This window comes from Clostridium sp., assembly GCF_026168755.1.
In the GTDB taxonomy this organism is placed as follows: Bacteria; Bacillota; Clostridia; order Clostridiales; family Clostridiaceae; genus Clostridium.
Genome location: NZ_JAPFDR010000012.1, coordinates 1 through 83,118 on the forward strand (window position 1 = coordinate 1; position 83,118 = coordinate 83,118).

73 protein-coding genes, 2 tRNA genes, 1 pseudogene and 2 riboswitches are annotated in these 83,118 nt (G+C 27.6%); of the genes and pseudogenes, 62 read left to right on the plus strand and 14 right to left on the minus strand.

Translation table 11 applies throughout. The annotated features are described in order from the left end of the window. Positions 1-205 precede the first annotated feature (205 nt). From Q0Y03_RS06520 to Q0Y03_RS06550, 7 genes are all read left to right on the plus strand, one after another. Complete coding sequence (locus Q0Y03_RS06520) at positions 206-352, plus strand: hypothetical protein (RefSeq protein WP_297713043.1); 147 nt, start codon at positions 206-208, stop codon at positions 350-352. Positions 353-488: 136 nt separating this feature from the next. Continuing rightward, positions 489-887 carry a GntR family transcriptional regulator gene (locus tag Q0Y03_RS06525; protein ID WP_297713044.1) on the plus strand — a complete coding sequence of 133 codons (399 nt, stop codon included), beginning with the start codon at positions 489-491 and terminating at the stop codon, positions 885-887. A 2-nt stretch (positions 888-889) separates the two neighbouring features. Further along, complete coding sequence (locus Q0Y03_RS06530) at positions 890-2,281, plus strand: PH domain-containing protein (RefSeq protein WP_297713045.1); 1,392 nt, start codon at positions 890-892, stop codon at positions 2,279-2,281. A gap of 128 nt (positions 2,282-2,409) precedes the next feature. Further along, positions 2,410-3,540, plus strand: coding sequence for a hypothetical protein (locus Q0Y03_RS06535; protein ID WP_297713046.1), 1,131 nt, complete (start codon positions 2,410-2,412; stop codon positions 3,538-3,540). A gap of 84 nt (positions 3,541-3,624) precedes the next feature. Continuing rightward, the gene (locus tag Q0Y03_RS06540; protein ID WP_297713047.1) at positions 3,625-4,845 is read left to right on the plus strand and encodes a hypothetical protein; all 1,221 of its coding nucleotides are present in this window, start codon (positions 3,625-3,627) and stop codon (positions 4,843-4,845) included. Between the two features lie 17 nt (positions 4,846-4,862). Then, entirely contained in the window at positions 4,863-5,543 is a 681-nt protein-coding gene (locus tag Q0Y03_RS06545) for a response regulator transcription factor (RefSeq protein WP_297713048.1), read from the plus strand. A gap of 4 nt (positions 5,544-5,547) precedes the next feature. Further along, a complete protein-coding gene (locus Q0Y03_RS06550; RefSeq protein WP_297713049.1) occupies positions 5,548-6,975 on the plus strand; it encodes a HAMP domain-containing sensor histidine kinase in 1,428 nt (475 codons plus the stop codon). 79 nt (positions 6,976-7,054) lie between these two features. On the opposite strand, the gene Q0Y03_RS06555 is transcribed toward Q0Y03_RS06550, so the two are convergent. Together Q0Y03_RS06555 and uvsE are read right to left on the minus strand one after the other, a co-directional pair. Then, the gene (locus tag Q0Y03_RS06555) at positions 7,055-7,945 is read right to left on the minus strand and encodes an SDR family oxidoreductase (protein ID WP_297713050.1); all 891 of its coding nucleotides are present in this window, start codon (positions 7,943-7,945) and stop codon (positions 7,055-7,057) included. 284 nt (positions 7,946-8,229) lie between these two features. Next, a complete protein-coding gene (gene uvsE / locus Q0Y03_RS06560) occupies positions 8,230-9,192 on the minus strand; it encodes a UV DNA damage repair endonuclease UvsE (protein ID WP_297713051.1) in 963 nt (320 codons plus the stop codon). Between the two features lie 260 nt (positions 9,193-9,452). On the opposite strand from uvsE, the gene Q0Y03_RS06565 reads away from it, so the two are divergent. The 18 genes from Q0Y03_RS06565 to Q0Y03_RS06650 all read left to right on the plus strand — a co-directional run bounded on the left by Q0Y03_RS06565 (position 9,453) and on the right by Q0Y03_RS06650 (position 26,075). Then, positions 9,453-10,019, plus strand: a complete 567-nt coding sequence (locus Q0Y03_RS06565; protein ID WP_297713052.1) for a zinc dependent phospholipase C family protein — start codon at positions 9,453-9,455, stop codon at positions 10,017-10,019. Between the two features lie 146 nt (positions 10,020-10,165). Beyond that, a complete protein-coding gene (locus tag Q0Y03_RS06570) occupies positions 10,166-12,109 on the plus strand; it encodes a TetM/TetW/TetO/TetS family tetracycline resistance ribosomal protection protein (protein ID WP_297713053.1) in 1,944 nt (647 codons plus the stop codon). Between the two features lie 14 nt (positions 12,110-12,123). Beyond that, on the plus strand, positions 12,124-12,951 hold the full coding sequence (gene nudC, locus Q0Y03_RS06575) for an NAD(+) diphosphatase (RefSeq protein WP_297713054.1): 828 nt from the start codon (positions 12,124-12,126) through the stop codon (positions 12,949-12,951). A gap of 112 nt (positions 12,952-13,063) precedes the next feature. Further along, the gene (locus Q0Y03_RS06580) at positions 13,064-13,246 is read left to right on the plus strand and encodes a (2Fe-2S)-binding protein (RefSeq protein ID WP_297713055.1); all 183 of its coding nucleotides are present in this window, start codon (positions 13,064-13,066) and stop codon (positions 13,244-13,246) included. A 135-nt stretch (positions 13,247-13,381) separates the two neighbouring features. Then, a complete protein-coding gene (locus tag Q0Y03_RS06585; protein ID WP_297713056.1) occupies positions 13,382-14,248 on the plus strand; it encodes an SDR family oxidoreductase in 867 nt (288 codons plus the stop codon). Between the two features lie 216 nt (positions 14,249-14,464). After that, entirely contained in the window at positions 14,465-16,552 is a 2,088-nt protein-coding gene (locus tag Q0Y03_RS06590; protein ID WP_297713057.1) for a nitrate reductase, read from the plus strand. A 13-nt stretch (positions 16,553-16,565) separates the two neighbouring features. After that, positions 16,566-16,973, plus strand: coding sequence for a 4Fe-4S dicluster domain-containing protein (locus tag Q0Y03_RS06595; RefSeq protein WP_297713058.1), 408 nt, complete (start codon positions 16,566-16,568; stop codon positions 16,971-16,973). Then, on the plus strand, positions 16,973-17,923 hold the full coding sequence (locus Q0Y03_RS06600) for an FAD-dependent oxidoreductase (RefSeq protein ID WP_297713059.1): 951 nt from the start codon (positions 16,973-16,975) through the stop codon (positions 17,921-17,923). Before Q0Y03_RS06595 ends, Q0Y03_RS06600 begins: the two co-directional genes overlap by 1 nt. Before the next feature lie 217 nt (positions 17,924-18,140). Beyond that, positions 18,141-18,650, plus strand: a complete 510-nt coding sequence (gene mobB / locus Q0Y03_RS06605) for a molybdopterin-guanine dinucleotide biosynthesis protein B (protein WP_297713060.1) — start codon at positions 18,141-18,143, stop codon at positions 18,648-18,650. Next, a riboswitch (molybdenum cofactor riboswitch) is annotated at positions 18,645-18,779 on the plus strand. It overlaps the preceding gene by 6 nt. 124 nt (positions 18,780-18,903) lie before the next feature. Beyond that, positions 18,904-20,109 carry a gephyrin-like molybdotransferase Glp gene (glp, locus tag Q0Y03_RS06610; RefSeq protein ID WP_297713061.1) on the plus strand — a complete coding sequence of 402 codons (1,206 nt, stop codon included), beginning with the start codon at positions 18,904-18,906 and terminating at the stop codon, positions 20,107-20,109. 13 nt (positions 20,110-20,122) lie between these two features. Beyond that, positions 20,123-20,698, plus strand: coding sequence for a molybdenum cofactor guanylyltransferase (locus Q0Y03_RS06615; protein ID WP_297713062.1), 576 nt, complete (start codon positions 20,123-20,125; stop codon positions 20,696-20,698). Beyond that, positions 20,698-21,189 (plus strand): MogA/MoaB family molybdenum cofactor biosynthesis protein, encoded by a 492-nt coding sequence (locus Q0Y03_RS06620; protein ID WP_297713063.1) that lies wholly within the window; start codon positions 20,698-20,700, stop codon positions 21,187-21,189. The genes Q0Y03_RS06615 and Q0Y03_RS06620 overlap by 1 nt, the downstream gene beginning before the upstream one ends. A 16-nt stretch (positions 21,190-21,205) precedes the next feature. Further along, complete coding sequence (locus Q0Y03_RS06625) at positions 21,206-22,222, plus strand: molybdopterin-binding protein (RefSeq protein WP_297713064.1); 1,017 nt, start codon at positions 21,206-21,208, stop codon at positions 22,220-22,222. 23 nt (positions 22,223-22,245) lie between these two features. Then, on the plus strand, positions 22,246-22,722 hold the full coding sequence (moaC, locus tag Q0Y03_RS06630) for a cyclic pyranopterin monophosphate synthase MoaC (protein ID WP_297713065.1): 477 nt from the start codon (positions 22,246-22,248) through the stop codon (positions 22,720-22,722). A gap of 17 nt (positions 22,723-22,739) precedes the next feature. Beyond that, complete coding sequence (gene moaA, locus Q0Y03_RS06635; protein ID WP_297713066.1) at positions 22,740-23,711, plus strand: GTP 3',8-cyclase MoaA; 972 nt, start codon at positions 22,740-22,742, stop codon at positions 23,709-23,711. Between the two features lie 4 nt (positions 23,712-23,715). Further along, a complete protein-coding gene (locus Q0Y03_RS06640; protein ID WP_297713067.1) occupies positions 23,716-24,174 on the plus strand; it encodes an MOSC domain-containing protein in 459 nt (152 codons plus the stop codon). A 294-nt stretch (positions 24,175-24,468) separates the two neighbouring features. Then, positions 24,469-25,419 (plus strand): TDT family transporter, encoded by a 951-nt coding sequence (locus Q0Y03_RS06645; RefSeq protein WP_297713068.1) that lies wholly within the window; start codon positions 24,469-24,471, stop codon positions 25,417-25,419. A gap of 392 nt (positions 25,420-25,811) precedes the next feature. After that, positions 25,812-26,075 (plus strand): metal-sensing transcriptional repressor, encoded by a 264-nt coding sequence (locus Q0Y03_RS06650; RefSeq protein ID WP_297713113.1) that lies wholly within the window; start codon positions 25,812-25,814, stop codon positions 26,073-26,075. A 140-nt stretch (positions 26,076-26,215) separates the two neighbouring features. Here Q0Y03_RS06650 and Q0Y03_RS06655 read toward each other — a convergent pair whose 3' ends face one another. Then, positions 26,216-26,782 (minus strand): serine/threonine protein kinase, encoded by a 567-nt coding sequence (locus Q0Y03_RS06655; protein ID WP_297713114.1) that lies wholly within the window; start codon positions 26,780-26,782, stop codon positions 26,216-26,218. A gap of 346 nt (positions 26,783-27,128) precedes the next feature. Beyond that, positions 27,129-27,968 carry an undecaprenyl-diphosphate phosphatase gene (locus Q0Y03_RS06660; RefSeq protein ID WP_297713069.1) on the minus strand — a complete coding sequence of 280 codons (840 nt, stop codon included), beginning with the start codon at positions 27,966-27,968 and terminating at the stop codon, positions 27,129-27,131. Between the two features lie 223 nt (positions 27,969-28,191). On the opposite strand from Q0Y03_RS06660, the gene Q0Y03_RS06665 reads away from it, so the two are divergent. Further along, positions 28,192-28,740 carry an isochorismatase family cysteine hydrolase gene (locus Q0Y03_RS06665; RefSeq protein ID WP_297713070.1) on the plus strand — a complete coding sequence of 183 codons (549 nt, stop codon included), beginning with the start codon at positions 28,192-28,194 and terminating at the stop codon, positions 28,738-28,740. Positions 28,741-28,806: 66 nt separating this feature from the next. Here the strand turns inward: Q0Y03_RS06665 and Q0Y03_RS06670 are convergent. Continuing rightward, positions 28,807-28,882, minus strand: a tRNA-Met gene (locus Q0Y03_RS06670). A 206-nt stretch (positions 28,883-29,088) separates the two neighbouring features. On the opposite strand from Q0Y03_RS06670, the gene nifJ (Q0Y03_RS06675) reads away from it, so the two are divergent. Next, on the plus strand, positions 29,089-32,604 hold the full coding sequence (nifJ, locus tag Q0Y03_RS06675; protein ID WP_297713071.1) for a pyruvate:ferredoxin (flavodoxin) oxidoreductase: 3,516 nt from the start codon (positions 29,089-29,091) through the stop codon (positions 32,602-32,604). A gap of 33 nt (positions 32,605-32,637) precedes the next feature. Here the strand turns inward: nifJ (Q0Y03_RS06675) and Q0Y03_RS06680 are convergent, their stop codons facing one another. Further along, positions 32,638-33,204: an NUDIX hydrolase gene (locus Q0Y03_RS06680; RefSeq protein ID WP_297713072.1), complete on the minus strand. Its 567-nt coding sequence runs from the start codon at positions 33,202-33,204 to the stop codon at positions 32,638-32,640. 137 nt (positions 33,205-33,341) lie between these two features. Here Q0Y03_RS06680 and Q0Y03_RS06685 point away from each other — a divergent pair. Next, a pseudogene (locus Q0Y03_RS06685) lies at positions 33,342-33,841 on the plus strand (lactate utilization protein). A 79-nt stretch (positions 33,842-33,920) separates the two neighbouring features. On the opposite strand, the gene Q0Y03_RS06690 reads toward Q0Y03_RS06685, so the two are convergent. Further along, positions 33,921-35,081, minus strand: coding sequence for a 3D domain-containing protein (locus Q0Y03_RS06690; RefSeq protein ID WP_297713073.1), 1,161 nt, complete (start codon positions 35,079-35,081; stop codon positions 33,921-33,923). 245 nt (positions 35,082-35,326) lie between these two features. Between Q0Y03_RS06690 and Q0Y03_RS06695 the strand changes: the two genes are divergently transcribed. From Q0Y03_RS06695 to Q0Y03_RS06720, 6 genes are all read left to right on the plus strand, one after another. Next, positions 35,327-36,523 carry a DHHA1 domain-containing protein gene (locus tag Q0Y03_RS06695; protein WP_297713074.1) on the plus strand — a complete coding sequence of 399 codons (1,197 nt, stop codon included), beginning with the start codon at positions 35,327-35,329 and terminating at the stop codon, positions 36,521-36,523. 160 nt (positions 36,524-36,683) lie between these two features. After that, positions 36,684-37,418: a hypothetical protein gene (locus Q0Y03_RS06700; protein WP_297713075.1), complete on the plus strand. Its 735-nt coding sequence runs from the start codon at positions 36,684-36,686 to the stop codon at positions 37,416-37,418. Positions 37,419-37,580: 162 nt separating this feature from the next. Next, positions 37,581-38,138 (plus strand): hypothetical protein, encoded by a 558-nt coding sequence (locus Q0Y03_RS06705; protein ID WP_297713076.1) that lies wholly within the window; start codon positions 37,581-37,583, stop codon positions 38,136-38,138. 146 nt (positions 38,139-38,284) lie between these two features. Then, positions 38,285-38,599, plus strand: a complete 315-nt coding sequence (locus tag Q0Y03_RS06710; protein ID WP_297713077.1) for a hypothetical protein — start codon at positions 38,285-38,287, stop codon at positions 38,597-38,599. 22 nt (positions 38,600-38,621) lie between these two features. Next, positions 38,622-40,226: an AarF/ABC1/UbiB kinase family protein gene (locus Q0Y03_RS06715; protein WP_297713078.1), complete on the plus strand. Its 1,605-nt coding sequence runs from the start codon at positions 38,622-38,624 to the stop codon at positions 40,224-40,226. A 94-nt stretch (positions 40,227-40,320) separates the two neighbouring features. Beyond that, a complete protein-coding gene (locus Q0Y03_RS06720) occupies positions 40,321-42,945 on the plus strand; it encodes a calcium-translocating P-type ATPase, PMCA-type (RefSeq protein WP_297713079.1) in 2,625 nt (874 codons plus the stop codon). Between the two features lie 61 nt (positions 42,946-43,006). Here Q0Y03_RS06720 and Q0Y03_RS06725 read toward each other — a convergent pair whose 3' ends face one another. Further along, positions 43,007-44,218 carry an FprA family A-type flavoprotein gene (locus tag Q0Y03_RS06725; protein ID WP_297713080.1) on the minus strand — a complete coding sequence of 404 codons (1,212 nt, stop codon included), beginning with the start codon at positions 44,216-44,218 and terminating at the stop codon, positions 43,007-43,009. 256 nt (positions 44,219-44,474) lie between these two features. Next, positions 44,475-44,846, minus strand: a complete 372-nt coding sequence (locus tag Q0Y03_RS06730; RefSeq protein ID WP_297713081.1) for a helix-turn-helix domain-containing protein — start codon at positions 44,844-44,846, stop codon at positions 44,475-44,477. 373 nt (positions 44,847-45,219) lie between these two features. On the opposite strand from Q0Y03_RS06730, the gene nifJ (Q0Y03_RS06735) reads away from it, so the two are divergent. Together nifJ (Q0Y03_RS06735) and Q0Y03_RS06740 are read left to right on the plus strand one after the other, a co-directional pair. Then, positions 45,220-48,759, plus strand: coding sequence for a pyruvate:ferredoxin (flavodoxin) oxidoreductase (gene nifJ, locus Q0Y03_RS06735; protein WP_297713082.1), 3,540 nt, complete (start codon positions 45,220-45,222; stop codon positions 48,757-48,759). Positions 48,760-48,910: 151 nt separating this feature from the next. Further along, positions 48,911-49,759 (plus strand): metallophosphoesterase, encoded by an 849-nt coding sequence (locus tag Q0Y03_RS06740; protein WP_297713083.1) that lies wholly within the window; start codon positions 48,911-48,913, stop codon positions 49,757-49,759. 69 nt (positions 49,760-49,828) lie between these two features. Here the strand turns inward: Q0Y03_RS06740 and pflB are convergent, their stop codons facing one another. Continuing rightward, on the minus strand, positions 49,829-52,060 hold the full coding sequence (pflB, locus tag Q0Y03_RS06745) for a formate C-acetyltransferase (protein WP_297713084.1): 2,232 nt from the start codon (positions 52,058-52,060) through the stop codon (positions 49,829-49,831). A 488-nt stretch (positions 52,061-52,548) separates the two neighbouring features. Further along, positions 52,549-52,731, minus strand: a complete 183-nt coding sequence (locus tag Q0Y03_RS06750) for an alpha/beta-type small acid-soluble spore protein (RefSeq protein WP_297713085.1) — start codon at positions 52,729-52,731, stop codon at positions 52,549-52,551. A gap of 441 nt (positions 52,732-53,172) precedes the next feature. On the opposite strand from Q0Y03_RS06750, the gene Q0Y03_RS06755 reads away from it, so the two are divergent. From Q0Y03_RS06755 to Q0Y03_RS06870, 24 genes are all read left to right on the plus strand, one after another. Continuing rightward, a complete protein-coding gene (locus tag Q0Y03_RS06755; RefSeq protein WP_297713086.1) occupies positions 53,173-54,126 on the plus strand; it encodes an iron chelate uptake ABC transporter family permease subunit in 954 nt (317 codons plus the stop codon). Next, complete coding sequence (locus tag Q0Y03_RS06760; protein WP_297713087.1) at positions 54,116-55,072, plus strand: iron chelate uptake ABC transporter family permease subunit; 957 nt, start codon at positions 54,116-54,118, stop codon at positions 55,070-55,072. The genes Q0Y03_RS06755 and Q0Y03_RS06760 overlap by 11 nt, the downstream gene beginning before the upstream one ends. Then, entirely contained in the window at positions 55,069-55,824 is a 756-nt protein-coding gene (locus tag Q0Y03_RS06765; protein WP_297713088.1) for an ABC transporter ATP-binding protein, read from the plus strand. The genes Q0Y03_RS06760 and Q0Y03_RS06765 overlap by 4 nt, the downstream gene beginning before the upstream one ends. A gap of 101 nt (positions 55,825-55,925) precedes the next feature. Beyond that, complete coding sequence (locus Q0Y03_RS06770; protein WP_297713089.1) at positions 55,926-56,867, plus strand: siderophore ABC transporter substrate-binding protein; 942 nt, start codon at positions 55,926-55,928, stop codon at positions 56,865-56,867. A 211-nt stretch (positions 56,868-57,078) separates the two neighbouring features. Further along, positions 57,079-57,732 carry an HAD family hydrolase gene (locus Q0Y03_RS06775; protein WP_297713090.1) on the plus strand — a complete coding sequence of 218 codons (654 nt, stop codon included), beginning with the start codon at positions 57,079-57,081 and terminating at the stop codon, positions 57,730-57,732. A 167-nt stretch (positions 57,733-57,899) separates the two neighbouring features. Beyond that, entirely contained in the window at positions 57,900-58,331 is a 432-nt protein-coding gene (locus Q0Y03_RS06780; protein ID WP_297713091.1) for an Rrf2 family transcriptional regulator, read from the plus strand. A gap of 71 nt (positions 58,332-58,402) precedes the next feature. Further along, positions 58,403-59,779, plus strand: coding sequence for a cation:dicarboxylase symporter family transporter (locus Q0Y03_RS06785; RefSeq protein WP_297713092.1), 1,377 nt, complete (start codon positions 58,403-58,405; stop codon positions 59,777-59,779). 387 nt (positions 59,780-60,166) lie between these two features. Next, the gene (locus Q0Y03_RS06790; protein ID WP_297713093.1) at positions 60,167-62,377 is read left to right on the plus strand and encodes a stage V sporulation protein D; all 2,211 of its coding nucleotides are present in this window, start codon (positions 60,167-60,169) and stop codon (positions 62,375-62,377) included. A gap of 24 nt (positions 62,378-62,401) precedes the next feature. Beyond that, the gene (ftsW, locus tag Q0Y03_RS06795) at positions 62,402-63,595 is read left to right on the plus strand and encodes a putative lipid II flippase FtsW (protein WP_297713094.1); all 1,194 of its coding nucleotides are present in this window, start codon (positions 62,402-62,404) and stop codon (positions 63,593-63,595) included. 120 nt (positions 63,596-63,715) lie between these two features. After that, complete coding sequence (locus Q0Y03_RS06800) at positions 63,716-64,165, plus strand: DUF2975 domain-containing protein (RefSeq protein ID WP_297713095.1); 450 nt, start codon at positions 63,716-63,718, stop codon at positions 64,163-64,165. A gap of 14 nt (positions 64,166-64,179) precedes the next feature. Then, positions 64,180-64,389: a helix-turn-helix transcriptional regulator gene (locus tag Q0Y03_RS06805; RefSeq protein WP_133015887.1), complete on the plus strand. Its 210-nt coding sequence runs from the start codon at positions 64,180-64,182 to the stop codon at positions 64,387-64,389. Positions 64,390-64,395: 6 nt separating this feature from the next. After that, entirely contained in the window at positions 64,396-64,947 is a 552-nt protein-coding gene (locus Q0Y03_RS06810) for a hypothetical protein (protein WP_297713096.1), read from the plus strand. A 221-nt stretch (positions 64,948-65,168) separates the two neighbouring features. Further along, complete coding sequence (locus Q0Y03_RS06815; protein ID WP_297713097.1) at positions 65,169-65,840, plus strand: hypothetical protein; 672 nt, start codon at positions 65,169-65,171, stop codon at positions 65,838-65,840. A 283-nt stretch (positions 65,841-66,123) separates the two neighbouring features. After that, complete coding sequence (locus Q0Y03_RS06820) at positions 66,124-66,432, plus strand: hypothetical protein (protein ID WP_297713098.1); 309 nt, start codon at positions 66,124-66,126, stop codon at positions 66,430-66,432. A 17-nt stretch (positions 66,433-66,449) separates the two neighbouring features. Continuing rightward, positions 66,450-66,872 carry an N-acetyltransferase gene (locus tag Q0Y03_RS06825; RefSeq protein ID WP_297713099.1) on the plus strand — a complete coding sequence of 141 codons (423 nt, stop codon included), beginning with the start codon at positions 66,450-66,452 and terminating at the stop codon, positions 66,870-66,872. Between the two features lie 190 nt (positions 66,873-67,062). Next, on the plus strand, positions 67,063-67,350 hold the full coding sequence (locus tag Q0Y03_RS06830) for a DUF503 domain-containing protein (RefSeq protein ID WP_297713100.1): 288 nt from the start codon (positions 67,063-67,065) through the stop codon (positions 67,348-67,350). Positions 67,351-67,495: 145 nt separating this feature from the next. Next, positions 67,496-67,716: riboswitch (SAM riboswitch) on the plus strand. 83 nt (positions 67,717-67,799) lie between these two features. Beyond that, positions 67,800-68,759 carry a methionine ABC transporter ATP-binding protein gene (locus Q0Y03_RS06835; protein WP_297713101.1) on the plus strand — a complete coding sequence of 320 codons (960 nt, stop codon included), beginning with the start codon at positions 67,800-67,802 and terminating at the stop codon, positions 68,757-68,759. A gap of 1 nt (position 68,760) precedes the next feature. Continuing rightward, positions 68,761-69,417 (plus strand): methionine ABC transporter permease, encoded by a 657-nt coding sequence (locus Q0Y03_RS06840; protein ID WP_297713102.1) that lies wholly within the window; start codon positions 68,761-68,763, stop codon positions 69,415-69,417. Between the two features lie 134 nt (positions 69,418-69,551). Further along, entirely contained in the window at positions 69,552-70,361 is an 810-nt protein-coding gene (locus Q0Y03_RS06845; protein WP_297713103.1) for a MetQ/NlpA family ABC transporter substrate-binding protein, read from the plus strand. Between the two features lie 198 nt (positions 70,362-70,559). After that, positions 70,560-71,519: a YkvA family protein gene (locus tag Q0Y03_RS06850; RefSeq protein WP_297713104.1), complete on the plus strand. Its 960-nt coding sequence runs from the start codon at positions 70,560-70,562 to the stop codon at positions 71,517-71,519. A 56-nt stretch (positions 71,520-71,575) separates the two neighbouring features. Continuing rightward, entirely contained in the window at positions 71,576-72,202 is a 627-nt protein-coding gene (locus Q0Y03_RS06855) for a ribonuclease H family protein (protein ID WP_297713105.1), read from the plus strand. Positions 72,203-72,294: 92 nt separating this feature from the next. Continuing rightward, positions 72,295-72,477 (plus strand): YtxH domain-containing protein, encoded by a 183-nt coding sequence (locus Q0Y03_RS06860; RefSeq protein WP_297713106.1) that lies wholly within the window; start codon positions 72,295-72,297, stop codon positions 72,475-72,477. 166 nt (positions 72,478-72,643) lie between these two features. Next, positions 72,644-73,945 (plus strand): helix-turn-helix transcriptional regulator, encoded by a 1,302-nt coding sequence (locus Q0Y03_RS06865; RefSeq protein WP_297713107.1) that lies wholly within the window; start codon positions 72,644-72,646, stop codon positions 73,943-73,945. Between the two features lie 16 nt (positions 73,946-73,961). Beyond that, positions 73,962-75,221: a transcriptional regulator gene (locus tag Q0Y03_RS06870; RefSeq protein ID WP_297713108.1), complete on the plus strand. Its 1,260-nt coding sequence runs from the start codon at positions 73,962-73,964 to the stop codon at positions 75,219-75,221. A 343-nt stretch (positions 75,222-75,564) separates the two neighbouring features. Here the strand turns inward: Q0Y03_RS06870 and Q0Y03_RS06875 are convergent, their stop codons facing one another. Beyond that, positions 75,565-77,631: a helix-turn-helix domain-containing protein gene (locus Q0Y03_RS06875; protein WP_297713109.1), complete on the minus strand. Its 2,067-nt coding sequence runs from the start codon at positions 77,629-77,631 to the stop codon at positions 75,565-75,567. A gap of 200 nt (positions 77,632-77,831) precedes the next feature. Here Q0Y03_RS06875 and clpB point away from each other — a divergent pair, with 200 nt between their 5' ends. Further along, entirely contained in the window at positions 77,832-80,432 is a 2,601-nt protein-coding gene (gene clpB / locus Q0Y03_RS06880; protein WP_297713110.1) for an ATP-dependent chaperone ClpB, read from the plus strand. 70 nt (positions 80,433-80,502) lie between these two features. On the opposite strand, the gene Q0Y03_RS06885 is transcribed toward clpB, so the two are convergent. Then, positions 80,503-81,684, minus strand: coding sequence for an MFS transporter (locus tag Q0Y03_RS06885; RefSeq protein WP_297713111.1), 1,182 nt, complete (start codon positions 81,682-81,684; stop codon positions 80,503-80,505). 226 nt (positions 81,685-81,910) lie between these two features. Then, positions 81,911-82,828, minus strand: coding sequence for an aldo/keto reductase (locus Q0Y03_RS06890; protein WP_297713112.1), 918 nt, complete (start codon positions 82,826-82,828; stop codon positions 81,911-81,913). Between the two features lie 149 nt (positions 82,829-82,977). Between Q0Y03_RS06890 and Q0Y03_RS06895 the strand changes: the two genes are divergently transcribed. Continuing rightward, a tRNA-Gly gene (locus Q0Y03_RS06895) sits at positions 82,978-83,051 on the plus strand. Positions 83,052-83,118 lie beyond the last annotated feature (67 nt).

Below are 83,118 nucleotides of genomic sequence, written 5' to 3' on the forward strand. Positions count from 1 at the left end.
CATTTGGGGTAAACTTTCAGCTTTTATGTTAGTATTTAGTAATACTTTTTGTTTATAATTTTAAATTATATATTTAGTTATAAATAATAAATAATATCTATTTTCAGAATTTTAAAATTATTTAAATCTTGATTCACATAATTATTATATAATATAAAATATATAAGTAAAAGGTAAAATTATAATATATTTAAGGAGTATATAAATGGATAAAAAAAATTTACAAGATTTAAAAGATAAACAACAAGTAGAAATAGAGGCACCAAAAAAGATAAAATATCAATGTTTACATACTGAAGAAGCAAGAGAATGTACTTGTATAAGAAGCAAGGGACTAGTTTTAAAGAAATAATATTAAGCAATATCAATTGGTTTATAAAATTAATTGATATTGCTTTTTCATTTATAAATTTTAAATAGCAATATTGTTTGTTTGTATACTTTGTATTATAATATATAATACAAAGTATGCAAAGGGGGAGAAACAAATGATTATTAATTTAGATATGACTAGTAATATTGCTATTTATGTACAACTTAGAAATGAAATTGTAATGGGAATTGGGAGAGGAGAATTGAAAAAAGGAGAAGGGCTTCCAACAGTTAGACAAATGGCAGAGGATATAGGCGTTAATAATATGACTGTTAATAAGGCTTATACAATACTAAAAAATGAAGGGTATATTGAAATAGATAGAAGACATGGAGCTAAAATTAACCCAGCATTAGATACTAGTAAGGAATTTAAAGAAAAACTAGAAAGTGAACTAGAACTTATAATTGCTGAATCTGGGATAAAAGGAATTGAATATAAAGAATTTATAAAAATGTGTGAAGATATTTATAAAAATATGAATGGCTTGAAAGTAGCATGGAATGAGGGATAAAAATGGGGGTTTTTAATATTATTTGGGGAAGTGCAGCATTAGTTGTTATACTATCAATGTATTTTAATTGTAGATATATTGTTAAAGGTAATAAGAATATTATTATTGGAGTAACAATTCCTTTCCTAGAGCTAAAAAATAAAAGAGTATTAGATATAGTAAAAAGTTTTAAGAGGGATAATATAATTGCTTTTATTATTTCAGCTATTTTATTTATTCCATCTTTCTTCTTTAAATTCAATTCAAATCAAATAATATATTTATTTTTATGGTTATTTGGATTATATTTTTATACTAGGAAATTATTTATTAAATATAATAAAAAGTTAATGGATATTAAAAGAGAAAATGATTGGTTATTACCAAGTAAAAGATTAGTCACAATAGATACAGAAGTTACAAGATTAAAAGATAAAATGCCTGTATCGAATTTATGGTTTATTCCAAGTTTTATAATTTCATTTATTCCAATTATCTTAGTTTTTAACAATATAAAAGAATATGAAATAAGTTTTGGAGTTATATCAGTTAATGCATTAATAGGAAATATAATTTTCTTTATTATGCACAAAATATATTCTAAAGGAAAAACAGAGGTAATAAGTGAAGACTCAAAAGCTAATATAGCCTATAATACTATATTTAAAAGAACATGGACATTAGGAACTGTAATTGCAGCTACAATTCAAAGTATTGGTATGTTATTTATGTTTTTACTTATTTTAAATAACAATAATAATATAGTTTTATTTGTTTTATCAATAGTAATACCTGCAACAATTATTTTTATAGGTGTATTTTATATAAACAATAAAATAAAAGAAGAACAAGCTAGAATATTAAATACATGTAAGAATCCTATTTATACTGATAATGATGAGTTTTGGAGTAAAGGAGTATATAATAATCCTAATGATAGAGCTGTAACAGTTGAAGATAGGACAGGTTATGGAATTACTTATAATTTAGGAAGTAAAAAGGGGCGAAGAATTTATTATGGTACTTTAATATTCGCTGGAATAATTATTGTAGGAGTTACAGCGATGATGATAAGATTTGATCATACTAAATTTACTTTAAATATAGATAATAATATTTTGAAGATAAATGCACCAATGTATGGAATAGAACTTAAAATTGATGATATTGAAGAAATAAGAATGTTAGATAAACTGCCTTCTGGATTTAGAACAAATGGAGTAGGTGCATCAACATATAATTTAGGGAACTTTAGTATTGATGATTATGGAAAGTGTAAATTATATGTTTATTTTGAAAATAAAAATTGCATTAGTATTAAGTTGAAGGATAATAGTTATATTTTTTTCAATGATAAAAGTAATAATGAAACATTAAGGTATTATGAGGAATTAGAAAAAGCGTTAATAAAATAATTTTATGTAAGGCAATGATATTAAAAGTATCATTGCCTTATGGTATAATTAAGGATAATGAGATTTAAAATAGAATATTAAGATAGATATATTTATAGTTTTAGAGAAATTATAGAGGAGGATATGAAGTGAGAGGCTCTGATTTAATTAATATAGTTAATAAATATTCAAGAGAAGATGAATATGATTTTAATGGTTTTTTAATGTATAAGGATGAAGTTGTTGCAGAGATTAGAAAAACAGAGTTAGTAAAAGTTTTTAAAAAAGATTTATTACCTATAATTATGCTAAATGAATCACCAGGTTCTTTTGAAGTATGGTTACGAACAAGAGTTATAGATACACGTAGAACAAATTCAAGGCAAGTTAGAAGACGATTAAGTGTTAAAACAGAAGTTCCAAAAGAGATTGTTATTAAGGCAAGAGCTGTAAGCATTACTGATTCATATTGGCTAAAGTGGGAAAATGAAAATATATCTTATGGAGAAGTAAGAAAAAGCTTATCAGATGGATTAAATTCAATTGCACTTTATGGTAATGATAATGATGTAAACTTTAAAGCAACAGATATAACGCCAGAGTTAACTAACATAGGGAGTTTCGAAAAATGCTGGAAGGTTTTTAATGATGAATGGTATATGATAAAAAAAGGATCATATAAAGAAAATTTTGCAGAAGTATTAATTTCTAATATAGCAATAGAATTAGGGTTTAATGCTGTAAAATATGAAGCTATAGATGAAGGACGTTTAGTTAAATGTAGAGATTTCACCGATAATGCGGAGGTTGACTTTGAACCTATGTATAGTTTTGTTAGGGATTATTGGGAAATTGATGATTGTGTTAATATAATAAATGAATTAGGATTTATAAATGATTTTTTAGATATTACTTTTGTTGATGCATTATGTTATAACATAGATAGGCATACATTTAACTTTGGACTTTTAAGAAGAGATGGAGAGATATTAGGATTAGCACCTAATTTTGACAATAATTTAGGGCTATCAGGAGTATTAAATGACAGAGCTTTAGAAAAAACATGGTACTCAACAGCATTTATAAGAAATACATATATTCCTATATTACAAGAGTATAATTATAAAATGCCACAGATTAATTTAGAAAAGATAAAGAATATTATAAATACAACAATAAGTGATTTTCCTACATTAGTAAATGAAGAAGGATTTACGGAGGTTGTATTTAACATAATTAAGAGTAATTATTATGAATTAGAAAAGGCGCTAGAAAAATAGTTAAGAAGTTTGTAACAATTAAACAATACTATGTAAAAACTTCCATGTATTATATAATTAAATAATATGTGGAGGTTTTATTTTATGAAAAAAACAATAAATATGATATTAGTAACAGCTTTATCTTTAAGTCTTATAGGTTGTAAAGAAAGTGTTGTATTAGAAGAAAATATAAAAGATATTGAGGAGTTAAAGAATTTTGAAGTGGTAGAAACTCCAGTTGAAATTACAAAGGAATGGGTTTATCCATCTTTTTTTGAGGGTGATAATATTTATGGTGCTGATTTAGAAGATACTATTGAAAATGGTGAACAGACTGTAACGGAATATTATATAGATAAATATGGAAAATATAATGTTAGCAATAATGATAAATTTTTTACAACAGAAATAAAAGATAATAATAAGTTATCTTATATTGGAATTACTAAGAAGTATGATGAGACAGATACAAGTGAAAGAGAGAAAGAGTATTACTATAGAGATAATTTAAATGATATAACTGTAAAAGTTGAAGGGTTAAATGATTTAATTAATGATATAAGAATAGATTCTGATGAATATGTGATTTTGAATACAAGTGGAATAGAAGACAATAAATATATCTATATAGATGTTGAAGTATTAAAAAACAGAGGTGGGTATGTAAAGAGAAATGTATCAGAGCAAATTATATATATAATTGATAGGGAAACAGGAGAAGTTAGCATTACTCATAATAAAAGTGAAGATGAAGAAGGATTAAAAAGTGCAGTTTTTAATATATATTATGATAAAAATTTAGAATCACTTATGGCTATAACTATTGATCATAAAGTTAAAAAGATTAATATAAAAAATAATAAAATTTTATTTGAAGAATATCGTGAATTGAATCTCCAAGGATATGAATTATATTTTATTTTTAATATGAATGAAGTTTCAAAAGATAAAATTATATTTCAGTTGATAGATGAAAGTGTAGATATGAATACAATAAATAGTTACAAAGAGGTTTTAAGGTGTGCTGTTTATAATACCTTAACTGGAGAAGTTGAGTTATTAGATGATGATATGTGGGTTACAAATGTTTTTGGAAAAAATAATTTATTAACTTTATCATATAATAATGATGCTTATTTAGCTCAGATACAGGATAATAATGAAATTGAATTTAAACATAAGTTTGATAAGGGTGATGGAGTATATATAGATGCGATGGGAGTAATTAATGAAGAAGGAAATAGGATATTTATTACTAAAAGAATAGCTGATACAAGATATGCTCAGGCTAGATTTGAGTATTCATTTATAGATTTAAAATAATATATGGAGAGAAACCTATGGATAAAAAGAAGATATTAGTAGTGGAAGATGAGTATTCCATTAATGATGGATTAACCTTTGCTTTAAGAAAAGAGGGGTATGAGCTTAGGAGTGCATTTAATGGAAAAGAAGCATTAGAATTAGTAGAAACTTTTAAACCAGATTTAGTATTGTTAGATTTAATGTTACCTGATATAGATGGATTTGATATATGTAAAGAAATATCTAAAAATACTTATGTAATAATGTTAACAGCTAGGGGAGAAATATTTGATAAAATAGTAGGATTAGAATTAGGAGCTGATGATTATATTGTTAAACCTTTTGAAATGAAGGAAGTATTAGTGAGAATTAAGGTTATATTTAGGAGAAATAACAAGAGTTTAAATGAAACTATACAACAAGATAAAAAAGAAATTAGTGGTATAAAAATTTCTTCTAAAGATAGGTGTGTATTTAAGGATGGAAATCTTGTTCCTATGAGAAAATTGGAATTTGATTTGTTAAACTTTTTATATGAAAATAGAGGTATTATTTATTCAAGGGAAGATTTATTACAAAAGGTTTGGGGATATGACTATGAAGGTGATACTAGAACTGTTGATGTTCATATAAAAAGATTAAGAGATAGATTAAAGGAAGATAAAGATAATTCTATAATTGAAACAGTTTATGGTATAGGATATGTTATGAGGTGATTTATTGTTTAAAACACTAAGGAGTAAATTATTATTTGGAACAATAATTTCAGTATTAATAATAAATATAATATTTACTATATTTATTGCATTATTTTTAGAAAATACATTAAGAGCTGATATTATAAATGAAATAATAAATATAAAGAAATTTTCTATAAAGACTATTAATCAAAATGAACTTATTGGAGAAAGTAAGTGGAAAAGTTTAAATAGTATTAAGGGATTAACTAATTCATATGTTTCTATGATAAATGATAAAGGCGAAACAAATGAATATATTAGTGTAGCAATAAGTGAAGAGGAAATAAATAATATAGTAAATGAAAGCAAAAACCTTAAATCTATTATAAGGTTTAAAAAATTAAATAATATTTACTGTGTAACATATAATTATCCTATTTATTTAGATAATGATTTTTATTGTAATTTAATTATACAAAAAGATTATATTGAAAAATATAATAAAAATCTAAATGTTATAACAATAGTAGTTGTGGGACAAGTTATTGTGGTTTTATCAATAATTACTGTTATATCAATTATAATAAGGAAAGTTACTAAACCAATAAATGAATTAAATCAATCAATGAAGGGTTTATCAAAAAGTATAAATTCAAAGGATATTGTTATTAATAGCAATGATGAAATTGGTGAGCTTTCAAAAAGCTATAATTTAATGAAAAATAAAATAAGAGATCAGGTGGAAGTAATAATTGAGGAAAAAGAAAAGGTTGAAGAACTACAAAAAGTTTCAAGGGAGTTTTTTAATAATGCAACACATGAGTTAAAAACCCCAGTTACAGCAATATCACTTTATGCACAAATATTCAAAGAAAATAAACTAAAAGAATTAGATGAAGAATTTATAAATAGAGCTAGTGAGAGAATAATAATGGAAAGTGAGAAGATGAAAACTTTAGTAGAAAAGATACTTGATATATCAAGAGGAAAGATTAATTCACCTAAAAATAGATGTGAATTTTCACTTACAGAATTAATCGAAGAAATAATAGAAGATTTTCAAGTAAGAATAGAAAGTAATGGCTATATAATAAATAAAAGACTACAAGATGTAACTATATATTCAGTTTTAGAAGATATAGAGTTAATAATAATTAATTTAATTGATAATGCAGTAAAATATAATGCTGGGAAAATGATAGATATTAATTTATATAAGGAAGAGGGAAATATAGTTTTTTCAACAATAAATAAATGTAGTGATTTTCCAAATGATATAAAGGATAAGCTATTGGAACCATTTATAAAATATAATAGCTATAAAGACATTTCTAAGGAAGTAAGCAGTTCAGGATTAGGATTGTATTTATGTAAGGAACTTGCGTATGAGAATTATGGAAAGTTATCTTATGAAATAAACAAAGGGAAAATAACTTTTATTTTAAAATTTGACTTAAATAAAGGTTAATTATTAGAAATATTAAGGTTTTTATATAAGAATGTTAAAGTAAAAACGTATTGTAAATATTATACAATACGTTTTTGATTTAACTATCTACTATTGTTCCACCATTTACATGAATTACTTGACCAGTAACATAGCTAGAATCCTCTGATGCTAAGTATACATAAGAAGGTGCTAATTCAAAGGGGTGTCCAGCTCGCTTCATAGGAACATCAGAGCCAAATTTTTTAATATCTTCATCTGAAAAGCTTGAAACTATAAGAGGAGTCCAAATTGGACCAGGCGCTACAGCATTAACTCTTATTCCTTTTGTGACTAGGGATTGTGAAAGTGATCTTGTAAAAGTAACCACTGCTCCCTTAGTAGATGAATAATCAATAAGCTTTACATGTCCTTGATAGGCTGTAACAGAAGCTGTATTAACTATTGTACTACCTTGTTTCATATAGCATAAGGCAGCTTGAGTTAAATAGAACATTGGAAATATATTTACCTTATAGGTTAATTCAAGTTGATCTTGAGAAATATCTTCTATACTTTCTTGAGGAAATTGAACGCCAGCATTATTTATTAATATATCTATCTTTCCAAAGTCTTTAACAACACAATCAACTAAGCTTTTACAAAAAGATTTAGAGGAAATATCACCCATGTATAATATACATTTGCTCCCATAGTCTTCTACACAACTTTTAGTAGCTTTAGCATCTATTTCTTCATATAAGTAAGAAATAGCAACGTTAGCTCCTTCTTTGGCAAAGGCTATTGCAATAGCTCTACCAATTCCACTATCGCCGCCTGTTATTAGAGCAACTTTACCTTTTAGTTTTTCACTACCTTTATAGCAAGGGTTATCAAATATTGGTTTGGGATTCATTTTAGCTTCAATTCCAGGTTGAATATCTTGATGTTGGGGTGGAAATTTCTTGGGAAGTTTATCATAGTCTATACAATCATAATTTATATTATTCATAAAATCTCCTATGAAATTTATACAATTATAAAATATGAATTTAGTATTTTATATGTGAAAGATGTAGAAGGTAGAGATCAGATATTATTACTATATAGTAAAATCTTATTATTTATAGAAATAATTAAATAGATTTTTTATTAATAAAAAACAGTAACAACTAATGATAGTATGCTACTGTTCTTTTAATGCTATTTGTCGAAATAACTAAAGTTGTAATATGGTGTAAAATATATTACATTATGTTTTACACTATATTGTATTATGTACATTTTTTTTAACTTTTATACAATAAAAGTACTTTTATCGACCCATTTATATTCAGGTTTTAATTCTTTTATATCGGTTGTAAGTTTAAATAATGCTAAATCCTTTTCTTTACATTCAAGCATTATATCTATATCAGTATTAAAAGGTTTAATGTTTTCTAAGAAATATACAAAATCTTTTGGATTAATAAAATCAGAATGTTTTCTATCTTTTTCACCATTTCTAGGAGAGGAAAAATGGAGTTTAGGAGGAAGTTTTTCATTTTTCCATGTTAAAAATATTTTAGGAATTAATTCATAAATGTTTTCACCATTATTGTTACAATTATGATGATGGACATCTAAAACCATAGGTAGATTTAATTCATTACATAAATTTAGAGTCTCTTGTGCTGTATATGTTTTATCATCATTTTCAATAATAATTTTTGATTTTACCTCAATTGGAAAAGTATTGAAGTTAGTAATGAATCTTTCTAAACCAGCTTTTTTACCATTGGTAGCACCACCAACATGTATTACCATTTTTCCTAAATCATATTTAAAATCTTCAAACCATTCAGCCTGCCTTAATAGATTTATTTTAGTATTTTCAACAACTTTAGGATTAATACTGTTAATTACATTAAACTCATCAGGGTGAGTATCCACTCTCATTTTAGAATTGTTTATTAATTTACCAACATATTCAAAATCCTTTCTTAAAAACTCTCTATGGCCCCAATACCCAACTTCAGGATGAGTAACTAGTGGAATTAAAGCAGAAGTGATTCTATAAAAATGGATGTCATTTTCTATATTATATCTAATTATAGTTTCTAAATCCCTTAAGTTAGAAGCCGCTACAAATTTTAGTTTTTCTAATTTTTTATCAGGAAGAGCAATTTTATTATAATTTGAAAAAGTTACAGTACTAGAAGAAGTAACTTTTTTACCTAGTTTTTTAGAAATAGCTACATAGCCAAGTCTTACTCTCATAATTTTCCTCCAATCATACTGATAATTAATAGTACTAATTTATTATGTGCATAATAAATTAGTCATATGTTTTAATTTAAATCATAAATATTTAAATGTAATATTTGCTGTAGCAGATAATAGTAGTTAAAATAAGTAGAATATTACAGAGGATCCAAAAGAAATTTAAGAAAAAAACAATCAAAATTCACAATATTATTGTATAATAATATTGTCGGGATTATAGATTATTTTAAAATTCTGACGAGGGGAGAAATCTTATGCTAGTAAACACTCATTTAGCAATAGGCTTATATTGTTATAAGTTGTGCAATGAAAAATATAATTTAAGTTTAAATAAAAAAAGATTTTTAGCTGGGTGTGTAGAGCCAGATTTACACAAGAGAAGAAATAAGATAAAACACACATATAGTGTTTCTAAAGATAAAATGCTAGAATATAAAGATTACATTGAAAGTAATGATTTAGATATTAATGAAGTATCATTTATTATAGGAAAAATAGCACATTATATTGCAGATTGTTTTTGTAAGTATCATTTAGACGAATATTATGGTAAGGATATGAAAAATCATTTTGCATATGAAGTTACTTTGCATTTAATGTTAAGAAAGACTTTAAGAAATAATAATGATATTTTTGAAAATATTCTAGATAATATAGATGACTCTGTAGATTATCTAGAAGAATTAAAGAGAAATAGGCAAGAATATTTAAGTTTAGAGGAAGATTGTATAAATGATATATTTTATACAATAAAGACAACTTGTCAACTTTTATATTTAACAAAAAAATATTTTGTTAAAGCATTTGAGTCGTATATTTAATTAAGAAAGAGTTACACAGTAATAGTAATATATAAATTACTATTGCTGTGTTTTTTATTGTAATGAAAACTTAAATGGTAATTACGGATAGTCATGATATAATTTAAATATAAATTTATTTATTGTTTATAGAAAAAGGTGATTATATGAAAAAAACAATAGGGGTATTAGCTCATGTAGATGCAGGAAAAACAACTTTTTCTGAACAAATTCTTTATCATACTAATGCTATTAGAAGCAGAGGAAGAGTAGATCATAAAAATTCATTTTTAGATAGTCATGATATAGAAAGGGAAAGAGGCATTACAGTATTCTCAGATCAAGGGGTATTTGAAATAGGAAAATCAAAATATTATTTAATAGATACACCAGGACATATAGATTTTTCTTGTGAAATGGAAAGAGCTATAGGGATTATGGATTATGCAATTATAGTGATAAGTGCAGTAGAGGGTGTACAATCTCATACAGAAACAGTATGGAGATTACTTAGAAAATATAATGTTCCTACATTTTTCTTTATTAATAAAATAGATAGAACAGGAGCAGATTTAGGGAATGTAATTAATGAAATAAAAGTAAATTTAACTAAAAATATTTGTTATATAGATAGTATTACAGAGATTAAAGAAGACTTAATAGAATTTATAGCTGAGAGAGATGAAGATTTATTAGAAAAGTATTTTAATGGAGAATATAATAATGAATTATGGATTAATAAATTAGGAAGTTTAATTAAAGAAGAAAGTATATTTCCATGTTTTGCAGAATCTGCTCTTCAAGATGAGGGAATTTCAGAGTTTTTAAGTTCTTTAGAAGAGTTGACATTTACTAATTATAATGAAGATGAGGAATTTTCAGGAATTGTATATAAAATACGACATGAGGATAATGGAACAAGAATTACATTTATTAAAGCTTTAAGTGGGATACTAAAGGTTAGAGATGAAATAAATAATGGAACTTTAAGGGAAAAAATAAGCAGTATAAGAATTTATAATGGAAATAAATTTTCTACAGTAGATAAAGTTGTGGCTGGTGATGTTTTTGCAGTAACAGGTCTTACAAGTTTAAGTGTAGGAGATGGAGTTGGATTATTAAAGGAAAAATTAAAATTTAATATGATTCCAACCTTAATGTCTAGCGTAATTTTTGATAAATTATGTAATGTAAAAGAAATATTAAGGTATTTTAAAATATTAGAGGCTGAAGATCCTGCCTTAAATGTTATTTGGAATGAAATTCTTCAGGAAATACATGTTCATATTATGGGAAAGATACAATTAGAAGTATTAAAAGAAGTTATATTAGAAAGATTTAATCTTAATGTAGACTTTGGACCATGTGAAATAATATATAAAGAAACTATAAATAATACAGTTAATGGATATGGACATTTTGAACCATTAAAACATTATGCTGAAGTACATTTGAAGTTAGAAAGTCTTCCTAGAGGTTCTGGAATTGTTTTCGAAAACAAATGTCATGCTGATAATTTAACTACAGGAAATCAAAATCTGATAAGAACTCATTTATTTGAAAAAAAACATAATGGAATATTAACAGGTTCAGAAGTTACTGATATTAAAGTTACTCTTTTAACTGGGAGAGCACATAATAAGCATACTGAAGGTGGCGATTTTAGAGAAGCAACTTTTAGAGCATTAAGACAAGGTTTAGAAAAGGCAGATAATATATTGTTAGAGCCATTTTATAAATTTTCAATAGATGTAGAGTTAGACTATATGGGAAGAGTTTTATCAGATATTCAAAGGCTTTATGGTACTTTTAATCCACCAGAAATAAGGTTAAATAAAGTTAAAATAACAGGAGGAGGACCAGTAGCAACTTTGATGAATTACAGTATGGAACTTATTGCATTTACTAAGGGGAGGGGAAATATAAATTTGATATTTGATGGATATGATATATGTCATAATACAGAAGAAGTTCTTGAAAAAATAGCTTATAATAAGAATGCAGATATAGAATATTCTTCAAATTCAGTATTTTGTTCTAAAGGGCAAGGTTTTATTGTTCCTTGGGATGAAGTAGAGAAGTATATGCATTGTGAAATTATAGAAGAGTAGAGGAGTATAAGTATATGATTAATAACGAGAATTATATGAATTTTATAGCAGATCCTAAATTTCCAGAGGGAAATAGAGATGAGGATTTATATTTTTTATTTAAAGATAAAATGATTTTAATTAAAGAAGATATGGGAAAAGTATTTATTCCAACCTTTAAGGATATTAAAAATTTAATTGATGGTCTTGAGATAATGTATCATTTAGGTAAACTTAGTGAAATACATTGTTTTTGTGGGGAAATAAATTCATGTGTCAAGGTATCAGGAGAATTAAAATTTATTGCATTAAGGCAAGGAATGTCTATTATCGATAAGGATGTTGCACCAGTTTGTGGAAGAGCAGCTCAAATTATTCATTTCCACAAAACTAATAAGTTCTGTGGAGTATGTGGTGGAGAAAATGAATTTGTTGGATATGAATTTGCAATGAAGTGTAGTAAATGTGGATATATGAGTTATCCACAAGTTTGTCCAGCAATTATAGTAGGAATAACTAAAGGTGATAAGATTTTACTAGCAAATAATAAAAACTTTCCAGAAGGGCTACATAGTAATGTAGCTGGGTTTGTAGATGTAAATGAGACTTTAGAAGAATGCGTAAAACGTGAAGTATTAGAAGAGGTAAACATAAAGGTAAAAAATATTAAATATTTTTCAAGTCAACCATGGCCATATCCTAATTCTATTATGATTGGATTTACAGCTGAATACGAAAGTGGAGATATAAAGGTTGATGGTGAAGAAATTATTCATGCAGATTGGTACAGCAAAGATAATTTACCAATATTACCGGACGAAAATACTATTGCAAGAAAGATTATAGATTTAATTTTAAAATAAAGATAACTAGTAGAGATTCTGTCAATATGTTTTAGTATAATGACTCAATAAATTGTAAAATATATAAATAAGCTAATGTTTTTAGCTTTTTAAAGATATGGAGGTAAAGCATATGGATAAGAATAAAAAGATATGTTATTGTTTCAATGTATCAGTAGATGATATAGAAAGAGCAATAGAAAATGGAGCAGACACTTTTCAAGAGGTTCAAGATGTAACTAATTGTGGAAAGGGTTGCGGAACATGTTTATCAAAAGCTAAAGCTGTTGTTGATGAATTATTAAAGAAGAGATAGTTTAAATATTTAATAGTCAAAACTCACTATGGTAAATTTATATATTGCTATGGGGAGTTTTTTAATTAATAAGTATTATAAAATGAAAAATTACTAATAATAATTTATATTAAATAAATTGTTAGGAGTGATAATATGAATTTTCCAACTAGTTTTCCAGCACAACATCAAGATAAACATCCAGGATTTGAGAATGTAATGAATCCAACACCTATTTATTATGATGAAAAGTATATTAAAAAAGGTGATTTGTTAAAAGATAAGGTTGCAATAATAACAGGCGGAGATAGTGGTATCGGAAGAGCTGTATCTGTGGCCTATGCTTACCAAGGAGCAGATATTGTTATTATATATTATGATGAGTTAAAAGATGCAGAAGATACTCAAAAGCTTATTGAATCAGTAGGAAGAAAGTGTAGACTTATTCAAGGGGATATAGCAGATGGTAAGTTTTGTACTGAGGCTATAGAATCAGTAATTAAGGAATATGGGAAAATAGATATTTTAGTAAATAATGCTGCAGTTCAGTATGAGTGTAAAGATTTTAAGGAAATCACAGATATGCAGTTTGATAAAACAATGAAAACTAATATTTATGGAACTTTCTATATGACTAGAGCTGCATTAAAATATATGAAATCAGGAGGTTGTATAATAAATACTGCATCAGTTACTGCATATGCAGGTAATGAAAAATTAATAGATTATTCTATGACTAAAGGTGCAATAGTATCATTAACAAGATCATTATCAACATCCTTAGCTAAAAAGAAAAGTGGAATAAGAGTTAATGCAGTTGCACCTGGACCAATATGGACACCTTTAATTCCATCAAGTTTTCAAGCTACAGAAATTCCACAGTTTGGGGCAAATACACCTATGGCAAGAGCAGGACAGCCAGTTGAATGTGCAGGAGCATATGTATTTTTAGCTTCAGAAGCAGCATCATATATTACTGGTCAAACTATTCATATAAATGGAGGAGAAATAGTAAATAGTTAAATTTTTATAAGCTATTAAGTTATTGACTAAATAACTTAATAGCTTAATTTTTGTTAAATAAAAAAGTCTAATTAAAAAATATTGTTAAAATAATGACAATAAACTCTTAAATTGTGATTATAATCACAGTTAGCTAAAACTTTTAGTGATACAATTAATCTGAAATAATACTGAATATAGAGTTTATTAAAATTTTGAATTGGAGATGAAAGTAGTATGAAGAAGATTCAATCAACTTGTAACTTATGTGCTTTAGCATGTAATATAGATTTTTACGTAGAAAATGGTAAAATAGCTAAAGTTTCGCCAACTGTTGACTATCCTGTAAACAAAGGATTTTGTTGTATAAAAGGATTAAGTTTAGATAAGCAACAAACTAAAATTGAAGCAAGAAAAAGACCTCTTTTAAGAGATGAAAATGGAGAAATGAAAGAGGTTGCATGGGATGAGGCTTTTAAAACATTTGCTAAAAAAATGACAAGCATTCAAGAAAAGTACGGTAAAGAAAGTGTTGCTTTCATTAGTACAGGGCAAATGCCAACAGAAGATATGGCTTTACTTGGACATGTAGGTAGAAACTATATGGGGATTAATGGTGATGGTAACACAAGATTATGTATGGCTACATCAGTAGTTGCACATAAACAAAGTTTTGGATTTGATGCACCACCATATACATTAAATGATGCAGAACTTTCAGATACAATAATTTTAATTGGAGCAAATCCGGTTATAGCTCATCCAGTATTTTGGGGACGTATTAGAGAAAATAAAGAAGCAAAAATAATAACAATAGATCCAAGAAAATCAGAAACAGCTATGAATTCAGATATTTGGATAGATATTAAACCAAAGGCTGACTTAATATTAATGTATACTTTAGCTAATGTATTAATAGAAAAGGGATATATTGATGTTAATTACATAGAAAATCATACAGAAGGATATGAAGACTTTAAGAATCATGTTGCTAAATTTACTTTAGATAAAGTTGAAGATGAAACTGGAATAAGTGCAGAAAGAGTGGTAGAACTTGCAGAAATAATTCATGCAGGAGAAAGAGTTTCATTCTGGTGGACAATGGGAGTTAACCAAGGTTACCAAGCTGTTAGAACTGCTCAATCTATAATTAACTTAGCATTAATAACAGGAAATATTGGAAGACCAGGTACAGGAGCAAACTCATTAACAGGACAATGTAATGCTATGGGATCAAGAGCGTTTAGTAATACAGCAGGATTATTTGGTGGTGGAGATTTTGATAATCCAGTACGTAGAAAAGCTGTAGCGGAAGCTCTAGGTGTAGATGAAAGTGCACTTGCTACAAAGCCAACAATTCCTTACAATGCTATAATTGAAAAAGCTATTGCAGGTGAAATTAAAGGATTATGGGTAATTTGTACAAACCCTAGACATTCATGGGCAAATAATGAAGAATTCGAAAAATGCGTTAAGAACTTAGATTTCTTTGTTGTTCAAGATATATATGAAGATACTGATAGTGCTAAACTTTGTGATTTATACTTACCTTCAGTACCAGCACTTAAAAAAGAAGGGGTATTAATTAATACTGAAAGAAGATTATCAAAGGTTAATCCTGTAATTGCTAAAGAAGAAGGGGAATTATCAGATTTCGAAATATTCTATAACATAGGTAAAGAGCTTGGAATGGGAGAGTTATTAAATGGATGGGAAACTCCAAGATCTACATTTGAATTATTAAAGAAATGTTCTAAAGGAATGCCTTGTGACATTACAGGTGTAACTTATGAAATGTTAGAAGGACCAAACATGGAAGGTTCAAGGGGAGTTCAATGGCCATTTAGAGCTGGAGAAACTTTAGTTGAAGATGAAAGAAGATTATATGAAGATGGAAACTATTATACTCCATCAAAGAAGGCTAAATTCCATTTTGAAGATATAGCTGAAAATCCAACACAAACAAGTGAAGAATTCCCTTACATATTTAATTCTGGAAGAGGAACAGTTGGTCAATGGCATACAGGAGTTAGATCAAGAGAAATTCCTGAATCAGAAAAAATTTATTCAAAGGAATCTTATGCATTTATGAATCCAGAATTAGCAGCAGAATTAAATATAGTTCATAATGAAAGAGTTAGTATAGCATCTCAAAATGGAGTAACTAAGGATTTCACTATAAAAATATCTAATCAGGTTAAGAAAAATCATTTATATGCGCCAATTCATTATATTGAAACAAATGCACTTACTCCTTCAGTTTATGATCCATACTCAAAGGAGCCATCATTTAAAACAGTTGCAGTAAATATCATTAAAAAGTAAAGGGTGACTAAAGATGAAAAGAATTAAAATAGATAGAGATAAATGTGTAGGCTGTTTAACTTGTACAACAGCATGTATTGTAGCTCATAACTCCGAAGATACAAGAAGTAGAATAACAATAGATAGTTCTGGAAAGTATGCACCTATTTTCTGTAGACACTGTGATAGACCAGAATGTGTTTATACTTGTATGACAGGTGCAATGAGCAAAGATAAAGAAACAGGATTAGTTACATATAACAAAGAGCATTGCGCTAGCTGTTATATGTGTATAATGGCATGTCCTTATGGTGTTTTAAAAGCTGATAGCAGAATGCATAAGGAAATAATGAAATGTGATGCTTGTAAAGAGCATGGAACTGCACAATGTGTAGCTAAATGTCCAATGGGAGCAATTACTTTAGAGGAGGTAACAGAATAATGAGATATGTAGTTATAGGAGCCTCTGCAGCAGGTATTAGTGGAGCTAAAACTTTAAGAGAATTAGATAAAGATGCTGAAATAGTATTAGTATCAAAGGATGAAAATGTATATTCAAGATGTATACTTCATCATTATATTTCAAATCATAGAGATGTTGATGCATTAAACTTTACAAGCAAGAATTTTTTTGAAGAGAATAAGATAACTTGGATGAAAGGTTTAGAAGTTAAAGGCGTTAATGATAAAGAACAAACTTTAGAATTATCAAATGGTGAAACTTTAAGTTACGATAAATTATTAGTCTGTAGCGGTGCATCTGCATTTATACCACCAGTTCCAGGTCTTAGGGAAGGTAATAATGTAGTTGGATTAAGAAATTTATATGATGCTGTATTAATAAAAGAGCAAGCTAAGAAAGTTAAAAATGTAGTAGTTTTAGGAGCTGGGCTTGTTGGAATAGATGCAGTTAGTGGACTACTTGGACAAGGATTAAATATATCTTTAGTTGAAATGAGTAATAAAATACTTCCATTACAATTAGATAAACATGCATCAGATGTTTATGAAAATAAATTTACTGAAGAAGGTGTTTCTTTAAAACTTGATGTTAAGGCTGAAAAATTACTTTTAGATGAAAATAATAATCTTGGAAGCAAAAATACAATGAACTTTGTAGGAGTAGCTACAATGTCTCTTGGTATGGTAGAACCAGCTGATGAAACTTATATAGTTGAAACTCAAGTTGAAGGAGATAACTATAAGAAGATAATTCATAAAGATGGAAAAATTTATGGAGCTATAATTCAAGGTGACTTATCTTATGCTGGAGTTTTAACTCAACTTATAAAGGAAAATATTGATGTTTCTAAAGTAACAAAGAGTTTATTTGATATAGATTATGCAGATTTCTTTAATATAAAAAAGAATTTTGAGTTTAGCTATAAGTAAGATTCTAAATCTTCGATTTAGAATCTTACTCAGCGACTGAAAGGAGTCGAGTTTCCTTTAAAATAAACTAAAAAAAGTTAGAGGAAGAAGGGTAATTTAAAGAGTTATTTTAAATAATCTCTTCTTCGCTAACTAGTTATGTTAAAAGAAACTATTTACAAAACTAATAAAAGTATATATAATGCAAACTAAAAATATAATATAAGGGATGAAATTAATGTCCAAAGTAGTTAATATAGTTGGATCAAGTTCTAATGTTGGAAAAACTTATTTACTTGAAGGATTAATAAAAGAACTAAAACTTAGAGGTTATAGTATAGCAACTATAAAGCATGATGTTCATGGATTTGATATAGATAAAAAGGGAAAAGATACATATAAACATAGAGAAGCAGGTTCAGAAACAGTAATAATTTCTTCTAAAAATAGGTTTGCAATGATAAAAGAATTAGAGGAAGAAACTGAACTTAATGATATTATTAAAATGGTGCAAGATAAAGATATTATTTTAATAGAGGGATATAAAAAAAGTAATTTAAGAAAAATAGAAGTATTTAGAGAAGGAGTAAGTGAAAAAATAATAACTCCTAAGAATAAGTTAATTGCAATTGCAAGTGATACTAATTTAGATATTAATGATATAATTATAGTAGATAAAGAAAATTATAAAAAACTTGCAGATTTAATTGAAAAAGAAAGAGAGTTTGATTTTGAAAATTATCAATAAAATATTTTCTAGAGCTAAGTATCCTAAGGAGTATTCTATGGAGCTTAAGCCGGAATTTATATAATTCAAGGGTGATATTTGAAAAGATATTATCTCCACGTTTTGGGAAGGAAAATAAGTTGATTTAAATATATTTAATTATTTACTAGTTAATTTAAGACCTAATTTTTAGGTTTTTATATTTAAAATAGGCTTATTACTCATACCTAAAATATGAAGTAATAAGTCTATTTTTTAGTTAAGGGGTGAATAAATGAAGTCATTTATATCGTTAGAAGAAGCAATAAATATATTAAATGATAATGTAGAACATTTAGATGTTGAAGAAGTTAATTTAATTGATGGAATAAAAAGAGTTTTAGCAACAGATATTTATTCTACAATTGATAATCCGCCTTTTGATAAATCAGCTATGGATGGATATGCGGTAATAGCTGATGATAGTAAATTAAAAGATAAGGTTAAAGTAATAGATAAAGTTTTTGCAGGTAGTTTATGTGAGAGTATAGTTACTTCAAAAACATCAGTAAGAATAATGACAGGAGCACCAATACCAAGTGGAGCCAATGCTGTAATAAAACAAGAAGATGTTACTTTAAGTGATGATAATTACATTATTTTAAACAAGAGTGTTAAAGAAAATGAAAATATTTGTTTTACAGGAGAAGATATAAAAAAAGGCTCGTTATTAGTTAAAAAAGGAAAAAAATTAGATTATGCTGATATAGGAATTATTGCTAGTGCAGGTATAGAAAAAATTAAAGTTTATAAGTTACCTAAAATTGCTTTAATAAGTACTGGAGATGAGGTAATAGATATAAATGATACTCTTACGTCAGGAAAAATATTTAATAGTAATAAATATAGTATAATTTCTAGAATTAAGGAGCTAGGATACGACATTAAATATACAACTCATGTAAAAGATAGTGAGAGTAATATAGAAGAGTATATAAAGAAGTTTTCCAATGATATGGATTTAATAATAACAACAGGAGGAGTTTCTGTTGGAGAAAAGGATTTATTAAATAAATCAATTGATAATATTAATGGTGAAAAACTGTTTTGGAAGGTTAAAATTAAACCTGGATCAGCTGTACTTTGTAGTAAAATAAATAATGCATTAGTTGTTAGCTTATCAGGAAATCCAACAGCTGCATTAACTGCATTTGAGCTTTTTGTAAAAACATCATTAGAAAAAATGTGTGGATATTATAAATTGGAAGTGAAAAGAGAAAAGGCAATATTATGCGATAATTTTAGTAAAAAAAGTCCACAAAGAAGATTTATTAGAGCAAGAGCTATTATTGAAGAAGGAAAACAAATGGTATATATAACACAGATTAAGAGTGGAAATGGAATACTAAGCTCTAATTTAAATTCAAATTGTATGATAGAAGTTCAAGGTGAAAATGATGGGCTTAAGGCAGGAGAAATAGTAGATATCATAAAGTTTTAAGGAGAAGGCAATTATGATAAATAAAACTTTAGCTATTTTAGCTGGTGGAAAAAGTAGTAGAATGAATTATAATAATAAAGCATTATTGAATTATAAAGAGAAGAAATTTATAGAGCATATAATTGAAGCTGGTAAAGACTATAAAGAAATAATAATAATTTCAAATAATTTGGAAGAATATAAAGGGTTTAATTTGAGAATAGTTGAAGATATATATAAGGGTAATGGTCCATTGAGTGGAATACATTCAGCCCTTATTAATTCAACTACAGATAAAGTTTTATGTATTGCTTGTGACATGCCGTTAATTACTAAAGATACATTAAATATTATAGGAAATTATGATAGAGAATATGATGTATTAGTACCGAGAGTTAATGAAAGGTTGCAGCCATTATGCGGTATATATTCTAAAAATATAATTCCTAAACTTGAGGAAGCAATAAAAGAAAATAATAATAAGCTTCAATTATTAATAAAATCATTTGATTTAAAAGTAATTGAAGGTGATGATAGAAGTAAATTTATAGAGAAGGATTTTTCTAATATAAATACTGAAAAGGAATATAGAGAATTGGAGGAATTGTAATGTATACAGTTGGAATAATTACAAGTAGTGATAAAGGATATGCTGGTGAAAGAGAAGATAAAAGTGGGGAATTAGTAAAAAAATTAGTTGAAGATGCAGGATTTACTGTAGTAAAACAAATTATATTACCTGATGACAGAGAGATGCTTGCTAATGAGTTTAAAGTAATGTGTGATGAAGTTAAAGTTAATTTAGTATTAAGTACTGGGGGAACAGGGTTTTCTAAAAGAGATATTACTCCAGAAGCTACAAAAGATGTAATTGAGAGAGAAGCACCAGGAATATGTGAAGCAATAAGAATGTATAGTATGCAAATTACTAAAAGAGCTATGCTTTCAAGAGCTGTATCAGGCATAAGAAAGGATACTTTAATAGTTAATTTACCAGGAAGTCCTAAAGCTTGTAAAGAGGCTTTAGATTATGTATTAGATGATATTAAGCATGGAATTGATATATTATTAGGAACTTCAAAGGAATGTGCTAGAAAGTAAAAAGGAGGTATGAGCAATGAAAATGATAAAGGTTGAAGATGCTGTAGGAAGTATACTGTCTCATGATGTAACTCAAATAATTCCAGGAGAGTTTAAGGGGAGATTGTTTAAAAAAGGTCATATAATTAAAGCGGAAGATATTGAAAAGCTATTATCAATAGGAAAAGAACATGTATATGTTTGGGAACCTGTTGAGGGGCAACTTCATGAAAATGATGCGGCAACAAGAATTTCAAATTTAGTTGTTGGAGATGGAATCAAACTTTCAGATGAAATTAAAGAGGGAAAGGTTGATTTTTTCGCTGATATAGATGGAGTTTTAAAAATAGATAAGGCTAATTTATTTAAACTAAATTCACTTGGAGAAATTATAGTATCTACATTACATAATAATACTCCTATAAAAAAAGGTGAAAAAATTGGAGCTACAAGAGTTATTCCATTAATTATAGATGAAGAAAAAATTATAACTGCTGAGAATTTAATTCAAGAAAAAATAATAAGTGTAGCGGAAATAAAGCCTAAGAAATGTCTTTTAATAACTACAGGGAATGAAGTTTATAAGGGTAGAATTAAAGATGCATTTTTACCAGTTATAAAGCAAAAGTTAGGGTATTATGGTAGTGAAGTTGTAAGACAAGTGATATTACCAGATGAAAAAGAAAGAATAATTGAGGAAATTCAAAAAGGGCTATCAGAAGGTGTAGATATGGTTATATGTACAGGGGGAATGTCAGTAGACCCAGATGATGTAACTCCAACAGCCATAAAAGAATGTGGTGGAGAACTTGTAACTTATGGATCACCAGTGCTTCCAGGTGCTATGTTCTTACTAGCTTATCATGGAAATACTCCAATATTAGGGGTTCCAAGTTGTGCAATGTATTCAAAGAGAACAGTTTTGGATTTAGTATTGCCAAGAGTATTAAGTGATGAAAGATTATCAGCAGATGATATAGCTGAATATGGACATGGTGGATTATGTTTAGATTGCAATGTATGTACTTTTCCACATTGTTCATTTGGTAAATAATTTTAGAAAGCAGGATGAATTTTATGGATAATAAATTAACTCATTTTGATAATAGTGGAAATGCAAGAATGGTTGATGTTTCAGAGAAAAAAGAAACTGCCAGGGTTGCAATTGCAGTTTCAAAAATTAGAGTAAGTAAAGAAACCTTAGAACTTATTGAAGCTGGTAAAATTGGAAAAGGAGATGTATTAGGAGTTGCTAGAGTTGCTGGAATAATGGCTAGTAAACAAACATCAAATTTAATTCCAATGTGCCATCCTTTAATGATAACAAGCTGTAATGTAGATTTTGATATAAATAAGGAGGAAAATTATATAGAAATAACTGCTACAGTTAAAATAGTTGATAAAACAGGAGTTGAAATGGAAGCTTTAACAGCTGCTATGGTTGCTGCATTAACTATTTATGATATGTGTAAAGCTGTAGATAAAAGAATGGTTATAGAAGGAACTCATTTGCTTAAAAAAACAGGAGGAAAAAGTGGGGAGTTTAACTTTTAAATTACTCATAAAATAATATGAAGGATAAATTTGGAAGAGAAATAGATTATTTGAGGGTATCAGTAACTGATAAGTGCAATTTAAGATGTATTTATTGTATGGATGAAAAAGATAATACTTTCTTAAAAAATGATGAGAAGTTAACTGATGATGAAATATATAGAGTAGTAAAAGAAAGTTCTGAATTGGGTATAAAAAAAGTTAGAATAACAGGAGGAGAACCTCTGGTAAGACCTGATTTAGTTAAGCTTGTAAGTAAAATAAATAATATTCCAGGTATTGAAGAAATTTATTTAACTACTAATGGGATTTTACTTGCTGATATGATAGATGAATTAGTTTTGAATGGCCTTAAAGGAGTTAATATTAGTTTAGACTCATTAAAAGAAGAAAGATTTAATAAATTAACTAGGTTAGGAAAATTAAATAAAGTTTTAGAAGCAATAGATAAGTCAATAGCTTTAGGAGTAAAAGTTAAGTTAAATACTGTTATTGTAAATGATATAAATAAAGATGAAATAATAGATTTTGTTAATTTAACAAAAGAAAAAAATATAGATGTCAGATTTATAGAGCTTATGCCTATAGGAATTGCTATAAATTATAAAGGCGCAACTAATGAAGAGGTATTACAAGTTATATCTGAAAATTATTCTGACTACGAAGAGGTAGTAAGAAGTAAAAGTGGTGGACCTGCATCATATATTAAATTAAAAGATGCTAAAGGAAAGATTGGATTTATAAGTGCTATAAGTAATTGTTTTTGTGAAGAGTGTAATAGAATTAGATTAACTCCTGAAGGTTTTTTAAAGCAATGTTTGCATTTTGATTATGGAGTAGATTTAAAGGGTAAACTTAGAACAGGAATAAGTGATGAAGAGTTAAGAAAATTAATTTATGAGAATATTTATCATAAGCCAGAAAAACATTTATTTTTAGAGAAAAGTGATCATAAAGAGATAAAATTTATGAATCAAATTGGAGGATAGTAAAGTGGGAAAAGTTATAGCTATATGTATAAGTAAACATAAAGGAACATTAAAAAATGAAGTTTCAGAAGCAAATTTTATAGAAGAGTTTGGAATAGAAGGAGATGCACATGCTGGAAAGTGGCATAGACAAGTTAGTCTTTTAGCTCTAGAAAAAATTGAAGATTTTAGAAATAAAGGTGGTAATGTTGATTTTGGAGCTTTTGGAGAAAATTTAGTTATTGAAGGATTTGAATTAAATAAGTTACCAGTAGGTCAAAGATTAACTATTGGAGAAGATATTTTATTAGAAGTTACTCAAATTGGTAAGGAGTGTCATGATAAATGTGCAATTTATTATCAAGTTGGTGAATGTATAATGCCAAAGAATGGTATATTTACAAGAGTATTAAAAGGTGGAAAAGTAAAAGTTGGAGATGAAGTTATTTTAGTTAAGAATAATAAAAGAATATTAAGTTTATAATATTAAGAGATGTAAAAATACATCTCCTTTTTTCTTTCAACAAAATAACACATATGTCTTAAAAATAAATGTTAAGGAAAAGAGAAAAAGATTTAGAAAAAATAATTTAAAAATTAACAATATTGTGATATAAATCACATACTAAATTAAAAAAAATATATATAATCTAATTTGTTCAAAAGAGTTTAAGTAAATTAGTCAATTTTCAAGTGAAAAAATTAACAAATAATTAAGCTCAATGAAAATTTATAAAGTATATATTGAACTTATTTTATTATTATTTTAGGAGGAAATATGAATAATAAAACGTTTTTACAAAAGATTGAAAATCTACCTGTTCCAATTTTACCAACAATGGTAGGTGCCTTAACTTTATCAACTATTTACTCTAATATGGGATATACTTGGGTAAGACATATTACTTCATGGATAGCGGTTATAGTATTACTATCATATATAATTAAAATGATGGTATATCCTAAGACTTGTCTAAAGGAATATTCTAATACAGTACCAGCATCTCTTTATGCAGGATTTACAATGATAACTATGATTTTAGGTAGTTATTTTTATAATGCAAGTCCTGTATTTGGTAAAACACTATGGTTTACAGGATTAATTTTACATGCAATTCATATTTTAATATTTACATATAGAAATGTTGTAAAAGGTGTTAATATGCAAACTTTTGTTCCAAGTTGGTTTGTTACTTATAATGGAATTATGGTTTCAACCGTTGTTGGAGGAGTAATGAACGAGCCTGCAATATGCAAGATAGTTGTGTACTATGGTATTGCTGTATTTACAATTATAATACCATTTATGCTTTATAGATTATTAAAACACGAATTAAAAGAGCCTATGTATCATACTCAAGCAATTTTACTTGCGCCATCAAGTCTTTGCTTGGTAAGTTATTTAAATTTTATTCAAGCACCAAATAAACTTATAGTATATTATTTATATTTTGCAGTAATTTGTGCATTAATATTTATAATAATTAAATTACCAACATTCTTCTCATTTATATTCCATCCTGGATTTGCAGGATTAACATTCCCTATGGCTATAGGAACAGTTGCATCAAGTAAAATGTCTGCATATTTAATAGGTCAAGGTTATGAAACCTTTGGTAATGTTATTAATCAAATATCAGGAATACAAATATATCTTACAACAGGTATAATATCAGTAGTGTTATTTAAATTCTTTATGATGTTATTAGATAGTTATAAAAATAACTAATAAAAAACTTCTAGGAAAATTATCCTAGAAGTTTTTTATTACTCTTTAAAATCATTGTGAAAATAAATTAATTTTAATTAATAATGTTTTGTAGGTTTATCAATTTCAAAAGGAGTATTTTCATTAGCTTTATTTTTAACTTTTTCTGCATAGTCTTTGCAACTAGGATCAGATTCTGTATGATTCTTATTCATAAATATCACCTCTTTAAATATTATGTTTATATTTTTTACTATAAGAAGATAAAGTATGTTTGAAAAATAAAGGTATAAGTAGAAATAAAAAGTTTAATAAAAAAATTATAGTAATACATACTAATAATATATTGACTTATAAAGAAATTTTTTTATAATATAAGCATACTCCCCTATGGGGTGGTAATTATGGAGGCAATTATGGAAGAAAGAAAAAAAGCAATTCAAAATCTTAAAATAGCAAAAGGGCAAATTGAGGGAATAATAAAAATGATTGAAGATGAAAGATATTGTATAGATATATCTAATCAAATAATAGCTGTTCAATCATTATTAAAAAAATCTAATATACAAATTTTAAGAAGACATTTAGATCATTGTGTAAAGGATGCAATTTTAAATAGTAATGGAGATGAGAAAATAGATGAAATTATAAATCTATTTGAAAAAATTTCAAAATAACTAAATTGTTCGTTACGTGTAAGTGAAAAAATGAAATATTTATTTTCCAGGAAACGTGAAATTTTCACCTAGAATTTATATAACTCCTGGAGGTTATATCATTAATATTTCGCCTCCACGTGACGAACAATATTATTAGTTTAGGCGTATCTTAAGAGGTGTCTGTATTTGTTGATTACGAAATTATGAGCGTCAATCCAATAATCTAGCAAATCAGGTCTGTATAATAGTACATTTTTTAAAAAAGTATCAAATAAATTTTGCTTTAAAAGTATTTTAACTATATTCTTTGGATAAGGAGTAACTTTTGTATAGGGTTTTCTAGGATCAATGACCATTACTTTTTGATTTTTATCTATAAATATATGAGCATTTCTAATATTAATTCGTTTAAATTTTAATCTTTTTAAATCCTCTATTAATTCAATTAATTCTATAGAAAGTGAGTATGATAATCCATTAGCTTTAAGATATTCAGATAAATTATCCCCTTGTACATATTCTCTAACTACTATATTACTAATTCTAATAATTACATTAGGAAAAAAACGACTATCTTTAACATTGTCAAGAATAGCTACTTCCTTTTTCGCAGCTTTTATTGTATTAAAGCGTTTTAAAGCGAATCCTTCTGGTGTTAAATAGACACTACCTTCAGCTCCATATCCAAGAAGAACACAATCATTCAATTCTATAAGGTTATTCATAAAATCACTTAAGTTATTGCTTATAATATTATAGTATATGCAGCACAAGTAAAATTTCTCATATAATAAAAATCTAATTAGAATATTAGAAAAAATTTAATTTTTTTAGATTATAGATAAAATATGGACAGGTATACTTAGAAAAGTGAACTGAAAAAGGTAGTGAATTTCTTGTTAAGATATCTAATGTTAGGAGTGGAAATGAAAAGGAAAAGGATAATAAAGTAATTGATGTTGAGAATAAACCATTGCTACAAAAAATTCATATAGAGTTTTTAGATATATGAATTATATTAAAAGAGTAAATATAAAAAGGACTGCGAAGAGCAGTCCTTTTTATGTATAATTATCTAATAACATAGAAATATAAAAGAACAATTATACCTAATATAATTCTATACCAACCAAAAACTTTAAAATCATTATTTTTGATATAAGACATTAAGAATTTAATAGCAAGTATTGATACGATAAATGCTACAATCATACCTACTAATAGTATTGTTAATTCGCTTCCTGTCATTACAAATCCAGTTTGTAGTCCAAATTTAACAAGTTTTAAAGCACTAGCTCCAAACATAACAGGAATTGCAAGGAAGAAAGTGAATTCAGCTGCTACAGTTCTAGATACACCAATTAATAGTGCTCCAACTATAGTTGCACCTGAACGAGATGTTCCAGGGAAAACGGCAGCGATAAGTTGGAAAAGGCCTATCATAATTGCAACTGTATAAGTTATTTCAGCTAAACTATTAATCTTAGGTTTTTTACCTTTATTATAGTTTTCTATAACTATAAATAAAATACCAAATAAGATTAGCATTACAGCAACTGTTGTAGGATTGTAGAATAATGCATTAAGTTGATCATCAAATAAAAGTCCAATAACAGCAGCAGGAACACATGCAATTACTATTTTAACCCACATTATTAATGTATCTTTTTCTATTTTAATTCCGTTATCATATTTAAAAGGAAATATTTTATTCCAATATAATAAAATAACTGCAAAAATTGCACCAAGTTGTATAACAACTAAGAACATATCCATAAATTCTTTAGAAACATTTAGTTTTAAGAATTCATCAACTAAAATCATATGACCAGTACTACTGATAGGAAGCCATTCTGTAATACCTTCGACAATACCAAGAATTATGGCTTTAATAATTTCTAAAAATTCCATCAAATTACCTCCATTATAAATATATTTAATTTAATCACTTTTCCATTATATAAAATATCAACAATTTATTAAAGGAAAAATAGTAAAATACCATAAATTTTAATAAAAATAAACAGTAAATTATTAGTAATGTGTATATAAAATTCAATCAGTGTATATACATTAGTAACGTTATAGGGTAAAATTATTAATATATGAAGAAGTGAAAAATGGAGGAATGTTTATGAAGAAATTATTAGTAGTAATTGATTATCAAAATGATTTTGTTAGTGGTTCTTTAGGATTTAAAAAAGCTGAAGAATTAGAAGATTGTATATATAATAAAGTTAAAAAGTACTTAAATGAAGGATATAATGTAGTTTTTACATATGATACTCATACAGAAGAATATTTAAATACAAGAGAGGGAAAAAATTTACCGGTATCTCATTGTGTAATAAATACTGAAGGTCATGAATTATATGGAAAGTTAAAAGAGTTTAAAGAAGATTCAAATACTATTCATATAAATAAATATTCTTTTGGAATTTCTCCCCAAGATATGATTAAATTAGTTGAGAGAATAGGAGAAGACATAGGGTATATTGAAATAGTTGGTGTTGTAACTAACATATGTGTAATAAGTAATGTAGTAACATTCCAATCACAATATATAAATGCAGATATTTCAGTAGATGCATCTCTATGTGCTAGCTTTGATGAAGATTTACATAAAAAAGCTTTAGATGTAATTGAATCATTACAAGTTAAGGTAATAAATAGAGATATTTAAAATAGTAGTAGCTTATAATTAATTAAAAAGTAATATAAAAAAGAATGTCTGATCGACATTCTTTTTTGGTTGCGGGGATAGGACTTGAACCTATGACCTTTGGGTTATGAGCCCAACGAGCTACCAGCTGCTCCACCCCGCGATATTAAATATTTTATAATTATATTATTAGTATAAACCTTAAATTTTATACAGTCAATATTAAAATACAAAAAAAGGAAAAAACTCTTTTGTTAAATATACATAATATTTTTTATTTTTTAAATACTATTAAAGAGTGAAAAATTTATTTGGTAAAAACTTAAAACATAATATAATTTAAGCAATTAATGAAAGAGAGGGAAAACTATGAGAAAAATGAAGACCATGGATGGAAATACTGCTGCTGCTTATGTTTCATATGCATTTACAGAAGTAAGCTCAATCTATCCAATAACACCTTCATCTCCTATGGCAGAGCATGTAGATGAATGGATTGCGCAAGGAAAGAAAAATATTTTTGACCAAACAGTAAAAGTCGTAGAAATGCAATCGGAGGCTGGTGCAGCAGGAGCTCTTCATGGAATATTACAAAGTGGTGCATTGGGAACAACATATACAGCCTCACAAGGGTTATTATTGATGATACCTAACATGTATAAAATGGTTGGAGAAAGATTACCAGCAGTTATTCATGTTGCAGCAAGAGCGTTGGCAACATCTTCATTAAGTATTTTTGGTGATCATCAAGATGTTATGGCAGCAAGAGCAACAGGGTGTGCAATGCTATCAGAGGGGTCAGTGCAAGAGGTAATGGATTTGTCACCAGTAGCACATTTAACAGCTATTAAAGCAAGAATGCCTTTTGTTAATTTCTTTGATGGATTTAGAGTATCTCATGAAATTCAAAAGATAGAATTATTAGAATATGATGAATTAGGAAAGCTTATAGATTATGATGAACTTGATAATTTTAGAAAAAATGCATTAAATCCAAATCATCCAGTTACAAGAGGAACAGCTCAAAATCCAGATGTTTATTTTCAATTATGTGAATCTTTAAATAAATATTATGATGATATTCCTGCAATAGTTGAAGAATATATGAGTAAGATCACAGAATTAACAGGAAGAGAATATCATTGTTTTGATTATTATGGTGATCCTGATGCCGATAGAGTTATTGTATCTATGGGAGCTGTAAGTGAAGTCATAGAAGAAACTATAGATTACTTAAGAAATAAAGGAGAAAAGGTTGGACTAATTAAAGTTAGATTATATAGACCTTTTAGTATAGAAAGATTATTAAATACTATACCAAAGTCTGTTAAGAAAATAGCAGTTTTAGATAGAACTAAAGAGCCAGGATCAATTGGAGAACCTTTATATTTAGATGTACTAAGAGCTGTTAGTGAAATGGATAATGCACCTAAGGTAATTGGTGGTAGATATGGTCTAGGCTCTAAAGATCCATATCCTTCTGATATAATAGCAATATATGAAAATTTAAATAGTGAACATCCTAAGAATAGATTTACAATTGGAATAGAAGATGATGTAACTAATCTATCATTACAACCAAATAAAGAAATAGATGTAGCTATAGAAGGAATAACATCATGTAAATTTTGGGGACTTGGTTCTGATGGTACAGTAGGTGCAAATAAAAATGCTATAAAAATAATAGGTGATCATACTAATATGTATGCCCAAGGATATTTTGCATATGATTCTAAAAAGTCAGGTGGAATTACTATTTCACATTTAAGATTTGGAAATAACCCTATAAAATCCCATTATGAAATAGATAAAGCTGATTTTGTAGCATGCCATAATCAATCTTATGTATATTCTTATAATGTACTTGAAGGATTAAGAAAAAATGGGGTATTTGTATTAAATACTATTTGGAATGAACAGGAATTAAATGATAGATTACCTGCTGAAATGAAGAGATATATAGCTGAAAATAATATTAATTTTTATACAATTAATGCAGTTAAGATAGCACAAGAAATAGGGCTTGGTGGAAGAATTAATATGATAATGCAAGCAGCTTTCTTTAAACTTGCTAATATAATACCTGTGGATGAAGCTATTAAGTATTTAAAAGATGCTGTAGTAACATCTTATGGCAAAAAAGGTGAAAAAGTTGTAAATATGAACTATGCTGCAATTGATAAGGGACTTGAATCTGTTGTAAAAATAAATGTTCCTGATAATTGGAAAGATGCTAAAGATGATAAAGTGGAGGAAAATATATCTGTTCCAGACTTTGTTAGAGATATATGTATGCCTATAAATAAGCAACAAGGTAATAAGTTACCAGTTTCAGCCTTTGTAAACAATAATATTGAAGATGGAACATTCATGCATGGAACTACAGCATATGAAAAGAGGGGAATTGCAGTTAATGTACCAGAGTGGGTACCAGAAAATTGTATTCAATGTAATCAATGTTCATATGTATGTCCACATGCATGTATAAGACCTTTCTTATCAACTGAAGAAGAAGTGAATAATGCTCCAGAAGGTTTTAAGAAGTTGAAGGCAAATGGAGTTAAAAGTGAAAAACCATATTTCTATACAATAGGAGTAACTCCATTAGATTGTACAGGATGTTCAAATTGTGCAGAAGTTTGTCCAGCACCGGGAAAAGCATTGATAATGAAGCCATTTGATTCTCAACATGACCAAATAGAAGCCTGGAACTTTGCTGTAGAAGAAATTAAAAATAAAAAGAATCCTATGAATAAAAATACTGTTAAAGGTAGTCAATTTGAGCAACCACTTTTAGAATTCTCAGGAGCATGTGCAGGTTGTGGGGAAACTCCATATGCTAAATTAGTTACTCAATTATTTGGAGATAGAATGGTAATTGCTAATGCAACAGGATGTTCTTCTATTTGGGCATCTTCAGGTGCTTCAACTGCATATACAAAGAATCAAAATGGCCATGGACCAGCATGGGCTAACTCATTATTTGAAGATAATGCAGAGTATGGATTTGGAATGTTTATGGGGGTTAAAACAATAAGAGAAAGAATAGCTTCAAATATTAAGAAAGCATTAGATGAAAATTTATGTACTAGTGCAAAAGAAGCGATGGAAGAGTGGTTAAATAATAAGGATATAGGGAATGGTTCAAGAGAAAGAGCAGAAAAACTTGAAGATGCGTTACAAGGTTGTAGCGATGAAATTGCAAAGGAAATACTAAAAGACAAAGAGTTCTTTATTAAGAGATCACAATGGATATTTGGTGGAGATGGTTGGGCATATGATATTGGATATGGTGGATTAGATCATGTTCTTGCTAGTAATGAAGATGTCAATGTCCTTGTATTTGATACAGAAATTTATTCTAATACTGGAGGTCAATCATCTAAATCAACTCCAACTGCAGCAATTGCAAAATTTGCAGCATCAGGTAAGAGAACTAAGAAAAAAGATTTGGGAATGATGGCAATGAGCTATGGATATGTATATGTAGCTCAAGTATCTTTAGGAGCAGATAAGAATCAAACTATAAAAGCTATTGCAGAGGCAGAGGCATATAACGGACCATCATTAATAATTGCTTATGCACCATGTATTAGCCATGGAATTAAGAATGGTATGGCTAATACTCCTGATGAACAAAAGAAAGCAGTAGCTTGTGGATATTGGCATCTTTATAGATATAATCCAGATCTTAAAGGAGAAAAGAATCCATTTATTTTAGACTCTAAAGAGCCAAAAGCAGACTTTAAAGATTTCTTAATGGGAGAAGTTAGATATGCATCTTTAGCTAAAGTATTCCCAGAATTAGCAGAAGAGTTATTTGCTAAGACAGAGAAGGATGCTAAGGAAAGGTTAGAAAATTATAAGAAATTAGCACAAGATTAATAAAAGTATTTATTTAGTATTAAAGAGCTAGTTTTATAAACTAAGCTCTTTAATTTTTTTATTAAATTTATCATAAACAGTTTTTACTATGTAAGGTTCATTACAGTGGATATTAAGTTCATCAATTGGTATCCACTTAACTCCACTAGTTTCTTCTTCATTGATAATTAGTTCATCATATTCGTTTGCCTCTAAAAGATAAGCAATGGATAAGTGTAAATGAGAAGAGACATATTTATTATTTTTTATATGACCATTAACATTTAAAACATCTAATCCTAAAATTTCATTCATAACTGGGTTAACTTTTTTTAAACCAGTTTCTTCTTTAGCTTCTTTAATAGCTACATGAAGTAAGTTAGCATCACCATCAGCATGTCCACCAGTCCATGCCCAACTTTGATATATATTATGATAAATCATTAATACTTTACTTCGATCTTTATTAACAATATATCCCGAACTAGTTATATGAGCTATTGTATTTTCTCTAGTTAATATATTATCAAATTTGTTTATACATTCCATAATTAAAGCTTTATCTTTAATTTCTTGTTCATTATATGGAATATAATTTTTAATAGATTCAATCCAATTCATAATTCCAAACCTTTCTAAAACTTAAATATAATAAATATAATAACATAGATAGCGAAAAAATGAAGCACATTATTGGATTATAATAAATGTTGGTTTAGAATTAATATATAATATAATAATGGAGGGAAGTAGTTAAAATGGATAATAATACGAAATGGGTAAATGAGGTTAAAATAAATAGAACTTTGGAAGCTTTAAGAAAAAACAATATGGAAAGTTTTTTAATTAATACACATGAGGAATTGATTAATAAGATAGAAGAGTTAGTCGATGCAAATAGTAAGGTTAGCTTTGGTGGGTCAATGACACTATTGCAATAACTGAAGAAGGTGAATTGTATAATGTAGATGGCAATGGAAATAGAGTAGCTGCAATGCTTTATGGACCTGATAAGGTAATAGTTGTTGCAGGAGTAAATAAAATAGTAAAGGATATTAATGAAGCGATTTCTAGAATAGAGAATTTTGTAGCTCCAGCAAATGCAAAAAGATTAGATAAGAAAACGCCATGTACAGTTATAGGAAAGTGTATGAACTGTAGTAGTCCTGAACGAATTTGTCGTGAATATACAGTAATAAGAAAGCCTGTACCAAATAGAATCTTTGTATTATTACTTAATGATGACTATGGATATTAATTAAGTAGAAGGAAGAGAGTAACAAGAATAGTATCTTTTCTTCCTTCATTTTCAAAGCTTGTCTATAAGTTAATAATTATCATGGATACTCTAATATTTGTACAGTAACTTGTTTTCTTCCCCATGATATACACTCTTCGTGAGTATTAAGGTATACATCAATAATATTTCCCTTAATAGCACCACCAGTATCAGCAGCGATTGCAAGGCCATATCCTGATACATAAACTTTTGTACCAAGTGGAATTACATCAGAATCAACTGCAATGGTACTTATACCATCAGGATTTCTAACTGGTTTTAATCCAGAAGCTGTAATTCCATGACCGTAATAGGCAGTAGATTCCATAGTTAATGTTTTAATTACATTACCAATTTCAGTGCTAGTTGTTGGAACTGTAGGTGTATTAAGTTCTGATATTCTTGCCTCAGCGTTACTAATACCTTCTTTAGCCATGTTAATAGTTGTTGAACTATTTAACAATGGAATATAAGAATTTAAGGTATCAATAGCACTTTGCAATTCAGATACAGAATTAGTTGATGAGTTGGCAATAGATAAAGGTTTTGAAATTAAAGTTTTTTCATTTTCTTCTATAACTGCAAAAACTGCTTCTTTTTCTGCATTTAGTTTATCAGAATATTTTTCTTGTTCTTGTTTCTTTTCTTCAACTACTTTTAAGTCATTTTCTATAGTTGTTTGCAAAGTTTTTAATTCGTTATTTTTATTATTTAAAGTCTCTATATCTTCATTTAATGAATCTTTTTTTTCATTTATATTACTAAGAATTTCTTTATCAGTAGAAATTATTTTAGATATAGATTGAATTCTAGAAAATAACTCTGAAATACTAGTTGATGTTATAATACTAACTATCATATTTGAAGATATATTAGTCTTGTACATATTTCTTACTCTGTTATCTAGAATTATTTGAGCTTCTTCAATTTCCTCTTTTGTTTGTTCTAATTTAGCCTCTGTAGATTGAATTTGAGTTTCAATAGAATTAATAGCTTCTTTGTTTTCAGTAAGTTGAGAATTAATAGTAGCTATTTCAGTGTTTAATTCTTCTATCTTAGAGTCTAAATCTAAAATTTCACTATCAAGTTCTTTATATTTTGATAAATTTTCATTGATTGTATCTTGTGGTGTAGTAGCATATGTTGGAATAGTACCTAGAGAAGACAATAGTATTGACATTGCTAAAACACAAGATATATATTTTTTAAACAGAAACATTCACCTCCATGATAAAATTTAAAAGTATAATGTTTAATTATATATACTATAGATACTTTTGTATGTCAAATTTCTTGCATATTAATGTAATTTATGAGATATTATAATAATTTACATGTATATATAGTAAGTATAAATATATTATAACACAAACATTTGGGAAAAAATAGAAAGTGGCTTGAAACATAAAAAAAACTAATATAAAATTAAAAAAATGGTAATGATTTTTATTTTGGAGGTAAATGATGCAAAAAATATATTATGAAGATCAATATGTAAAAGAGTTTGTTGCTGAAATAACAGAGATAGCAAATAAAGAAAATTTATATTACGTAAAATTGGATAAAACAGCCTTTTTCCCAGGTGGGGGAGGTCAACATTGTGACTTAGGATATATAGATAATCATAAAGTTATTAATGTCATTGAAGAAAATGGAGAAATATATCATATAACAGAAACAAAGCCAATAAAAATACATAGAGTAAATTGTAAAGTTGATTGGAATAGAAGATTAGATGGTATGCAACAACATTTAGGGCAACACATTTTGTCAGGATGTTTTTTTTATTTATTTAATGCTAATACAGTAAGTGTTCATGTAGGTAAGGAAATTAGTACTGTAGACATTCAAGGTTATTTAGATGAGGAAACTATAAGAAAAGCAGAAAAGATGGCAAATGAAATAATACAAGAAAATATACAGGTTGAATTTTTAACACCATCTAAAAAGGAATTAAAAAAATTAAATTTAAGAAGAGATTTACCTAATACAGATGAACAAATAAGAATAGTTAAAATAGGAAATTTAGATATTAATGCATGTTGTGGAGTGCATCCTAGTAGAACATTAGATGTTCAAGCAATAAAAATTAAAAGATGGGAAAAACATAAGGGTGCTACAAGAATTGAATATCTAGCGGGAAAAAGAGCAATAGATGATTATTTTGAGAAAGATGAATTTAGAAACAGGATTTGTAGATTTTTAAATTGTGGTGAAGATGATGCAATAAATTCAATAAATAAGCTTTCAGATGATTTAAAAAAATTATTAGGTGAGAATAGACAAATTAAAACAGAAATTTCTGAATATCAAATTAAGGATATGATAAAAGAAGCAAAAGCAATGGGAAATATATATGTAGTAACCAAAATATATGATGGTGGAGATATAAAGTATATATCTAAAGTTGCAGAGAAAATTACATTAAATGATAATATGATTGTATTATTTGCAATAAAATCTGAAGATAAAGCAAACTTAATATTTGCAGCTTCTAAAAATATCAACAATATATCAATGAGTGATTTATTAAAAGATGCAATAAGCCTAATTGATGGTAGAGGTGGAGGAAGTAAGTTTATGGCACAAGGTGGCGGTAAAAACTCTAGCAATCTTCAAGGGGCAATGGATTATGCTTTACGTAAAGTAAGCATTATATAAAGGGTACTACTAAATATAAGAGTTTGTGATTATTAAGATAATGCATTAAATTTTTTACTGGTGAGAAGTAAATCAAGAAGTTAAAGATGTAATTAGATAATAGCAATTATTTTTATAATTCATATAATAAATTATAAAAATATTCAAAGGAGATATAATTATGGACAGAAGATTTTTTGAAAATGACAATATAGAAGACTTATCTCAAAATAAAAGTGCAAAGAGTTTTCAAAAAATAGACGAAGAAGATGAGGTTCTAAAGGAAAATTATATGTGGAGTGATGAAGATTATGATTTTTCATCAGAAATAGATTTCAATGCAAAGGATGAGTATCTAGAGTCAAATGAAGAGGATAATTTAGATTATGATACTCAAGTAAATGAAAATTATAATGAATTAGAAGAAAGTGAAAGAGAAGAGAATGATAGTAGCTTAGATGAAAATATAATAATGAAAGTTAATTGTCAATGTGAGGATGAATACTCAAATTCAGAGTGCGATGAATCTTCAGAAGATAAATTTAATTGTAATTATCAATATTGTGATTCAGAGGATAATACAAGTTCCAGCAATGAAACAAGTTCAAGTGATGAAACAAGTTCAGATTATAGGTGTGATTGTGATTATCAATACTGTGATTCAGAAGAAGATTATAAATGTAATTGCTATGAATCAGTCCCATGTTCTAGCTCAGATAAACATTCTAGTTGTAATGATAATTATAGTAATACATTTAATGAAGATAAAAGATATAGAGAAAACAAAGAATCTTATTTAAAAGGAAAAAAAGAAGGGTATAACGCAGGATATGAAGCTGGAGCAAGGGATGCGATAAGAGCTGCATATAGGGCTGGTTATAAACGTGGATTAAGAGCTGCAGGTTATAGAATTTAATATAATAATTATAGAAAACGGTAATTACTTTGTAATTGCTGTTTTTTTATGAAATAAAATATCAACTATATAATTAGAATAAATGATGATTATATAGGGAAAATAAAGATAATAGTAAAAAGTACAATTTTATTTCAAGGATAATTTAGGAGGATAAATTTGATGAAAGTTAAATTTAGAGCGGTACTATATTTATTGTTGATAAGTCTTTTTATAGGATGTAATGAAGTTAACAATAAAATAAATGAAGGAGCTAGTGAAATTGAAAGAAATGAAGGAAAGGATGACCTCCAGGAAACATTAACGGTTGCAAATGAAGAAGAATTAGCAATAGCACTAAAAGATGATTATAGAATAACTATAAAAAATAATATTGAGACTAATAATGAATTAATAATGGAAGGGGATTTTTCAAAAACAGACACTACAGAAGGGAATAAAGTTAGTCATATAGGTAGAGAATTAAATTTATTTTATATAGATAAAAGTAATAATGTTATTAATAGTTATACTTTAAGTGTTCCTAGGTTGGTTATAAAAAGTAATGACACAACCATAAAGGGCGGTAAGATTAAGGGCGATATATATGTTGAAAGTGATGGATTAATATTAGATGATACGAAAGTTGAAGGAAATCTTTATTTTAAGGATAAAAAGAATAAAGACTCATTTAAATTAGAAAATACAGCTAGTGTATCAGGGGATATAGAAACTGAATAAATTATTATTAGATATAGTAATAGTTAAATTTTATCACATATAGAATATATTTTAAGTTTAATTACATAAGTATATATTAGATATAAAAAATATATTATTGTAAATAATTTAAATTAGCAAAATTATTTTTAATATGGAGGCTAAAAATGATGGATGAAATAAAAAAAGTGTTACTATTTGGTGTGGGAGCTGTAGCAAGCACATATGAAAGGGCAACAGAAGTAGTAGATGATCTTGTAAAAAAGGGGAAAATAACAATAGATGAAGGAAAGGAATTAGGAGAGGAATTAAAAAGAACATTTAAAGAAAAGGCAAAGGAAAAGGAAGAATTGTCTAATACAAATGGGAATAATATAAGGAATATAGAAGCTAGTAATTATGTTTTAAGAGATGAGTATGAAATGTTAAAAGCTAGAGTATATAAGCTTGAAAAGTTAGTTAATAAAGAAGATGAAAAATAGAAGCTTATATTGGAGGTAAGTAATGGAGGGGAATTCTGTTAATCGGTTTAAAGAAATATTAAAGGTATTTACTAATTATGGATTGGAATATCTTTTAGGTAAAAAAGAAGATAAAATAAAAAATTCCCCTTCAAATCTTAGAAAAGCATTTGAAGAACTGGGGCCAACATTTATTAAAATTGGTCAAATATTAAGTACAAGGCCAGAATTAGTTAATGAAGAGTATATAGTAGAACTATCAAAGTTACAAGATAATGTCCCAGCAGAAGATTTTGAAGAAATGGCTAAAGTATTTTATAATGAATTTTCTAAAAAAATAGAAGATGAATTTTTATTTATAAATAAAAATCCAATAGCCTCAGCTTCTGTAGCACAAGTATATAAAGGTATATTAAAGAATGGAAATGAGATAGTAATAAAAATTCAAAGGCCTAATATTAAAGAAAAAATGGATATGGATTTTGAGATTTTATTAGGTTTAAGCGGAAAAGTAAGCAAAATATTTAAAGATTCTATAGTCAATCCTAAAGAAATTTTATTAGAGATTAAAGCGGCTACCGAGAAAGAGTTAAATTTTAGTTTTGAAGCTGAAAATATAGAGAAATTTAAAGATTTAAATAAAGATATACCATGTATATATGCACCTTATGTAATAAATGAGTATACAGGAAGTAAAGTTTTAACATTAGAGAGCATACAAGGATTTAAAATTAATGATAGGGAATCTATTGAAATACTAGGTTATGATAAAGAAGATATATCAAGAAAGTTAGTACTTTCATATTTTAAACAAGTATTAAGAGATGGATTTTTTCATGGAGATCCTCATCCAGGAAATATATTAATAAGAGATGGACAAATATGTTTTATTGATTTTGGTATTGTTGGAGAGTTATCCAGTGAAAAGCAACGTGAATTAAATAGTGCCATTGAAGCTATTGCAAATGAGGATATAGATAAATTAACTGACTTTGTTATGAGTATAGGAATAAAAAGTGGAAAAGTTGATAGAGAAATATTATATAAAGATATAGATTATATTTTTAGAAATTATTATACTACATCTTTAAAGAATATAAAAATCTCAGTTTTATTTCAAGAAATATCATCTATTGCAAAGAGAAATAACTTAAGGTTAGCAAGTGACTTTACTATGCTCATAAGGACAATGGTAATCGTTGAAGGATTAGTAGCTGAACTTTCCCCAGAGCTTAATATTATAAGTTTAGTTATTCCATATGTTAAAGATTATTATAAAGAATATTTCTTATCACAATTTGATGCTAATGATTATTTATTAAAAGGCTATAAACTAACAAGAGATACTTTAAATATACCATCAAAGATTATAACTTTATCAGATACATTGATTAAAGGAAGGGGGAAAGTAAATATTGTAATAGAGGATAAGGAGAAATATATAAATGTATTAAACAAAATGGTTAATAGATTAGCCTTTGCTTTAGTTATAGCAGGAATGGTTGTTGCTTCATCTTTAATAATTAATAAAAATCCTGAGCCTAAAGTATATGGAATATCAATTATTGGAATGGGGGGATATTTTGTTTCTGCAATTTTAGGATTATGGTTGTTAATATCAATAATTAGATCTGGAAGTTTAAAATAAATATTAAGTTTATATAGTGATTGTAATATTACTAATATAATTTTTAATTAGAGTAAATACTATATTAGAAATAATATAAGAAAGGGGAGTTAAAATGCATTATAAAAAGGAGTACTCAGATGTATTAAAAGAAGTAGAAAGTACAATAAATGGTATATCAGAAGAGGAAGCTAAAAATAGATTAGCCCAAAATGGTGCTAATGAATTAAAAGAGTCCGACAAAGTTCCTATATGGAAAATGTTCTTAGAAAGCTTTAAAGATCCTTTAGTAATAATACTACTTATTGCAGCAATTGTACAAATATTTTTAGGGGAATTTGTTGAATCTATTATTATATTTGTTGTAGTAATTTTAAATTCTGTACTAGGTGTAACACAAACAAGAAAGGCAGAGAGCTCCTTAGATAGTTTGAAAAAGTTATCATCACCTAATGCCAAAGTACTTAGAGATGGAAAGAAAAAAACTATTCCAGTTAGAGATATAGTAGTAGGAGACATAGTGTTTTTAGAGGCTGGAGATTATATACCAGCAGATGGAAGAATAATAGAAGCACAAACTCTTAAGGTAGTTGAAGGAATGCTTACAGGTGAAGCCGAAGCTGTTCTAAAGCATAGTGAAAAAATAGGAGAAGAAGTTGGAATTGGAGACCAAAGAAATATGGTTTTCAGTGGTGCTACGGTTGTTTATGGAAGGGGAACTTTAGTTGTTACAGCAACTGGTATGAATACAGAAGTAGGAAAAGTGGCTACATTATTAGAAACTGCAGGAAATAAGCAAACACCTTTACAAGCTAAGCTTGATGAATTTGGTAAGAAGCTAGGAATAATAATAATGATTTTAGCAGCTCTAATTTTTATAGTTCAAGTAATTAGAGGATATATTTCAGGTCAAAATATGAGTACTTTAATATTTGATTCATTTATGTTTGCTATAGCAGTTGCTGTTGCAGCTATACCAGAAGCTTTATCCTCAATAGTAACTATTGTACTTGCAGTAGGAACAAAGGATATGGCAAAGAAACAGGCTATAATAAGAAAATTACCTGCAGTAGAAACTTTAGGTTCAACTAGCGTTATTTGTACAGATAAGACAGGTACACTAACTCAGAATAAAATGACAGTTGTTGATTTCTTTATGTATGGCGTTAGTAAATATTCAGTTGATGAAAAAGGAAATGATTCGGAGCAAGTTGAAGCAATAAATTTATCATCTACATTGTGTAATGATTCGGAAATAACAGAAGCAGGAAAGGAAATTGGGGATCCAACAGAAATTGCACTTCTCCACTTTGCAGATAAAAGAGGGATAGACTATAAGGAGCTAAGAGAAAAATATGATAGATTAAGCGAAATACCTTTTGATTCAGATAGAAAGTTAATGTCTACGGTGAATTCTATCAATGGAGATGCAATTATGTTTACTAAGGGAGCACCAGATGTTGTTTTTTCAAGATCAAAATATGCATTAAATGATGGTGAAATAGTAGAAATAGATGATAAGATTATAGAGCAGTATAGAAAAGTTAATGAGGAATTTTCAAATAGGGCATTAAGAGTATTAGCTTTTGCTATAAAAGATGTTCCAGATGATAATTTTGTTCCTTGTTTAGAGGATGAAGTAGAAATGACTTTAGTTGGATTAATGGCGATGATAGACCCACCAAGAGAACAAGTTTATGATGCGGTAAAAGAAGCAATTGGTGCAGGTATAAAGACAGTAATGATAACAGGAGATCATAAAACAACAGCTTCAGCCATTGCAAGAGAAATTGGAATAATGGCAGAAGATGATATATCTTTAACAGGTCAAGAGCTAGATTCATTATCAGAAACAGAACTTAAAAATAAACTAGAGCATATTACTGTATATGCAAGAGTTTCACCAGAAAATAAAATACGTATAGTTAAGGCTTGGCAGGAAAAAGGTTATATTACAGCAATGACAGGAGATGGTGTTAATGATGCACCTGCATTAAAGCAAGCTGATATAGGGATTGGTATGGGAAGTGGTACTGATGTTGCAAAGGATGCATCAGCAATGATTTTAACAGATGATAATTTTTCAACAATAGTATCTGCTATAGAGGTAGGAAGAACAGTTTATAGTAATATTAAAAAGGCAATCACATATCTGTTTGCAGGAAATTTAGGAGCTATAATTGCAATATTATTTGCTGTATTTGTAAATTGGCCAAATCCATTTACTGCATTGCAATTATTATTTATAAATTTAATAAATGATTCATTACCAGCAATAGCCTTAGGATTAGAGGCATCAGAGCCAAATATAATGAAAGAAAAGCCAAGAGATATAAACGAAGGGATACTTGCAGGAGGAACATTAAAGGATGTCGTTTTTAGGGGATGTATTATTGGAGTTATAGTAATATTAGCTCAATATATAGGAAACTCACATTCACCAGAACTTGGCGCTGCAATGGCTTTCTCTACAGTAACTTTAGCAAGAATATTTCAAACATTACCAGCTAGATCAAATTATATGCCAGTATTAAAATTAGGGTTATTTAAAAATAAATATGCAATTGGAGCAATATTAGTATGTTTATGTTTATATTCTATTGTATTGATACCAGGAGTAAGAGGAATATTTAATATTCCAGAAACTTTTGGATGGGTACAGTTTGGAATATGCTTAGGTTTTTCTATACTGGCAGCATTAATAATGGATTTAACTAAATTTTTTAATAAAATAAAATAATAATTTTAAATTTAAATAAAAACAAGGAAGATGTTTAATAATTCATCTTCCTTAGCTTTATTTATTTTAAAACTTTTTTTGCAAAATCTAAACCGAAATTATAAGCAGCATTTAGGTTTTCTTCACTAGGCTTAAATAATATTCCAAGTGGTTCAGAAACAATATTTAATTTTAATTGTTTATATCTTTCATTTATATTTTTAAGAGCTTCTCCACTCCAACCATAAGAACCGAAACAACTTACAGGTAATCCTCTATGAATTACAGGATTTAATGAAGATAAAATAGTCCATATTTGTGGTAAAGTATCAGCTAGTAAAGTGGAAGAACCAAGTAATAATCCACTACACTCATTAATTTCTTTTAGTACTTCATTCATATCAGCAGTTACTAAATTATACATTAATATATCTGCATCAAAGTTAGCTGCTTCAATTCCTTTTTTTATTGCTTCAGCAATAGTTTCAGTATATCCATAAGCAGTTACGTAAGGGATAACTATGCTTTGTTTTTCTCTTTTTACAGGTTGACACCATTCTCTATATAAGTTAGTAAATTTTTCAATATTTGAGCTATCTAGAACTAAACCATGCCCAGGACAAATATAACTTAATTTTAAATCTTTAATCTTATCCAGTGCTTTTAGCATAAATGGCTTGAATGGACCCATAATCATTCTAAAGTAATAATTATAAGCTTCAACATAATCATCTTCTTTATTATCTTCTATAGAGCTTTTTAATATACGTTCATCGCAGTAGTGAGCTCCGAAAGAGTCACAAGTGATTAATGTTTCATTTTCAATAACGTAAGTATACATTGTATCAGGCCAATGTAATTGAGGAACACTATAGAATTTAAGAGTTTTATTTCCTAATGATAAAGTTTCACCATCTTTTACAATTTTGCTTTTGAATGGTTTATTGATAATTTCACTTAAATATTTAATAGCAAGTGCAGATCCAACAACAGTTGCATTTGGGGCATATTCTAATATTTTTTCTACTGAACCAGCATGGTCTGGTTCTGTATGATTTACAACAACATAATTTATATCTTCTAAATTTACTATTGAACGAACTTTTTCTAAATGTTCATCGAAGAATTTTTCTTTTACAGTTTCAAATAAAGCAATACCTTCAGAACCTTTTAAAATATAAGAATTGTATGATGTACCGAATTTAGTTTCCATTATTATGTCAAAAATTCTTAAGTTTGGGTCAAGAGCTCCTACCCAAAATAAGTCTTCAGTTATTTTGAATGTTTTAGCCATGTGAATAATCTCCTTTTACAATTTAATATCAAATCTATAAGTTCTAATTCTAACTTCTATAATAATTATAGTCCAACAATAATTATTGTCAATAAACAAACAAAGAGATAATTATAAATTAATAAACTTAAATTTAATATTTTTAAAATAGTAAATAAATATTCTAGGTTATATATTTAATATAGTAATTTATTTCTATAGATAAATTAAGTATCAGAGATAAATAGAAAATAGCTAAGGGAAATAACTTAGCTATTTAAACAGGGTGTTTAGTTCTTGAGTACTCAATTCCATATGTATACATAGATTCTAGAATAGGAATTATTTTTTCTCCTATGTCAGTAAGCCCGTATTCTACTTTGGGAGGAATTACGGGATATACCTTTCTAAAAATAAGGTTATCTTCTTCAAGACTTCTCAATTGATTAGTTAGCATTTTTTGAGTAGTATTAGGTAATTTTCTTTTAAGTTCACTAAATCTTAGTGTTCCATTACTTAAATACCATAATATTAGAATTTTCCATTTTCCTGATAGTATTCTATGTACAAGAATCATAGGACATGTATCATATTTTGCACAACGATTTTTAAGGTGACAATCATTATGAAAAGAAAGGGTTTTACTCATTATGAAACCTCCTTATTTAAAGTACACTTATAATAATAACATATTTAATTATTTAAAACTATATACTTAGTATCTTTTTTGATACTATATATAAAAAAAGTGCCTTATTGTACAAGAAGTATATAAATAGTATTATTAGGAATATCGAGTATGATTAAAAATTTATTTAAAAAATATAGTTAAATAATAAAAATAAATGTATAATTATAGTGTTTTTCTATTGAAGAAATTGAAGTATATGATTATACTAAGAATAGTGACAAAAGGTTACAAATTATAATAAAAAGTTTTCTAAAGAAAAGAACTAGAAAAAAATAAAAATAATTATAATTATTATTAAAACACTTAGGATGATGAAAGAAGGTATATTATCATGGCAAAGAAAATGATGACTATTGATGGTAATACGGCTGCTGCTCACGTAGCATATGCGTTTACAGATGTAGCTGCAATATTCCCTATAACTCCATCTACTACAATGGCAGAAGTTGTTGATGAATGGGCTGCACAAGGTAAGAAAAATATTTTTGGACAAACAGTTAATGTTGTAGAGATGCAATCAGAGGCTGGAGCTGCTGGTACATTCCACGGTTCACTTCAAGCAGGAGCATTAACAACAACTTTTACTGCATCACAAGGTTTATTACTTATGTTACCAAATATGTATAAGGTAGCAGGAGAATTATTACCAGGTGTATTCCATGTAAGTGCTAGAGCGATAGCTTCACAAGCATTATCAATATTTGGAGATCATCAAGACGTTATGTCTGCAAGAATGACAGGTTGTGTAATGCTTGCTGCAGGTTCAGTACAAGAAGTAGCTGACTTAGCACCAGTATCTCACCTTGCAGCTATAAAGGGAAGATTACCTTTTGTAAACTTCTTTGATGGATTTAGAACATCACATGAAATACAAAAAGTTGAAGTTTTAGATTATGCAGATTATGCAGAAATGCTTGATAAAGAAGCTTTAAAAGAATTTAGAAGTAGAGCATTAACTCCAAACAATCCAGTTACAAGAGGAACAGCTCAAAACTCAGATATTTACTTCCAAACTAGAGAAGCTTCAAATAAATTCTATAATAATATAATTCCAATAGTTGAAGAATACATGGCTAAAATGGAAGAAAAAACAGGAAGAAGTTATGGATTATTTAACTACTATGGAGCAGAAGATGCTAAAGAAATAATTGTTGCTATGGGTTCAGTTACTGAAGCTATAGAAGAAACTATAGATGAATTAAATGCTAGAGGAGAAAAATATGGATTAGTTAAAGTTCACTTATTCAGACCATTCTCAGTTGAGCATTTATTAAAAGTTATACCACAATCAGTAGAAAAGATTTGTGTAATTGATAGAACTAAGGAGCCAGGGTCTAATGGTGAACCATTATACTTAGATGTATGTTCTGCATTCTATGGAAAAGAAAATGCACCTAAGATAGTTGGTGGACGTTATGGATTAGCTTCTAAAGATGTTACTCCTTCAGATATTAAAGCTGTATTTGATAACTTAAAGAAAGAAGATTCTAAAAACTTCTTTACAGTTGGTATAGAAGATGATGTTACTTTCACTTCAATTCCAGTAGAAGAAGAATTAAGAATAGCTACACCAGGAACAGTTAGATGCAAGTTCTGGGGATTAGGATCAGATGGTACAGTTGGAGCTAATAAGCAAGCTATTAAGATTATCGGTGAAAATACAGATAAGTATGTACAAGCTTATTTTGCATATGACTCAAAGAAATCTGGTGGAGTTACTATGTCTCACTTAAGGTTTGGAGATACACCAATAAGATCAACTTACCTTATTGATGAAGCTGACTACATAGCATGTCATGTACAAGCTTACGTAAATCAATATGATTTATTAAAAGGACTTAAAAAAGGCGGAAACTTCGTATTAAATACAATTTGGAACGAAGAAGAAATAGAAAGAAAATTACCAGCTAAGATGAAGAGATATATAGCTGAAAATGAAATAAACTTCTACACAGTTAATGCAACTAAGATAGCATCTGAAATAGGATTAGGTAGAAGAATTAACATGATAATGCAATCTGCATTCTTTAAATTAGCCGAAATAATACCACAAGAAGAAGCTACTGAATATTTAAAAGCTTCAATTAAGAAGGCTTATGGTAAGAAAGGTGACAAAGTTGTTAACATGAACTACGAAGCTGTTGAAGCTGGTATGAACTCATTAGTTAAAATAAATGTTCCTGAAAGCTGGAAAACTGCTACTGAAGAAGTTAAAGTAGAAACTAAAGAAGTAACAGATTTCGTTAAGAATATAATGAACCCTATGAATGCTTTAGAAGGAGATAAATTACCTGTAAGTGCATTCAACGGATTAGAAGATGGTACATTCCCAGCAGGAACTGCAGCATATGAAAAAAGAGGTGTTGCAACAGATGTTCCAGAATGGAATATGGCAAAATGTATTCAATGTAACCAATGTGCTTTCGTTTGTCCACATGCATGTATTAGACCAGTTCTAGTAACTGATGAAGAATTAGCAAAAGCACCAGCTGGATTTGAAACTAAGAAAGCTACTGGTAAAACATTAGCAGGATTAAACTATAGAATTCAAGTAAGTACATTAGACTGTACTGGATGTAACAACTGTGTTGATATTTGTCCAGCTCCAGGTAAAGCGTTAGAAATGAAGCCACTTGGAACTCAAGTAGAAACAGAAGTAGCAAACTGGGATTTCTCAGTATCAAAAGAAGTATCAAATAAAGAACACTTAACACCAGGTAAAACAGTTAAGGATAGCCAATTTAAACAACCACTTATCGAGTTCTCAGGAGCATGTGCTGGTTGTGGAGAAACTCCATATATTAAATTAGTAACTCAATTATTCGGTGATAGAATGATGATTGCTAATGCAACTGGATGTTCATCAATATGGGGAGGTTCAGCACCTTCAACACCATATACTAAGAACCATGAAGGTAAAGGACCAGCTTGGGCTAACTCATTATTCGAAGATAATGCTGAATTCGGATTTGGTATGTTCCTAGGAGTTAATCAAATGAGAGATAACATAGCTATGAATATGGCTAAGTTATTAGAAATGCCAATAGCTGAAGAATATAAAGAAACATTTAAAAACTGGTTAGAAAATAAAGAAAATGGGGAACTTTCTAAAGTTTACTCAAGAGAAGTTGAAGCAATACTTGCTGATAACAACATAGAAGATACAGAAGCAAAAGCTGCTCTTGAAGAAATCAGAAACAGAGCTGATTACTTAGTTAAGAGATCTCAATGGATCCTTGGAGGAGACGGTTGGGCTTACGATATCGGATACGGTGGATTAGATCATGTACTTGCTTCAGGACAAAACGTAAATGTATTAGTATTTGATACTGAAATCTATTCTAATACTGGAGGTCAATCTTCAAAATCTACACCAGCAGCTGCTATGGCTAAATTTGCAGCATCAGGTAAGAAGTCTAAGAAGAAAGACTTAGGAAGAATGATGATGGCTTACGGAAATGTTTATGTAGCACAAGTTGCTATGGGAGCAGATAAGAACCAAGTTGTTAAAGCTATGCTTGAAGCAGAAGCTCACAACGGTCCATCAATAATCATTGCATACTCAACTTGTATCAGCCATGGATTAAAGAAGGGAATGGGATTCTCTATAAGAAACATGGAAGAAGCAGTTAAGGCAGGATACTGGCATCTATATAGATTCAATCCAGAATTAAAAGAACAAGGAAAGAATCCATTTAGCTTAGATTCAAAAGAACCACAAGGAAGCTTCAGAGACTTTATAATGGATCAAGTAAGATATTCAGCAATTGCTAAGCAATATCCAGAGCAAGCGGAAGATTTATTCCAAATGGCTGAAGAACATGCTAGACAAAAATATGCTGAATTAAAGAAATTAGCAGAACAAGAATAATATAATTTAAAACACCTTAGAATTTCTTCTAAGGTGTTTTTTTATATAAAATATAAAACTTTAAATTTATTTAGAAAGTGATATAATAGTATAAATAAAAATTAAAATTAATATATAGATAAGTATATTAGAATATTTAGGAGATATAATAATGGAAAGAATATTTGCTATAGCTATGATTACTGGAGCCTTTTGTTATTATCAAAATAATAAAATTAGTATAACTAATCTAAAAATAAATCTTAAAGTTAATAATAAAATACGAATAGTACAAATATCAGATTTACATAGTAAAGAATTTGGAAAAAATAATAGTATTTTATATAAAATTATTATGGAGCAGAAACCAGATATTATTGTAGCAACAGGAGATTTAATAGATTCAAATATGAAAAGAATTAATAAAATAATAGAATTTTGTAGTAGATTAAATAAGAAAGTTCCTGTGTATTATATATTAGGAAATAATGAAATACGATGTTCTAGATTAAATGAAATAATAGAAAAGTTAAAAGAAAAAAATATTAATGTTTTAGAAAATGAAATAGCAACAATAAAAATTAAAGATAATACAATTAATATTTTAGGATTAGCAGAAAAGAGAGTAGATAAAGGTAAAATGTTTTATAGTAAGATAAATAGTAGATATGAGGTTGATAATGCTGATAGTTTATTTAGAAAGTTAGAAAAATTAATAGGAGTTAAAATTATTTTATCTCATTATCCTGAAAATTATGAATATGTAGGAAAGTATTCTTATAGTAAATATAACTTTGATATAATGTTTTCAGGGCATGCCCATGGAGGGCAATTTATATTGCCAGGTATAGGGGGAATATTTGCACCAGGACAAGGATTATTTCCAAAGTATTATAAGGGTATATATGGGGAAAAAAGCAAATTAGTTGTAAGTAGAGGATTGGGGAATAGTGGTTTTCCTTTAAGATTATTTAATAGACCAGATTTAGTTGTTGTAGATCTTATAAGTAATAGAAAATAAAGTAAAGTATTTTTAATAAATAAGAGCTTATTGCAGTTGCAATAAGCTCTATTTATTATTATAAACTAATTACATTGATTTGTGGAATGTTCTGTTTATAACGTCTAATTGTTGTTCTCTTGTTAATTTAATGAAGTTAACAGCGTATCCAGAAACTCTGATAGTTAATTGTGGGTATTCTTCTGGGTGTTCCATAGCATCTAATAAAGTTTCTCTATTAAATACATTTACGTTTAAGTGTTGAGCGCCTTGAGAGAAGTATCCATCCATCATAGTACCTAAGTTGTGGATTCTATTTTCAGGAGTTTTTCCTAATGCATCTGGAACAATTGAGAATGTATTAGAAACACCATCTTGTGAATGTTCGTAAGGAATCTTAGCAACTGAGTTTAATGATGCTAATGATCCGCTACAATCTCTTCCGTGCATTGGGTTAGCTCCTGGTGCAAATGGTTCTCCAGCTTTTCTTCCGCATGGAGTTGTACCAGTTTTCTTACCATAAACAACGTTTGAAGTAATTGTTAATACTGATTGAGTGTGGTAAGCATTTCTGTAAGTCTTGTTTTGTCTGATCTTATTCATCATGTTTTCAACTAACCATACAGCAATTTCGTCAACTCTGTCATCGTCATTTCCGTATTTAGGGAAGTCACCTTCAACTTCGAAATCGATAGCAACACCATCTTCATTTCTTATTGGCTTAACTTTAGCATATTTGATTGCAGAAATAGAGTCAGCACAAACTGATAAACCAGCTATACCACAAGCCATAGTTCTGAATACATCTCTATCATGTAAAGCCATTTGTAATTTTTCATAAGAATATTTGTCATGCATGTAGTGGATAACATTTAATGTATTAACATAAAGGTTAGCTAACCAGTCTGTCATAATATCAAATCTTTCCATAACTTCGTTGTAATCTAAGTATTCACCAGTTAATGGAGCAGTCTTAGGTCCAACTTGCATTCCGTACTTTTCATCTTTACCACCGTTTATAGCGTAAAGTAAAGTTTTAGCTAAGTTAACTCTAGCACCGAAGAATTGCATTTGCTTACCAACTCTCATTGCAGATACACAACAAGCGATAGCATAGTCATCTCCCCAGTATGGAGCCATTAAATCATCATTTTCATATTGAACTGATGATGTATCAATAGAAACCTTAGAACAGAAATCTTTAAATCCTTGAGGTAATCTAGTTGACCATAAAACAGTTAGGTTTGGTTCTGGTGATGGTCCTAAAGTATATAATGTGTTAAGTACTCTGAAAGAGTTCTTAGTAACTAAAGTTCTACCATCTAATCCCATACCAGCGATTGATTCAGTAACCCAAGTTGGATCTCCTGAGAATAAATCATTGTATTCTGGAGTTCTTAAGAATTTAACTAATCTTAACTTCATTACGAAGTGATCCATTAATTCTTGAGCTTCAGCTTCTGTAATAACACCGTTTCTTAAATCTCTTTCAATATATATATCTAAGAAAGTAGAAGTTCTTCCTAGAGACATCGCAGCACCATTTTGGTCTTTGATAGCTCCTAAGAATCCAAAGTATAACCATTGGATAGCTTCTCTAGCATTAGTAGCTGGCCCTGATATATCAAATCCATAACTAGCAGCTAATCCTTTTAATTCTTTTAATGCAAGGATTTGATCAGAGATTTCTTCTCTTAATCTGATTACATCTTCATCTATAGTTTTAACTTCTAAGCTTAATTTTTGTTGTTCTTTATCTTGGATTAATCTATCAACTCCGTATAGAGCAACTCTTCTGTAGTCACCTATGATTCTTCCTCTACCATAAGCATCTGGAAGACCAGTAATAACACCAGATTTTCTAGCTAATCTCATTTCAGTAGTATAAGCATCGAATACACCTTGGTTATGAGTTTTTCTATATTTGCTGAATATTTCTGAAATTTTTGGGCTTACTTCATATCCATAAGCTTTAGCAGCATTTTCAGCCATTCTGATACCACCATATGGCATTACAGCTCTTTTTAATGGAGCATCAGTTTGTACACCAACGATTTTTTCGAAAGCTTGATCAATATAACCAGGGTTATATTCATTAATTCCAGATATAGTTTCTGTATCTACATCTAGAACTCCACCATTTTCTCTTTCTTTTTTGAATAATTCACTAACTTCAGCCCAAAGCTTAGTTGTAGCTTCAGTAGCTCCAGCTAAGAAGCTGTCATCTCCTTCATATGGAGTGTAGTTAGTTTGGATAAAGTTTCTTACGTCAACATTTTTTGTCCATGAACCTGTTTTGAAATCGTTCCATTCTTCTCTCATTTATAGCGCCTCTTTTCTTAAAATTATTACATAAGTAATGTCATTTAATGTTAAGCAATAACTATATCTAAATAATAATGATTATTGTTTAACAATGGCATATTTAAACTATATCACTAAATTTTAAGTTTTTCAAGATTTAAGTTTAAAAAATAAATCTTGAAATTTTAAAAATTATAGTAATTTAATTCCTTAAATATAATAACATAGTATTACTTTATAATCAAAGGGGTTGAATAGAAAATAAGGTATGATATTGTAGAAAAAAGGGTAATTTATTAATAAAATGCAAAAAAATAATAAAAATGAACCCTAATGGTTAAAAAATTAACAAATATATAAAATATATAAAATGAATTTGTAAATCTTATATGAAATAACAAATAAAAAGAAACTTTACAAAAAAGTTTCTTTTTATTTGTTATTGATTGAAAAACTTAACTATTGAAAAACAGAAAGTTTTTCTATTGTTGGTATTAAATAAAAATTTATTTAATACTTTGTTCGTATTGCTCAACCATTCTCTTAACCATTTCGCCACCAACACTACCGCATTGTTTAGAAGTAAGATTACCATTGTAATCTGTAAAAGGAACTCCCATTTCATTTGCTACTTCAGTTTTAAATTTTGATAAACCACTTTTTGCCTCAGGTACTAATTTTTGTGCCATTTTAAAGTCCCTCCTAAATTTTAAAAGTTATTTTGTAAAGTAGTTATTTACTTTACACTATTATATTGTGCAAAAAAGTTTTTAATAATCTATAAAAAAGTAGGGAAACAAGGCAAAAAAGATATTTGAATAAAAGAAATGACTTTATTATTAGATGATAACAAATTAGATATAAATTGGAAACAATAAAATGATTATTAATAATCTATTAAAAAAATCTTAAATGATTATCAAAATACTAGTAGAAAATGTTTTTATTGATAAATATAACATAAATTTTTTATAAAAATATTAAATTGGTAAAAAACACAAAGAGTATAGACAAAGGAATATATTAGTGATATGATAGGCAAAGGATTGATAATTAATATCAATTACAAAGTATTTTCAAATGAATCCAATTTTCTTTTACATATAATAATAAGTCATGGAGGATAACGAATGAAAAAGAGGTATTTATTTATTGTATTAATACTATTATCAATTACATCAATATTTATTGGTGTATCAAGTATTACTATAAATGATATATTAACTTTTAATATAGATAAGATACATGTATTACTTATAAGTAGAATTCCAAGATTAATAGCAATATTAGTTGCAGGAATTGGGTTAAGTATAAGTGGTCTTATAATGCAACAAATTAGTAAAAATAAATTTGTTTCGCCAACTACAGCAGCAACAGCAGATTTCGCAAAGCTAGGAATATTATTTTGTATAATGATAATTCCTAATGCAACAACTATGGAAAAGATGATTATATCATTTGTCTTTGCTGGATTAGGAACAGTTTTATTTATGAAAATGATAAAAGCTATAAAAATAAAAAACATAGTTTTTGTACCTTTAATGGGTATGATGTTAGGTAAGATAGTTGGATCAATTACTACTTTCTTTGCTTATAAATATGATTTAGTCCAAAATATTTCATCTTGGATGGAAGGGGATATGTCATTAATAATGAAAGGGAGTTATGAGTTACTTTATTTAAGTATTCCAATGGTAGTAATAGCGTTTCTATATGCTAATAAATTTACTATAGTGGGAATGGGAGAAGACTTTGCAGTTAATTTAGGACTTAACTATAATTTTGTAGTAAATGTGGGACTAGCTATTGTTTCATTAATATGTGCAGTAACAATTATAACTGTAGGTAATATACCTTTCTTAGGACTTATTATTCCTAATATAGTTAGCTTGTATAGTGGCGATAATTTAAAGAAAACATTATATCATACAGCATTATTAGGACCTATATTTTTGCTTGTTTGTGATATTTTAGGAAGAATAATAATATTCCCATTTGAGATGTCAATAAGCTTAACAGTAGGGGGAATTGGAAGTATAATATTCCTTTATATGATAATAAGGGGGACAAAAAATGAAAACTAAAGATAAAAGAAGCATAATTATTTTATCAGTATTGGTTTTAGTATTAGTAAGTTCATTTTTATTTATTGGAGTAAATAGCATTAACTTTAAATATGCTTTATATAGAAGAATTCCTAAAATATATGCCATGATATTAACTGGTGGAGCAATAGGATTCTCATCATTAATATTTCAAACGGTAACAAATAATAGAATATTAACACCAAGTATCTTAGGAATAGATTCATTATATGTATTGCTACAAACAACTGTAGTATTTTTATTAGGATCATCTTCAGCAATAATGAGTAATGGTAATATAAATTTTATAATTTCAATAATATCAATGCTTTTATTTTCAAGTTTAATGTATAAATTTATATTTAAAAAAGGGAGTAAAAACATATTTACATTATTATTAGTTGGGGTAGTATGTGGAACTTTATTTGAAAGTCTAACTACATTTATGCAAGTTTTAATTGATCCACTAGAATTCCAAATGGTACAAGATAAAATGCAAGCTAGCTTTAATAATATAAATACAGATTTATTATTTATATCTACCATAGTAATAATTGTTTGTATAGGATATGTTTATGATTATTTAAAAATATTAGATGTTATGGCATTAGGAAGAGATGAAGCTATAAACTTAGGTGTAGATTATGACAAAATGGTAAAGAAGATATTAGTAGTTGTAGTTTTATTAACATCAGTAGCTACAGCATTAGTTGGACCAATAACATTTCTAGGTTTACTTGTAGTAAATATTGCACGACAGCTTATAATAACTTATAAACATAGTATTTTAGGTATTGCAACTATATTAATTAGTACAATAGCATTAATAGGTGGACAATTATTAGTTGAACAATTAATGGATTTTGGTGTTTCGGTAAGTGTAATAATTAATTTTGTTGGAGGAATTTATTTCATTTATTTAGTAATGAAGGAGAGAAATAGATGATAGAAGTAAAGAATATAACTAAAACTTATGGAAATAAAAAAGTAGTAGATAATGTATCTTTAAATATACAAGAAGGAAAAATAACTTCTTTCATAGGACCAAATGGAGCTGGTAAAAGTACTCTTCTTTCAATAATGAGTAGACTTTTAAAAAGAGATTCTGGAGAAGTTTTAGTTGATGGTAAAGATGTATTAAAATGGGATAATAAAGAGTTAGCTAAAAAAATAGCGATTCTAAGACAATCAAATAATATTAATATTAGGTTAACTATTAGAGAGTTGGTTAGTTTTGGTAGATTTCCTCATTCTCAAGGAAATTTAAAAGAAGAAGATTATAAATATATAGATGAAGCAATTAACTATATGCAACTTAAGGAGTTTGAGAATAGATACTTGGATGAGCTAAGTGGAGGACAAAGACAAAGAGCATATATTGCCATGGTAATAGCTCAAAATAGTGATTATATATTCTTAGATGAGCCTTTAAATAATTTAGATATGAAACATTCAGTTGAAATTATGAAAATTTTAAGAAAGCTTTGTGATGAATTGAAGAAAACAGTTGTAATAGTAATACATGATATTAACTTTGCATCTTGTTATTCAGATTATATAGTGGCTTTAAAGGATGGAAAACTTATAAAGAATGGACTTGCTGAAGAAACTATACAGAAGGAAGAACTAGAGAATATTTATGAAATAGATTTCCATATTGAAAATATTAATAACAGGAATATATGTGTATATTTCTAATAATAAAATGATTATAAAGGCAAATTTAAATTTGCCTATTATATAAAATATATAATGATAATGAATATCAATATTAAAGATGTATAAAGAGGTGGATAATAATGAAGAAAAAAACAATAATATCAATAGCAGTGTTATTAGTAGTAGTGTTAGGTATATTTGGTATTACTAAATTTGTAGGAGAAGAAGGGAATAGTGAAGGAGAAACTGTAGTAGTTACTCATGAGCTTGGAGAAACAACAGTTAATAAAAATCCTAAAAGAATAGTAGTATTTGATTATGGGATTTTAGACTCATTAGATAAATTAGGAGTTGAAGGAATAGTAGGTGTAGTTCAAAGTGGACTTCCAGATCATTTAAGTAAGTTTGCAAGCGAAGAATATTCAAGTATTGGATCTTTAAAAGAACCAGACATGGAAAAGATATTTGAATTAACTCCAGATTTAATAATAATTTCAGGAAGACAAGCTGATTACTATGAAGAATTAATAAAAATTGCACCAACAATACATTTAGGTGTAAAAAATGAAAATTATTTAGAATCATTTACAGAAAATATGAATACATTAGGTAAAATATTTGGAGAAGAAAAAGCTGTTGAGAAAGAGCTTGCAACTATAACTGAAGCAATTGAAAAATTAAATACAAAAGTTACAGAAAAAGGTGTTAATGGACTTATAGCCTTAGCTAACGATGGAGCATTTAGTGTTTATGGAGCAGAGTCAAGATTTGGAATAATACACAATAGTTTTGGAGTTACTCCAATTGATGATACTATTGAAGCTTCTACTCACGGTCAAAAGGCTTCATTTGAATATATTGTAGAAAAGAACCCTAAATATCTATTTGTTGTTGATAGAGCTGCAGTTACAGGGGGAACAACTTCAGCTAAAGAGTTATTTGAAAATGAATTAATGGCAAAAACAGATGCATATCAAAATGATAATATAGTTTACTTAGATCCAAGTATTTGGTATACTGCAACAGGTGGATTCACATCAACAATGATGATGGTAGAAGAAATAGACAATGCAATAAAATAGATTTAATAAATAAAAATAAGCTAGTTACAAATTAGTATCTAGCTTATTTTTATATGAAAAGTTATAGTGAAATATCAATTAATATAAAAATAAAATAGGTAATAAAATTAAATTTTACTAAAAACAAAGTAAAGTATGATAAAATAATAATTGATGTAGCTTTGGTTTATAATAGGTTACTTTACAAGAAAATAGTATAGGAGAATGCAGAATGGTTAAAGCGGTAGTTTTTGATTTAGATGGTACATTATTAGATACATTAGAGGATTTGGCAAATGCATGTAATTATGCATTAAAAAGTTGTGGGTTTAAAGAACATGATGTAAAAGATTATACTAGATTCGTAGGAAATGGAAGATATAAATTAATTCAACGTATAGTACCAAATAAGTATAAAAAAGATAAAAAATTAATAGATAAAGTTTTGAGATTATTTGATGAGTATTATGAAGAGCATATGGTTGATATGACAAAACCTTATGATGGTATTATAAGAATGATAGAAGAGTTAAAAAATAAAAATATAAAAATTGCAATAGTTTCAAATAAACCACATGAATTTGTAGGAGGGGTTGTTAGAAGATATTTTGGAGATGCTTTTGAAATAACATATGGGCAAAGACCAAATCATCCAACTAAGCCAGATCCTAAAACTATTTATGAAGTAATGGAATTATTAAATGTTGAAAAAAGTGAATGTATATATGTTGGTGACTCTGATGTAGATGTAAATACTGCAAAAAATGCAGGAGTTAAATCAGTTGGAGTTTCATGGGGCTTTAGAGGTGAAGGAGAGTTAAGAGAAGCTGGTGCAGATTATATAATCAAAAATCCAATTGAATTAATGGAGTTATTAATAGTATAAAAGCAAATAAATTTTTGACAAGATAGATATATGAGATTAGCTTATATATCTATTTTGCTTTTAATGTAAATGATAAAAAATATTGACAAAGTATAAAAAAAGATATATTATAAACATAATACCGATAGGAAAAGTAGGAAATTGAAGTGTTGAAAGTAGGTGAATTTATGAAAATTTCTACTAAAGGAAGATATGGAATTAGAGCTTTAATTGATTTAGTAATTAATTCTGAATGTGGAAGTGTAACTTTAAAAGCTATATCAGAACGTCAAGAAATATCTGAAAGATATCTGGAACAAATATTTTCATTACTTAGAAAATCAGGCTTAATAATAGGAAGGAAGGGAGCACAAGGGGGATACAATTTATCAAAAAGTCCCAACGAAATTACAATAGGTGAGGTTTTAAGAGCTTTAGAAGGTGAGTCCCTTCTTGTAGATATAAGTGATGATAATTCAAATGATATGGAAAGGTTTGTAAATAAAGTTATTTGGATTGAAATCAATAAAAAAATAAATGATTACTTTGATTCAATAACATTAGAATATATTGTTGAACAATATAGAAAAGAAAAAGAAGAAATTATATATTATATATAATTTAAGCTAGTATAAGTTATAAATTTGATGTAATATATATGTTGATTTTTATAAATATATAGGAGGAAAAAATGAATAATACTTTTTTATCAGATTTTATAATGATAACAAATTTTAAGACAATAGCCTTTATTATTCTTCTTGTAGTCGTGTTATTTGGAGTAAATGTTATGGCTAAAAAGAAAGTAAAGTTTTCTACAAGAATGATAGTTTCAACTATTGTAGGTTTGATATTAGGAATAATAATTCAATTAGTAGCAGGATTCCCAAATAACCCAGAGGATGTTCAGTGGATTAATGAAGTGAATAAGTGGTATGGACTTATTGGATATGGGTTTATGGACTTATTAAAAATGCTTGTAGTACCTTTAATATTTGTATCTATAATTAGAGTTATTATTAATATGAAGGCAGGAGAAAATCTTGGGAAATTAACAACTCGATCACTACTTATATTACTAGGAACAACGACTATTGCTACTATTGTTGCTATTATAGTAGGTAATTTATTTAAACTAGGAGTTTCAGCAAATGTAGTTGAGAGTACAAGTGAAATAAGAGAAATAACACCAGTAGTTGATACTTTAAGAGGATTACTTCCATCAAACCCAGTATCTGCAATGGCAGAAGGTAATGTAGTTGCAGTAGTAATTTTTGCAGCATTTATTGGTAACTCTATGAAAATATTAAATAAAAAATATAGTGATGTTATTAAGCCTGTAACTGATTTAGTTAATGGTTCTTATAAAATAATTACTAGTATTGCAATGACTGTTATAAAGTTTATGCCTTATGCAGTAGTAGCATTACTTGCTAATACAATAGCTGGAAGAGGTTTATCAGCTATAAAAGAAGTTGTTGGATTTATAGTAGCTCTATATGTAAGTATAGGTATTGTATTTATTATACATTTAATAATTATTGCAGTTTTAGGTATTAGTCCATTTAAATACTTGAAAAAAGTTATGGAACCATTGATTTTAGCTTTTACATCTCGTTCAAGTTTAGGAACATTACCAGTTACAATAGAAACATTAACTGATGGGGTTGGTGTAGATAATGGAATAGCTTCATTTGTAGGAAGTTTGGGCTCAAATATGGGGATGAATGGATGTGCAGCTATTTATCCAGCATTAATGGCTGTAACATTAGCAAACATGTCAGGAACAACAATGGATATAAGCTTCTATGGAATGCTTATAGTAATAATAGTTATTGGTTCACTAGGAATTGCAGGTTTACCAGGTAGTGCAACTATGGCAGTTTCAGTAGTTATATCAGGAATGGGCATGGGAGCATACTTCCCATTAGCAGGAGGAATAATAGCAATTGATCCTATACTAGATATGGGACGTACAATGTTAAACGTAAATGGGACAATGGTTACAGCAGTAGCTGTAGGAAAAAGTTTTAATAAAATAGATAAAGAAAAGCTAAATAAAAAGTAATGCATGAAACAAAAGTAGTTAATTTAATACTAGATAAATTAATTTAGTATAATTGGCTACTTTTTATTTAGCTAAGAAAAGGAAATAATAAGGGTATTTATATAAAATATAATAAAAATATATTCATCTATGTGAAATTTATATAAAATTTTATCACAAATTAGATAATATTTAGACTTAGTATCTTTTGATATAAACAAAAATATAGTAAAATATAATTTATTAATAATTAATAGATTTTATGAAAAAAATTTTTATTTAAAAGCAAGATATAAGTTCATCTATTCAATTAGAATCTACTCTTTTAAAGCTAAACTACTTTATTAAATTTATAACTCTGTTTTTAAAGAGATATTAAAATTAAGCATTATGATAGGAGACAAAAATATGGAATATAAAAATAAAAAATATAAAAAAAAGAAAAAAACAATTGGCTATAAAAGTAGATTATATATTGTTTCAATTATTGTATTCTGTCTATTAGCATTTCTTGTATTAAGATTAGTATGGTTAACATTAGTAAGTGGACGAGCATTAGAGGCAAAGGCAAATTCGGAATGGCAAAAGGAAATTAGTGTAACAGCTAAAAGAGGGGACATTTTAGACAGAAATGAATCAGTACTAGTATCTTCTGCTAATGTATATAGAATAGACTTTGACTTAGATTCAGTTAGGAATCATATAGAAGACAAGGATTTAACTATGGATGATATTGCAGTTGAAATTTCAGAGGTGACAGGTGTAGGGGTTGATAAAGTTCTTGAAGCGTTAAACAGAAAAAATTCAGATGGAAGTGACGCTAGTTATGCACCATTGGTTAGAGGAGTTACTAAAGCTGTTGCTGATAGTGCTGATGAATTGGGGATATATGGACTTATAGTTTCTAGAGATGTAAAAAGATATTATCCTAATGGAAACTTTTTAGCAAGTGCATTAGGTGGAATTAACTCAGAAGGAACAGGCTTAACAGGTATAGAATTACAATATGATGATTATTTAGCTGGAATTGCAGGTATGAAAATAGGATCTTATGATAGTTGGGGAAATAGGTTACCGTTTGATACATATAAGTTTACTCCAGCTATAGACGGTAGTGATGTTATAACAACAGTAGATGAAAATTTACAGTATATAGCTGAAAAAATTGCACAAAAAGGGTTAGAGGAACATAATGCTAAAGGTGTCCATGTACTTATTATGGATCCTAATAATGGAGAAGTATTAGCAATGGTAAATAAGCCAGATTATGATCCCAATAATCCATTTTCAGGATATGAAAGCTTTGAAGGTGAAACTGATAATGATAAAATACAAAATATGTGGAGGAATTGGTTAGTAAGTGATACTTTTGAGCCAGGTTCAACATTTAAAACTGTAACAATGATTGCAGCATTAGAAAAAGGTGTAGTTAGTGATTCTGATACATTTGTTTGTAATGGATCAGTTAAATTTGGAAACACTACTGTTCATTGTTGGAAGCATGAAGGACATGGTACACAAACTTTAGCAGAAGTTTTAAAGAATTCTTGTAATGTTGGAATGATGGAAATTGGTGAAAGACTTGGAATTGAAAATTTAAATGAATATATATATAAATTAGGATTTGGAAAGACAACAGGTATTGATTTACCAGGAGAAGCATCAGGAATAGTTAAATCAAGTGATACAGTATCTGCAATTGATTTAGCTACTATATCGTTTGGACAGACTAATACAGTTACAACAATGCAACTTATGACAGCATTTAATGCAATTGCAAATGGGGGAGATCTTATTCAGCCACATATAGTAAAAGAAATTTCTCGTGAAGATGAAAGTGGCAATAGAGTTATTGATGAAACTATAAAACCAACAATAAAGAAAGATGTATTATCTGATGAGAGTACAGCTTTACTTAGAAGTTATTTAGAGAGAACAGTTACTAAAGATGGACCTGATGGAGCCTTTGTACAAGGTTATAATATAGGAGGAAAGACAGGAACGGCTCAAAAGGTTGATCCTACAACTGGAACATATTCAACAGATAAATATATATCATCGATGATTGCTTTAGCGCCAGTAGAAAATCCACAAATAACAGTATTTATAGCAGTAGATGAACCAAGTAATGGAGCTTATTATGGTGGGGAAGTTGCTGCTCCATTAATGAAGGAATTATTCGAAGAAGTATTTAAATATATGGATTCACCACTTGCTAAGAAAAGATTTTCTATTTATAAAAATGTAATAATTCCAGATGTAAGAGGAAAATCTATTGAAGAAGCAAAAGAAATATTAAAGGAAAATGGTTTGGAAGCTGAAGTTAAGGGAAATGGAAAAACTATTATTTCAATGGATTCTTATCCAGGTTCAACAGTAAAAGAAGGAACTACTATTTCCATTACAGCTAAAGACAGTGGACAAGTGGAAAAAGAAATTATAATGCCAGATTTGAAAGGGACTACTGAGGAGTTTGCAACTTCTGTTTTAGATAATCTTGGATTGGTATATGAATTTAAAGGAGAGGGAATTGTTGATTCTCAAGGTATAGCTAATGGAAATAAAGTTGTAAAAGGAACAAAAGTTACAATAACATTAAAAAAAGAATATGAATATTAAATATTGTATACTGGAGAAAAGAATATGAATAGTAATGCTAAAAGGTTAAAAAAAGGAAAGAGTGGGAAAAAATTAAAAAGAAAGTCTAAGATAAACTCTGTAAATCCATATATACTATATTCTGTATTAGCACTTGTTGCAATAGGAATAATTATGGTATTTTCAGCAAGTTATTATGATGCACTTTATAAACATAAAGATGTATTCTATTTTTTGAAAAAAGAACTTACATGGGCTCCTATAGGCTTAGTAGCATTAGTAGTTATGATGTTAATAGATTATCATACATGGAAGAGATTTACGGTAGGTGCATACTTAGTTACAGTAGTAGCTTTAGTAGCAGTTTTGCTTGTGGGAAGTAATATCAATGGTGCTACACGTTGGTTAAGGATTGCTGGGGTTTCCTTTCAACCATCAGAGCTTGCCAAATATGTTATAGTTTTTTTCTTGGCAATGATGATAGATAAGTATGGGGGAGTAAGTAAAACTTGGAAGGTTCCATTAGTATATTTAGGTTCAGCAGCTTTATTTGCTGGCTTAGTATATAAAGAAAATAATTTAAGTATTGCATCTATTATAATGTTTGTTGCATTTATAATGATTTTTGTATCAGGGATGAGTTTTAAGCAAACAGTTGCTTTAATAGGTATTGGTGGAGTTGCAGGAACTATAGGTATTTTTAGTTCGGATTACAGAACGGAGAGATTTGTAAGTTTTTTAAATCCTTGGAAATATGCTAACGATGAAGGGTACCAATTAATACATTCTCTTTATGCTATAGGTTCAGGAGGATTATTTGGTGTAGGCTTAGGAAATTCAAAGCAAAAAGCTTTATATATGCCTGAGCCACATAATGATTTTATATTTGCTATAATAGGTGAAGAGTTAGGACTTATTGGATGTATTGTAGTTATTTCAATATTTGTAATATTAATAGTAGCAGGAATAAAAGTAGCATCCAGGGCAAAGGATAGATATGGTAAGCTTTTAGCAACAGGAATTATTTCGGTTATTGCAGTACAAGCTATAATTAATATTGCTGTTGTTACAGGAAGTATGCCTGTTACAGGTGTTCCGTTACCTTTTATAAGTTATGGAGGAACTTCATTAGTATTTAATTTGGCTGCCATGGGAGTATTGTTAAATATATCAAGACAGTGCAAAAGTCCTAAGGATGAAATTGAAGAAAGAATAATAAAAAGTAAAATGAATATTTAATAAAGAGGTTGTGAAAGCAGCCTCTTTATTTTGTATAACAAGAAATATTTATCGTATAACAATAAATATTTCTTGATTTAATATAAAGTGTAATATAAAATATTTATGAGGTGATTAAGATTGAAGAATAATATATTCAGAAAAATATTATATATACTGTCAGTTTTAGCAGTTTGTATTACAGGAATTGGAGGAGTATGTATACCTTGGATTACTAGGTGGTACTATTTAAACTTTGCTACTACAGAAGTGCCAAGATTTATAAGTACATTTTTGTTTATAACAGTAATTCCTTTTTTACTTTTATTAATTGAGGTTATGAAGTTATCTAAAAGTTTACTTAATGATACATATTTAAATATAAATACATTAAAAAGATTAAAGAGAATAAGTATTTATTCTTTAATTGAGTTTGTTATTTATTTAATAGGAATTATATTTATTTATCGCAATTTGGTATTTATTGTAGTTACTATTGCAACTTTAATGGTTTTTATTATTACATCAGTAGTTAGAGAGCTTATAGTAAAAGGAATAGAGTTAAAAGAAGAGATTGACTTAACAATTTAAGGAGAGCAAACTAAATGATTATTGTAAATTTAGATGTTATGATGGCAAAGAGAAAGATGAGTGCAACAGAACTTTCAGAGAAAGTTGGAATAACTATGGCAAATCTATCAATACTCAAGAATAACAAAGCAAAGGCAATTAGATTTTCAACTTTAGATGCTATTTGTAAGGCTTTAGATTGTCAGCCAGGAGATATTTTAGAGTATAGAAGTGATGAGGAGTAATTGAAAATGAGAAATGGGAGAAAAAAGTATTTAAAGTATATATGGACAATAGCTTTAAGTTTAGAAGTAATTCTATACTTGATATTTTATTTGTTTAGATTAAAGATATGTTTATTTAATATTGGTCCTAATATTATTGTTTTAGGATTATTAATGCTTATTTTAATATTACCTATGATGTTTTTTGATTATAACAATAAAACATTGGTAAAAGTTATATATAATTTAGCTATTGTTATATTAACTCCTATGATTATTTTTGGCTATATAATGCTTTACAGTGAATATAGGTATTTTACTTTTAAATCTCCTAATAAAGTAAATACTTTAGTTGTTGAAGAAAAGACATTTCTTTTATCAGGATGGAGTGATGTTTATGAGAAAAAGTATGGAATATTTATTAAGCAGATAGAGGGTGAAATTTCAAATGATGATGGATTTAGACCTTTTTCAAATGAAGCATATAAACTTCAGTGGATTAATGAGAATACAGTAATTATTAATTATAGCTTTGGATTAGGAGGAGGTTGGGAAAGTGAAGTAATAAACTTTAAATAATATAAAGGTTGAATTTATATATTCGATTTTCGATGATAGTTTATTTTATATAGTACTATCTAAAATAAATGAAGAGTAATGTTATTGAAATTGATTTATATTGGAAAAAAACAAAAAAGAGAAAAGTTATAGAGGAAATAGATATTAAGAAGTATTTAGCAAGCGTAATTTCTGTTTTTGTTAAGAGTAAAATCAATATTAGGAAATAAGGAGAGTATTAATTGGGGATTGAGAATAAAAGGAAAAACAATAAGAAGTTTATTTTAAGTATTTTTATGACATTATTTTTAAGTGTATTTGCAGTTCATTTATTTGTAGAATCTAAGTTGTCAAAAAATGATTTTCGGTTATTATCAATATGGATTAATACTATATTATTTACAGCTTTAATTACATTTATTTTTATAGTACTTATCATTATATCCTTTATAAGAGTGTTATTAAAAAAGAAAAAATATTATTGGAGATTAGTAAGTATAATAGGAACAATTACAGTTATTATGTTAATATCATCTGTAATAATAACAAAAGAACAAAAGCGTTATTTTCATGCAATTAATATGAATTGGAATCTGGATTTGCCGAGAAATTACGAAGAAATTTATTATAAAGATAGTGGTCCAAGTTTTAATGGTGATGGTGAAAGATACTCTATATTTAAGTATGAAAATTTAGAAGAAATTAATGATGTAATAGATTGGCAAGATAAAAATAATAGTATAGAAATTAATATGGTAAGGATATTAAAAAAATTAAAGGTGCCTGAAGAGAATTATCCTAATTATAATAGTAATTTTAAATACTACTATTGTATGAAAGAAGATAACTCTAAAATATATATGATTTTAGATATTAATTTAAATAAAATTTATATTGTAGAAGATATATTTTAAGAAAAAGTATGAGGGGTAAGTATATGAATGAGGATAATAAAATAATAAAAAAATTAAAATTCAATCAACTATAGCATTTATATTAGGGTTACTTATATTAGGTCTTCTTATAGGAGGAATTATATTTCTAAAGGAGTTTTTTAGTCCAAGTAAAGAGCTAATATCAACATGGAAAGTACGATTTTAGAAATGAGTAAATTAGTATCGTAACTTTTAAAAATAAAGAAGTATAAAATTTAGTAAAGAAAACATTAGAAGAGATAAAAAGTGGAGTGGAAGCACTATGAACATTTTTAAATTATTAAATAATGATATTCAAGACTTAAGTGAAGAAGAAAGAATATTTGCAGAAAGTTTTAATGAAGCATTAAGAAATAATATAATAGATGCTTTAGTCGAGTATGAAATAGAAGAGCTTATTAAACAATTAAAAGATGATGAAGAGAGTTTTAGAGATAAGTTATCAGATATTTTTATAAATGGTAAAAAGGGATATAATAAAATGCCCACTAAAACCCTAATTGATATATTCCTTGATAAAAAGGATGAAGGTGAATTTATAAATTTAATTGAAAGTATAAGTAGTTTTTAAAAAATGGAGGAAAGAATATGATAAAGGAGTTTAAAATAGATTACTTAGATGAGATAATGAAAATTTGGCTTGAAACTAATATAAATGCTCATGATTTTATAAAAAAAGAGTATTGGATTAATAATTTTGATTTAGTTAAAAATTTATTACCTGATGCTAAGGTTTATATATTTCAGGAAAATAATATTATAAAAGGATTTATAGGGATTATTGAAGATGGATACATTGCAGGTCTTTTTGTAAAAGAGGAATATCAAAGAGAAGGAATTGGTAAAAAATTAATAGAGTATATTAAGCTTAAATATAAACAACTTAAATTAGATGTTTATGCTAAGAATGAAAACGCAATAAATTTTTATCTTAAAAATAATTTTAAAATAGTAAATGAAAAAAATAATGAAGATACAAACGAACTAGAATATGAGATGGTTTTTAGTTAAAAGCTAAATTAACAAAGGGCGGTTTTACCGTCCTTTATAGTTTTGTATAAAGAAATTATAAAAAGAGATAAAATTAAAGTAAAAATATATATAATTAAAGTTACTATAGTAGAAATATTTGAAAATAAGATGGATAGAATATTAGTATAGTATTAAATTAGCATGGAAAACTAAAGTTGAGGTGTGTAATATGAAAATATTAGTAATGACATTAGAATTTAGAGCAGGGTGGGTAAAGTCATTAAAGGAAAAAAGAATGATAGTATTAAGCTTAACTAAACGTCTTTCAAATAAATTTAATGTATCAGTTTCAGAAGTTGATCATCAAGATATTCATGAGGAAATTGTTATAGGAATTACATCAGTAGCTACTACAAAAGAAGTATTATATTCTTTAAAGGAAAAAATACTAGATTTTGTGGAAGATAATACTGATGCAGAATTAGTAAAAATAGATGAAGAGGTTATTGATTATTAAAAATAAGTTTTTTTCATAATTTAGAAAAATAATTTATAAAAGAAAAAATAATAACTTTACAATAAAAAACTTTAAAAGGAATTATTGACAAAGTAGTTAAATTGATATATATTTATATCAATGACACAGAACAAGTAAATATTATATCTTATCAAGAGTGGTGGAGGGACTGGCCCTATGAAACCCGGCAACCTATAAGTAATTAAGAAAGTAAGATTTCACTTAGTGAAAATTTAAATTAACTATTTAAATTTTAAAGCTTAATAGCCGTAGGCTACTTAAATAGTGAAAAATCTTAACGAGCGTAAGCGTCTTAATTATTTTATGTGGTGCTAATTCCTGCAGTTTTTAACTGAGTGATGAGAGAGTAAATTAATATGTGATTTTTATACGCACTTGAGTTTATTCTCTAGTGCGTTTTTTTATTACTAAAATAAGGAGGAGATACCATGATTAAAATAAATAATGTGTATAAGAGTTTTAATGATGTAGAAGTTTTAAAAGATATAACCTTAGAAATAAAAAAAGGAGAAGTCTTTGGATTAGTTGGACATAGTGGTGCTGGAAAATCTACATTATTAAGATGTATAAATGGTTTAGAAACATATGATGAAGGAAGCATATTAGTAAATGAAGATCAAGAAGTGAAGGCAGTGGGAAATAAATCCATAAGAAGTTTTAGGAAAAGCTTGGGGATGATATTTCAACATTTTTCGTTGCTTGAAAGAAGAAATGTATATGATAATGTAGCTTTACCATTAGAATGTTGGGGATATTCTAAAGCTGATATAGATAAAAGAGTTTCAGAACTTTTAGAATTAGTTGGTTTATCTGATAAGAAAAAGAGTAAACCAAGAGAATTAAGTGGTGGGCAAAAGCAAAGAGTTGCAATAGCAAGAGCACTAGCTTTAAATCCTAATATTCTTTTATGTGATGAAGCTACATCAGCATTAGATCCAAATACAACAAAATCTATTTTAGCTTTATTAAGAGATATTAATGAAAAGTTAGGTATTACAATAATTATTGTTACACATCAAATGGAAGTTGTAAAAGAGATTTGTCAACGAGTAGCTATTATGGAAGGGGGAGAAGTAATAGCAGTTGGGAAAACAGAAGAGTTGTTCCTAAAAAATTCTAAGGCATTAAAAGATTTAATTGGTGAAGAAGAGATATTACCAAATGAAGGAATTAATATTAGATTATTCTTTCCAAAGGATAATTCAAATGATAGCATAATTACGGCAATGGCAAGAGAACTAAATATAGATTTTTCTATAGTATGGGGTAAATTAGAGAGATTTAGAGATGATGTTTTAGGTTCATTAGTTATTAATATAAAAGAAAATCAAAAAGATAAAGTTATAAAATACTTAACATCTAAAAATATGCCATGGGAGGTGATATAAAATGGAGAAGTTTTTAAGTTTTTTTACTGATATATTAATAGAAGCGTTAGGACAAACTATATATATGGTTGGTATATCAACTATATTAGCTACATTAATTGGTTTTATATTAGCAATTATATTAGTTGTAACTGATGAAGGAGGATTGCAACCTAATAAAATCATTAATTCAATTTTGGGATTTATAGTTAATACTTTAAGAAGTTTTCCGTTTATAATTTTAGTTGTAGCTATTATTCCATTAACTAGAGCTATAGTTGGAAAAAGTATAGGAGAAACGGCAGCACTAGTTCCTTTAACCATAGGGGCAGCTCCATTTATTGCAAGAGTAATAGAAGGAGCTTTAAAGGAAGTTGATAAGGGGCTAATTGAGGCTGCAAAATCTTTTGGGGCTTCAGATTTTCAAATAATTTTTAAAGTTATGGTCAAAGAAGCAATGCCTTCGATTATATCAGGTATAACATTATCTATAATATCAATAATTGGATATTCTGCAATGGCAGGGGCAGTCGGAGCAGGTGGAGTTGGAGCGGTAGCTTTAACTTATGGATATCAAAGATTTGATAATGCAGTAATGACATATACAGTAATAACACTTATAATAATTGTTCAATTACTACAAGGGGCAGGTAATTTAGCGTATAGGAAACTAAAATAATAAAAGCAATAAGTAATAACTAAGGGGATTAATATACAGAGAGTTATAAAAAGTTTAGAAGTTTAAATTAAAGTAATTTAAAAGTTAAATAAAGTAAAAGTTTTATGTATTAAAGTAATTAGGGGGAAACAAAAATGAAATTAAAAAAAATATTAGCAATAGCATTAAGCGGAGTTTTAGCATTATCAATAGTTGGTTGTGGAAGTAAAGGGGATACTTCTTCAAAAGATGATAAGAAAATTGTAGTTGGAGCCACAGCAGTACCACATGCAGAGATTTTAGAATATATAAAACCATTATTAGAAGAGAAAGGGTATGAACTTGAAGTTAAAACATTTGATGACTATTCTTTATTAAATCCTGCAGTTGATGAAGGATCTTTAGATGCAAACTTTTTTCAACATATACCTTATTTACAAGAATCAGTTGATGCAAAAGGATATGATTTAGATTATACAGTTAAAGTTCATATAGAACCAATGGCATTATATTCAAAAAAGGTTTCAGATATTTCAGATATAGCTGATAGGGCTGAAATTGCGGTGCCCAATGATCCATCTAATGAAGCAAGAGCATTACAATTATTAGCTGATAATGGCTTAATAAAATTAAATGATACTGAATTACCTACAGTTAAAGATATAACTGAAAATCCTAAGAATTTAAAAATTACAGAATTACAAGCAGAACAATTACCAAGAGTTTTAGAAGATGTTGAAGCAGCTGTAATTAATACAAATTGGGCATTACAAGCAGAGTTAAATCCAGTAAAAGATTCTTTAGCTATTGAATCTGGTGATTCACCATATGCTAATATTTTAGTTGTTAAGAAAGAAAATAAAGATAGTGATAAAATTAAAGTATTATCTGAAACATTAACTTCAGAGGATGTTAGAAAGGTTATTGAAGAAAAATATGATGGAAGTGTAATTCCAGCTTTTTAGTATAAACAATTTTTAAAAAGTGAAGATAGTATATTAGGGTCATTGCATGTATAAGGCAATGACCTTAATCTTTATATTTTATTGATGGGAAATACTACCTTTAAAAATTTTAGTATATGAAGTATACTGTATATTATGTATAAATGATATAGAAAAATATTACATATATAAATATTAAAGAGGAGAAAGGGACAAGCTATGAATATTTCGAATATTAATGTTGGGTTAACTGGAGAAGATTTATTAAGTATATATAATGATTTTGTATCAATAAAAGAACTTAATATAGAGAATATAGAAATAAAAGAAGATATAAGGATAATAGGTTCATTTACTAAAGGTATTGTTATAAAGTTTGAGTGTAGGTTTAAACTAATTTCTATGGAAGATGGATTAATAAAAGGAGAAGTTACAGGATTTAAGATTCTTAATATAGGAATAGCATCATTTTTAAGAAAAATTGCATTGAAATTTGCATTAAAATCTTTAGGTGATATGGGAATAAGCTATAAGGATGGTAAAGTTATAATACAGTATAAATATTTATTAAAGGATATTCCATATGTAGATTTTGATATTCATAGTATATATTGTACATATGGAGCTCTAAATGTAGAATTAAGAAATATACAGTTATCTTTAGCTGGAGAATTAAAGAAGGAAATAGAGCTTATAAACTTTGAAAAAGAAAATAAGGTTGAGTTTGACAAAGAGGAAATAAATAAGACTGAAGATTGTTATACTAAAGGAAGAGAAAAAGTCGGTGGCAAGTTACCAGAAAAAGCTAAAAAGTATAAGGATTATATATTCCTGTTGCCGGATATAGCTGCCTTAATATATAGATTACTTAAAGATAAGAGAGTAAGTATGAAAACTAAGCTTGTTATATCAGCAGCAGTTGCATATATTACAGTTCCAAGTGATTTAATACCAGATAAAGTGCCATTTGTAGGTAAAATTGATGATATAGCAATTGGAATATTTGCATTAAATGTTATAATGACAGATGTTCCATTAAATATAATAATGGAAAATTGGCAAGGAAATAATGATATATTAATAGTTGTTAAGAGTGCAATAGAATATGCAACTAACTTTACTGGTGCTAAAAATATAGATAGTATTTATAGAGTGATGGAAGAGGTTTTATCAGTTTAAAAATAAAAGGATTAACAAATGAGACAGGTTGATTAGTATTAAGCATATGGGAAGGAATGATTAGTTTGAAGTACTATGCTGTTTATAAGGGAAAATCAGGAGCGCCTAAAATATTTACATCTTGGGAAGAATGTAAAAAAGAAGTTATAGGGTTCAAAGGAGCTATATACAAAAGTTTTACTACAGAAAAGGATGCTATTAATTTTATTGCATTAAATTCAGAAGGTAAGACAGCGGAAATGTCTGAGGAATTAATAGAAGATGAGGAAGGACTATTTATATATGTAGATGGAAGTTTTTCAGTTGATAAAGGAAATTATTCTTATGGATTAGTAGCTGTTAAAGATGGTGAGATAATATATAAAGATAAAGGTAAGGGGTTTGACAAAGAAGCTGTTTCATTAAGAAATGTTTCAGGAGAAGTTTTAGGAGCAAAGATGGCAGTAGAATATGCTATTGAGAATGGTTTTAAAGAAATTACTATAGCATATGATTATCAAGGTGTTGAATCATGGGCACTTGGAACATGGAAGAGAAATAACAGAATTACTGTTGAATATAATGAATTTATGCAAAGTAAAATGAATGAAGTAAAGATAAGGTTTAAGAAAATAAAAGGACATAGTGGGCATAAGTATAATGATTTAGCTGATAAGCTAGCAAAAGAAGCTCTTGGTATATGAAATTAATTGAAAAGATTAAGTTATAGTTAAAATAATATACGAGTATTTTCTTTTAAAATACACATACTATTTTTATAAATTAATATAAAGAGGTGTTATTTTTGGGAAAAGTAATTAAGAGTTTAGCAATAGGTACTGTTTTGGGAATGGCAATTGGAATGATGGTTTTGCCGGAGTTAGATAGAAAAACTCAAAGAAATATTAGGAGAACGAGTAAAAAGCTTAGATGTGCCGCTGGAGATGCCTATGATAATTTATTAGATTATATGAATTAGTATTAAAAACTGCTATAGAATTCTATAGCAGTTTTTATATTATTTTAAGTACAATTGAAGTTAATACTCAAAAAATATACTTTTTTGGTACTTTATATGATATAATGGAAAGTATATAAGAAAGTTTTGGAATTTATACAAATGTGGGTAAAGGAAAGATTATGTGATGGAGATACTTACTTTAGGTGAAAAAATTAAAAGATGTAGAAAAGAATTAGAAATGACACTGAAGGACTTAGCAGGAGATAGAATTACCCCAGGGCAAATAAGTTTAGTTGAGTCTGGGAGATCAAATCCATCTATGGATTTATTGGAGTATTTAGCAAATTCACTTCAGACTTCTGTGGAATATTTAATGGAGTCAGAAGAAACACAAGCAGAAAAGATATGTATGTATTATGAGCAAATGGCAGAAACATATATATTAAATAGTGATTATATAAGTGCAGAAAAGTATATAGAAAATGCTTTATATTATGCAGAAAAATATAACTTAGAATATAGAAAAGCTAGAAATTTGTTTTTGAGAGCTAATATTTATAAAGAAAAGAACGAATTAGTTTTAGCACAACAATTGTATTTATCAGCAAATATAATTTTTATAAAAAGAAATAATTATGAGCAAATTATTAACACATTTTTAAATTTAGGGAAAATAACATTAAGCCTAAAGGCATATCATTCTGCCACAAGTTATTTGAAACAAGCTGAGAAAGTATATTTAGATAATAATGTTGGAAATGATTTTATTTTAGGAGAAATATATTATCAAATGGCTGAAAGCTATTTAAAAATTGATAATATAAATAAATCTATAGATTATACTTTTTTAGCTAAACAAAAATTTGAACAAGTTCAAAATAGAGAAGAATACGGTAAAGCATTGATGTTATTATCAAAAGAGTATAATAAAAAAGGTGATATAGCAAATGCTATAAAGTACTCAAAGAAAACCTTAGAGGTATACAAAGAATTAGAAAAAGAAAAAAATATATCTAGTGTTGAAAATAATCTAGGAAAGCTATTCTTTGAATTTGATAATCTTGAAGAGGCTTTTAAACACTATCAAATAGCTAAAGAAATTAGAATGAAAAATAAAGATAGTGAAGTAATAGAAACATTAATTAATATATGTGAAGGTTATATAAAAATAAAGGAAATAAGAAAGTGTGAAAAAGTTATTTCTGAAATTGAAAATCTTATAGATGAAAGCAATATAAAACAAATAATAGAAAAAAATATTTTATGCTATAGGTTATATATAATAAAAGAAAGGTTTGATGAAGCAGAATGTATATTATTAGAAACTTTTAATATAGCAAAAATAAATGGATTAAATAAAAAAGCAGCAGAGATAGCAATATTTATTGGAAAATATTACATTGGATTTAAGCGAGAAGCAGAGGCAGCTAGATACTTAGATGAAGGTGTAAGTATTTTTAGAAGTTTAGGTATATTGAATAATTAATTATCTGGGGGTAGCCATGGAGATATTATCAACAGGAGAAAAAATTAAAAGGTCTAGAATTTATAAAGGAATAACATTAAAAGAATTATGTGGAGATAAAATATCTATTTCAAAAATGAGTTGCATAGAGAATAGTAAAATTAAAGCAGATGAAGAAGCGCTTAGGTATATCTCAAATAAATTAGAAGTAGATTACAATTATTTAGTAAGAGATGTTTATGATCAAATAAAATATAATGTTGAAGATATAAAAAAGAGTACTTATTCATTTGAAAAACTAGAAGATATAATAAATTATAATTTAGAGTATGCATGCAAACATGGATTTAATGATTTGGCATTAAAGCTAACTCATATATTGTTTGAGTTATATATGGATAATGATAAAGTGGAGAATATTCAACTTTTGATTTCAAAATATTATGATTTATATCAATCAACTCAATGTAATGAAGAAATTATTGTTTATTATAATGATATGGCTACATTCTTTATGAAAACAGCAGAATACCATGAAGCAATAAGTTATTTTGCAAGAATAAGAGAAATCTATGAAAATAACTATATGGAAGATAGGTTAAGTTATGTTTATGCATGTTTTTATGAGGGAATTTGTTATAAGAATATTAATATAACTGAAAAGGCATACGAATGTTTAAAAAAGGTATTAGAGTTTGTAAATGTATTAAGTGATAAGGCTAAAGGAGATTTTTATCATGAATTCGGAATTTTAAATATTTTATTATATAAGATAGAGGCAGAAAAATATTTAAAAAAGGCTTTTGAATATAAAAAAAATGATTTAAAGGAATTAGCTAAATTTAAAGGAAAGAATGGAGAATTGTATTTTAAAGTTCAAGAAGTTAATAAGGCTATGAAAGAAATAAAAGATGCAATTAAAATTTATCCAAGAGAGGATAAAAAAGGTTGTGGGGAATTCCTAATAGAATGCATTAATACATTATATAATAATAGACAATATGAAGAAGCTTTTAAATATACAGAAGAAGCTTTAGATTTAGCTATTGACATTGAGGAAATAAAGCTAATAGAAAAAGGTTATTATTTCAAAGGTATGCTACATCAGAAAAAAGGTGAGTTTATACAAGCAGAAATGTATATGAACTTATCTACAGACTTTTTATTTAGATTTGCTAATAGTGAAGAGAGATATAAGAGATATAATGAAATGGCTGAATTATATTATAATTTAGGAGAATTAAAGGAATCTGTTAAATATTTTACATTAGCTATAAATATTGAGAAAAAGTTATAATATAAAAATAGAGAAGTGATAATTATCACTTCTCTATTTTTATATTATAATTAATTAATGTAATATCATAATAAAAATTTAGTTATCAAAATGTAAAAGGTTAGACATCCAAATCCAAAATGACCACTTTGATTTAGTATAATTTAATAGTGATGGATTAAAAAATAGTCCTCTCATAAAAAACATCCTTTCATAAAAAACAATTTATATTATTAGTATAGCCTAAAAATAAAAATAATGTATTCATGTAGATGCTTTAGTTTTAGTACAATAAGTGTTAAATATATAAAAAGCAATATTTATAAAAAGCATAAAAACACCTAAAAAAGGTGTTTTCAGTACATTATTTTATGTTTTTAAGTACTATTAGCTTAGCACCATACCCTTTAAGCTCAGTAATTATATTTAAAACTGAACTTTTTTTGGAATATTTAAATTCTATTTTAGGATAAGATGCCTTGTGAAGAATTTCTTTTTCTTCTTTGCTAAGTCTATCAGGAGAACCCATGGCTAGCCAATAATTATAAGAGGAACCTATAGATTCATTAAGCTCATAGGTGATAATTCTAGTTGAATTTTTAATATTTACTATATTAAGTGAATATTTTCTTTCAAAAGATTTTTTTATACCACCTTTTTGATAGATATCTTCATAACTAGCTAAAGTATTAACATCATCATTATGAGAGTATAAAAGAATAGCATAATAGTTATCTGATTTTGTAACAATGTATCCATCATCAAGGGCAATTATATCATTGCCTAATTTACTTAATAGGTAATAGGCATAATATGATGGCTTTCTAATTCCCATATCATTAACTATACCTGGAGCTCCTATAAATATCTCATTTGTAATATTTATTTCTTTTTCAAGAACATCAAAAGCCTTAAGAAAGCTTAGAGAGTTACCTTTAGAAATAGTATTATGAATTATATATGGAAGCATGTAGGCTGTATCATAAATTGAATTTAAATCAGATTTAGATGTAAAATCAATTTCACAAACTTCTAATTCATAAAAGTTTTTTATATACTGTCGTAGATTAGACTTTATATTTTGAGATAATCTAGAATCAAATTGAAACTTAAAGTCGGAAACTTCAACAATATCTAGTTCTGTAAAATAATCTAAAAAGCTACTTAAAATATTAATATACTTGTCTAAAGAATAATCTAAGTTATCAAGCAAAATAAGAGGCTTCAGATAAATATTAGATAAAAATTCTAATACACCTTTTGCTTTATTCCAATTATAAAAATCAGAATCTAGAAATACTCCCATATCACTATGAAACATTTTTTCGAGACGCCCATATTCAAAATGTATTTCTTCTTGAACCTCTTCTAAGATATCTTTGTTGTCTTCAATTAAAAGGTCAAAAGATTCGCCTAAGTTAACATATTCTTTAAAATCTTTCTCTAATGGATTTAAGACTTTATCCACATCAACATGAATATTCCAAAGCTTATTTTCAAAGTTAAATCTATTATAGTTTTCTAAATTATAAGAAAGCGTTTCAAGAGCATCATTAAGAGAAAGCTCAACAAATTGTTTAGATATATCATATTCTTTCTCAGTGGTAGCATATTTTTTTCTATATTGAAGAGGAGTGCATCCAAAGTAGTATTTAAAATTTTTATTAAAATAGCGAACATGAGAAAAACCTATTTCATCAGAAATTTCAGAAATACTCATATCGCTATCAAGTAATAATTTTATAGATTCCTCAATTCTAGTTAAGTTAATTAAATCTGTAAAGCTATATCCAGTAGCATATTTTATCTCATGAGATAAATAGTGAGTACTTAAAAACTCTTTTTTAGCAATTTCTTGTAAAGTGATATTATTATTATAATTATTGTAAATATACTTTGAAATTCTGTGATACCTAGCTAATTGATCGGTTTTTTCCTTTAATTCTTCCTTTTCATATGTTAAATAGTGGAAGTTGTTTACTAGGTGATAAAGTAATGTTATAAGAAGGTCTTCTATTTCTTCATCATAGTCTTCAAGCTTTTGAACATACTCGCAAAGCATTTGAGATAAAAGAGTTTTTAATTCTTCATATTCAGATCCATTTTGATCTTCATCATCATTAGAATTAGTATAGAAAAATATATTATTTATATCTTTATAATATTTTTCAAAGAAAAATGGGTCTATATTGAAAATTAACACTTTATTATCTTCTAAACTTTGAATTTCATGAGACTCATCGGAATTTATTATCTCAACCTCACGTTCGTTTAAAGTAAATGAATCAGTATCTATTTTTATTTGTAAAGAACCTTTTAAGACATATATTATTTCAATTGAATTATGCCAGTGGGTTGGATAATTTTTAATATTTAAATATGATATTTTTATGGGTAATTCAAAGGGATAATTTATATATTCTCTTCTCAAAATTTCACCTCTAATTTCTATATAGATTTATCTTGTAAATATTATAACAATAACTACCATTAAAAACAAAAAAATAAATAAAAAATAGTATACTATATATGTAAAAAACTAAAAATAAAATCAAAATTTACTTTGACTTTCTTTGACTTTTGTATTAAAATAAAATTAAAGTTAAGAATACTAATAAGAGGTGAATGTGAATGAACGTTGAGAGAATGACATTAAGAGTACAACAAGCATTAAATGACGCAAATTTAACAGCGGTAAAATATAATCATCAACAAATTGAAGTTATTCATTTATTTTCTGCTTTAGTAGAAGCTGAAGACGGATTAATCCCTAATATCTTTACTAAGATGGGTATTAATATAAAGATGATGTTAGTAGATATAAAAAATACCTTAGATAAAATGCCAAAGGTTATGGGGGAAGGTGCTAATGGATCAGGAGTTTATATAACTAGACAGGTTGAAGAAGTTTTAGTTAAGGCTGATGATTTAGCAAAGAAATTTGGAGATTCATATATTAGCGTTGAACATTTAATATTAGCAATAATTGATGTAGATAAAAATGGGCCAACAAAACAAATATTAAATAAATATAATGTTACAAAGGATAACTTTATGAAAGTGTTATCTGAGGTAAGAGGAAGTCAAAGAGTGAATACTCAAGATCCAGAAGGAACTTATGATGCATTAGCTAAATATGGTACTAATCTAGTAGAATTAGCTAAAAAGCATAAGTTAGATCCTGTAATAGGAAGAGATGATGAAATAAGAAGAACAATTAGAATTCTTTCTAGAAGAACTAAAAATAATCCAGTATTAATTGGTGAGCCTGGTGTTGGTAAAACTGCTATTGTTGAAGGATTAGCTGAAAGAATAGTAAGAGGCGATGTTCCAGAAGGATTAAAAGATAAAATTATATTCTCATTAGATATGGGTTCTTTAATTGCTGGAGCTAAATATAGAGGAGAGTTTGAAGAAAGATTAAAAGCGGTATTAAAGGAAGTTCAAAATAGTGAAGGTAAGATTATACTATTTATAGATGAAATTCATACTATTGTTGGAGCAGGTAAAACTGATGGTGCAATGGATGCAGGTAACTTAATTAAGCCATTGCTTGCAAGAGGGGAATTACATTGTATTGGTGCAACTACTTTTGATGAATATAGACAATATATTGAAAAAGATAAAGCTCTTGAAAGAAGATTCCAACCTGTTATAGTTGATGAGCCATCAGTTGAAGATGCAATTTCAATATTAAGAGGATTAAAGGAAAGATTTGAAATTCATCATGGAGTTAGAATTCATGATTCAGCAATAGTTGCAGCTGCAAAACTTTCTGATAGATATATTCAAGATAGATATTTACCAGATAAAGCTATTGATTTAATTGATGAAGCTGGAGCTATGATAAGAACTGAGATAGATTCACTTCCAGCAGAATTAGATGCAATTAGAAGAAGAATTGTACAGCTTGAAATAGAAAAAGAAGCTCTAACAAGAGAGAAAGACGAAGGCTCTAAGAAAAAGCTAGAAGCTTTAGAAAAAGAATATTCAGAACTTAAAGCTAAAAATGATGAAATGACAGCTAAGTTTGATAGGGAAAAAGGAGCCATCTTAAAATTAAAGGAATTAAAGGCAAAACTTGATGAAGCCAGAGGAAATCTTGAAGCAGCTCAAAGACAATATGACTATAATAAAGCTGCAGAAATTCAATATGGTGAAATTCCTAGCTTAGAAGCTGCTATTGAGCAAATGGAAGTTGAAGTTAAGGAAAATTATGAAGGTGCTTTATTAAAAGAAGAAGTTACTGAAGAAGAAGTTTCACAAGTTTTATCAAGATGGACTGGTATACCTGTATCTAATTTATTAGAAGGTGAAAGAGAAAAGTTATTAAGACTTGAAGATGAAATGCAAAAAAGAGTAATAGGGCAAGAAGAAGCTATTACATCTGTTACATCTGCAATACTTAGAGCAAGAGCAGGATTAAAAGATATAAATAGACCTATAGGTTCATTTATTTTCTTAGGACCAACAGGTGTAGGTAAAACAGAACTTGCAAAGACTTTGGCAAGAAACTTATTTGATTCTGAAGAAAATATTATAAGAATAGATATGTCTGAATATATGGAGAAGCATGCTGTATCTAGATTAGTTGGAGCGCCTCCAGGATATGTAGGATATGAAGAAGGTGGTCAATTAACTGAAGCAGTTAGAAGAAAGCCTTATAGTGTAATATTATTTGATGAAATTGAAAAGGCGCATGAAGATGTATTTAATATGTTTTTACAAATATTAGATGATGGTAGGCTTACAGATAATAAAGGTAAAACAGTTGATTTTAAAAATACAATTATCATTATGACTTCTAATATAGGAAGTAGCTATCTTTTAGAGAATAAATCAGAAGAGGGTATAGATCCACAAGTTAGAGAAGAAGTAATGAATGAAATGAAAATGAGATTTAAACCAGAATTCTTAAATAGAGTTGATGATATTATAATGTTTAAGCCATTATCTGAAAATGGAATTACTAAAATTATTGATATCTTTGTTAATGAAGTTGCCAACAGATTAAAAGATAGAAATATAAGTTTAGATATTACACAAGAAGCTAAGCATATATTAGCAGTTGAAGGTTATGATCCAGTTTATGGAGCAAGACCACTTAAGAGATATATTCAAAATACTTTGGAAAATAAACTTGCAAGATTAATTATTGCTGGAGAAATTAATTATGGATCTCATGTTGTAATTGATGGTAAGGATGATGAAATTATAATTAAAAGTGAGTAATTAAAAATTAAATAAATTAAGATAAAAACAAAAATACTCAAGAGTCATTAGAGAGTCTTGAGTATTTTTTTTATGAGTGTTTATTATTTATAATTAAGTTTGAGTTCAATGGAATTAGAACTATAAAACTTATAAAAACTATAATGGCTGAAATTAAAAATGGTAATTTATTTCCTAAATCAAATATAAAACCAGCAGTTAATGAGCCAGTAACTTGGCCTATTGCTTTAGATGAATTTAAAATTCCCATAAGGGAACCATAATTTTCTTTAGCAAGCTTTGTTATTATACTTTGTTGTAATGGTATGTGTATACTTGCAAATGATGCAAATATAACTGCACAACTTAAGAATAAGATAACATTTTTAGATATTACCATAAGAAATAATGAAGCTGCAATACATATAGTTATTGTTTTAAATAGGTTAATTTCTTTAAAGTGTTTTGCAAGCAAATGTGTTAAAAATAAATTTATCATAAAGCCAACTATTCCAACTAAAGCCATGAATCCACCTATAAAGGTAGGAGGAAGTTTTAAAACATCTTCTATGTAATAATTAATGCTAGAGTTATAACTTGTTGATGCAAAGTAAAAAGCCATAACAATTATAAACATAATTAATAGGTTTTTATTTAAAAGTTTTGAATAGTTAATTTTATCATGAGCATCATTTACTGAATTAGTAAGAGTTTTATCCTTTGTTGGTTCTTCTAATAAGAAGTATACTAAGATACCTAAAATTAAACATAAAATAAATTGAGAAAAGAAAGTATATTTAAAATTAGTGTTACCTATTATACCACCAAGAAGTGAACCTAATGAGGTACCTATTGTGTTTGCAGCTGCATAGTATGTGATATACTTAGTTCTATTTTCATTTGTTGTTATGTCAGTTAAATATGCCATTGATGTAGTTAAATAGCTCACTACAAAAAATCCACCAGTAAATCTAAATATAAGTATTATAAATGGATTAGTATTAAAACCAAAGCCAAGTTGGCTTAAGCCATATCCCATTGCACCTAATACTAAGAATTTAATTCTTCCTTTTTTATCAGATAATGTACCGAACAATGGTGAACCGATAAAATTACCAATAGACATTGTGGCAAAGAATAGTCCAAACATAAAGGTAGGTAATCCAAGCTTATTTATAAACATAGGGGTAACTGGATGTGCCATGTTAAATGCAAGTGAACTAAACATATTTAAAAGTATAATAAATATTAGTGATTTATTTTTATTTTTCATTTTCCCTCCATAATTTAATTGTTTAATATTGCAATTTTTCTTACTATTAAATAGTATTCTATAAAATGTATAAAATCAAATGTTAATGGTAATTAAAATTATAAGAGAAAAAGTTATATTATAATTAAATATAAAGAATCACAGTTAAAATGTAATTCTTTATATTGTGAAAGTTATTTTATAGTTCGTAAATTACATAGTTATTTTTAATAACATTTTAATTTTCCTAAGGTAGCATGTTACCAGCAGATAAGTAAATTTCATACCACTCTTGTCTAGTTAGATTTACATTTGAAGCAGTACATATATCTTTTAATCTATTTTCATTTGTTGTACCAACAATAGTTTGTATTTTAGCTGGATGTCTAAGTATCCAAGCAGTAGCAATAGCAGTAGAGCTTACATTATATTTTTCTGCAAGTTCTTTAAGCTTTTTATTAAGTTCAGGGAACTTAGGGTTATCTATGAAAGTGCCTTCAAAGAATCCATATTGATATGGAGACCAAGCTTGGATGGTAATATCATTTAATCTGCAATATTCTAAAATAGAGTTATCCCTATCTATAGAAGGAGAATTTTTCATATTAACATTTAAGCCAGAATCAATAATTCCAGTGTGCATTATACTAAATTGAAGTTGGTTAATTGTAATTTTATTTTTTAGGTATTTATTTAACAATTCAATTTGCATTGAATTATGATTGCTAACTCCGAAGTTTCTAACTTTACCTTCATTATATAATTTTTCAAAAGCTTCACTTACCTCTTCTGGTTCCATTAAGGTATCTGGTCTGTGTAGTAATAAAATATCTAAGTAATCAGTTTTTAGTCTTTTTAATATGCCATCAACTGAAGTTAATATATGTTCTTTAGAGTAGTCATACATTCCGGGTCTAATAGCACATTTTGATTGAATAATAATTTTTTCTCTTAGAGATGGTGTTAAAGAAATTGATTCGCTAAAAATTTCTTCAGATTTTCCCTTACCATAAATATCGGCATGATCAAAGAAGTTTATACCACAATCTAAGGCAGTATTAATTAAATTATTAACTTCTTTTTTATCTAAATCTGCAATTCTCATGCAACCTAAACCAATTTCTGACGCTGTAATATTACCATTTGCCATACTTATTTTTTTCATAAATATAATATCCTCCGCATAATGTTTTAATCATTTACATTATATCATTTAGATATGTGAATGAGGTATAAAAAAATAAAATAAAAAAATGAAAAAATAGTGTTGACAAACATCGACAAAAATAATATACTAAACAACGTAGTCAATGCGCGGGTATCGTATATCGGTAATACTCCAGCCTTCCAAGCTGGAAAGGTGGGTTCGATTCCCACTACCCGCTCCATAAGCGTGTTTAGCTCAGCTGGATAGAGCAACGCCCTTCTAAGGCGTGGGCCAGGAGTTCGAATCTC

Coding starts and splice junctions, on each gene's coding strand:
- Q0Y03_RS06845 (WP_297713103.1), top strand. CDS start 69,552: ATGAAATTAAAAAAAATATTAGCAATAGCATTAAGCGGAGTTTTAGCA.
- Q0Y03_RS06755 (WP_297713086.1), top strand. CDS start 53,173: ATGAAAAAGAGGTATTTATTTATTGTATTAATACTATTATCAATTACA.
- Q0Y03_RS06520 (WP_297713043.1), top strand. CDS start 206: ATGGATAAAAAAAATTTACAAGATTTAAAAGATAAACAACAAGTAGAA.
- Q0Y03_RS06545 (WP_297713048.1), top strand. CDS start 4,863: ATGGATAAAAAGAAGATATTAGTAGTGGAAGATGAGTATTCCATTAAT.
- Q0Y03_RS06655 (WP_297713114.1), bottom strand. CDS start 26,782: ATGAATAACCTTATAGAATTGAATGATTGTGTTCTTCTTGGATATGGA.
- Q0Y03_RS06555 (WP_297713050.1), bottom strand. CDS start 7,945: ATGAATAATATAAATTATGATTGTATAGACTATGATAAACTTCCCAAG.
- moaC (WP_297713065.1), top strand. CDS start 22,246: ATGGATAATAAATTAACTCATTTTGATAATAGTGGAAATGCAAGAATG.
- Q0Y03_RS06595 (WP_297713058.1), top strand. CDS start 16,566: ATGAAAAGAATTAAAATAGATAGAGATAAATGTGTAGGCTGTTTAACT.
- Q0Y03_RS06890 (WP_297713112.1), bottom strand. CDS start 82,828: ATGAAAAAAATAAGTATGGCAAATGGTAATATTACAGCGTCAGAAATT.
- Q0Y03_RS06850 (WP_297713104.1), top strand. CDS start 70,560: ATGAATATTTCGAATATTAATGTTGGGTTAACTGGAGAAGATTTATTA.
- Q0Y03_RS06770 (WP_297713089.1), top strand. CDS start 55,926: ATGAAGAAAAAAACAATAATATCAATAGCAGTGTTATTAGTAGTAGTG.
- Q0Y03_RS06680 (WP_297713072.1), bottom strand. CDS start 33,204: ATGAATTGGATTGAATCTATTAAAAATTATATTCCATATAATGAACAA.
- clpB (WP_297713110.1), top strand. CDS start 77,832: ATGAACGTTGAGAGAATGACATTAAGAGTACAACAAGCATTAAATGAC.
- Q0Y03_RS06715 (WP_297713078.1), top strand. CDS start 38,622: ATGGAGGGGAATTCTGTTAATCGGTTTAAAGAAATATTAAAGGTATTT.
- Q0Y03_RS06580 (WP_297713055.1), top strand. CDS start 13,064: ATGGATAAGAATAAAAAGATATGTTATTGTTTCAATGTATCAGTAGAT.
- uvsE (WP_297713051.1), bottom strand. CDS start 9,192: ATGAGAGTAAGACTTGGCTATGTAGCTATTTCTAAAAAACTAGGTAAA.
- Q0Y03_RS06780 (WP_297713091.1), top strand. CDS start 57,900: ATGAAAATTTCTACTAAAGGAAGATATGGAATTAGAGCTTTAATTGAT.
- Q0Y03_RS06740 (WP_297713083.1), top strand. CDS start 48,911: ATGGAAAGAATATTTGCTATAGCTATGATTACTGGAGCCTTTTGTTAT.
- nifJ (WP_297713082.1), top strand. CDS start 45,220: ATGGCAAAGAAAATGATGACTATTGATGGTAATACGGCTGCTGCTCAC.
- Q0Y03_RS06540 (WP_297713047.1), top strand. CDS start 3,625: ATGAAAAAAACAATAAATATGATATTAGTAACAGCTTTATCTTTAAGT.
- Q0Y03_RS06885 (WP_297713111.1), bottom strand. CDS start 81,684: ATGAAAAATAAAAATAAATCACTAATATTTATTATACTTTTAAATATG.
- Q0Y03_RS06695 (WP_297713074.1), top strand. CDS start 35,327: ATGCAAAAAATATATTATGAAGATCAATATGTAAAAGAGTTTGTTGCT.
- mobB (WP_297713060.1), top strand. CDS start 18,141: ATGTCCAAAGTAGTTAATATAGTTGGATCAAGTTCTAATGTTGGAAAA.
- Q0Y03_RS06660 (WP_297713069.1), bottom strand. CDS start 27,968: ATGGAATTTTTAGAAATTATTAAAGCCATAATTCTTGGTATTGTCGAA.
- Q0Y03_RS06720 (WP_297713079.1), top strand. CDS start 40,321: ATGCATTATAAAAAGGAGTACTCAGATGTATTAAAAGAAGTAGAAAGT.
- Q0Y03_RS06665 (WP_297713070.1), top strand. CDS start 28,192: ATGAAGAAATTATTAGTAGTAATTGATTATCAAAATGATTTTGTTAGT.
- Q0Y03_RS06530 (WP_297713045.1), top strand. CDS start 890: ATGGGGGTTTTTAATATTATTTGGGGAAGTGCAGCATTAGTTGTTATA.
- Q0Y03_RS06810 (WP_297713096.1), top strand. CDS start 64,396: ATGAGAAATGGGAGAAAAAAGTATTTAAAGTATATATGGACAATAGCT.
- Q0Y03_RS06840 (WP_297713102.1), top strand. CDS start 68,761: ATGGAGAAGTTTTTAAGTTTTTTTACTGATATATTAATAGAAGCGTTA.
- Q0Y03_RS06820 (WP_297713098.1), top strand. CDS start 66,124: ATGAACATTTTTAAATTATTAAATAATGATATTCAAGACTTAAGTGAA.
- Q0Y03_RS06625 (WP_297713064.1), top strand. CDS start 21,206: ATGAAAATGATAAAGGTTGAAGATGCTGTAGGAAGTATACTGTCTCAT.
- Q0Y03_RS06700 (WP_297713075.1), top strand. CDS start 36,684: ATGGACAGAAGATTTTTTGAAAATGACAATATAGAAGACTTATCTCAA.
- Q0Y03_RS06585 (WP_297713056.1), top strand. CDS start 13,382: ATGAATTTTCCAACTAGTTTTCCAGCACAACATCAAGATAAACATCCA.
- moaA (WP_297713066.1), top strand. CDS start 22,740: ATGAAGGATAAATTTGGAAGAGAAATAGATTATTTGAGGGTATCAGTA.
- Q0Y03_RS06825 (WP_297713099.1), top strand. CDS start 66,450: ATGATAAAGGAGTTTAAAATAGATTACTTAGATGAGATAATGAAAATT.
- Q0Y03_RS06830 (WP_297713100.1), top strand. CDS start 67,063: ATGAAAATATTAGTAATGACATTAGAATTTAGAGCAGGGTGGGTAAAG.
- pflB (WP_297713084.1), bottom strand. CDS start 52,060: ATGAGAGAAGAATGGAACGATTTCAAAACAGGTTCATGGACAAAAAAT.
- Q0Y03_RS06615 (WP_297713062.1), top strand. CDS start 20,123: ATGATAAATAAAACTTTAGCTATTTTAGCTGGTGGAAAAAGTAGTAGA.
- Q0Y03_RS06570 (WP_297713053.1), top strand. CDS start 10,166: ATGAAAAAAACAATAGGGGTATTAGCTCATGTAGATGCAGGAAAAACA.
- Q0Y03_RS06870 (WP_297713108.1), top strand. CDS start 73,962: ATGGAGATATTATCAACAGGAGAAAAAATTAAAAGGTCTAGAATTTAT.
- Q0Y03_RS06750 (WP_297713085.1), bottom strand. CDS start 52,731: ATGGCACAAAAATTAGTACCTGAGGCAAAAAGTGGTTTATCAAAATTT.
- Q0Y03_RS06565 (WP_297713052.1), top strand. CDS start 9,453: ATGCTAGTAAACACTCATTTAGCAATAGGCTTATATTGTTATAAGTTG.
- Q0Y03_RS06855 (WP_297713105.1), top strand. CDS start 71,576: ATGATTAGTTTGAAGTACTATGCTGTTTATAAGGGAAAATCAGGAGCG.
- Q0Y03_RS06645 (WP_297713068.1), top strand. CDS start 24,469: ATGAATAATAAAACGTTTTTACAAAAGATTGAAAATCTACCTGTTCCA.
- Q0Y03_RS06600 (WP_297713059.1), top strand. CDS start 16,973: ATGAGATATGTAGTTATAGGAGCCTCTGCAGCAGGTATTAGTGGAGCT.
- Q0Y03_RS06730 (WP_297713081.1), bottom strand. CDS start 44,846: ATGAGTAAAACCCTTTCTTTTCATAATGATTGTCACCTTAAAAATCGT.
- Q0Y03_RS06620 (WP_297713063.1), top strand. CDS start 20,698: ATGTATACAGTTGGAATAATTACAAGTAGTGATAAAGGATATGCTGGT.
- Q0Y03_RS06765 (WP_297713088.1), top strand. CDS start 55,069: ATGATAGAAGTAAAGAATATAACTAAAACTTATGGAAATAAAAAAGTA.
- Q0Y03_RS06775 (WP_297713090.1), top strand. CDS start 57,079: ATGGTTAAAGCGGTAGTTTTTGATTTAGATGGTACATTATTAGATACA.
- Q0Y03_RS06865 (WP_297713107.1), top strand. CDS start 72,644: ATGGAGATACTTACTTTAGGTGAAAAAATTAAAAGATGTAGAAAAGAA.
- Q0Y03_RS06790 (WP_297713093.1), top strand. CDS start 60,167: ATGGAATATAAAAATAAAAAATATAAAAAAAAGAAAAAAACAATTGGC.
- Q0Y03_RS06710 (WP_297713077.1), top strand. CDS start 38,285: ATGATGGATGAAATAAAAAAAGTGTTACTATTTGGTGTGGGAGCTGTA.
- ftsW (WP_297713094.1), top strand. CDS start 62,402: ATGAATAGTAATGCTAAAAGGTTAAAAAAAGGAAAGAGTGGGAAAAAA.
- Q0Y03_RS06590 (WP_297713057.1), top strand. CDS start 14,465: ATGAAGAAGATTCAATCAACTTGTAACTTATGTGCTTTAGCATGTAAT.
- Q0Y03_RS06835 (WP_297713101.1), top strand. CDS start 67,800: ATGATTAAAATAAATAATGTGTATAAGAGTTTTAATGATGTAGAAGTT.
- Q0Y03_RS06690 (WP_297713073.1), bottom strand. CDS start 35,081: ATGTTTCTGTTTAAAAAATATATATCTTGTGTTTTAGCAATGTCAATA.
- nudC (WP_297713054.1), top strand. CDS start 12,124: ATGATTAATAACGAGAATTATATGAATTTTATAGCAGATCCTAAATTT.
- Q0Y03_RS06805 (WP_133015887.1), top strand. CDS start 64,180: ATGATTATTGTAAATTTAGATGTTATGATGGCAAAGAGAAAGATGAGT.
- nifJ (WP_297713071.1), top strand. CDS start 29,089: ATGAGAAAAATGAAGACCATGGATGGAAATACTGCTGCTGCTTATGTT.
- Q0Y03_RS06725 (WP_297713080.1), bottom strand. CDS start 44,218: ATGGCTAAAACATTCAAAATAACTGAAGACTTATTTTGGGTAGGAGCT.
- Q0Y03_RS06760 (WP_297713087.1), top strand. CDS start 54,116: ATGAAAACTAAAGATAAAAGAAGCATAATTATTTTATCAGTATTGGTT.
- Q0Y03_RS06525 (WP_297713044.1), top strand. CDS start 489: ATGATTATTAATTTAGATATGACTAGTAATATTGCTATTTATGTACAA.
- Q0Y03_RS06705 (WP_297713076.1), top strand. CDS start 37,581: ATGAAAGTTAAATTTAGAGCGGTACTATATTTATTGTTGATAAGTCTT.
- Q0Y03_RS06785 (WP_297713092.1), top strand. CDS start 58,403: ATGAATAATACTTTTTTATCAGATTTTATAATGATAACAAATTTTAAG.
- glp (WP_297713061.1), top strand. CDS start 18,904: ATGAAGTCATTTATATCGTTAGAAGAAGCAATAAATATATTAAATGAT.